General features: G+C 65.9%; 77 protein-coding genes (1 of these 77 running past the window's edge). 50 read left to right on the top strand and 27 right to left on the bottom strand.

Annotation, left to right across the window (positions count from 1 at the left end; all coding sequences use genetic code 11):
- A protein-coding gene (locus QTI24_RS24775; RefSeq protein WP_286604024.1) for a CARDB domain-containing protein crosses the window boundary here: on the bottom strand, positions 1–1,246 show its start. Its footprint begins 1,832 nt before the window's first position; only the first 1,246 of its 3,078 coding nucleotides appear in the window; it begins with the start codon at positions 1,244–1,246; its stop codon lies beyond the left edge, outside the window.
- Between the two features lie 1,102 nt (positions 1,247–2,348).
- On the opposite strand from QTI24_RS24775, the gene QTI24_RS24770 reads away from it, so the two are divergent.
- Positions 2,349–3,317 (top strand): ABC transporter substrate-binding protein, encoded by a 969-nt coding sequence (locus tag QTI24_RS24770; RefSeq protein WP_286604023.1) that lies wholly within the window; start codon positions 2,349–2,351, stop codon positions 3,315–3,317.
- 220 nt (positions 3,318–3,537) lie between these two features.
- Here the strand turns inward: QTI24_RS24770 and QTI24_RS24765 are convergent, their stop codons facing one another.
- A complete protein-coding gene (locus tag QTI24_RS24765) occupies positions 3,538–4,440 on the bottom strand; it encodes a LysR family transcriptional regulator (protein WP_286604022.1) in 903 nt (300 codons plus the stop codon).
- Positions 4,441–4,558: 118 nt separating this feature from the next.
- On the opposite strand from QTI24_RS24765, the gene QTI24_RS24760 reads away from it, so the two are divergent.
- From QTI24_RS24760 to QTI24_RS24685, 16 genes are all read left to right on the top strand, one after another.
- Entirely contained in the window at positions 4,559–5,431 is an 873-nt protein-coding gene (locus QTI24_RS24760) for a cysteine hydrolase family protein (RefSeq protein ID WP_286604020.1), read from the top strand.
- A gap of 2 nt (positions 5,432–5,433) precedes the next feature.
- Positions 5,434–6,471, top strand: a complete 1,038-nt coding sequence (locus QTI24_RS24755; RefSeq protein ID WP_286604019.1) for an ABC transporter substrate-binding protein — start codon at positions 5,434–5,436, stop codon at positions 6,469–6,471.
- 21 nt (positions 6,472–6,492) lie between these two features.
- Positions 6,493–7,284, top strand: coding sequence for an SDR family NAD(P)-dependent oxidoreductase (locus QTI24_RS24750; RefSeq protein ID WP_286604018.1), 792 nt, complete (start codon positions 6,493–6,495; stop codon positions 7,282–7,284).
- Positions 7,285–7,301: 17 nt separating this feature from the next.
- Positions 7,302–8,762, top strand: a complete 1,461-nt coding sequence (gene allB / locus QTI24_RS24745) for an allantoinase AllB (RefSeq protein ID WP_286604017.1) — start codon at positions 7,302–7,304, stop codon at positions 8,760–8,762.
- Complete coding sequence (atzD, locus tag QTI24_RS24740; RefSeq protein WP_286604016.1) at positions 8,759–9,877, top strand: cyanuric acid amidohydrolase; 1,119 nt, start codon at positions 8,759–8,761, stop codon at positions 9,875–9,877. Before allB ends, atzD begins: the two co-directional genes overlap by 4 nt.
- Before the next feature lie 8 nt (positions 9,878–9,885).
- The gene (locus tag QTI24_RS24735) at positions 9,886–10,782 is read left to right on the top strand and encodes an ABC transporter ATP-binding protein (protein WP_286604015.1); all 897 of its coding nucleotides are present in this window, start codon (positions 9,886–9,888) and stop codon (positions 10,780–10,782) included.
- Positions 10,779–11,558: an ABC transporter permease gene (locus QTI24_RS24730; protein ID WP_286604014.1), complete on the top strand. Its 780-nt coding sequence runs from the start codon at positions 10,779–10,781 to the stop codon at positions 11,556–11,558. Before QTI24_RS24735 ends, QTI24_RS24730 begins: the two co-directional genes overlap by 4 nt.
- Before the next feature lie 44 nt (positions 11,559–11,602).
- Positions 11,603–12,652: an ABC transporter substrate-binding protein gene (locus QTI24_RS24725; protein WP_286604012.1), complete on the top strand. Its 1,050-nt coding sequence runs from the start codon at positions 11,603–11,605 to the stop codon at positions 12,650–12,652.
- Positions 12,649–14,157 (top strand): amidohydrolase family protein, encoded by a 1,509-nt coding sequence (locus QTI24_RS24720; protein ID WP_286604011.1) that lies wholly within the window; start codon positions 12,649–12,651, stop codon positions 14,155–14,157. The genes QTI24_RS24725 and QTI24_RS24720 overlap by 4 nt, the downstream gene beginning before the upstream one ends.
- Before the next feature lie 20 nt (positions 14,158–14,177).
- Positions 14,178–14,588 (top strand): DUF3830 family protein, encoded by a 411-nt coding sequence (locus tag QTI24_RS24715; protein WP_286604010.1) that lies wholly within the window; start codon positions 14,178–14,180, stop codon positions 14,586–14,588.
- A gap of 538 nt (positions 14,589–15,126) precedes the next feature.
- Positions 15,127–16,797, top strand: a complete 1,671-nt coding sequence (locus QTI24_RS24710; RefSeq protein WP_286604008.1) for a SpoIIE family protein phosphatase — start codon at positions 15,127–15,129, stop codon at positions 16,795–16,797.
- Entirely contained in the window at positions 16,794–19,271 is a 2,478-nt protein-coding gene (locus tag QTI24_RS24705) for a response regulator (RefSeq protein ID WP_286604007.1), read from the top strand. Before QTI24_RS24710 ends, QTI24_RS24705 begins: the two co-directional genes overlap by 4 nt.
- Before the next feature lie 35 nt (positions 19,272–19,306).
- Entirely contained in the window at positions 19,307–19,447 is a 141-nt protein-coding gene (locus tag QTI24_RS24700; protein ID WP_286604006.1) for a hypothetical protein, read from the top strand.
- A 545-nt stretch (positions 19,448–19,992) separates the two neighbouring features.
- Positions 19,993–23,445, top strand: coding sequence for a Tc toxin subunit A-related protein (locus QTI24_RS24695; RefSeq protein WP_286604005.1), 3,453 nt, complete (start codon positions 19,993–19,995; stop codon positions 23,443–23,445).
- A 141-nt stretch (positions 23,446–23,586) separates the two neighbouring features.
- Positions 23,587–29,445 carry a toxin TcdB middle/N-terminal domain-containing protein gene (locus QTI24_RS24690; RefSeq protein WP_286604004.1) on the top strand — a complete coding sequence of 1,953 codons (5,859 nt, stop codon included), beginning with the start codon at positions 23,587–23,589 and terminating at the stop codon, positions 29,443–29,445.
- A gap of 110 nt (positions 29,446–29,555) precedes the next feature.
- Positions 29,556–32,243, top strand: coding sequence for a TIR domain-containing protein (locus QTI24_RS24685; protein ID WP_286604032.1), 2,688 nt, complete (start codon positions 29,556–29,558; stop codon positions 32,241–32,243).
- Between the two features lie 245 nt (positions 32,244–32,488).
- Here the strand turns inward: QTI24_RS24685 and QTI24_RS24680 are convergent, their stop codons facing one another.
- The 3 genes from QTI24_RS24680 to QTI24_RS24670 all read right to left on the bottom strand — a co-directional run bounded on the left by QTI24_RS24680 (position 32,489) and on the right by QTI24_RS24670 (position 37,447).
- Entirely contained in the window at positions 32,489–33,748 is a 1,260-nt protein-coding gene (locus QTI24_RS24680; protein ID WP_286604002.1) for a macro domain-containing protein, read from the bottom strand.
- Between the two features lie 217 nt (positions 33,749–33,965).
- Entirely contained in the window at positions 33,966–35,960 is a 1,995-nt protein-coding gene (locus QTI24_RS24675; protein WP_286604001.1) for a CHAT domain-containing protein, read from the bottom strand.
- Complete coding sequence (locus tag QTI24_RS24670) at positions 35,960–37,447, bottom strand: metallophosphoesterase (RefSeq protein WP_286604000.1); 1,488 nt, start codon at positions 37,445–37,447, stop codon at positions 35,960–35,962. The genes QTI24_RS24675 and QTI24_RS24670 overlap by 1 nt, the downstream gene beginning before the upstream one ends.
- A 234-nt stretch (positions 37,448–37,681) precedes the next feature.
- On the opposite strand from QTI24_RS24670, the gene QTI24_RS24665 reads away from it, so the two are divergent.
- The 27 genes from QTI24_RS24665 to QTI24_RS24535 all read left to right on the top strand — a co-directional run bounded on the left by QTI24_RS24665 (position 37,682) and on the right by QTI24_RS24535 (position 82,583).
- A complete protein-coding gene (locus QTI24_RS24665) occupies positions 37,682–38,770 on the top strand; it encodes a hypothetical protein (RefSeq protein WP_286603999.1) in 1,089 nt (362 codons plus the stop codon).
- Positions 38,771–38,793: 23 nt separating this feature from the next.
- On the top strand, positions 38,794–39,735 hold the full coding sequence (locus tag QTI24_RS24660) for a glycoside hydrolase family 108 protein (protein WP_286603998.1): 942 nt from the start codon (positions 38,794–38,796) through the stop codon (positions 39,733–39,735).
- Positions 39,736–39,812: 77 nt separating this feature from the next.
- The gene (locus QTI24_RS24655) at positions 39,813–40,973 is read left to right on the top strand and encodes a toll/interleukin-1 receptor domain-containing protein (protein WP_286603997.1); all 1,161 of its coding nucleotides are present in this window, start codon (positions 39,813–39,815) and stop codon (positions 40,971–40,973) included.
- A gap of 221 nt (positions 40,974–41,194) precedes the next feature.
- Positions 41,195–46,669, top strand: a complete 5,475-nt coding sequence (locus QTI24_RS24650; RefSeq protein WP_286603996.1) for a CHAT domain-containing protein — start codon at positions 41,195–41,197, stop codon at positions 46,667–46,669.
- Positions 46,670–46,736: 67 nt separating this feature from the next.
- Positions 46,737–47,639, top strand: coding sequence for a toll/interleukin-1 receptor domain-containing protein (locus QTI24_RS24645; RefSeq protein WP_286603995.1), 903 nt, complete (start codon positions 46,737–46,739; stop codon positions 47,637–47,639).
- A 51-nt stretch (positions 47,640–47,690) separates the two neighbouring features.
- Positions 47,691–48,875: a sigma 54-interacting transcriptional regulator gene (locus tag QTI24_RS24640; RefSeq protein ID WP_286603994.1), complete on the top strand. Its 1,185-nt coding sequence runs from the start codon at positions 47,691–47,693 to the stop codon at positions 48,873–48,875.
- Between the two features lie 208 nt (positions 48,876–49,083).
- The gene (locus QTI24_RS24635; protein WP_286603993.1) at positions 49,084–49,344 is read left to right on the top strand and encodes a hypothetical protein; all 261 of its coding nucleotides are present in this window, start codon (positions 49,084–49,086) and stop codon (positions 49,342–49,344) included.
- A 4-nt stretch (positions 49,345–49,348) separates the two neighbouring features.
- Positions 49,349–49,948 (top strand): Pvc16 family protein, encoded by a 600-nt coding sequence (locus QTI24_RS24630; RefSeq protein ID WP_286603992.1) that lies wholly within the window; start codon positions 49,349–49,351, stop codon positions 49,946–49,948.
- Positions 49,945–50,784, top strand: coding sequence for a hypothetical protein (locus QTI24_RS24625; protein WP_286603991.1), 840 nt, complete (start codon positions 49,945–49,947; stop codon positions 50,782–50,784). Before QTI24_RS24630 ends, QTI24_RS24625 begins: the two co-directional genes overlap by 4 nt.
- A 32-nt stretch (positions 50,785–50,816) precedes the next feature.
- Positions 50,817–52,841, top strand: a complete 2,025-nt coding sequence (locus QTI24_RS24620; RefSeq protein ID WP_286603990.1) for a phage tail sheath subtilisin-like domain-containing protein — start codon at positions 50,817–50,819, stop codon at positions 52,839–52,841.
- Between the two features lie 18 nt (positions 52,842–52,859).
- On the top strand, positions 52,860–53,312 hold the full coding sequence (locus QTI24_RS24615) for a phage tail protein (protein ID WP_286603989.1): 453 nt from the start codon (positions 52,860–52,862) through the stop codon (positions 53,310–53,312).
- 7 nt (positions 53,313–53,319) lie between these two features.
- On the top strand, positions 53,320–56,166 hold the full coding sequence (locus QTI24_RS24610) for a hypothetical protein (RefSeq protein ID WP_286603987.1): 2,847 nt from the start codon (positions 53,320–53,322) through the stop codon (positions 56,164–56,166).
- A 1-nt stretch (position 56,167) separates the two neighbouring features.
- Complete coding sequence (locus tag QTI24_RS24605; RefSeq protein WP_286603986.1) at positions 56,168–56,623, top strand: phage tail protein; 456 nt, start codon at positions 56,168–56,170, stop codon at positions 56,621–56,623.
- 11 nt (positions 56,624–56,634) lie between these two features.
- A complete protein-coding gene (locus QTI24_RS24600) occupies positions 56,635–57,402 on the top strand; it encodes a CIS tube protein (RefSeq protein ID WP_286603985.1) in 768 nt (255 codons plus the stop codon).
- Positions 57,403–57,412: 10 nt separating this feature from the next.
- Complete coding sequence (locus QTI24_RS24595) at positions 57,413–57,586, top strand: hypothetical protein (RefSeq protein ID WP_286603984.1); 174 nt, start codon at positions 57,413–57,415, stop codon at positions 57,584–57,586.
- A 7-nt stretch (positions 57,587–57,593) separates the two neighbouring features.
- Positions 57,594–58,658, top strand: coding sequence for a phage late control D family protein (locus QTI24_RS24590; RefSeq protein ID WP_286603983.1), 1,065 nt, complete (start codon positions 57,594–57,596; stop codon positions 58,656–58,658).
- 103 nt (positions 58,659–58,761) lie between these two features.
- Positions 58,762–59,484, top strand: coding sequence for a phage baseplate assembly protein V (locus QTI24_RS24585; protein ID WP_286603982.1), 723 nt, complete (start codon positions 58,762–58,764; stop codon positions 59,482–59,484).
- Between the two features lie 7 nt (positions 59,485–59,491).
- Positions 59,492–61,585 (top strand): hypothetical protein, encoded by a 2,094-nt coding sequence (locus QTI24_RS24580; RefSeq protein WP_286603980.1) that lies wholly within the window; start codon positions 59,492–59,494, stop codon positions 61,583–61,585.
- Positions 61,586–61,594: 9 nt separating this feature from the next.
- Positions 61,595–62,002, top strand: coding sequence for a GPW/gp25 family protein (locus QTI24_RS24575; protein ID WP_286603979.1), 408 nt, complete (start codon positions 61,595–61,597; stop codon positions 62,000–62,002).
- 29 nt (positions 62,003–62,031) lie between these two features.
- Positions 62,032–64,290, top strand: coding sequence for a baseplate J/gp47 family protein (locus QTI24_RS24570; protein WP_286603977.1), 2,259 nt, complete (start codon positions 62,032–62,034; stop codon positions 64,288–64,290).
- Positions 64,290–67,274: a phage tail protein gene (locus QTI24_RS24565; RefSeq protein ID WP_286603976.1), complete on the top strand. Its 2,985-nt coding sequence runs from the start codon at positions 64,290–64,292 to the stop codon at positions 67,272–67,274. Before QTI24_RS24570 ends, QTI24_RS24565 begins: the two co-directional genes overlap by 1 nt.
- A 15-nt stretch (positions 67,275–67,289) precedes the next feature.
- Positions 67,290–69,299, top strand: a complete 2,010-nt coding sequence (locus tag QTI24_RS24560) for a hypothetical protein (protein WP_286603975.1) — start codon at positions 67,290–67,292, stop codon at positions 69,297–69,299.
- A gap of 7 nt (positions 69,300–69,306) precedes the next feature.
- Positions 69,307–71,640 (top strand): hypothetical protein, encoded by a 2,334-nt coding sequence (locus QTI24_RS24555; protein WP_286603974.1) that lies wholly within the window; start codon positions 69,307–69,309, stop codon positions 71,638–71,640.
- Positions 71,641–71,773: 133 nt separating this feature from the next.
- On the top strand, positions 71,774–73,630 hold the full coding sequence (locus tag QTI24_RS24550; protein ID WP_286603973.1) for an NADH-quinone oxidoreductase subunit E: 1,857 nt from the start codon (positions 71,774–71,776) through the stop codon (positions 73,628–73,630).
- A 5-nt stretch (positions 73,631–73,635) separates the two neighbouring features.
- A complete protein-coding gene (locus QTI24_RS24545; protein WP_286603972.1) occupies positions 73,636–75,657 on the top strand; it encodes an ATP-binding protein in 2,022 nt (673 codons plus the stop codon).
- Between the two features lie 3 nt (positions 75,658–75,660).
- The gene (locus QTI24_RS24540; protein WP_286603971.1) at positions 75,661–79,554 is read left to right on the top strand and encodes an eCIS core domain-containing protein; all 3,894 of its coding nucleotides are present in this window, start codon (positions 75,661–75,663) and stop codon (positions 79,552–79,554) included.
- A gap of 17 nt (positions 79,555–79,571) precedes the next feature.
- Positions 79,572–82,583 (top strand): CgeB family protein, encoded by a 3,012-nt coding sequence (locus QTI24_RS24535; protein ID WP_286603970.1) that lies wholly within the window; start codon positions 79,572–79,574, stop codon positions 82,581–82,583.
- On the opposite strand, the gene QTI24_RS24530 is transcribed toward QTI24_RS24535, so the two are convergent.
- From QTI24_RS24530 to QTI24_RS24465, 14 genes are all read right to left on the bottom strand, one after another.
- Entirely contained in the window at positions 82,562–83,392 is an 831-nt protein-coding gene (locus tag QTI24_RS24530) for a class I SAM-dependent methyltransferase (RefSeq protein WP_286603969.1), read from the bottom strand. The two genes, QTI24_RS24535 and QTI24_RS24530, sit on opposite strands and share 22 nt — an antisense overlap.
- Positions 83,393–83,497: 105 nt before the next feature.
- Positions 83,498–85,531 carry a tetratricopeptide repeat-containing protein gene (locus tag QTI24_RS24525; protein WP_286603968.1) on the bottom strand — a complete coding sequence of 678 codons (2,034 nt, stop codon included), beginning with the start codon at positions 85,529–85,531 and terminating at the stop codon, positions 83,498–83,500.
- A gap of 198 nt (positions 85,532–85,729) precedes the next feature.
- The gene (locus QTI24_RS24520) at positions 85,730–86,770 is read right to left on the bottom strand and encodes a hypothetical protein (protein WP_286603966.1); all 1,041 of its coding nucleotides are present in this window, start codon (positions 86,768–86,770) and stop codon (positions 85,730–85,732) included.
- A gap of 56 nt (positions 86,771–86,826) precedes the next feature.
- Positions 86,827–87,216 carry a hypothetical protein gene (locus tag QTI24_RS24515; RefSeq protein ID WP_286603965.1) on the bottom strand — a complete coding sequence of 130 codons (390 nt, stop codon included), beginning with the start codon at positions 87,214–87,216 and terminating at the stop codon, positions 86,827–86,829.
- 202 nt (positions 87,217–87,418) lie between these two features.
- The gene (locus QTI24_RS24510; protein ID WP_286603964.1) at positions 87,419–91,297 is read right to left on the bottom strand and encodes an nSTAND1 domain-containing NTPase; all 3,879 of its coding nucleotides are present in this window, start codon (positions 91,295–91,297) and stop codon (positions 87,419–87,421) included.
- 31 nt (positions 91,298–91,328) lie between these two features.
- The gene (locus tag QTI24_RS24505; protein WP_286603963.1) at positions 91,329–92,969 is read right to left on the bottom strand and encodes a S1 family peptidase; all 1,641 of its coding nucleotides are present in this window, start codon (positions 92,967–92,969) and stop codon (positions 91,329–91,331) included.
- Positions 92,966–93,583, bottom strand: coding sequence for a glycoside hydrolase family 108 protein (locus tag QTI24_RS24500; protein ID WP_286603961.1), 618 nt, complete (start codon positions 93,581–93,583; stop codon positions 92,966–92,968). Before QTI24_RS24500 ends, QTI24_RS24505 begins: the two co-directional genes overlap by 4 nt.
- A 142-nt stretch (positions 93,584–93,725) precedes the next feature.
- Entirely contained in the window at positions 93,726–94,808 is a 1,083-nt protein-coding gene (locus QTI24_RS24495; RefSeq protein ID WP_286603960.1) for a hypothetical protein, read from the bottom strand.
- 127 nt (positions 94,809–94,935) lie between these two features.
- Entirely contained in the window at positions 94,936–95,499 is a 564-nt protein-coding gene (locus QTI24_RS24490) for a hypothetical protein (RefSeq protein WP_286603959.1), read from the bottom strand.
- 15 nt (positions 95,500–95,514) lie between these two features.
- Entirely contained in the window at positions 95,515–95,916 is a 402-nt protein-coding gene (locus tag QTI24_RS24485) for a hypothetical protein (protein ID WP_286603958.1), read from the bottom strand.
- Complete coding sequence (locus tag QTI24_RS24480) at positions 95,904–96,059, bottom strand: hypothetical protein (protein ID WP_286603957.1); 156 nt, start codon at positions 96,057–96,059, stop codon at positions 95,904–95,906. The genes QTI24_RS24485 and QTI24_RS24480 overlap by 13 nt, the downstream gene beginning before the upstream one ends.
- 113 nt (positions 96,060–96,172) lie before the next feature.
- Positions 96,173–97,081, bottom strand: a complete 909-nt coding sequence (locus tag QTI24_RS24475) for a toll/interleukin-1 receptor domain-containing protein (protein WP_286603956.1) — start codon at positions 97,079–97,081, stop codon at positions 96,173–96,175.
- A 55-nt stretch (positions 97,082–97,136) separates the two neighbouring features.
- Positions 97,137–98,435, bottom strand: a complete 1,299-nt coding sequence (locus tag QTI24_RS24470; RefSeq protein WP_286603955.1) for a toll/interleukin-1 receptor domain-containing protein — start codon at positions 98,433–98,435, stop codon at positions 97,137–97,139.
- A 224-nt stretch (positions 98,436–98,659) separates the two neighbouring features.
- Positions 98,660–99,433 (bottom strand): M15 family metallopeptidase, encoded by a 774-nt coding sequence (locus tag QTI24_RS24465; protein ID WP_286603954.1) that lies wholly within the window; start codon positions 99,431–99,433, stop codon positions 98,660–98,662.
- Positions 99,434–99,731: 298 nt separating this feature from the next.
- Here QTI24_RS24465 and QTI24_RS24460 point away from each other — a divergent pair, with 298 nt between their 5' ends.
- The gene (locus tag QTI24_RS24460) at positions 99,732–100,370 is read left to right on the top strand and encodes a glycoside hydrolase family 75 protein (RefSeq protein ID WP_286603953.1); all 639 of its coding nucleotides are present in this window, start codon (positions 99,732–99,734) and stop codon (positions 100,368–100,370) included.
- A 111-nt stretch (positions 100,371–100,481) separates the two neighbouring features.
- On the opposite strand, the gene QTI24_RS24455 is transcribed toward QTI24_RS24460, so the two are convergent.
- A complete protein-coding gene (locus QTI24_RS24455; RefSeq protein ID WP_286603952.1) occupies positions 100,482–100,694 on the bottom strand; it encodes a hypothetical protein in 213 nt (70 codons plus the stop codon).
- A 390-nt stretch (positions 100,695–101,084) separates the two neighbouring features.
- Between QTI24_RS24455 and QTI24_RS24450 the strand changes: the two genes are divergently transcribed.
- Positions 101,085–101,225 carry a hypothetical protein gene (locus tag QTI24_RS24450; RefSeq protein WP_286603951.1) on the top strand — a complete coding sequence of 47 codons (141 nt, stop codon included), beginning with the start codon at positions 101,085–101,087 and terminating at the stop codon, positions 101,223–101,225.
- 1,224 nt (positions 101,226–102,449) lie between these two features.
- On the opposite strand, the gene QTI24_RS24445 is transcribed toward QTI24_RS24450, so the two are convergent.
- The 4 genes from QTI24_RS24445 to QTI24_RS24430 are packed head-to-tail and all read right to left on the bottom strand — an operon-like array spanning position 102,450 to position 106,536.
- On the bottom strand, positions 102,450–103,802 hold the full coding sequence (locus QTI24_RS24445) for an LLM class flavin-dependent oxidoreductase (protein WP_286603950.1): 1,353 nt from the start codon (positions 103,800–103,802) through the stop codon (positions 102,450–102,452).
- Between the two features lie 19 nt (positions 103,803–103,821).
- Positions 103,822–104,673, bottom strand: a complete 852-nt coding sequence (locus QTI24_RS24440; RefSeq protein ID WP_286603949.1) for an ABC transporter permease — start codon at positions 104,671–104,673, stop codon at positions 103,822–103,824.
- Positions 104,666–105,520, bottom strand: coding sequence for an ABC transporter ATP-binding protein (locus QTI24_RS24435; protein WP_286603948.1), 855 nt, complete (start codon positions 105,518–105,520; stop codon positions 104,666–104,668). Before QTI24_RS24435 ends, QTI24_RS24440 begins: the two co-directional genes overlap by 8 nt.
- Complete coding sequence (locus QTI24_RS24430) at positions 105,517–106,536, bottom strand: ABC transporter substrate-binding protein (protein ID WP_286603947.1); 1,020 nt, start codon at positions 106,534–106,536, stop codon at positions 105,517–105,519. Before QTI24_RS24430 ends, QTI24_RS24435 begins: the two co-directional genes overlap by 4 nt.
- Positions 106,537–106,873: 337 nt before the next feature.
- Here QTI24_RS24430 and QTI24_RS24425 point away from each other — a divergent pair, with 337 nt between their 5' ends.
- Positions 106,874–107,977 (top strand): enolase C-terminal domain-like protein, encoded by a 1,104-nt coding sequence (locus tag QTI24_RS24425; protein WP_286603945.1) that lies wholly within the window; start codon positions 106,874–106,876, stop codon positions 107,975–107,977.
- 18 nt (positions 107,978–107,995) lie between these two features.
- Here the strand turns inward: QTI24_RS24425 and QTI24_RS24420 are convergent, their stop codons facing one another.
- Complete coding sequence (locus QTI24_RS24420) at positions 107,996–108,370, bottom strand: YbaN family protein (RefSeq protein ID WP_286603944.1); 375 nt, start codon at positions 108,368–108,370, stop codon at positions 107,996–107,998.
- A gap of 104 nt (positions 108,371–108,474) precedes the next feature.
- Positions 108,475–109,689: an NO-inducible flavohemoprotein gene (gene hmpA, locus QTI24_RS24415; RefSeq protein WP_286603943.1), complete on the bottom strand. Its 1,215-nt coding sequence runs from the start codon at positions 109,687–109,689 to the stop codon at positions 108,475–108,477.
- A 244-nt stretch (positions 109,690–109,933) separates the two neighbouring features.
- On the opposite strand from hmpA, the gene QTI24_RS24410 reads away from it, so the two are divergent.
- Positions 109,934–110,365, top strand: a complete 432-nt coding sequence (locus QTI24_RS24410) for an iron chaperone (protein WP_286603942.1) — start codon at positions 109,934–109,936, stop codon at positions 110,363–110,365.
- A gap of 432 nt (positions 110,366–110,797) precedes the next feature.
- On the opposite strand, the gene QTI24_RS24405 is transcribed toward QTI24_RS24410, so the two are convergent.
- Positions 110,798–111,061 carry a hypothetical protein gene (locus QTI24_RS24405; protein ID WP_286603941.1) on the bottom strand — a complete coding sequence of 88 codons (264 nt, stop codon included), beginning with the start codon at positions 111,059–111,061 and terminating at the stop codon, positions 110,798–110,800.
- 797 nt (positions 111,062–111,858) lie between these two features.
- On the opposite strand from QTI24_RS24405, the gene QTI24_RS24400 reads away from it, so the two are divergent.
- Together QTI24_RS24400 and QTI24_RS24395 are read left to right on the top strand one after the other, a co-directional pair.
- On the top strand, positions 111,859–113,553 hold the full coding sequence (locus QTI24_RS24400) for a hypothetical protein (RefSeq protein ID WP_286603940.1): 1,695 nt from the start codon (positions 111,859–111,861) through the stop codon (positions 113,551–113,553).
- Between the two features lie 535 nt (positions 113,554–114,088).
- Positions 114,089–114,511, top strand: coding sequence for a hypothetical protein (locus QTI24_RS24395; RefSeq protein WP_286603939.1), 423 nt, complete (start codon positions 114,089–114,091; stop codon positions 114,509–114,511).
- Positions 114,512–115,343 lie beyond the last annotated feature (832 nt).

Here is a 115,343-nt window from a genome sequence, read left to right as displayed (position 1 = left end):
CGCAAGCGATACCGACTGGACAACCGTTTTGCGCCAGGCCGAAAGTGAACTTGGTGGTTCCATTGCCCGTACCGTAGTGGTGGGCGTTGACGGCGCCGCCCTCGCCCTGGTGGTCGGTGGGAACCGGAAACACGGTGCCGGGAAAATAGTTGACGAAGCCCATGTCCGCCACCATCCGGTACAGGGCGTCCATGTGGTGATAGGCGTTCACGGCGGCGAAATCGTCCGTCGGTGCAGAAAAGTCGAACTGGCAGGCCGGGAGGACCGCCGTCGGCGGAGCGATGGCCGGGGCGTCGGTGTCGACGATTTCGATGAACTCGCCCCGAAGCGCTTGCGGATCGCCCAGCATCGCAGGCGGCTGAAGCCCGGCGAGCGCCACCTCCTCGCCCAGCGGGTCTAGCGTGGCGGCGGCTGCACACGGTGTCTGAGCGAGATCGCCCGAGATCGTGACCGGGTCGTCGCGGAAGACGCTCCCGGTGCAGCTCTCGACGAACGCGCGCAGATAAAGAACGGCGTCGGTGTCCCACTCGAGCAGCGCGCGCCAGTGCAGATGGCCCCAGTCCGGCAGCTCGAGCGAGAACTCGACGTTGCGCACGACGTAGTGCCGCCCGGCCACGATGCCTTCGGGAAGCCGCGGCAATTCCAGCGTCGGCGAGGATTCGGGCTGGCCCTCCTCGTGGGCACTTGGTTCGAAGCGCAGCTTTGGCAGGTAGCGGTAGATTGCCAAGCCGACAGTCCCGACCAATTCAGGCTGGGCATCCTCCTTTGCAAGCCCGAGCGCCTGAGCCAAGCGCTCACTGCTGAACTTGCCGGCTTCTGCCGTCGATGCTGCGAGCGGCTTCTGGTCGAGCTGAATGTCGAGATGCAAGGTGCTGTGCACGCCGATCACGGCCGAGAGGTCGCTGTGCATCTTGACTGACAGGCCCGCTTCGAACACCGGCAGCCCGGCGTAGGTCTGGGCGTACGAGACGACCGTGGTGTGGGTGTCTGCCCTCACTACGGACAATTCCAGACCGGTCTGGGCGGCAGCGTTGCCGGCCCGGACGGCCGATGCCAGCGTGGCGAGCGAATTCGCGCTCAGCCCGAACTGATCGCCGAAGCGCTCCAGATACCATGCCGCCAGCGTGACGGGACTTGCCGGTACGAACCCGCTGGGCCGATAGGGAGCGCGGGCATGGGAAACACGACGCACGATCTTCTGCTTGTCTCTGAAGATCTCGGTCTCTGCAGGCAAGATATTGGCCATCTCGAAACCCATTCCACCGCGGTGCGTATTGGCTGGTGCCCGAATCGAGTTGGCCAGCCCTGTTGACGGAGCCATCTGGAGATTGCTCCCGGATCTCACACACCGTCAAGGCGTCCAGCCAGGCAATGTCCTCAATAGGGGGGGCTGGCGGGTTCAGCCGACTGCGAGCCGCACCGGCTTGCCAATTCGGTCCAGCATCTCCTCCAGCGGTCGACGGTGGACTCGCTTGTTCTTTTGTTGACCGCATCGGATACGCGCGAACCCGAGACAACCAAAATCTCGGCGGCTTCGGCCTCGGCGAAGAAGGCGTTGACCTGGGGTGGCCAAATTCGGGGGCGCTTGAAATTGTGTATGTCTTGGCCGTTGACGACTGCGGGAGTACGTCCAGCACAAGCTCGCCGGGGCCCAAGCGCACGCGTCGCGCTGCCAGCGACTTCACGCAGACCTGCACACGCTCGGAGCAGCGCCGACGAGCATTTCAGGACTGCCGCCGCAGCCGCCGCACTCCGCGCAGATGACGGCGCCAACGCAAGGGCCCAGCAAGCCATTCCGAGAAGAAGGCTCCGGCGAAGGAACAGTCGCCAAGAAGAAAAAGAAGAACGACCCACCCGCGGTGAAGCAGGCGAAAAAGACTGTCAGGGTGTCGAATCGTTGATTAACCGTCGCTGCACGCCGTCGCGAACAAACCAGAACAAGCCTCCAAGGATCCAAAAAGGGGCGCCGGGACAATCCATCCCAGGCAGTTCGACGTCAAGGAATTCGAGCGCGCCTTGCTCAAGGCGTGCAGATCAAGGACGCCTGTCTCGTCAGTTTCGATCAGAGAGCGCATCAAGGTCTTTCGAACTTGCCCGCCCAGTCGCTTTTTTCGGAGGTGAGCGGCCTTCGGCCGCGGTTTGGGATGCCGTGTTTTCGGCATGACCTGCCCAGCACACTCTGGCGGTGTCACTTAAGCCACGTCGAAAGTTTGCACCAGAGCCGCATTGAGTCCACCTCAAATACCGCGTGAGCGCTAGCGTGAAGGCTGGCTGCGGACGATACTGGCTTCACTCCGGGTGACGGAGAACAAGGATCCCGCGGAGTGACCAGACTCAGAAGAAACCTCGTGGCGCTCGCGATCGGTGCAGCCTGTGTCTCGCACGCCGCGCTCGCGCAACGACCATCATCGAAGGTGTTGCGCATTGGATACCTGGACACCACCTCGGCGAGCATCGCAAGCGTCCGGCTGGAGCGACTGCGGGCGGGCCTGCGTGACCTTGGATACGTCGAAGGCCGGAACATCGTCATCGAGCCCCGATGGGCAGAGAGCGAGTACGCGCGACTTCCCGATCTCGCGGCAGAGTTGTTGAAGGAGAAACCGGATGTGATCGTGGCCGCGGGACCCGCAGCCATCCGGGTCATGCGGCAAGCTACGACGACCCTGCCCATCGTCTTCGCAGCGAGCGGCGATCCCCTCATGTTCGGCTTTGTTCAGAGTCTGTCGCGGCCGGGAGGCAACGTGACCGGGGTGTCGAGCGTCGGCGGCGACCTCAGCTACAAGTACCTGGAGTTTCTGCGCGATGCGATTCCGCGCCTCTCAACCGTGGCCGTCCTGATGAATCCGGGTCATCCGGGCCATCCTGTGTACTTGAGAAACATCCAGGTGGCTGCCCGGAAGGCGATACGGGTCCTTCCGCTCCAAGCGGCGAGCGCCCAGCAGATCGAGGCTGTCTTCAACTTGATCAAGCAAGAACAAGATCGGGTGCAAGCCCTGATCGTGCTTGGGGACGGGTTGTTCTTCTCAGAGGCGCGAAGGATCGCCGAACTTGCCGTCCAGCAGAAATTGCCCACGCTGTTCTCGACCCGGGAACCCGTTCAGGTCGGCGCGTTGATGAGCTACGGCCCGAACCTGGGGGAGCAGTTTTACAGGGCAGCAAGCTACGTCGACAAGATTCTCAAAGGCGCGCACCCCGGGGATTTGCCTGTGGAGCAACCCACGACGTTCGAATTGGTCATCAACCCCAGGACTGCCAAGGCGATCGGGTTGGTCCTCCAGAAAGGCCTGCTGTTGCGCGCCGATGCTCTGGTTGAGTGAGTCTCCTGGCTGCCGCGCCGAAAATGGAAAGCATCCGGAAGTCGTAGAAGAAAGCCAATCTGATACCGGCCACGCGCGCCGTTTGCCTTTGAGGGTTGCTTTCGTAGTCGCAGATTTGCCGTCGCAAAAAATGGAAAGTAAATCTGGTACTTCGCATCCGCGCAAACCAGTGCATGTCGTTCTTAGCGACGGGTGCCCACGCTGTCTCCGACGTGGCTTCCTAACCCCCCAGATTCCCCAATCTCTTCCGCAAAAACTCCGCAAACGCATAAGCGATCACCGGAAGTTGTCTTCCCCGCAAGCTTGCGAGCACCATCTCCCCTCTGGGAAACCCGCGATCCTCGATGTCGCGCGCCACAATGTCGCGGTCGTCCCAAGCGGCGCCGATGGCCATCTGGAACGAGATCGACCGCCGGTCATCCAGGCAGCCGCGCAGAAACTCGAAGCTGTTGCTTTCCACCATGGCGTTGAGCTTCGTCGAACTGCGCGCCAGGAAACGTTCCAGCAACTGACGACCTCCGGTGTCGCGGTTCGGCAGCACCACCGGGTACTCGGCGCAGTCGCGCAGGCGCAGTGATGACGCGCTGCCGGCGGCGAGCGGATGCCTTGCATGCAGGATCGCCATGAGCTTCTGCTCGATCACGATCGCGCGCTGGATGTCGGCCTCTGGCGCCAGGTTGAACACCAGCGCCAAGTCGGTCTCGAAGCTGCGCAGCGCGCGTGCGGCCTGCACGTGGTCGCCGATGTGGATGTCGAAGGCGACCAGCGGATGCGTCTTCCGGAAGTCGCTGATCACCCCCGGCAGGAACCTCGGCGCCAGCGCCTGGCTCGCCACCAGGCGCACGCTTCCGCGCCGCAGGCCCTGCAGCTCCTCGATCTCCGAGCGGACGCGCTCCAGGTCGGCGGCGCGGCCGCGGATGTAGCGCACGAACAGCTCGCCGGCCGCCGTCAGCCGCATGCCGCGCGGCAGCCGCTCGAAAACCGGCGTGCCGAGCTCGTCCTCGATGTCCTGGATGCGGCGGTTCACCGCGGAGGGCGCGACGTGCAGCCGCTCGGCCGCCTGGCGTATCGAGCCCACGCGCGCCACTTCGTCCACGTAGCGCAGAAGACGCAAATGGTTCATGCGGCGCATCTTGCAACGATCGTGCCTCGAATAAGCGTTGCCGTTTCGGCAACGCAGCAAGCGCGATAAAGCGTCGGAGCGGTGCACTGTCGGGCACGTCGCGTGCATGACATCGGGCATGAAAGCCCCATCGCGTCCCTCACGCCCCAGATTGGCGCCCAACCTGCCTCCATCGAGTGCATCGTTCGGCCCGGCCGCGCACAACGCCTGGCACTTGCAGGACGGAAACCGCGTGAGCTTCGTGCGCAAGGCACGCAAGCCGCGGCCGTTGCTGATCGCCGATGCCGCGCCACAGGCCGTCGAGATCGACCTGGCGCGCACCGCGCTGCTCGTCGTTGACATGCAGAACGACTTCTGCCACGCCGAAGGCTGGTTCGCGCAGAAGGGCCTGGGCACCAAGGCCGCGCGCAAGCCGATCCCGATGCTGCAAGCGCTGTTGCCCGCCTGGCGCGATGCGGGCGGCGCGGTGGTGTGGCTCAACTGGGGCATTCGCGCCGACAAGCGCAACCTCGGCCCCACAGTCCAATTCAAGGGCAAGCGCACGGCCGATGGCGTGGGCTATGCCGAGCACTCGCCGCTCGACCATGGCCCCTCGCTGGTGCAGGGCTCGTGGGGCGCACAGGTCATCGGCGAGCTGTCCGTGGCGCCATCCGACATCGGCGTGCACAAGCACCGCCTCAGCGGCTTCTGGGACAACGAGCTCGACACCCTGCTGCGCCAGCAGGGCATCACCACGCTGCTGTTCGCCGGCATCAACACCGACCGCTGCGTGTTCTCGACGCTGCAGGACGCCAACTTCCTCGGCTACGACTGCGTGCTGCTGCAGGACGCCTGTAGCACGCCGTCGCCGGCCTACGTGACCAAGGGCGTCCTCTACATCGTGCAGTTGCTGCACGGCTTCGTCGCAAGTGCCGCTTCGTTGCTGCGCGCCCTTCCAGCCGCTTCTTCCGCCCCGTCTTCCACCTCTTCTTTCAGACCCAAGGAGTCCTGACCATGAAATTCGCTTTCCCACGCGCCCTGCTGTCCGCCTGCGGCCTCGCGCTGGCGCTGGCCGCACTGCCCTCCGCGGCGCAGGTGCCGATCAAGGTGGTGCTCAACTGGAAATACGAAGGCCCGCAGTCGTGGTTCTTCCTGGCGCAGGACAAGGGCTACTTCAAGGAAGAAGGGCTCGACGTCACGATCGACCAGGGAGAAGGCTCGGCCGCGTCGATCCCGAAGGTGGCTGCGGGCGCCTACCAGGCCGGCTTCGGCGACATCAATGCGCTGGTCGACCTCGCGTCCAGGCGCCCGGCCGACGCCCCGGTGGGCGTCTACATGCTCTACAACACGCCACCGTTCACGCTCGTGGTGAAAAGCGACAGCCCGATCAGGACGCCGAAGGATCTCGAAGGCAAGACCGTGGGCGGGCCGGCCAACGATGGCGCGCTCAAGCTGTTCCCGGCCTTCGCCAAGATCGCCAGGATCGACGCCGCCAAGGTGAACATCACCAACATGGCGCCCAACCTGCGCGAGCAGATGCTCTCGCGCGGCCAGATCGACGCCGGCTTCGGCTACGTCACCACCGTCAGCTTCAGCGCCAAGGGCATGGGACTCGACCCGGCGAAGGACCTGCGCTTCATCCGCTACGGCGACTACGGCATGGACCTGTACTCCAACACGGTGTTCTTCTCGAAGAGCTTCGTGAAGCAGAACCCGAAGGCCGTGGCCGGCTTCGTGAAGGCGCTCAACCGCGCGGTGAAGGAAGTCATCGCGAACCCGGATGCCGGCGTCGACTACGCGATCAAGCGCGAGCCCCTGCTCAAGCGTGAGGTCGAGAAGGAAAAGCTGCTCGCCACGCTGAAGAACGACATGAGCCACCCCGAGATCGCGCGCATCGGCCTCGGTGACGTCGACGACGCGCGCCTGGGCAAGGACATCGCGATCGTCGTCGAAGCCAACGCGCTGCCGCGCACGCCCGAGCCGGGCGAGATCTTCGACCGCAGCTTCCTGCCGGCACGCGCCGATCGCCCCTCCAACACCACCACCAACTGACCCCGCACAGGAGACCTGCACATGGACTTGCAACTGAAAGACAAGGTGACCCTCATCACCGGCCCCGCCAAGGGCATGGGCGCCGCCGTGACGCTCGCCTTCGCGCGCGAAGGCGCCAGGCTGGTGCTGGCCGGCCGCGACACCGCCGCCATCGAACCCGTGGCCGCCGAGGCGCGTGCGCTCGGCGTGCAGGCCATCGTGGTGCCCTGCGACCTGACCGTGGCCGCGCAGACCGAGGCGCTGGCCGCGCATGCGCTCGAAGCCTTCGGCCATGTGGACGTGCTGGTCAACGTGGCCGGCGGCTCGGGCCCGATCGGCAAGACCGGCTGGGAAACCACCACCGAGGAATTCAACGAGATCGTGCAGCTCAACATGACCGGCTGCTTCAACACCATCCACGCCATCCTGCCGTCGATGATCGCGCGCCGCAGGGGCAAGATCGTCAACGTCGGCGGCACCTTCGGCCTGCGCGGGCGCGCCGGCCGGCTCGCGTACTCGGCTTCCAAGTGGGGCCTGCGCGGCATCACCAAGAGCTTTGCGCTCGAAGCCGGCCCCTACAACATCAACGTCAACAACGTCGCGCCCGGCATGGTGGACGGCCCTCGCTTTCGCGAGAAGGTGTGCGCCAACATGGCCGAGAAGATGGGCATCACGCTCGAAGAAGCGATGACGCGCCATGCCGCCGACTACGCGCTCAAGCGCGTCTCCACCGATGCCGACATCGCCAACGCCTGCCTGTTCATGGCGAGCGAGGTGTCGCGCCAGATCACCGGCGTCGACCTGCCCGTCGACGGCGGCTGGGCCGCACTCTGAACGCGCGAGGACATCCCATGACCAGAGAAGTCGACCTCGTGATCCGTGGCGCCCGCGTGGTGTCGCCGGACCAGATCATCGAAGCCTCGGTGGCCATCGCCGGCGAGCACATCGTCGCCGTCGGCCACGACGACACCATGCCGCCCGCGCAAGCCGAGATGCGCACCGACGGCCTCTACCTGCTGCCCGGCGCCATCGACAGCCACGTCCACTTTCGCGACCCCGGCTATCCGAACAAGGAGACCTGGAAGACCGGGTCCGCCGCTGCCGCGATGGGCGGCGTGACCACGGTCTTCGAGATGCCCAACACCAACCCGCCGACCGGCACGGTGGAGGCCCTCCGGATCAAGCTGAAGGCGGCCGAATCGTCGTACTGCGACTTCGGCATCCACGGCCTGCTGGGCGACGAGAGCATCGACCAGCTCGAAGCGCTGCTCGATGCCGGCGTGACGAGCTTCAAGGCTTTCGTCGGCAACACCTTCGGCAACCTGCCGGCGCCGACCGACGGCGCGCTGCTCGAAGGCTTCGAGATCCTCGCGCCGCTGGGCATCCGCACGGTGGTGCATGCGGAGAACTCGTCGATCCTCTTCCGCCGCCAAAAGCACCTGCAGAACGCCGGGCGCATCGACTCGATGGCGCACCTGGCGGCGCGGCCGGCGGTGGCCGAGATCGAGGCGATCAACCGCGTGCTGACGCTCGCCGAGTGGACCGGCGCGCGCGTGCACATCGCGCACCACAGCGCAGCGGATTCGCTCTACCTGCTGCGCGAGTTCAAGAGCCGCGGCGTCGACGTCACGGCAGAGACCTGCCCGCAATACCTGCTGCTCAACACCGACCACATGCTCAAGCTCGGCGGCGTGATGCGCGTGAACCCGCCGATCCGCGAAGCCCGCCACAACCAGCCGTTGTGGGACGCGCTGATGGACGGCACCCTGGACATGATCGCGACCGACCACGCGCCGCACACGCCCGAGGAGAAGACGCGCGAGAGCATCTGGGAATGCGACTGCGGCTTTCCGGGCGTGGAAACGCAGATGCCGCTGATGCTGACCGAGGTGAATCGCGGCCGCGCCTCGCTGATGGACTACGTCCGGTGGAGTTCGGTGGCGCCGGCCCGGGCCTGGGGGCTGTACGGCACCAAGGGCGTGATCGCGCCCGGTGCGCATGCCGACATTGCCTTCGTCGACATGGCGCGCGCGGGCACGCTGTCGCAGAACAAGCTGCAGAGCATCAGCAAGATCTCGCCGTGGAACGGGCGGGCGGTGCAAGGCTACCCGCTGCACACGCTGCTGCGCGGGCGCTTCGTGATGCGCGACGGCAAGCTCGTCGCCGACGCGGCGGGCTGGGGCCGTTCCGTCAAGGGCATCCAGAAGATGCCGACCCCGAAGCCGCGCAACATGGAGCACTACAGCAGCGCCATCATCGACGCGCCCGAGGGCATTCCGGCGAACGCCGCGCCGCTGGTGGACGCCCTGTGAGCGCCGCACAGAAAGTCGACGTGTTCCGCGTGCCCTGTGAAGGGCCGGCCGACCTGTCGGGCGTGCAGGCACTGGTCGATGCGAAGCGCCTCGACCCCCGCCAGATCGTCGCCGTGATGGGAAAGACCGAAGGCAACGGCTGCGTCAACGACCACACGCGCGATTTCGCGGCCACGGCCTGGTGTCACTTCCTGGCGCCTCACCTCGACTGCACGGCCGCGCAGGTGCATGAGCGCGTGGCGCTCGTGATGTCGGGCGGCACCGAAGGCGTGCTGTCGCCGCACTTCACGGTGTTCGCGCGCGGCCGCGCCCATGCGGCGGACCTGACGGACGAGAAGCGCCTCGTGGTCGGCATCGCGCACACGCGCGACTTCGCCGCGGAGGAGCTCGGGCGCATGGCGCAGGTCGAGGCCACTGCGGAGGCAGTGAAGGCCGCGATGCGCGACGCCGGCATCGACGACGCGGCGGACGTGCACTTCGTGCAGGTCAAGTGCCCGTTGCTCACGTCGGCCAAGATCCGCGCGGCGCAGGAGCGCGGCGCGGCCACCGTCACGCGCGACACCTACGAGTCGATGGGCTGGTCGCGTGGCGCCTCGGCGCTGGGCGTCGGCCTCGCGCTGGGCGAGTTCGCGGCCGTCGACGACGCGGCGATCCTGCATGACGGCGCGCTGTTCTCGGCGCGGGCCTCGGCCTCGGCCGGCATCGAGCTGGACGGCAACGTGGTCATCGTGCTCGGCGAGGCGGCCGGCAGCGCCTCCCGCTTCCGCATCGCGCACACGGTGATGCAGGACGCGATCGACGGCAACAGCGTGCGCCGCATGCTGCGCGAGCGCTTCGGGCTCGACCCGGAGGACGATGCGGACGTCATCGCGTCGCGGCTGGTGAACCTGCTGGCCAAGGCCGAGGCGAGCCCCGGCGGACTCGTGCGCGAGGCACGCCACACCATGCTCAACGACTCCGACATCAACTCCACGCGCCACGCGCGTGCGGCGGTCGGCGGCGTGCTGGCTTCGGTGGTCGGGTCCACGGCGCTCTACGTGTCGGGCGGTGCCGAGCACCAGGGGCCGCCCGGCGGCGGGCCGGTCGCAGCCATCTTCGCCATTCCATCCCTCTGAAAGCTGCCATGAGCAACGCCTACATCCAACTCTCCGACGTGATGCTGCGCTACGGCGGCGGCACCATCGCACTGGACCACACGACGCTCGGCATCGACGAGGGCGACTTCGTGGCGCTCGTCGGCCCGAGCGGCTGCGGCAAGTCGACCATCCTGAAACTCGTGGCCGGCCTCCTGCGGCCCAGCGCGGGCGCCGTGATCGCGGGCGGCCGCGAGGTCGGCGCTGCAGGGACGCTGCCCGGTGGCGGCACGCATGCGTCACAGGCGCCGCGCCTGCGGATCGGCCTCGCGTTCCAGAACCCGACCATGCTGCCGTGGCTCACCATCCGCGACAACGTGATGATTCCGCTCAAGATCGTCGAGCCGTTCCGCCAGCACTTCGGCAAGAAGAAGCATGGCGAGTACAAGGACCGCGTCGAGGCCTTGCTCGCGCAGGTCGGCCTCAAGGGCTTCGGCGACAAGCGGCCCTGGCAACTCTCGGGCGGCATGCTACAGCGCGCGTCGCTGTGCCGCGCGCTGGTGCACGACCCCGAACTCCTGCTGCTCGACGAGCCCTTCGGCGCGCTCGACCAGTTCACGCGCGAGGAGCTGTGGGACATCATGCAGAAGCTGTGGATGGACCGGCGCCCCACGGTGCTGCTGGTGACGCACGACCTGCGCGAGTCCGCCTATCTCGCCAACCGCATCTGCGTGATGAGCTCGCGGCCCGGCCGCATCCTGGAGACGCGCGAGGTCGGCTTTGCCCGGCCGCGAACGCTGGAGAGCAGCTACGCGCCCGAGTTCGCCACGCTGGTGCAGCAACTGCGCATGCGCATCGCCGATGCACGGCGCGATGGCGATGCGACCCCACCCGCTGCCGCCGCGACCACGACGGCGACCGCCACGCTGGAAGAGGTGACGGCATGAACCTCTCTCCTCGAACCCGCCAGCGCCTGCTGTCCGCCGGCGCGCTCATCGGCTTCTTCGTGCTGTGGGAGCTGGTCTGCCTGGCCTTCGGCGTGTCCGACCTGATCCTGCCGCGGCCGAGCCAGATCGCGAGCGTGCTCATCGAGAAGATGTCACTGCTGTGGCCGCACGCGGTGCAGACGCTCTACACCACCTTCGCCGGCTTCGTGCTCGGCGTGCTGGCGGGCATCGTCATCGGCGTCGTCATCGGCTCCTCCAAGCTTGCCTACGACGTGACCTATCCGCTGCTGGTCGGCTTCTCCAGCATCCCCAAGGTGGCGGTGGTGCCGCTCTTCGTGGTGTGGTTCGGCGCCGGCACGGTTCCGGCGATCCTGACCTCGATGGTGATCAGCATCTTCCCGGTGGTGGTCAACGTCGCGACCGGGCTCGCCAGCACCGAGCCCGAGCTGGAGGACGTGCTGCGCGTGCTCGGCGCCCGCAAGCGCGACATCCTCTGGAACGTCGGCCTGCCGCGCACGCTGCCCTACCTGTTCGCGTCGCTCAAGATCGCGATCACGCTGTCCTTCGTCGGCACGGTGCTGGCCGAGACCGTGGCGTCGAACAAGGGCATCGGCACCGTGATGATGATCGCGAGCGGCAACTTCGACGTGCCGATGGTGTTCGCCGGACTCTTCCTGCTGGCCGCGATGGGCGTGGCGCTCTACGCCGTGTCCTCGCTGGTCGAACAGCGCATGACCGGCTGGACGCAGCGCAAGACCGACATGGCGATGGCATGAGCACTCCGCGGCCCCTTCCCTCTTCATCCCACCCTGGAGCCTCCATGCACCATCGACTCTCGCGCCGGTCCGCGGCCATCGCCTTCGCCGCACTGGCTTCGCTCGCCGCATGGCTGCCGGTTCCGGCCGTCGCGCAGCCCGTCACCCCCATCAAGTTCGTGCTCGACTGGAAGCTGCAGGGCATCCACGCCTGGTACTACCTGGCCGAGGACAAGGGCTACTTCGCTCAGGAGAAGCTGGCCGTCACCATCGACCAGGGCGACGGCTCGGCCGCTGCCGTGACCAAGGTGATGGCCGGTGCCTACCAGGCCGGTTTCGGCGACGTCAACGCGATCATCCAGAACGCCGTCGCCAAGCCGGGCACGGCACCGGTGATGGTCTACATGATCTACAACCGCGCGCCCTTCGCGCTGATCGCGAAGTCGACCAGCCCGATCAGGACGCTGAAGGACCTCGAAGGCAAGACGCTCGGCACCGTGGCCGGCGGCGCGGCCTCGCGGATGTTCCCGGTGATCGCGGGCAAGGGCGGCGTCGATGCGGGCAAGGTCAAGTGGACCAACGTGGCGCCGAACCTGCAGGAGCAGATGATGCTGAAGGACCACGTCGACGGCTCCGCGGTGTTCTCGGTCACCAGCTACATGAACCTGGTGGCGCAGGGCATCGACCCCGACAAGGACATCCGCTGGTTCCACTACGGCGACCTCGGCGTCGAGCTGTACGGCAATGGCGTGCTGGTGTCGCAGAAGCTCATCAAGGACAACCCGCAGGCCGTCGCGGGGCTGGTGCGTGCCATCCACAAGGGCCTGCGCGATACGATCGCCAACCCCGACGCCGCCATCGCCGCCCTCATGAAGCGCGAGCCGCTGCTGAACAAGGACCTGGAGAAGCGCCGACTCATGTACACGCTGAAGACCGTGATGCTCACACCCGAAGCCGCCGCCATCGGCCTGGGCGACGTGAGCGATGCGCGCTTCGCGCGCTCACTCATCCAGGTGCAGGAGGCATTCGAGCTGCCCCGCGTGCCGACCGCAGCCGAGGTCTTCGACCGCCGCTTCCTGCCGCCGCTGGCCGAACGCAAGGTGGCGGCCCCATGACGACGCCTGCAGCGGACGCCAGCTTTCTCGACTGCGCCTGGCTGCTGGCCGACCCGGGCGAGGAGGCTGCGCGCCGCGATGTGCGTATCGGCCTGTCGGAGGGGCGCGTGGCTTCCATCGAGGCACAGCCGGGCGCGGGCAGCGGCCGTCGAAGGCTGGCACTGCCGGCGCTCGCCAACGCCCACGACCATGCGCGCACATTTCGCAGCGCCACGCTGGGTGCGTTCAACCAGCCGCTGGAAAGCTGGCTGCCCTTTCTCGGCGTGGTGCCGAGCATGGACCCCTACCTCTGCGCCGCGACCTCGTTCGCACGCTCGGTGCGCAACGGCGTCGGGCACCTGATGGTTCACTACACCCGCGTGCAGGGCGGCATGCCCTACCTGGACGAGGCGCGCGCCGTGGCACGCGCCGCGCGCGATGTCGGCGTGCGCATCGGCTTCGCGGTGGCGATCCGCGACCGCAACGGCATCGCCTACTGCGACGATGCCACGGTGCTGACTGCGCTGCGCCCCGGCATCCGCGACGCGGTCGCGAAACGGCTCGGCGTGCAACCGGTCGCGCCCGCGCAGCAGCTCGCGCTGGTCGACGAGGTCGCCGCGATCGTGCAGGAAGACGGCTGGAGCGACCACGTCACCGTGCAGTACGGCCCCACGGCCGTGCAGTGGTGCAGCACGCCGCTGCTCGAAGCCATCGCGCGGGCTTCGGCCGACACCGGCCGGCCGGTGCACATGCACTTGCTGGAGACCCAGTACCAGCGCCAATGGGCCGACCGGGTGCATCCGGACGGCATCGTGAAATTCCTCGACGGCATCGGACTGCTCAGCCCGCGCCTCACACTGGCGCATTGCGCCTGGGCGCGGCCGGATGAGCTGGCGCTGATTGCCGAACGCGGCGCGACCATCGCGGTCAACACCAGTTCGAACCTGGGCCTGAAGTCGGGCATCGCTCCCTTGCCCGACATGCTCCAGCAGGGCTGCCGCGTGGCCATGGGGCTGGACGGCATGGCCTTCGACGAGGACGACGACGCGCTACGCGAGGCGCGCCTCGCCTACGCGCTGCACCGCGGCTGGGGCTTCGACACCATGATGACGCCCGGGCAGCTCTGGGGCTTCGCGTCGCGAAACGGCCCCCGCAGCGTGTCGGGCTCCGACGCACCGTCGAGCGGCCGCATCGCCCCCGGCGCATCGGCCGACATCGTGCTGCTGGACTGGGACGCGCTCGATGACGATGCCCTGTTCGCCGACACGGACCCGCTCGACCTGCTGCTGGCGCGCGGCAACGGCACGCACATCGCGGACGTGATCGTCGGCGGCCGCACCGTGGTCGAGGCAGGCCGGGTGACCGGCATCGACGAGGCTGCGCTGCGCGCCGAGTTGCTCGCGCGCACGCGCGCCGCCCTGGCCGCCGACGCCGCGCACCGCGGCTGGCGCGCCACCGTGAACGCGCTTGCCCAGGACCTTGCCCCCTTCTATCGCGACGGCCGCATGGGCGGCTGTTGCGGCTGACTCCCAGGAAACACCGAGACATGACCCGCATCAAGATCACCGCCGGCGGCTTCGACTTCGTCGCCGTCACTCATCCCGACGCACCGCTCACCGTGGCGGCGTTCTCCAAGCTGCTGCCTTACCGGCAACGGCTCATCCACGTGCGCTGGAGCGGCGAAGGCTGCTGGGTGCCGCTGGGCGAGTTCCAGCTCGGCGTCGGCTTCGAGAACCACACGAGCCACCCGTCGGTGGGCGACATCCTGTTCTACCCGGGCGGCTACAGCGAGACCGAGATCATCCTGGCCTACGGCGCCTGCAGCTTCGCGAGCAAGATGGGCCAGCTCGCTGGCAACCACTTCCTGACCATCGTCGAAGGCAAGGAGAACCTGCGTGCGCTCGGCACCAAGGTGCTGTGGGAAGGCGCGCAGGACGTGCTGTTCGAACTGGATTGAGCCGCCATCTTCGCGACCACGGAAAAAGGGAGCAATGAGCTCTTGCGATTTCACTACCCTGACGAGCGGCCAATCGAGGTCCATCCAAAGGCAACCGGTTGCAGCTCGCAGCGGAACGCGCCCGCGAAGCAATCAAGCCGGGACGTGGACGTTGAGGCCCCTAAAAAGTTCTCTCCCGCCACTTAGAGGCAGGAGACAGGCCTGCGTTCAGTTTTCGGCTCTCGGGAGGCGCGGGTTAGACAGACCCCCCAGTCAATGGGTTTTGGCGACGGCGGGCTAGCCACGAGCTGATATGGCTTGATCCTGTCAAGAGCGCGAGCCGGTCTCTCCGGGGTGCCGGATTGCAAAATCGTTCGCGAATGCCGGATGGGGAACGCGACGGTGAGCGACGGTTGATCATGCTGATATGCGTGGATTGGCTACCGCGAGGCGGTCCTCGAGCTTGCCAACCGTCCCGGCGGCTCGGAGAATCCTTCCCGCACAGCACTTGCTGCTGGCAGACGCGATGAACCCCGACCCTGCCTCTCCCGTCGCGCTGGTGGTCGACGACGAGCCGGTGACCCGCCTGATGGTGAAGCGGTCGCTGGAGAACCTCGGCTGCGCTCCGGTCCTGGATGCCTCCGACGGGCTCGCCGCTCAGAAAGTCCTGCTCGAGCATCCGGAAATCGCCCTGGTGCTGACGGACATCATGATGCCTCGCATGGACGGGCTGGAACTCCTGCGCTGGGGGCGTCAGGCGGTCCCGGACGTGATGTGGATCGTGCTTTCAGGGCTGGAAACCTTCGATTCGGCCGTGACCGCGATCCGCCTCGGGGCCTTCGACTTCCTGCCCAAGTCGCCGCACTTGGAAGAGATGGGCGTCGCCGTGCGCAACGCGCTCGAACGACGGCAATTGCTGGCAGAACGCGAGCGGCTGCACCAGGAACTGCAGCGCAAGGTCCGCCAACTCGAAGAGACTTCCGAAGTGCTTCGTCGCGACCTCGAGCGGGCGGAGGTGATCCAGCGCGCGCTGCTGCCGCGCAGCCCGCCGCCGATGGAGGGCTACTGCATCCAGGCGGTCTACCGGCCGGGGCAGCACGTAGGCGGCGACCTCTACGACGTGGTGCGGCTGGGCGAGCGGCACCTCGCCTTCTATCTGGCCGACGCCACCGGTCACGGGGTGACCTCGGCGATGCTGTCGGTGCTGTTCAAGCAGCGGCTGGTGCTGGTGGACCGGGCGACGGGCCTCGCGCTGCCGCCGGCGGAGGTGTTGGCCGCGGTGAACCGCTCGATCTGCGAGGCGCACGCCGCGCCGGGCCTCTTCCTGACAGCCGTCTTTGGTCTGCTGGATTCGTCGGATGCGAGCCTCACTCTGGCGTCGGCGGGCCATCCGCCCGTGCTGCACGCGCGCGATGGTCGGGAGACGCGTCTGATTCGCAGAACAGGGCCCGCGCTCGGGCTGGCGCCGGACGCGCAGTTCCAGCAGGAGCGCCTCCAGCTCCTGGCGGGTGACCGCATCCTGCTCTACACCGACGGGCTCCTGCCCTCGGGGTCGGAGCGCGAACTGGACCTTCTGCAACAGGTGCTCGCCAAGCCGCTCGCCAGCGCGCAGGAAATGATGGCCCATCTTCACCGCGAAGCGCCGGCAGTCGCGGATCGGGATGACGTGACCATCCTGCTCATCGATGCGCATGCGGGCGCCTCGTGGTTCGACAACGGCGCCGAGGTCCCCGCGGCCAATGCCCATGGCGCCTTGCAGCCCGAGGACGACGTCGTCTTCCATGGCGAGGCGGACGGCGCCGCCTATCTTGCGTTGCGTGGCCGCGCCTCCTGGATGCAATGCGATGCCTTCCATGAGGCGGCGCTGAACGTTCTGGACGCCGCCCGCCCCCTGGTGCTGGACCTGTCCGGTTGCGAGTACATGGACAGCACTTGTCTCGGCACGGTGCACGAACTGGTCGCGCGGGGTGGTGTGTCGCTCACCGGCGTGGGGCCGGCGGTGCGCGCCCTGTTCGAAGAGCTGAGCATGCAACAGGTACTCGCCGCGATGCGCGATGACCTGCCTGATGCGCCCGAGCTCCACCCCCTGGGAACGGGTGGGGACGAAGCCACCATGCAGAGGCGGATCCTGCGTGCGCACGAGGCCCTCTCCGCGCTGAGCGAACGCAATCGCGAGGAGTTCAAGGAAGTCGTCGAGTCGCTGCGCGACGAGCAGGATGGGCCGAGATGACCGACGCCGTTCGCGTGCTGCATCTCGAGGACGACCCGGCCGACGCGGAGCTGATCCGGGGCAGGCTGCAGGGCGAGGATCTCACCTGCGACATCGTGTGGGTGCAAACCAGAGAGGACTTCATCGCCAACCTGCACCGGCAGGCCTTCGACCTCGTTCTGTCCGACTACGAGGTCGGCGGCCTGGAGATGCTGCAGTACGTGCGGCAGCAGCAGCCGGAGCTTGTGCTGATCGTGATCTCCGACAGGTTGATGACCGAGGAAGAGGCGGTGGAATGCATGAAGGCCGGCGCCACGGACTATGTCCTCAAGCAGCGGGTGCGACGGCTGGGTTTCTCGGTGCGGCGAGCGCTCGAGGAACAACGGCAGAGGGCGGCGCTGCGCCAGGCGGAAGAGAAGCTGCGTGCCCTGAACGCCGAGCTCGAAGCGCGCGTGCGCCTGCGCACCGCCGAACTGGAGACAGCCAATGCGTTCCTGAACTCGGTGATTCACCAGATCCCCTATCAGTTCATGGTCAAGGACGCCGTCGATCTGAAGCTCGTGCGCGTCAACCGCGCCCTCGAGGAACTGACGGGGCGCAGCGAAAAGGAACTGCTCGGCAAGACGGTTCACGACTTCGTCAGTTCCAAGGAGGAGGCCGATTTCTTCACGGCCAAGGACAAGGAGGCCCTGGCGCTGGGCCGCGAGGTCGACATCCCCGAGGAGACCTTGCATGCACACGACGGCAGCGTGCGGATCCTCCACGCGAAAAAGATTCCGATCCTCGATGAAGCCGGCCGGCCGCGCTACCTGCTGACCATGTCGGAAGACGTGACCGAGAGAAAGAAGAAGGAGCATGAGATCGAACGGCTGAACGCGGCCCTGGCGCACCGGAGCGCCGAGGTGGAAGCCGCCAACCGCGCCAAGGGCACCTTCCTGGCCACCATGAGCCACGAGATCAGGACGCCCATGAACGGCATGCTGGGCATGCTGGAGCTCCTGAGCCTGTCCGAGCTCGACACCGAACAGCGCGAGACGCTGGGGCTCGTGCGCGAATCGAGCCGGTCGCTGCTGCGCGTCATCGACGACATCCTCGACTTCTCGAAGATCGAGGCCGGCAAGCTGGAGGTCCGCCCGGAAGTCGTCTCGATCAAGCGCCTGATCGAGGAAGTTCACAGCATCTATCTGGGCAACGCCAGCAGCAAGGGCCTGATCGTGCGGCGCATGGTCGACACGCGGATCAGTCCGGCGCTGCGGGTCGATCCGGTGCGCCTGCGCCAGATCCTCAACAACTTCGTCAGCAACGCGATCAAGTTCACGTCCGAGGGCTGGATCGACATCAACGTGCAATGCCTGGGGCGCGCCGACGGACAGGAACGCCTGCGCTTCGAAGTGAAGGACACCGGCATCGGCATCTCGCCCGAAGACCAGGAGCGCCTGTTCCAGCCGTTCACCCAGGCGGAAGGCGACGCAGCGCGGCGAAGGCCGAGCGGCACCGGGCTGGGGCTGGTCATCTCCCGGCAACTGGCGCAGTTGATGGGTGGCTCGATCCGGCTCGACAGCGAGCACGGGAGGGGCACGACGATCACCTTGGAACTGTCGCTGCCCATCGCCGAGGCGCCGCCGGGTGGAGACAACGAGACGGCGGGTGCGCACTCGGTCGCTACGGCCGCGCGCCGCATGGCACCCAGCGCCGCGCAGGCCGAGACCGAAGGAACCCTGGTGCTGCTGGTCGATGACCACCCCGTCAACCGCATGCTGCTGATGCGCCAGGTGCGCGCCCTCGGCTACGCGGCCCAAACCGCGGACGACGGCGTGAAGGCCCTGGAGATGTGGAAGTCGGGCCGTTTCGGGCTGGTCATCACCGACTGCCACATGCCGCACATGGACGGCTACGACCTGGCGCGCAGCATCCGTGAGCTGGAGTCCGACGCGGGGCGCGAGCGTGTGCCAATCGTCGCCTGCACGGCGAATGCGATGCAGGGAGAGGCCGAATCGTGCCTGGCCGCCGGCATGGATGATTTCCTCGTCAAGCCGGTCGAATTGGCACAGCTCAGCGAAAAGCTCGATCGATGGCTGCCTCTTGCTGGTGCAACGCAGGCGCCCGCGGCACCTGCCGGCGCGAGCCGGAACGACGCCCCCTCCCCCAGTCCGATCGATGAGGCGCTCCTCACTGCGAAATGCACGGGCGACGCGTCGATGGTGGCCGAGGTTCTCGCGGCCTTCCGACAGACCTGCCAGGACGACTCGACCGCGCTCCGGCAGGCGGTGGCGGCCGAGGACGCTGCACAGAGCACCCAGTTCGCTCACCGCATGGCGGGTGCCGGCAAGATGGTCGGCGCACTTGCATTCGCGTCCGCCTGCGAAAACGTCGAGCGTGCCAGCCGGGGTGGCAATTGGAAGAACGTTGTCGCAGGAATGCCGGCGTTCGAGAATGAACTGATGAGCCTGGTCGCCTACTTTGAGCGCCACGGGAAACAGCAGATGCATTCCTGATCAATGTGGCGACAAGTGGCCGCCCGGCGATCCTCATGGCCCGCCCGGAAGCTCTGTGCATTGCGCCGCCGACCTTCGCCATGAAATGGTTGATGCCGCGCCTGCCGGGCTTTCAGGTCCTGCATGCGCAGTTGGAACTGCACATCAATACCAACGTGCAGCCGGTGGACGTTTGAGGCGGAGGATGTCGACATGCAACGGCCATCGGAACCGGATTCCGGGCCGCATGGCATTCCCGTCATGGACGAATGCGAGATTCTGGTCTGTTCGCCGCGCCTGGTGAGGTAGGCGTCGAAGAAAGTAAATCTGATACCGGCCACGCGCTGGTGCTGATCCGACAAGGCCCCCTTGCCCAGCAAGCTTGCAGGTGGCGCGCCGGTTCGTCGTGATGGCGAGACGCTGCGCAGACAGCCTCGGAGCCTGCCGAGTCAGCAACGCCACAAATGCACGAGAACCGAGATCACCCCCACTAGGAGGCGCTGCATTGCGTCTTCTCTTTGACAGGTCACTCCGTCTCGACGGCCCACACGACGATCATGCGCTTGGTACAGCGGTTCATGCCCGAGTTCGAGAATTGAATCGAATCGCCTTTATTTCAAAGGCCACAGCCTATCGGGGGCGCAACTTGCACCAGCTTCATTTCTTAGATGCTCCCTAGTTGTAGGGTTGTAGGGCCGAGGCTAGGCGTCTACAACTGGGCCGATCCGCGAAGGAGCAACCCATGGCACCGACATACCTGCACGAGAACCGCTATGCGTTCATAGTCGATGCCACGCGTGAGATGGCAAGAGCAAGCTATGAGGTGGACACGCCCGAATCCGCGTTTGAGCGCGACGTGCAACATCGCCTTGCCGCCGCACATCGACTCATGGCGTCGGGGCGGATAGCCGCAGCGCTGGAGGACTACCGAAGCTTGCGCGGCGTCATCGGCGCGGTGCTCTATCCGAAGATCCCTCCGTTCGTCGGCGTCAAGGCAGATTGGCGCAAGCTCGCCGACGCGGGAGTGGCCGAAGCCATACTGGTGAAGAGCGCGGAGATGCTCGACCGAACCCCGGCGCTTACGAGGTCGATTCCCGATACGTTCTCGTCGTCCATTCCTCTGGATGCGGAGGTCGCAAAGCTCTTCGCTCAGGTTGAGGCCGCAGGATTGGCTGATGCCGATGCCGGCGTGCGGGTGCCGTTGGCCGAGATGCAGAATGCCTTCGAAAGGGGCGACTACGCCGCCGCCGCGAAGGCAGCGGCCGGCGGCGCGGACCAGGCTAAGGATGCCGAGTTGCGCGCAGCGCTGCTGCACGATCAAGCCGTGCTACAGGCGCGCAGCGGAGAGGCATCGCAAGCCGTGCAAGTGATGGCCCAGAGCGCCGAAGCCTTCGGCGCAGCCGGCAAGCACGAAGCGCAGATCGAAGCCATGGAGGTGCTGGCGGAGATGCGCACCCGCGCCGGCGATGCCGACGGAGCCAAGCGCACTCTGGCACAGGCCGAAGAGTTGCGCATAAAGTTCTCCGTGTTTCCAGTAGTCACGAGAGGGCGGCTCGCGCTCGACACGAACGTGACGACGCCGAGCCGGCCCGTGAGGCCTGGCGTGGGAATCCTGCTGCCGAACACCCGCATCACGGGGGGTGCACTCACCCGCCCCACGGCCTCCACTGCCGTGGGCGCAGTGTCGCGCGCGGTCTCTTCCGCCGCCCTCGATGGCGCAGTTCAGTTGGTCTCTGCACAAACCTTTGCTGTGCGCGCATCGACGAAGGTCGTGACGGTGTACAACGAACAGCTCAAGCCGGTATCCGCCGCAGTGGGCGGTGGCGCATCTGCGGGTTTGGTGAAGTTCTACGAAAACCTGCGCGACACCAAGGACATCACGCTGTTGACAGGCTACCTCACGCACCACACGGTGACCGTGGCCTACTTGGCGCATATCGTTGGCTGGGTGCTGCCGATGGCTATCGGTGATTGCCATGAAGCGCTCGGTGCCTACGAGGATGCCGAGGCCGAATACCTGAGCACGCTGAAGTACAAATTTCTCAATCTGGCGGTGGAATCCGTTGTGCTCTGGCTGCGTCTGGCGGAGTTGTATCTGGATTGGGGCGACCGGCGGTACCGCGACGCCGCGAATGTGGTGGCCGATTTCGGCGAGGCCAAGAATATCTACGAACGCGTGCTACGGCTGGACGACACACTTGACGACGCCTCGCCGCTTTACGCGCATCCGACCTTTACGCCGATGAAGGCGCGCGCCGCGATCGTCGTACAGTCCACGCTGGTCGGGGGGCAACCTAACGTCGACAACCCGCGCGTCACGATGGCGCTCGGACGCGCCCGCATGCAACTGCGCAAGATTGCGGCTGAACTCAACTTCCTCGGCATGGGAGTGCACGTCCCACCGTTCAGCTGGGAGCATTTGCAGAACCTGGCGCGCTATTTTGCTCAGCACGCGGCGCAAGTCGAGCAGAGCTACATCCAGTTCAAGAGCTCTGGCGAGAACGAGTCGCTCCGCGAACAGCAGATGGCGCAGCAGGCCAGCGTCGCTGCCGCGTCGGTGGAGCTTGAGCGACGTGGGTTGGCTGAGACGCGCGAAGGCGTGGACGTGGCCAACGCGGGGCTGAACTACGCCACCGTGCAGCGTGACAACGCCACCGAGATGCGTGACCGCTTCAACGCTGTTCGCTGGGAACTGCAGGAACTCGAACGCCTGCAGGCTTGGGCCGGATCGACCGGCAACGACGAGGTCAGGCTCAACGTCGTTCACGCCACCTACTACAGCGCTGACAACAAACCGCGCAGCCATGTGCTGTTCGATCTGGCCAACCGGCGATCGCAGATCAGCCACGACCTCGAGGCCGCGCGGATGCAGAATGAGATAGACGCCGCCAACGCTTACCGCGGCATGGCGCAGCAGCAGGTCGAGCAGGCGCAGGCACGCGTTGCCGTGTCACAGCAGCGAGTGCAAATCGCCAGCTTACAGGCGCAGTATGCTCAGGAGAACCTTACCTTTCTCAAGGGCCGCGAATTCAGCGCCACCATGTGGTACGACCTGGCCCGCGAGTCGCGACGTATAGCGCAGCGCTACCAGGACATGGCCATCGAGGTAGCCGTGCTGATGGAGAAAGCCTACGAGGCCGAGACCGGCCGTGACCTGCGCAAGATCAAGCTCGACTACGGCCTCGACCAGCTCAATGGTCTGCTGGCGGCCGACGCGCTGCTGCTGGACATCGACTATTTCAGCCTCGACTTCGTGCGCACCAAGTCGAAGAAGGCGCCAATGAAGCAGACGCTTTCGCTGGCAGATCACTTTCCCATGGCCTTCGACCAACTTCTTCGCATGGGCCGCACGCTGTTCGAGACCACACTGGAGCACTTCGACCGCCGATACCCCGGCTTCTACCTGCAGAAGGTAAAGCAGGCAGAGTTGCTGTTCGTCGGCCTGGCCGGTACCGAAGGCGTGCATGGCACGCTTCGCAATATCGGGTTGTCGAGGTTCCGCCGCCGCGACGGCACGGTGGTCAACCAGCTCTACCCGGCCGACGTGATGCCGCTGACCGACTACGACGTGCGGCAGGACGCGGTGGTCTTCCAGCTCAGCACGAACGAGCTGCGCCTGTTCGAGAACAACGGCATTGCCACCGTCTGGCAACTCGAGGTGCCGAAGCACTCGAACACCTTCGACCTCAGGCAGATCCTCGATGTGCAGCTCGTGCTGTATTACGACGGCTTCTTCGACCCGGGCCTGGAACACAGCATCGTCGCTGCCTTGCCCGCGCAAGGCAGCGGGACACGCTCGTTTGCGCTGCGCCTGACCGCTCCAGACGAGTTGTTCTTCCTACGCAGCCAGGGCCAGGCTCAGCTGACCCTCGACGTCGGTTTGCTGCCCTTCAACCAAGCGGATCCGCAACTGCGCAGCTATTTTCTGCAGTCCCGCGGCAGCGCCGCGGCCGGCCTGAAGGTGCGTGCCGACTGGTTGGGGCTCGGCGCCGGACACCTTTTCGAGCTCGACGCGGATGGCAACGCCGACGGCGCGGTTTTCGCCGCCCCGAGCGGCCGTACGCTTTTCGACACCGTGAGCTTCAGTGTGAGCGCGGCCGACAACCCTCAGCTTGTGAAAGACGGTGTGCTCGATCTCGGCGGGCTGGAGGATTTGGCACTCTTCGTCGACTACACATACACGTTCCGCACTTGAACGCGAGCGAGGAGCGAACATGACTCATCTCAGGTCCAAGCCCGTCCCCGCGTGCCGCGAAACATGGTCGGTGCAGTGCTCTTCAATACGCACGCATGCGGGCATCGCGACTCGGCTGATTCATCTTGCGGAGAATCGATCTTGACAAAGTCAGCCACAGCGCAGACCGCAGTCTCGCCGCCCTCGGGGTCGGGCAACGTCGCCGGCATGGGTGAGGCCTTTTCGCTGGATTTGAACAGTGGGCAAGGCAACTTCAGCGTGCCGTTCGAAGTGCCCGACGGGGTGGCCGGGCTCAAGCCTCGCGTCAAGCTCGAATATGCCCATGGTCAGGCGAACGGACCGTTTGGTCTGGGTTGGCGCCTGCCACTGCGCCAGATCGACCGCCGGCTTGACCTGGGCGTTCCGAATGGCGGCAGCGTCGAAACCTATCTCGACAGCGGCGCCGAACTGCGCCGCGGCGCTGATGGCGTGTACCGCGCGTTGCGCGAGACTGCGTTTTCATTCTACGAATTCGACAGCGGGCATTGGGTGGTGCATGAACGCGACGGGTCGCGTTTTGTTCTCGGCGCCAGCGCGAACGCCCGCGTGGCCGACCCCGATCACCCCGAGCGCGTGCAGAGCTGGTTTCTCGAGCGGCAGGAAGACGCGCATGGCAATGCGGTCGACTATGTCTACGAACGACACGCCGGCTATCCCTACCTGGCCGAGATCCGCTACGCCCGATTCGTCGTGCGCCTGGCCTACGAGGAGCGCCCTGACGTTCTGCGTAACGGCCGCGCAGGGTTCGAGCGCTTGATCGCCCGGCGTTGCCGCAGCGTTGCGCTGCATCTGGCCGGCGACGACCGAGAGGTCCGGCGCCTCACCCTCACCTACACGGCCTCACCCGGTACCGGCGTCTCGCTGCTCAGCGCGTTGCAGCTGGCCGGTTTTTCCAACGGCCTGCCGGCGGTTGTGAAAAACCCGCTCGTGCTCTCCTACGAAACTTTTGATGCCGGCGCGGTGCAGATCCGCTTCATCGACTCCGCCGCCGGTCACGCGCCACCGCGCGCTCTCAACGACCCCGATACTGCACTGCTTGCGCTCGGTAGTCTGCCGCTTCCTGGCGTGGTGGAGAATCACAACGGCCGGCTCTACTACTGGCCGAACGACGGCCGCGGAAGCTGGGCCTCGGCTCGGCCGCTGACGCAAACGGTGCCTCAGGCATCGTCGTTTGCCAGCGACGGCATACAGTTCATCGATATCGACGGCAACGGCACAGCCGACATGTTGGTTGGCGTCGGGCAGGCGCCGCTGCAGGGCTACTATCCGAACGACGGCGGCGCGGGTTTCGGCGCCTTCATCGCCTATCCGCGCGCCGCGCCCCAGCGGCCGCCGTTCGAGAGTGGGCGCGCACGCTTGGCAGACCTCGACGGCGATGGCGTGATCGACGCCATGCTGTCAACGAGGCGCGGTCTCGTCAGCTACCGCAACCGCGGGCGCGAAGGCTGGGAGCTGCCGGTGGCCAGCGACCACGTCGCCGATGTAGACCTCGCCGACCCGCTGACCTTTCTGGCCGACATGACAGGCGACGGCCTGCCTGATCTGGTGCAGGTTCGCTCGGGCCAAGTGAGCTACCGCCTCAATCTAGGCCTCGGCCGTTTCGGCGAACCGGTCTTGATGGCGGGCAGCCCCCGGCTGGCCAGCCGCACCGGCCGGGCCGAACAGATCCTGCTCGCCGACATCGACGGCGATGGCTGCAGCGACATCGTGCGCCTCTTGCCTGACCGGCTCGAGCTCTATCTCAACAGATCCGGCCAAGGCTTTGCCGCGCCGGTGGTCGTCAATGTTCTGCCGCCGGCCCTGGCCGGGACCGTGCGCACCGTCGACTTCTTCGGGAACGGTAGTGCCGGGCTGCTCTACAACAGTCTTCGTCAGGGCCGCACGACCTATGTGCATGTCGGCTGGTCCCGCGGCGCGCCTGCCTACGGCCTGCGCGAGGTGGACAACGGCAACGGGCTAGTCAGCGAGATTCACTACAGCAGCGCCGTCGAGATGGCACTTCGCGACCTTGACGCGGGACATCCCTGGCCAAACGCCCTGCCCTTTCCATTGTGGGTGGTGGAGCGCACGCTGGAAGTCGACCGCGTGCGGGGCCGTACGACTGAATTGCATTACCGGTACCACGAAGGCCGCTACGACACGCGGCAGCGCCGCTTCCAGGGATTCCGCGTTGTCGAGAAGAAGGAACTCGGCGACGAGAGCCGGGCATCTGTACTCACGCGCCACACCTTCCTTGCCGACCAGGCCCAAGCGCCAGGACATACGCGCGCCCACGCCCATCTCGACCGCCTGCTCGCACGCGTCGAGGTCTTCAGCGAGGACGGCACGCCCGACGCCGAGCGGCCCTGGCGCGTGGAAGAAAGCGAGTACGGACTGAGCGAACTCGAGGTGCTGCCCGACGGCGAGCCGCGTGTCTTCGTCTATGCAGAGCGCACCCGCAAGCGTCACATCGAACGCGGCAACGACGAACGAGTAGAGGAGCGTCGCTTCGCCTACGACTCGGCGGGCAACCTCGTCCGCGAGGTTGCCCGCGGTTATGGCATTCGTGGTGGCGCAGCGGTGCCGGAGAAGCAGGTCGATACGCGCGTCGAATACGCGCACGACCCTGCCCGGCGCGTATTCAAGATGGCGCGCACCGTCAAGCGCGACGCCGCCGGCTCCCTGCTGCTCGAACTGCGCCGCCACTACGATGGGATCGCCGACGCGGGCCTACCGCTGGGCGAGTTGACGCTTGGGCGCATGGTGCGCGAAGAGCACCTTGTGCTGGACCTCCCCTCCTACTCAGCGCACTACGGCGCAATGGACGCAGCGTCGCTGGGCCATGCACTGCAGCCGGACGCAGACGGTGCGCCGGCCGTCTTCGCGATCGACAAGCGGCTGACCTACACGGCGCAGGGGAACGTGGCGAGCGAGACCACGGGCACCGGCCGCCGCACCGAGAAGCGCTACGACGCCGATGGTCTGCACGTGGTGGAGGAAATCGCCAACAGCCTGTCGAGCCCGCGCGTACCCGACCCCGTAACAGGCAAGCCTCTCGAACTCCGGTCTCCAGGCGGCGCGCAGGTACGGATGGTCTATGACGCCTTCGGCCGCCTCACTCACTTCATGCAGGCCGACGATACCGAAGTGAACGCGACGCGCACCCTCGCCTACGACGATACCAGCGTCCCGAATGCTGTGCGCACCAGTTACCGCATAGATGCGGCGCGCCGTGCCGTATCGGTGGCGTACTACGACGGAACGGCGCAAGAGGTGCAACGCCGGGTGCAACGCGCTCCCGGCGACGTGCAGGTCAGCGCCTGGCTTGTGCACAACCCCTGGCGCCAGACCCAGGCTGAGTTCGAGCCGACCATGACCGCTTCTCTGGATTTCGCGGTTCCCGATCTTTCTGGCCCAGTTCGCCGCACGTTCTTCGACGGCGAGGGCCGGCCAGTGGCCAGTATCAATTACAACGGCGCTCGCTGCCAAGGGCGCTACACACCGTTCGAGATCCACTTGGCCGATGCGCACGATCTAGACCCGACACATCCGCAGGCGGACACTCCGCGCGTGGAGGAGGTTGATGTCTGGAACCATCGCACGATGGTCACCGAGAACACCCCTGCCGGGCCGGAGACACTGCGCTACGAGGTTGGGCTGTTCGGCGAACTGCTGGCGATACGCGACGCCTTCGGCGGCGAGATCGCACGCTACACCTACGACTGCCGCGGGCAACGGCTGAGCGTCGATCATCGCGATACCGGACGGCGCGAGCAGTGGTTCAACAGCCAAGGCGAAATCGTGCGCACCCGCGATGCCGCTGGCCACGAAGTCGAGGTGGACCGGGACGGAGAGGGTCGAATCACCGAAGTGCGGCACAACGCCGCCGTCGTCGAGTCTTTCGTCTACGACGACATCACGCCCGGTGCGGACGGACGGCTCATTGAGGCGCGCTACGCCAACGGCCGTCAGCGTTTCGCCTACAGCTTGCGCGGATTCCTCGTCGAGCACCTGATCGAGGTTGCCGGTCAGCCGTTCACGCTGCGCTATGAGCGCGACGACCTGGGGCACCAGCTAGCCTTGACCTACGCTGACGGGACGCGCATCACGCGCCATCATGACGACAGTGGCCAGGTGCGGCGCATTGATGGGATCGTCGATGCCGTGACTTACAGCGCACGGAACCTGCCCACCCGGATCGATTTCGCCAACGGCGTCCATACCGAGATCGTCTATGCCCCGGGTGTTGGCCACGTGGAGCGCCAGCGCACGGTCGGCCCGGGCGGCATGGTGCTGGAGGACGCGACCTACGGCTACGACGCGATGATGCAACTGCTCTCGCTCGACGACGCCGCACCCAGCCAGACGCGGCAGCTGCACTACGAATACGACGCGCTGCAGCAACTCACCCGCGTCAGCGGTACCGATCCAGGCGGTACGTTCGATCATCTGTACAGCTATCTCGGTCGGGGACGGCTCTCGAGCCACGGCGAATCGGGTTGGCTGCTCCGCTACAACGATCCGATTCGGCCAGACCGCCTGAGCACGATCAACCTTGCCAACGGAGCTGCCGCCGCCATCAACTACGACGCCAACGGCAACATCGTTCAGATGCCGGGTCGGCATTGCGAGTTCGATTTCAAGAACCACCTGACGCGCGTGACGCTCGATGACGGCACGGTGATCGACTACGACTACGACTATCGCGGAAACCGCGTGCGACGCAGGGTCACGCGGCAGGGCTCCACCACCGAGAGTATTCACTTAGGTCGGATGACCGAGATCCGCGGCGGATTGCATACCAATTTCGCAATCTTCGACCGCCGCCGCGTGGCGCTGCGTCAGGGGGCGGCTACACGCTGGATCCACGTCGATCCGCTGGGTAGCGCCAACCTCTTCAGTGACGAGGCGGGGACGCGTATCGTTCAGACCGCCTATCTGCCCTTCGGCACCGAGCGGCGCCACGTAGCAGCAGCGCCGCTTTTGCGCATCTTTGCGCTCCACGACGTGGATGACGAGACTGGCCTCATCTACATGGGCCACCGCTGGTATTCGCCGCAGGCCGGGCGCTTCCTCACGCCTGACGCGTTGTACCTGCTGCAGCCTGAGAAAAGCGACGGAGACCCGGCCCCACTGCACCTGTATGCCTATGCGGGTAACAACCCGATCAACCATGTCGACCCGGAAGGCTTGTCATTCTGGAGCGTGGTCGGCGCTATCGTCGGTGTGATCGTCGGCGTCGTGATTGCAGTCGCGGTGGTGGCAGCCTTCGCGACCGGAATCGGGTTTGGCATCCTCGCCGTGATCGGCGTGATCGGCTTGGTCACGGTGAGCTACGTGGTCGCGCACAGCAACCAGGGCAGCGCGCTCGGCGAATTCTTCCGCGGCTTCATGATCGGGCTGAACGCCGGGATGAACGCTGCCTTCTTGACAATGATGGGCTTCGGCGTCGTCGGTCTCTTCGTCGGCGTGGTCGTCTTCATGGCGTCGATCGACAGCGTGGCGAACAACGAGGTCTACCAAGGCATCTTAGGGTGGTCGAACTGGCTGATGCCGATGTCATGGCTGGTTCTTGGACTGGGAGCGGCCATGTGGGTGCTCAACGGGCTTGGTCACCTGATCTTCTGGACGATTCCCAACTTGTGGGGTGGTGGGATTCAGTTCTTCCGTATCACGGGCTTCCGTATGGACTGGTCCACAGGCATGCTCGCCACACGGGGCGGATGGGTGTCCAATCTCAATACTATTGACACCGCCTACAACATGGGCGCCTTCGCCTACGTGGACAGCAGTTCGACGGGCTGGCACCTTGACCACGAAGCCGGACACAACTTGAGCCTGGGTGCATTCGGCAGCATCTTCCACTTCGTTGGCTTCATCCATGAGATGGCCACACCTGCCGGTTCCAGCGCGCTGTCTGAGCAGATTGCCGAAGGCAATGATCCTTCGGGAACAGGCCCATCCGTGCCAATGTGGTCGTAGTCGGGGCAATCGAACCTCGCAGTTGGAGCGCAGCCGCAGGCCATTCGGAATCGACAATTCTGGAGGTCATTTCTCTTGTCGAAGATCTACGTCGAGGGGCAGTTTTCGTGATGGAACCGAATGGGCGTCGATACGACCTTTTCATCAGCTATTCGACCGATCCGGACGCGGAACTGACGCGCGATCTCGAGCGCTTCCTCGAAGGGTTCCACCGCCTGCCAACGCCCGAGCGACTGCCGTTGCGCGCGCTGCGGGTGTGCCGCGACGGCAGCGACTTCAGCCTGGCACAACTGCGCCGCCAAGCGGCCGGCGACGACGACGCGGTAACAAGTCTGATCCGCGGCTACCTCGCGCAGTCCGAGCAGTTGCTAGTAGTCTGCTCGCGCCGCGCCCGCGAGTCGCGCTGGGTCGATCTCGAAACTCGTTGGTTTCTCGAGCAACGCGGCCCTGGGCAGGTTCTATTGGCCGTTTCCGAGGGCGTCGATCCCGGCGCCGAGCCGGCCGACATCTTTCCTGCCGCTGCGATGGAGGCAGGGCTGCACCGCAAGCCTTGGTACGACCTGCGGGGGTTCGATGCGAAGGCCGCGCGCTCCTTCCGCAAGGTCAAACATTTTGAGGACGAGAAGGTTCGGCTCGCGGCGGACCTCAACGGGCATTCGGCCGGCGAAGTGCAGCCGGTGTGGTTCCGCGAGCAACGACGTCGGCGGCAGAACCGCCGCCTTGTTGGCGTCGGCGTGCTGTCTGCGGCAGCGGTCCTCGTATTGTTTGCGATATACCAACTGACTGTGGCGCGCCGCGAGGAAGGGCTGAAGCAGATCGCGCTGGCCTACGAGCTGCTCTACCGTAAACCATCGGCGGCGCTCCTGCATGCTCACCGTGCCAGCGAACTGCTGCGCGACGAGCAGACGGCGCGCGCTGCACTCAAGGCGGCCTACAAGGTCGCTCTGCTGCATCAGCACAATCGGCGCGAGACGGCCCAAATGACGGGCAGCGGTTCGGCCTACCTGGCCGGCCGCTGGAAGCAGGGCGACGTCTACGCGACGGCGAGCCTGGACGGCCGCCACCAGCTCGTCGTGACTGAACGCGGCGACAGCGGCGCCAATCCCCCAGGAGACGTCTATCTCGTGAATAACGAGTCGCTGCGGAGCGTGAAACTCGAGTCCTGTGCGTCGGACACGCGGCGGGTCGAGGACGCCGCCTTCGACGTTGCGAGCGAGCGCATCTTCGTCAGCCGACATTACGACGTGAACGTCTATGACCTCGCCGGCCGCTGCGTGCAACGGATCGCTATGAGCTGCTGCACTAAGTCGCCGGTGCATCTGGTGCGAGGCTTGCTGGGTGAGCGCTACGCGATCGTCGCCGAAACGAAGGGCGGGCTGTGGCTGGTCGATGTCACGGTGCCATCGCCGAGGGTGGAAAAGATCCAGCTGCAGCGCGAGTTCCACGCCGATGCCGCGGTGAGGGCTGTATTGTCTGCGGACCGTCAGCGCGCGGCGGTGGTGTTCGAGTCCGGACGTGCGGCTTTGGTGCGCGCGCCGGTCGGTGACAAGGCACAGCTTCAGGACTTGACGAAGCAAGACGCACTCTTCGCCGCTTTCGACCCGGTCGATCAAGAGCAGCTGGTCGTCACCGGCCGGGACGGCATACTGCACCGATACGATGTCGGCGGCGCGGCGCCGGTGAAGCGCGCCGACACCAAGATCGCCGAAACGGCAATCGACGACATTAGCTTCTCGGACGACGGCACCCGGCTTCTCGCAGCAGGCGAGAACGGCTCAATGTACGTCGTCGAACGCTCGAGCGGCAACGTCCTGTCGACTATCCGCGAAACCGAAGGCATCGACTGGGCGTTGGCTCGGGCAGTGCCAGGTGAGCCAGAGTCACTACACCCGCAGCGCGTCGACGCGCTGCCGACCCTGCCGATCGACGACCCGGTGCTCGCGACCGCGCGAAGGCTCAGGGGTGCTGGACATGAGTGGGCGGTTGTCAAGACGTCGGGGGACGTTCTCGCTGGGCACGCCACCTACCTGCTCGATCAGGCTCGCGGACTAGCGTACGCCGTATCTTCGACCGACACGCAAACGGTGGAATCACAAGGCGAGTTGATCTGGCTAAAGAGCGCAACTTCATTCATGTCGAATGCGCTTGCGGGGCCGGTACTGCGCGTCGACGGCGGCGCGGCCACCTACTATCCGGCGCGGGACGTTTGGGTGAGCGCATTGGCGCCGCACGAAGGCATTGTCTACCTCGGGACGAGCCGCGGCCTGTATGCGCTCAAGGGCAGCGCGCTCATGCGCATTTCGCGGCCGACTTGGGACGTGCGGGGACTCTATCCGATTGATAGCCGGCTCTGGGTAACCACGGGGCGGCAGGGCGGCTACGTGATCGATCACGGGCGGTTGTATCGTGTGACCGAGCCGTTTGCGCGCATCCGCTCGGTCAAGGTGGTCGACGGCCGGATCTGGATGCTTAGCCAAAGCTCGTCCGGGGATTCCCTGCAATTGGGCGGTCCGGCGTACCGGGTGGACGGCTATCTAGCGCAGCCATTGCCGCACTCGGGGGTTGCGGTGGCGGATGTCGTTTTGGCCGCCGGCCGAGTCTGGCTCGCGGGGCAGCCCGGCTTGTATGTAGTCGACGGCTTGGACGTGCGGCCGGTGCCAGGTATCTCGGAAGAGGTGACCGGCATCGAGGCAGGCGTGGGTGGGCTCGAGGTCAGCACCAAGGTTCAGCGTTGGCCATATGCGGATGGGCCACGGTATCTGGTGGATCCGCAATCGCTGGCGGTGCGCAAGCGCTAAGGCTCCATCGCAGTAGCGGTCGAGGGCCGACTTACGCGACGGTGGCGCTTGCGTCTCAGAACGCCAGCTAGTAGTCCCTGGACGCCGCAGACGCGCCCGGCCTGATCGTCAATACCACGCTGTACAACAACGGACGCCGGCCCGCGTGGCTATTCGAGAGGACGCTGCCCTGATCTCACGCACTCGGTAGGCGCGACGCTTGTCGGCGCCCTCCGTCTCGGGCCGCCCTGGAACAGGACATACGATCACTGGGGTGGGGTCTTCTTGGAGGCTGGCCTGCGTGACACCGGGCTTTCGGCCGCAAGTTCCAAGACCTGAGATTGAAGCCCTTGGTAAGCCGTCACGCGTTCATCGGCTTCCAGGAACTCCTGGCAAACCCCGAGTTCCTTGTCGGTGTAGGTAAGGAAGTAGGCCCTGCGAAACGTGCCGCCCGGGTTTCTCGCCAAATACTCGATGGCTGCGTTCAGCAAAGGCTTGACCCGGTCTTCCAGCACGGCGCCTCTCCGAGAGCGCGTTGCCATCAATGGGAACAGGATCGATGCCCCCTTGCCTGGCTCGCCATCCTCCTCCATCGAGGTCTTGAGCGCATTCACGATGCATCGAGAGACCTGATCGATCGGAATGTAGCCTTGGCCGACCTGTCCGTAGTTCGCCGCCATGTGAAAGATGCGCTTGACCTTGTGAGTGCCCTGCATGGCGCCCGAGGTGGTGGCGAGAACCGTGGCAGGGTCCACAGTGGTCCGGCCATTCATCTTGTCTTCCAGGGCCTTGGCAATCGTGTCGGTCTTGATCTGCCCGTTGTCCGGATCCTTCTCGGCTCCGAGGTAGCGGATGATGCCGGAGATCGAGTTTTCGAACGGCCGGGCCATTTGCATGCTGGTGTTCTCGGGATTTACCCAGACATCAATGTCCGTGACGTTTTGGATATCCCCGGTGATCAGTCCCACGCGGACGTCCTCGTTTTCCTTGAGGGACCATTCGAATCTCTCCGTCCTGTCTATGGGGCTTCCCTCAGGTTCGATGTTGAGATCGAGAACCGAGTGAACGGGACTGTCGTTGCGTCGCTGCCTCAGTCCGTTGCGTATGATGTCGCGAATGCGGCCCTTGGCTTGCTCGACGCTCGCGAACTTGCCCTGGTCGTATTCGATGACTTGCATTCCCTGAATGTTGAAAGGAATCACCGTTCCCTTGCGACGGATCAGCACCGTCACTCCCTTGGCCAGCGCGTGCCGAATGCCAAGCTCGTAGTAGACGTTGGCGTTGGACGTGGTGATGTCAACCACGACGATGTCGTCCTGATAGATGTGCTCGAACATCTTCTCGTGGATCGAACCCGCCTCTTCGATTTCATCGCACCGGATGCACTCGACGCCCAAGTCTTCGATGGCCTTCTTGAAGAAGTGGCGGTAGATGTCATCGAAGTCGATCTCATTGCCATCGGGATCCTTCTTTTCTCCGAACGGCATCACCACGAAGCATTTGCGCTTGCGTTCCGAGAACCTCATTTGACGCCTCCTGTGCTTGCCTCGCGGAGTTTGCGCTTCGCTTTCACGACAGCGCATCCCCAGTTGTGCTGACGTCCTTGTCGCAAGACGTTTCGTTGACGGCCTCAATGCTGGGGACAAAGGCGCACAAGGGCCGCGCCAAGGGGCGTGGCATGCAGCTCCGTAGATCAGGGTGACTGAACGAACCGCGCGAGCCGAGGTGGCAAGCGCGGTTTTCTCAATCATCGTTGTCGAATGCCCGCAGCGCGGCCTCTGCCTGTTTGCGCCAACGCTCGTGCTTCCAATCCTTCAGATATCGTTCGAACTGCCGCCGAGTCGAACTGACCGCGAACGAGTTCCCTCCGGTCAATTGCACGATCTCGCGGCACGCGTCAGTGATCCGCGCGCTGGCCGAATTGGGGTCGTGGGCAGTAGCTTCGTAGACGCTTCCCAGCAACTCCAGCTCCGCCAGCGTCCCCAATGCCCATGCCCGGGGCAGCCCGGTCGCCGCGCGAAGCTGCCAACGCGCGATTTGCCGCGACGCATTCCACCAAGGAGCGTACTTGGCCGCCACTTGCGTCGTAACCGTGTCGTCGCCCATCAGCCGCGGCGTTGCAGCGATCGAGACGAACTGCGTGATCGCCCAATGGTTGGTCGGATCGAGTTCCACGGCTTGTCGGTAGCCCTGGCGCGATGCGAGATAGGCTGCGTCACATTCTTTGAGAGCGTCCTTGGCACCCTTTGGATCGCCGGCCTCATCTGCTGCCTGCGCCTTCATTGCGTAGGCGATCGCGATGCGCTTCTCGCTCGCGGCACTCATGCCAAGCGCCTCAGCGCGCGAGGTCGGCGTGCGATTGACGCTGGGTCTCGCGAGCCATGCGGCGTGTTCCTTGCGGATGGCGTCCTTCAATGCGGAGAACTCGGCTTCCTCCGGCAGCAGACCGGTAGTGTTTGCAGCTGCGGATGCCCTGCGCAGCTTCGCCAGCTCGTCGATGCGGGCGAACTTCACGTTGAGCCTTCGACGCACCTGCCGATCGAAGAACTGTTCGATTTGCCTGTCGAAATCCCAAGGGGAGATCGCGTAGGCGACGATGCTGGCCCAGTCGTGCGTCTCCGGCACCTCGACGCGCAGGCGCTGGCGCAACTGGTAAAGCACGACGCGAGGATCGTCTGCGGAGAGGATTCCGCTATAGAGCGATTCGACCATGATCGTCGAGGCACTCATCCACAACGGGAACTGCGAAGCGACGACCCAGGGGATGCCCACTCGGTGCAACTCGTGAGCGATGCTGCCGCCTGGGACAACTACCGAATCCACCGCGCCCGAATCGCATGTGGCTAGCGAGAGGAAGGTGGGCAGGGCCTTGCTGCCGGCAGACGAGGATTCGGCGCCGCGTAGCGCCACGCCGAGCGTTTCTCCGTCGACCACCTTGTAGCCGCTCGCACGGCTCTCGTCGCGCAGGGCCACGCCATAGCGGCGGCTCGCGCCCTCCCCGAGCGGTGCGCCGTGCGCCAGGATGTGGACATGGGTGTAGTCCCCTGCCCGACACGCGTCGCCGATCGCCTTGAGGCTGGCCTCCGGCAGCACGGTGAGCTGCTTCTGCACCTCTTGCACTCGCCTGGCTGGATCGTTCCTGATGATGGGCACAAATGGCTCGATCGCGCGCCTCAACGCATCGAGGTGCTGCTGCGCTGGCACCTGCGCCATGCCAGGCGGTGTGGCGAACGCGAAGAGGATACGGTGGTCGCGATTCCAGTTCACGCCGATCGGCTGACTGCGGCGGATCTCCCGCGTGATCACCGTCGGCGTTCGCAGCAGCAGGGGGGCACCCGATCCTGGCAGGTTGTCTGGCGCGATCGCCGCTTCGAACGGCACCATGCCGAGTTCAAGCGCCGAAAGTGCCAGGCGCAGATGCACGAGGTGCGCACCGTCGCGGCCAATGTCGGTCAACGCCGCCTGCAGCCCCGGCACCTCGCCGAGCACGCGGCCCACGGCGGTGCCGAGCGAGACCAGTTCGCTCTCGCTTTGCTCAGCCGAGACTTCGTTGCCGCCGGTGCTGTACCGCAGCCGCGCGAGGCGAGTGATCAGCTCGCGGTGCTCGAAAGGCATCGTCACCGTCTGCGGCGCCCAGGCGCCGCAGAGGGCGATGTAAGGGGTCAGTGGTGAGAGCAGTTGGTTGTGCTCCGGGCCGTTGCGAAGCAGCTCGAGCTTGGTTTCGCGGATGTCGGGCATCAGCGGCGCCCCTGCAGTTGGATTTCGGTGGCCGGCGCACCCTTGCCGTCGCCGAGTATCCAGTTGAGCCGCCCGCTCACGCCCTCATCGGCATCCAGGGCCACCTCGATCTCGCTGGTACGGTCGAGCAGGAGCGGCCGGCCGGCAAAGGTGGCTGCGTCGATCGTTGCCATCTTGCCGTCGTTCAGCATCGCGTAGATCGGCCTGAAGGTCGTGCTGTCCTTCAGCATCGCTTCAGTGAATTGCATCAGGCGGATCCAGGTGCCACTGTTGAAATAAAGACGGCCGCCGCCGAGGTCGATGGCGCGTGCGAGATGGGTGTGGCCGGTGATCACGATGTCCACCGCCGGACCAACGCTCTTCATGACTTCGGTACAGGTCTCGTCGCGATTGTCGAAGGCGAAGGTGGTGTCTCCGCGCAGCCAATCGAGCAATGCACGGCGCAGCGCCTCGTCCGGCTCGATGTTGCGGAGCCAGCCGGTGAGACGGTCGACGATCAACTGGCCCGTTCCAAGCGTGCCTTCGGGCGAGGCCGCGTGGGCGGATCCGTCGAGGCTGGCCTCGGACGCGAGCAGCATGTCGGTGGCGGCCGGCTGTGCCGCGCTGGCATTGCGAAGGTTGGCCCCCAGCAGCTTCTCGAGCGCTTCAGCGGGCGGTACACCGGCCGGCTCGGCAAAGCCCTCGGCCGAGAGGCGCCCTGCAAATTCCGCAGTGCCGGTGCGCTTCTCGCCAATGATTCCCACCAGTTCGCCAAGCTTCTTCACCTGGCTCGGATCGATCGCCATCAGCGTGCCGAGCGCAGCGCTGGTCTCAGGCTTGAGGAGATCGATCCAGGCATAGCGGCGCTTCACGTTGTTCATCACCTCCTTCACCATCTTCGTGCCGGCGTTCGGCCGCCACTCGGTGGGGTCGAACGTCTGGCCGGCATTCAGCCGGCGGGCGACACGCGCGAGATCTTCGTAGCGGTTGTAGTTCCACGGGTCGACCTCGTTGCCATGCACGCAGTAGACCCGGGAGCTGCCGACCATGCAGGTGTAGCCGGCGCCCATGATGGAGAACTCGATGCGGCCGCGCGCGGCGGGGTCGTCGCCTGCGAGGCGCTCGATGACGAGTCGCTGGACCGGCGGGAACGCGATCTCGATGTCGTGGTTGCCGATCACCACAATCAGATGGCGGCGGCTCGTCTGGACGAACGCCGCGAGCGCATCCCAGATTTCCTTGAACGACGGGTCGTCCATGATGCGGCCCACCGTCGTGGCGGCCTGCTCGATCGCAACATAGCCGCCTGTGTCCTCGGCCAGCGTGTCGAACACATCGCCGTTCAGCACCAGCGCCACATTGGCATCCGGCGAGTGGCTTGCCAGACGGCGGACATAGTTGCCGAGACGTGTGGTCTCGCGCAGGATCTGGAAGCCCTGCTTGCCACCCATGTGCAAGTCAGAGATGACGTGAACCACGTCGTAACGCGCCATGTCGCCGAGACTCATGGGGTGCTCCTGGTTTCCAGCCGCGCCCGGACGAGGCGCTTCGGGATGATCGTGAATCTGCAGTGCGCTTGTCAATCGTCCAAGGAGCGCAGTCTCCGCTCACGTGACGCGCGGGCAATACATAGCTCAGGTGTGGATCATCCGCCGATGGCGGCTGCGCGAATCAACATTCGTGGGGATGTGCGGGCGGCGCGGCGGCGCGATATTCGCCGGGAAATTCTGAGGAACGCCACGATGATTCGCTGCCTACTCACCGCCGTGCTGCTGGGTCTTCTCTGTGGCTGTGGCGTGACGCCACAGCAGCGGCAGTCGCTCGATACCTACGTTCAAGCAATGGACCAGGTGCGCACGAGTGCAGACGAGCTACTGACCGACTATGCGAACACGAGCAAGCCGGACGCGAACGCCGCGCCCGATACGCCAACGCAGGACTTCCCCGACGAGCTAAAGCTTCCTGGAGACGACGAGACGCCAACGACCGAGCCCGCCAAGTCCATCGCCAGTTCGCGCCGTGCGCTAGGGGTGCTGCGTGCCTATAACGCGGCTCTGGTTGCGCTGGCCGAGGGCCGTTCCGAAGCCGAGGTGCGCACGCAGATCACGGGCTTCGGAGGCGCATTGCAAAGCCTGGGTTCGCTGTTCGGAGCGTCTGTTCCGGCTTTTGCGCCATTCGCAGGCATCGGCGCCAGTGTCATCAAGATGGCTCAGGACGCCACCAATCGCAAGCAACTGGAACTGGCGGTCGAACAGGGGCGCGAGCCGGTCGCCGTCCTGCTAAAGGAGTTGGAGAACCAGGCCACTGCCATGTACAGGGCCAGCGTGGTGCGAGCAAGTCAGGCGCAGCGCAAGCAGCGCGATGCGATCCGTTCGGTGGCGGAGCGATTCGGGGCCTTCCTGGCGCGCCACGGACCGCCCAAGGACGCCGCGATCGTCGGCGATGCGGCGCGACTGCAGGCCGAACTCGACGAAATCGGGCGCAAGACCCAGACACGGGAGAAGATGCCGGTCCCCTTCAAGTTCGGCGCGGGCAAGCCTCCGCTCGACGCCGCGACATGGGGCGAAGCCGACCTCTTCGCGCAGTCGATCCGTGAGAGTGCACAGAAGTATGCCGACGTCGCTCTGCGTCAGAACGCGTACCACGCACTGCTCGTGCGCTATGTGGCGGCGCTGCGGCATACCAATGCCAGTCTGAAGGCGTTGTCAGCCAGCCTGAGCGCACCGGTGCCCCTGCAAGTGGAGACCGCACAGTTCTTCGGCGCCGCGTTCAGTTTGCGCGATGCCATCGCCGTGTATCGCAACCAGGCGCCGGTGGTACCGGCCCGCTAGTCGCCCTCCCAGGAGATTCTGCTGTGTCCAAATACACCGATGCCATCCAGCAACTCGACCATTCGCTGAACTTCGTTGCGGTCAATAGTCCCGAATGGATCAAGACTAAGGCCTCGATGGCGGCTCTTGACCAAGCCGAGATGGCCGAGGCGACGCGCGATTTTGTGCTTGCGTCACGCCGCCTCGACGATGCAGTCGCCAAATTGCAGGCCGTGGTCGCCGGCATACGGCCCGACCCGGCATCGCATTTCCTTGAGCGCGTCAACAACGCGCTGGGGTCGCTGCTGCCCGTGGCGCGCGGCCTCGACGCGCTGCTCGGCGGAGAGCCCGCCACCGCGTTGCCTGGAATGCAGGCCACGAACCAGGCCACCTTTCCGACGGCCGCCGAGCCGATTGTCCCGCCACTTCGCGAGATCGCGCGAGGCGGCGAGCAGGCGGCGCTCGATGTCGCGCAGATGATCGATGCGATCCTGCGCCGCGAAGGCGGCTTCGTGAATCACGTCAACGACCGAGGTGGTGCGACCAACTTCGGCGTGACGCAGCGCACGCTGGCGGCATGGCGCGGGGCCGCAGTATCGGTGGACGACGTGCGCTCGCTGTCGATCGAAGAAGCGCGGGAGATCTACGCGGCGACCTACTTCAGGCGGCCCAAGATCGACCTGTTGCCGGCCCAGATCCAGCCGCTGATGTTCGATATGTGTATCAACCACGGCCCGGGGACGGCGGTGAAGCTGCTGCAGCAACTGCTGACCGACAATGGCCACCCTTGTTCGATCGACGGCGGCATCGACGCCGAGACGATCGACTGCGCTCAGAAGATGGTGACGGAATTTGATTCGCGCATGGTCAATCTGCTGGTGGACCGACGCGTGGCGCTGTTCGAGCAGATCGTCGCCCGCGACGCCAGCCAGGGCGTCTTCCTGCGCGGATGGTTGAATCGGGCGAATGAATTCCGCCTTGCCTGAACCCGGGGAATGCCGCGTCGTTGAAGCAATCGAGCGGTGCAGCGTACCGTTCGCATTCCTGCACTGAGGATTGAACAATGAACGCACCGAATGGAGGCATCGCCAGACTGAACGTATTCCTCAGTTATCGGAGCGTCGAAGCACGATTCGCTGACATCTTGAAGGAGTGCTTGCGCCGAGATTTCATTGGATTGGTCGAGGTGTTTCTTGCATCGGACACCACAAGTGTTCCGGCCGGAACCCGCTGGCTTTCGGAGGTCATCGAAGCGCTCAAAGCCTCGGACCTCCACCTCATCATATGCAGCCACTATTCCGTTCGTCGTCCATGGATCAATTACGAAGCGGGCGCAGCGGGAGTCCGAGAGGTCCCGATCATTCCGCTATGTCACAGCGGCCTGGTTCCGAATCAGCTTCCGGTCCCGTTGAGCGAAAGTGAGGGTGGCGTTATCACTGACCCGGACACGATACGCAAGCTGTACATCCTCATTGCGAGTCTCCTCAAGTCGTCGGTTCCAGTGGTGGACTACGAGGGATACGCGGAGGAATTCAGGAAGAAAGAAGATCAGTTCTCCGAATTGATGAGAAAGGAGCAACCTGGCGACGTGTCTGAGGACAAGGAGTCGAGCAGTCTGGAGCCAGAATTGATCAAGGACCCGCACGTGCTGTGCGTGACCAGTTCGCAGTTCAGAGAGCTCGGCTACGCAAACCAGTTGCAGATAGTCCTTGATGCGTTTCCGAAGGACATTCGCCACAATGTCGTCTCCAACTCCGCCGACTTCAAGAGAATCCTGCTGGATGATCAGGTCGACATCATTCATATTGCCGCCTTTGTTTGCCCAAGAGGCGGGGATCTGTACTTCAGTCCCGTGGAGCTCCCGCTCGGCAGAAGCAGCTCCGAAGACGTCGATCTCGTAGCGGTGGATGTCTTGGTCGCGTTGCTGAAGAGGTCAAGGACGCGTCTTGTGGTTCTTGGCGGTTCCGCTTCGCTGGTGCTCGCTACGGAACTTCTGCCAGTGACCAATGTCATTGCGGCGCGCGACATGGTAAGCGCAAAGGCGATGGCGAGTTGGGTCGAGACGTTCTATGACAGACTCACGAGGGAGTCCCTCGTGGCGGCAAGCGAGTTGGCCTCGCATGTCAGCCAAGCTCCGATGAAACTCTATGCGCAGCAGCGCGATGCCCCATCGATGACGTTTCGCCTCACGGATGGGATGCAGCCCAAGAATCCAGGCAACTGAGGGTCGGCACGCCTCGGTCGGTTTCGAACCTGGTACCCACTGTCATCCCTGCGCGCCAGGTCGGACTTTCGGCGTAGTCCAATTTAGGGATGCATCGCGCGACGTGATGTGGGATAACACCTTCTGCAGCGCCAGCCTTGGAATCGAGAAGAGAGTCGGCCAAGCGCATCACCTCCGAGGATGGAGGTTGCACACTCGAAATAACAACACGAGGAGCAATCATGGCAAGTCGCCGCCCGGACATCACTTTCGTCATTCCCGGGCAGGCCGATACGGTCGCGCCTTCAACTCAGGAAAAGGTCAGAGCATCAGTCCGAGTCGGCGCCACTCGCGACGGTGCGAAGACGCATCGAACGACCGTGCGGCCTGGCGAGGATGTCGTCGAGTTAGCGATCGCGAACGGTCCCACCCTCGTGCTGAGTCCCGAGGCCGCGCGAGACCTGCTGCGCGCCCAGACCCCCGGCGCCACCCGCAGCGCGATCGACGCGGCCACAAGCGACGAGGTGACGGTGTCCAGTCAGCTCGGATGGCCAGGCTTGGAAGCGGCGAGCACGCGAAGCGCGACCCGAGGCTGGCTGGGCGAGGCGATGCTGAACGGTTTCAGGGTGCTCAGTCCGGCGAAAGATCCTGCCGTCTCGCTCGCGAGCGCCGCGATCACGAAGAAGCTGGACGGCGCGGTCGACGCCGGCCTCTACCAACTGACGGCCGACGCGCTGCCGAAGCGCCTGAAGGATAGCGGTCTGAAGAGGCGAGCCGTCGCCGCGGCAGACGACGGAGGCCCGCTGCTGATCCTGGTGCACGGCACTTTCGTGGACACGATCAGCAGTTTCGGCAAGCTCTGGGACCTGCACCCGCAAGTGGTGCGCGATCTGTTCGGCTTCTATCGTGACCGGGTGTATGCGCTGGATCATCCGACCATGGGCGCGAGCCCGATCGCCAATGCGTTGACGCTCGCCGACGCCCTGCCGCCTGGTGCCCGGCTTCATCTCCTCACGCACTCCCGTGGCGGGCTGGTCGCCGAAGTGCTGGCGCGAGCGTGTGGCGGAAAGCTCGGCGAGGACGAGCGTGCGCTGTTCGCCGACCCGCGCCACGCACAGCACCTGAAGGACGTCGACCTGCTGGTCAAGACCGTTCAAGGCAAGGGGCTGAAGGTCGAACGGGTGGTCCGCGCAGCCTGCCCGGCACGGGGAACGCTGCTGGCGTCTAACCGCCTCGACGCGTATCTCTCCGTGCTCAAATGGGCGCTGGAACTCAGCGGCGTGCCGGTTGCTCCGGAACTGCTCGGCTTCCTGACCGAAGTCGCGCGCCGCCGGGCCGACCCGACCGAACTGCCCGGCCTCGAGGCGATGACGCCCGACAGCCCGGTCGTCGCGTGGCTCAATGCCGGCAGCGAGCCTCTTCCCGGCGAGTTGCGCGTGATTGCAGGAGACCTCGAGGGCGACTCGATCGTCTCTTGGGCCAAGACCCTGCTGTCCGACGCCTTTTATTGGACCGACAACGACCTTGTCGTCCAGACGCGATCGATGTATGGCGGCGGGCAGCGTCGCGTCACCGCGAACGGCGCAGGCGCGACGTTCCTGCTTGATCGGGGTGCCAGGGTCTCGCACTTCAACTATTTCGCCAACGACCGCACGGTAGCGGCCATCTCCAGTGCGCTGATGCGCGACCAGCCGACCGAGTTCGAGGCCATCGGCCCGCTGTCGTGGGCGGGCCAGGACGCCAGCGGCGTTCGTGCTGCCAAGGCAGTGGCCCGGTCGCGCGGAGCCGAGGGCGGCGTCCCGGCAGTCGATCGGCCGGCCGTCTTTGTGCTGCCGGGCATCCTCGGATCCAACCTGAAGCTGGACGGCAAGCGCATCTGGTTGGGCTTTCGCTTCCTGAACGGACTCAAGCGCCTGGCTTGGGACCCGGCCACCGCGTCCAGGGTGGAACCCGACGGGCCCATCGAGGGCACTTACGAGGACCTGATCGATCGCCTGGCCGACACGCACGAAGTGATTCCGTTTGCTTTCGACTGGCGCCGGCCCATCGAAGACGAGGCCCGCCGCCTGGCGGACGCGGTGGATCACGCCCTGATCGCGCGCGCCTCGAGCCGCCAGCCGGTACGGCTGATCGCGCATTCGATGGGTGGGCTGGTCGCGCGCACGATGCAGCTCGAACGTCCCGATACCTGGCAGCGCATGATGGCGCGTGACGGCGCACGCCTGCTGATGCTGGGCACGCCCAACGGCGGTTCTTGGTCGCCCATGCAGACGCTGTCGGGTGACGACACTTTTGGCAACTCGCTGGTCGCCTTCGGCTCGCTGTTCGACAACGGCGGCGCGCGCAAGATGATGGCCGGCATGCCGGGCTTCATCCAGCTGCAGGCTGCGCTGCTCGATCCTGCGCTCGGGCTCGACAAGGCCGCCAGCTGGCAGAAGCTGGCCGACGACGACATGGCGCGCCTGAAGGACCAGGCCGTCTGGCACAACATGGGGCCGCAGCAGACTGTCTACGAGTGGGGCGCACCGCCTCAGGCCGTGCTCGACCAGGCAGTGGACTTGCGCAGGCGGCTGGATGCACAGGCCGCCGCGCTCGGAGCCGACACGCAGAAGATGCTGCTCGTCGTCGGTCACGCCGACTTCACCCCCGCTGGCGTCAGCTTGGGCTCCGAGGGCCTCACCTACGTGAACAGCGTCGACGGCGGTGACGGGCGTGTGGTCTTGTCAAGCGCGCTGCTGCCTGGCGTACGGACCTGGAAGCTGGATGCCGTGCACGGCAAACTGCCGGACGTATCGAGCGCATTCCCCGCCTACGTCGAACTGTTGACGACGGGCGAAACACGCTTGCTCGAAATGCTCGACCCGGCCACCCGGGGTTCGGCGCAGGCGGCCACCGCGTCCACCGCCGCATCGCTTGTGCGCAGCCGGCCGTCGCGCGGACTGCAATCCTCGCGGCCACCTTCCAGCGCGTCGGACTTGTTCGGCCTTGCGGGGAAGGACGGGGAGCATGAGCCGCGTGGGCCCCGCCCCGGCAGTTCGCTGCAGGTGTCGGTCTACAACGGTGACCTGAAGTTCGTGCGCGAACCGCTCATGCTCGGCCACTATCGGTCCATCAAGCTCACCGGCACCGAGGCCGTGGTCGATGGACTGGTGAACAAATCCATGAGCCGGTCGCTGGATGCCGGGCTCTATCCGGACCCGCCTGGATCGCATCAGATCTTCGGCAACTCCCGCGACGACCCGGATGAGTTCGACATGGCGAGGCCCAAGGCGGCCGTCGTCGCCGGGCTGGGCGAGGAAGGAAAGTTGCGTGCCGTCGACCTGGTCCGCACCGTGCGCCAGGCCGTTCTGGCCTATGCGCAACGCGTTGCGGAGCAGGACCCGGAAACCACGCAGTTCGAGATGGCCGTGACGTTGATGGGCAGCGGCGGCACCGGCATCTCGGCGGGCATGGCGGCGCAACAGATCGCCCAAGGGGCTCTCGAGGCCAACCTGCGCCTGCAGGACAGCCGCTGGCCATCCTTGGGCCACTTGAGATTCGTGGAGTTGTACCTCGAACGCGCGGGAGACGCCTGGCGAGCGCTCCAACTCCAGGAGGCCGCCGCACCGAATCGCCTCAAGCTGGTGGGCATGGTGCAGATCGGACCCGGTGCGCTGAGGCGCTCGCTCGACTCGAGCTATCGCGGCGCAGCCTACGACTTCATCAGTGCGCTGGCCAGCCAGGCCAAGGGCGAGCCGCCCTGCATCGCCTACACGCTGGACACCAAGCGCGCGCGCACCGAAGTGCGCGCGCAACACGCGCAAAGTTCGCTGCTGCGTGAGCTGGTACAGAAAGCATCGAACGACGCCAACCAGGATCCCCAGATTGGCCGCACGCTCTTCAACCTGCTGATCCCGGTCGAGATGGAGCCCTTTCTTGCCGGCACCGGCGAGATGGTGATCGAAGTCAATCCGGGCACGGCGGTAATCCCGTGGGAACTGCTCGACACCAATCCCGACGCGCAGTCCGGCGACAAGCGGCCCTGGTCGATCCGTTGCAAGTTGCTGCGCAAACTGCGCCTCGAGGACTTCCGCGGCGCTGTGACCGATGCGAGCGTCGAGGACAGCGTCCTGGTCATCGGCGAGCCGAAGTGCGATCCGCAGTTCTACCCGCCCCTGCCCGGGGCCCGGGCCGAAGCCAAGGCCGTGGCGGCCCGGCTCGCCGACCCGGTCACCGGTCTCGGTTCCGAGCGGGTGCGTGCGCTGCTCAGTGGACAGGACAACGCGAAGGCGATCATCAACGCCCTCTTCGAGCGCCCTTACCGAATTGTCCATGTGGCGGGCCACGGCTCCCAGAAGGGCGGCGTCGTGTTGTCCGGCACGGACACCTACCTCGGTGCCGACGAAGTGCGTTCGATGCGCACCGTGCCTGAACTGGTGTTCCTCAACTGCTGCCATCTGGCGGGGCGCGATGCGGCCACCGTGCTCGAGCCCTACGACCGGGCCAAGTTCGCGGCGAACATCGCCGAGGAACTGATCCGCGTCGGCGTGCGCTGCGTCATCGCCGCGGGCTGGGCCGTCGAGGACGGGCCCGCGGAGAAATTCGCCACCACCTTCTATGCGGCCCTCCTGGGGGGCGCCCGCTTCATCGAGGCGGTATCAGAGGCGCGCACCGCCGCGTGGCGCGAGAACCCGCGCGGCAATACCTGGGCGGCGTACCAATGCTATGGCGACCCTGAATGGGCCTGGCGCCGTCAGGCCGCGGACGGGCAGAAGCCCACCTCGTCAATCGGCGATCCCTTCGCTTCCGTGGCTTCGCCGATATCGCTTCAGCTGGCGCTGGAGAACCTGGCGATCGGCAGCGAATACGACACCACAAGGCGCCAGTCGCAACTCGACAAGGTGCGGTATCTCGAATCGCGCTTTGCGGCCATGTGGGGCGGCATGGGGGCGATCGCGGAGGTCTTCGGCCTGGCCTATGCCAGCGTGAGCGAGGTCGACAAGGCCATCGAGTGGTATCGCGTTGCGGTGGATGCCGCTGACGGCAGCGCGTCGTTCAAGGTCGCCGAGCAACTTGGAAACCTGCTGGCCCGGCGCGCCGAAGGCGCCAGCGACCCAGATCTTGCCGCGGTCGATTTCTCAGAGGGCATCGAGCGGCTCGAACGAGTCGTCGCGCTGAAGTCGACCGCTGAGCGCCAGAGTCTGCTCGGCTCCGCGCAGAAGCGGCTCTCGATGGCCGCATCGCGGGCAAAGCGCACTGCTGAAGCCAGAGAGGCCCTGGCCGCGGCGATCGTTCACTACCGGGAAGCCGAGGAGATCATCCTGAAGAGCGGCGGCGACAACCTGTTCTATCCGGCGATGAACCGCATCGCTTGCGAGCTGCGCCATGCCTTCCTGGAAAAAGCGCCACTGACGCTCGACCGGGAGCGCGTCAACGAGGTACGCAAGTCCCTGCAGAAGGCCGCGATGCAGGCGCCCGACTTCTGGAGCGTCGTCGGCCTGACCGAGCTGGGCCTGATCGAGACGGTGGCGGCCGGCAAGCTGGCCGCGAATGCGACAAGCCTGATTGGCAAGTTCAGCGAGCACAAGGCCAGGGTGCCTTCGACGAGCAAATGGGACTCGGTCTACAAGGAAACTCTGTTCATACTCGAGCCTTACCTGGCCGAAGCTGCCCCCATCGAAAGGCGGGCCGCGGAGGAGGTGTTGAAGACTTTGAAGACGATGACAACGCCAAGATGACGCGTGGCCGGAAGCGAACGCGCGACCACGCCAGGCCGTCCATGACTTCTCAGAAGGAGAGCGCCCCGTGCCTACCTTTGTCAGCCACAGCTTCAAGGACGAAGCAGTCTACTCCGCGCTTCGTCTCGCCCTGGACGCCGCTGGGATTGCGCGATGGGATCCTGAGTCCATGGCGTTGGGTGACTCCCTCTCCGGCCAGCTGCAGTCGGCAATCCGTTCTTGCGAGGTCTGCGTATTCATCGCTACCCGCAGGTCGATCGAGTCACCGTGGTGCCTAGCTGAACTTGGCGCGTTCTGGGGCTCTGGCAAGAAGGTCCTCATGTTCATGGCGGATCCCGACCTCTCGGAAGCGTCTTTGCCGCCTCAGTTCAACGGCACGCTGCGTGCAGACACTGCCCCAAAGCTGATCGATTCCGTTCGAAGAGCGACGACTGAGTATGCAAGCAAGGCGCGCAGAACCGAGAACGTGTTCTACCCTACTTCGGGAGAGTATGGAAACGAGAAGGAATGGGCGCTGTTGCTAGACGACACGGAGCAAAGGTTTGATGTATGCGGCGTCGCCCTCGGGGTATGGCGAAAGACAAACTCTTTCCGTTCTAGAGTCATTGCAAAGGCGTCCGAGGGATGCCAAGTGAGATTTCTCTTGATGCACCCAGAAAACTCACTACTTCGCGGCTTGCTCTACAACGAGAGGACTCTCGATTCAGTGGTGCACGATATCAACGAAAGCCTCGAGTACTACGCCGAGCTGGCATCGATCAATCCGAACATTCAATTGCGACAAATTCGAGTGGGCATGCCTCACTTCTTCCTTACGCGTTCGGACCGCTTTGCGGTCATTACACAGTATCTCAACTCATCCACCTGGGGTAGCGGGCCGACATGGAAGTGCGAAATCGGATCGCCACTGTGCGAGGTTGCAGCAACGGAGTTTGAGCATCTTTGGAATGCGGGTGGAGACAAGGCCTGACCTCCAGACTGCCTCTACGTTCCTTGACAAGCCCCCAGGGGTTCAGAAAAAGTGGGCGCGCCGAGGCCGGGCGGTCAGGCTCGACGGCTCCATAGTCCATGTTGCGTATTCCCATCCCCGGGTGATTTCCATACCATGTCGCACGCACAACCTGCCGCAGGCGCCGTGGACTACTTTCACCCCTCGAAGCCCCATCGTTGTGCGGACGGTGCGGTGCCCAATTGGACGGCGCTCAATCTGATCGGCGAATCGCCCGCGTTTCGCGAGGTACTCAAACAGTTGCAGCGATGGGCGGCAGTCGACGCAACCGTGCTCTTGTGCGGCGAGACGGGCACCGGCAAGGAACTGGCGGCGCGGGCGGTGCACTACTGCAGCAAGCGCGGCGCGGGGCCGTTCGTGCCGGTCAATTGCGGTGCCATTCCAGACAATCTGGTCGAATCGGAATTGTTCGGACACGCCAAGGGAGCGTTCACCGATGCCAAGGCCGAGAGCCGCGGCCTGGCGGGCCAAGCCGAAGGCGGCACGCTGTTCCTCGATGAGATCGATTCGCTGAGTCCCAGGGCCCAGGCGGCGATCTTGCGCTTCGTGCAGGACCATACCTATCGACCAGTCGGCGGTTCGCGCTTCCAACACGGTGACGTGCGACTGATCGCCGCGACGAATGCCGACCTCGCGACGATGACCAGCACGGGGCGGTTCCGTCGTGATCTGCTGTTTCGTCTCGACTTGCTGACGCTGAGGCTGCCGCCGCTGCGCGAACGTTCGGGTGACGCGTTGCTGCTGGCCGAGACGTTTGTGAGGCGCCTTGGCGCGCAGTACCGTATGCCCGGGCGCGAACTCAGTGCGGCGAGCCGATCATCGCTGCAGAGCCCGCACCCGTGGGCGGGCAACGTGCGCGAACTGGAGCATCACGTGCATCGGTGTTTCCTGATGTGCGAGGGACCCTTCATCGATCTGGACCTTAGCGGGGCGTCCGGAGGGCACCCTGCAGCGCAGGGCAACGATGCAAGCGCTGGCGTTTCCTTCGCGGCAGCCAAGGCCCGGGCCATCGCCGAATTCGAGCGCAGCTATGTGCGGGACATGCTCACGCAGACTCATGGCAATGTCAGCGAAGCCGCGCGACTTGCCGGCAAGGAACGCAGCCGCTTTGGTCGGCTGATCAAGAAGCACAACCTGCAACGCGCAGCTTTTGGCGAAGCTGGCGAAATCCCCTTCTCCGAACTGACACCCCACTGAGGCGGATCGGGCGCAGGTGCGGCCGCGGCGCCACAGTCGCCAGCCCACTCGACGGGCTGTCCCGCGGTCCTGGCCTGGGGCGAAACCGCCCTGCCGCATGGCGTGGGTCTTCTCGCAAGTCGTTGATCTGCATGGCTTTCCTTGAACACGCCAATCTGGAACGGTCTATGCAAACAGCTGCTTCGCACAACAAACGCACGAGGCAGCGATGGGCACGTTACAGCGGTCTCCGTCGGTCGATCAGGCGGCGCATTGGATTCGCCGGTACTTGTGTGACCACCCCAAGGCCGCGGACACGGCAGAGGGAATTCAGCGCTGGTGGCTCGCACCGAACTTCGGCGAGGTGGCCCTGGTCATTGTGGAGGGGGCTCTGACAGAACTTGAAAGGGAGGGCGTGGTGCAGATCTTGGATCCGCTGGCATTGAATCCGACCTACGGCCACGGCTCGGTGTCGGCCTGCGGCACTTAGGCAGATGGCCAACTACCTCGCAATCGCCGCCATTGCCAGGACGCTGCTGCGCCTGATCGAGGAACAGTGCCCGCGCGACGAGTTCACGTCGACTCCGACGTTCCAGCTCTATCAAAGCCATGACTTCGGCACGACGCTGGTCGGCGAAGGCTTCTCACTCATGCTCTATCGCGTCACCGTCAATGCGGCGCGCAACCAGACGCCACGCCGCGGGCCGGATGGCGTCTTGCGCCGCCCCGCGCTGCCGCTCGACCTGCACTTCCTGCTGACGCCTTGGGCGAGCGAAGCCGAGCGACAGTTGCGTCTGCTCGGATGGGGCATGCGCTTCGTCGAGGACAACGCCAGCATTCCCGCCAACGTCCTGAACCATTCGCTGACGCGGCGCGAACGCCCCGCCTTCGATCCCGATGAATCTGTGGAACTGTTCTGCGATCCGCCGAACCTGGCCGATTACCTCGGTCTGTGGGACAAGTACAAGACGCGCTGGCAGACCTCTGTGCCCTATGTCGCCCGCATGGTGCCGATTGAATCCGATCTGACGATGCGAGACGAGGAACTCGTGCGCACGCGCGACATGCGCTACGGCACCGAAGCGAGCACATGATGATGCGCACCCTTCGCCCTGGCTTCGATCGCAACGTGCTCGCCGCGCCCTTCGGCGTGATGTTTCGCGATCGACTCGATCACCGTGTCGTTTCGGCCGGGCTGGAAGTGCGCCTGAGCGATCCGCAGCGACCCGGCGGCAGTGCGCAACATCTCACGGCGAACGCCCACGGTGTGTTTGTCGCGCACAAGGTGCGCGGCATGCGGTCCCTCGATGAAGCCGCCGTGCCGGTGTCGCCCGCGACCACCCGGCGCTTCGACCTCCATGTGACGGACCCGCTCGGACGCTATCTTCCGCTGCGCCTGCCGGCCGACTTGCCCAGCGACGGCTTGTTCGAACCCGCCTGCCTGACACAGTCGCCTGGTGCCGCCTCGCCGCACGTTCCGCTCTACAGCGCCGCCGCGCGTAATGTCTCCGCCGGCTACGGCGTGGTGCGCGCGGACTTGCGGCTGGCATCGGATCCCGATGTCGGCGCGGCCTGGGCGCGACTCGAACTCTGGCTCGACAGCATGCTCATTGGCGAAGGTGTGGCCGACCAGCGTGGATGTGCGCTGCTGCTGTGCCCCTTGCCCACGCTGCTCGACCCACCCTTGCGCACCTCGCCGCCTGGGCTGCCGATTGCGCGCAGCAGTTGGGAGGTCAGCTTGCGGGCCTTTTGGGATGAGGCAGTGGCCCGGGACGTGGTACCTGACCTTTGCGAACTGAAGCAAATGCCCGACGTCCCGCTGCTGCGTGGCGTGTCACCCGCCACGCCGCTTGGTTTGTCACTGCTCGTGGCCGGTTCGCCGCTGGTCGTGCGCAGTGACGGATCGTCTTTTGTTTTCGTGGGTGCCTGACGGGCGCCGAACCAACCACAAGGAGAGCGTCCATGCCCGAGTACCTCGCACCCGGTGTGTTCGTGGAAGAGACATCCTTCCGGTCGAAATCGATTGAAGGGGTGTCGACCACGACCACCGGTCTCATCGGCCCAGCACGCCGCGGACCGATTCATCTCGAGCCCGACATCATCACTAGCCTCGGCGAGTTCGAGGAGATCTACGGGGATGGCAATGACCTGGAGTTCGCCGGTCCCAGCACCATGCACAACTACCTGTGGCATGGCGTGCGCGCGTTCTTCTCCAACGGCGGCAAGCGCCTCTACATCTCACGGGTGTTCAAGCCTTTGACGGCCCGCGGCTCTGGTGTCAAGCGCTATGAGCCGATCGACCCTCAATCCGAGAAGCGCGCTGCCGTCGATGTAGGCAGCGCCGCCACACCGCTGTTCCAGGACGGGCACGCGCGCGCCATCGCCCTGCTTCAACTCGGTCTGGTGGTGCGTGCTCGACATCCCGGCGCCGTGGGGAACTGGCGCGTGCGCTTCACTTTGAAGGCGGCCGGGAACATCCTGGGCGTCAGCACCGACCCGATCACGCGCTCGCAGCGCACCACGGTCGGTTCGCTGCGCGATCTCGACGTGGTCTGGGTGAGCGACCGGGTCAGTCCACTCGACGACGACCTCGGTCGCTTTTATCTCGCCCATTGGGACGAGGATGAAGCCGTCTGGCATTTCGAGGCGATTCCCGTCGAGTCGCCCGCGCCTCGCATGGAGCTCGACGACCTGTTCCCGGCGCCTGATCTGTCCCAAGGTGATGCGATACGCGTCGTCACCCTGAGTGTGACGCTGCAGTCGCGCGACGGAACCCGCGACCTGGGCACCTGGGCCGACCTTCCGCTCGACCCCGGACACCGCTCGGGCCTGAGTGGCGATTCGGTGTTCGATCGCTTCGCCACAACGCCGCGGTCGGCCGCCGACGCGATCCGGCTGCCGCTGGTCATTGCGCACGATGCCTCCAGCGTTGCGGGCGCGGCCGATGTGATGGACCTGCTGTTCGATGGCAAGGCGCTCGAACTGCTGCAACCGAGCGGCGACGAGCACCTTCGCGGCATCTCCGTTGGCGACAAGCTGACGATGGGGGTCTACAACGAGGTGCTGCTCGAAGGCGGCAACGATGGCGGGCGGCCCGATGCCGGCGACTACGAGGGCGAGGCCTTTTTCACCAAGAACTATGCATTGGGCCTGCGCCAGTTCGAGGACATCGAAGACATCTCCATCGTCGCTGCGCCCGGGTCGACCTGGGATTACGCCAACTACGGCGTCGACGCCGATGCGATCCATGGCCTGCTGATCCGCCACTGCGAGTACATGCGCTATCGCATCGCCGTGCTCGACAGTGCACAGCAACAGTCGATCGCCGAAGTGCGCACCATGCGCGCGCGTCTCGACTCCAAGTACGCCGCGTTGTACTACCCGTGGGTCACGGTGCTCGACCCGATCACCCGCAAGGAGATCGACCTGCCGCCCAGCGGCTTCGTCGCCGGGATCTATGCGCGCAACGACATCGAACGCGCTGTCTACAAGGCGCCGGCCAACGAGGTTGTGACACTGGCGCTCGGCTTTGAGACGCTCCTCAACAAGGCACAGCAGGAAGTTCTCAACCCCGAGGGGATCAACTGCTTTCGCTTCTTCGAGGGTCGCGGCATGCGCCTGTGGGGCGCGCGCCTGATCAGCTCCGACCCGGAGTGGAAGTACGTCAATCTGCGCCGCTACTTCGCCTACCTCGAACGCTCGATCGACAAGAGCACGCAGTGGGCCGTGTTCGAGCCCAATGGCGAGCAGCTGTGGGCCAACCTGCGCCGCACGGTCGAGGACTTCCTTCTGAACGAATGGCAAGGCGGCGCCTTGCTCGGCGAGAAGCCGGAGAAGGCCTTCTTCGTGCGCTGCGACCGCTCGACCATGACGCAGAACGACCTCGACAACGGCCGCCTGATCTGCCTGATCGGCGTCGCACCGCTCAAGCCGGCCGAATTCGTGATCTTCCGCATCGGCCAGTGGACGGCCGACCGCAAGGTCTGATCCCAAGGAGACAACGCGATGGCCACATTCAGAGACCGCCCGTATGTGCAGTTCAACTTTCTCGTTGACCTGGGGTCCGGCACGACCGAAGGCGCGGAGGCCGGCTTCCAGGAAGTAAGCGGCGTCGGCATGGAGGTGACTGTTTCCGAATACCGCAACGGCAACAGCCGGGAAAACAGCGTCATGAAGATCACCGGGCTCAACAAGTCCACCGACGTCACGCTCAAGCGCGGCGTGATCGGTTCGCTCACGCTCTACAACTGGCTCAATCAGATCCGAAACGGCGACCAGAACGCGCTGCGCACCGTCACCGTGCAACTGCAGAACGAGGACCACACGCAGATCGTGCAGACTTGGAAACTGCTTCGCGCCCGCATCATCAAGCACACCAGCGGCCCGTTCAACGCCAAGGGCACCGACGTCGCGATGGAAGAGCTCGTCCTGGCCTACGAGCGCCTCGAGATGGAGTGATTGCGCGATGAGCCTGAATCCCCCTTCGCCGCGACGCCTGCCCGGCGTGCGTTTCGAGGTGCCCCCCCGGGCACCCGACGATGTGTTGCCGCGCATGGACATCGCCTTCTTCGTCGGTTTCGCGGCCAGCGGGCCGCTGACGGCGGCGGTGGCGGTCGAGAGTCTGGTGGAATTCGAAACCGTGTTCGGCCCCGGTCTGGTCCTGGCACGCGATGCGGCCAGCGGCTTGCCTGTGCAAGGGCTGCTGCATCCTGCGGTGCGCGGCTTCTTCAGCCAGGGCGGTCGCCGCTGCTGGGTGCTGCGGGTCGCAGGTGCGGGCGCGCGCACCAGCCGGTTTGCCTTGCCCTCTCTGCTCTGCGCACGACGCAATGCGCAGGGCGACCGCTGGCATCTTGCGCCAGCCACGCTGGTTGCACGCAGCCCGGGCAGCGGTGCAGATGGCGTGCAGGTCGCCGCGCGCGTGAGCGGGATGCTTCTGCGCGCCCGCATCCTGGAGCGTGACAGCGAACACATCACGCTGCAAAGCGGTGCCATGCCTGCCCTGACTCCGCGTACCGGGGACGTGGTCCGCCTGGCGCTCGATGACGTGCGCGTGCATGCCCTTGTTGTCGAGGTGACTGCGTTGGATGCCGACGACGCAGGCCTGGCGGCGCTGCGCATCGTCCTCGCCGGGCTGGTCGCGTTGCAACCAATGCAGGCAACGTCGCCGGCGCGCCTGCCGAGCGGCATCTGCCTGGCCGAGTTCGACGATTTCAGCCGCGCGCCAACTATGACCACCGTGGTGCATGGCGAATGGCTGGACGACGGCCGCCTTGCCGTGCGGGCCAGGGTTGCGGCGCAGCGCTTGCCGCAACGTGGCGAAGTAGTGGGGCTGGCCTTCGGCAGTGGCGCCGTCGATGCATGGATGGCGCTCGACGAAGTCGAGCTCACCGAGGCCGTCGGCCTCGACGGCCAGATCGAAGCGGCACTCGCGGGCTCGCCTTGGCAGGAGGCGGACGCGGCATGGCGCCTTGACGTCGAAGCCTGGCGCACCAGCGGCCGCGAGCACGCGGTGCAACTGCTGCGGTTGGATTTGCAGGCGCGCACGGCGCCCAATGTCCACATCGCGCTCGACGGCCTGTCGATGGGCAGCCATGCAGAAGTCCGCAACGCAGGGCAAAGTGTGTTCGATCTGCCCGACGACGAGGGTGTCTTTGCGCGCGACACATCGCTGTCCGACCCAGGGCCCGCGGCGCAGCAACTCGCGCAACGCGATGCGCTGGGGCGCTTGCGCAGTCGCTTTCCGCTCGCCTCCGATCGGCCGAGCGGCGAATGCATGCTGCTCCCCTTGGACGAGCTGGACGATTTCGATGCGCAACTCGGTGCCTTGCGCGATCCGCTTGGCGCGCTTGAGCGAGACGGCCTCACACGGTTCGGCTGGACGCTGTTCGCCGAGGCCACGCTCGCAAACTACAGCTGCGACCTGCTGGCGGAACGGGCCGAGGCCTTGCGCATTGCGGGGCGCGTGCCGCTTCCCTTGCGCGGCATGCATGCGGCCTTCGGCGGCAATCCGCCGGTGTTCGTCGACGAGCCCACGCTGCTCGCTGTGCCCGACGCGGTGCATGCGGGCTGGCGCCCCATCGACCAACCGGCGTCGGCATGGACGCAACTGGATGCGCTGCCTGAGTTGCCGGACCCCTGCGCCGACGAGGCCTTCAGGGATTGCGCTGCGTCGCCTTTGCCCCGTCCCCGTTTTGTCCGGGGTGCCGATCCCCTTGCCGATGGCAGTTTCACCCTGTATTGGACGCAGGCGATCGACGGGGCGCAGTACGAGCTGCAGGAGTCTCTGGAGGCCGGCTTCGGTGCAGCCGTGCCCGTCTACGACGGGCACGCCACGCGCCACGACGTGACCGGCCGCAGGTCGGGTGAGGCTTACTACCGGGTGCGGGCCCGACTCGGCCGGCGCATTAGCCCGTGGTCGGCGCCGGTGAAGATTGAGATCGGCACTTATGGTTATGAGACCGTGCCCTGGCAGCAGGGCGAACTGCTGGCCATCCACCGGCTGATGCTGCGCACTGCGGCTGGCCGAGGCGACATGCTGGCGCTCCTGGCTGCACCCGCGCACTTCGATGTGTTCCAGGCTGCGCAATACGCAGCGACACTGCGCTCGACCCGCAGCGAAGCGAGCGACGCCGCAGGCCCGGGCGCCATCGGCGACGGAGAGACGCGCGCACTGTCGCACGGCGCGCTCCATCACCCCTGGCTCATGCTCCGCCGCGACGAGAACGTCATCTGGTTTCCGCCTGACGGCTCGATGTGCGGCCAGTTGGCTGCCGGCGCGCTGGAGCGCGGCGCGTGGATCGCGGTGGCGAACCAGCCGCTGCGCGATGTCGTGGCGCTTGACGCGGTTGGCATGCGGCCCACGCTGCAGCAGCGCCAGCAGATGCTGGATGCCCAGGTCAACCTGCTGCGCAGCGCACCGATCGGCTTCGTGAGCTCGACTGCCGACACGCTGACGCCCGATGCCGAATGGCGACCGATCAATGTCCGGCGCCTGATGTGCCTGTTGCGACGTCTCGCCCTGCGCCACGGCCTCACCTACGTGTTCGAGCCGAATGGCGACATCCTGCGCCGAACCGTGGAGCGCGGCTTCAAAGCCGTGCTGGACGACCTGTTCCGACGCGGCGCCTTTGCCGGCGCACGCGCGGAGACGGCCTACCGTGTGAACGTGAGCGACGAGGTCAACTCGCCGCATCGGCGCGACGCCGGCCAGTTCTGGATCGAACTGAAGGTGGCTCCCGCGCTGCCGATGAGCTTCCTGACAGTGCGCCTGTCACGCAGCGGCGAGCGCGTGTTGTCGAGAGAAAGTCACTGAAATGGCTGCCGTTCCCTTCAGCGCCTTCAACTTCTCGGTCGAGATCGTGCCCGACGGCGCATCGGCCCCGCTTGTCAGCGCGGCCTTTGCGGAGTGCGACGGCCTCGAGATGACGATGGAGTTCAAGACCATCCGCGTGGGCGGCAGCAACGATCGCCAGGTCCGCCTGGCCGGCCCAGCGGCCTTTGGCCAGCTCACCCTGAAGCGCGGCATGACCGAGCGGAGCTTCGAACTGTGGAAGTGGATGAACGACTGCATTGCCGACCCGGGCCTGCGCGCCCAGGCCGAGGTGGTGCTCTTCGCCGCCGACGGCGTGTCCGAGCGCGCGCGCGTGGTGCTGCAGCGTTGCATGCCCGTCAAGCTCAAGGCACCCGCACTCAACGCCAAGGACGGCGCGATCGCGGTCGAGGAACTGCAGATTGCCTACGAACGCTTCACCGTCGAGCCTGGACGATAAGGATGCACGCCATGCCAGAACAAGACCCCGGAAGAGCGCATCTGGTCGAACTCGACGAGGATCTCAACAGAGACCTCGACGGGGGCAAGGTGGTGGCGGTTCAGTTCAACCCCGAGTCGCTCAAACTCAGTTTCGCCAACCAGATCCAGAACAACGCCACCAGCAATACGGGTGGCACTGCGGCCGGCAAGGGTGGCGCGCCCGACCAGTCTTCCGGCACTCAGGGGCGCCAGTTCATCGGCGCCGGCACCACCAAGCTCTCGGTGCAACTCTGGTTCGATGCCACGCAGGGTGGCGCAGGCAGCGGCCGTGTCGACGATGTGCGGCGCCTCACGCAGCAGGTCATCTACTTCATCAAGGGCAAGCCGTCCAGGAACGACAAGTCGAAATTCCTGCCGCCCGGCGTGCGCTTCACCTGGGGCTCGTTCAACTTCAAGGGGCTGATCGACGGCATCGAGGAGACCATCGAGTTCTTTTCGCCGGAGGGCAAGCCACTGCGCGCCACGATCTCGATGTCGCTCTCGCAGCAGACCATCCTGATCTCCGATTTCGGCAGCGCCTCACCCATTGCCGGGCGGCCGCGTGCACCCGGTACCACGCCCATGACCCCGGCCGCCGCCGGCAGCACGCTGCAAGGCCTGGCTGCCGGGGCGGTGGGTGTCGGCGTCGATTGGCAAGGCATCGCCACGGCCAACGGCATCGACAACCCGCGCCAACTCGTGCCGGGTCAGTTGCTGAACCTCTCGGTCTCGGCATCGGCTCCGCGAATCCGGTTCTGATGAGGTCATCGTGGCTGTTGTCATCAACGAATTCGAAGTGGTCGACGCGGCGCCCGCTGCGGCCCGCGGCCAGGACGACGGCGCGGCCGCATCGCCGTCGACGCCGATGCTTCCGCCGCGCGAAGACCTGCTCCGCCTGATGGCCGAATGCGCCGAGCAGCAATTGCGGCGCTTTGCCCACTGAGCACGGCATGGACGACGCACGCAGCGCCATCGCCTCCGCCCGCCCCGGCTTCGACGTGGCCGGCACGGCCGAGCCGCGGCTCGACGCGGCTTTGATACGGCTGGTGTGCACCGAGAACGAAGCCGGCCTTTCGCATTGCGAGGCCGAGTTCAGCAACTGGGGCGACCATCAGGGCGCGACCGGCTTCACCTGGTTCGATCGCGCCACGCTGGAGTTCGGGCGCGACTTCGCCGTGCGCATCGGCAGCGCGACGGTGTTCGAAGGTCGCGTGATGGCGATCGAAGGCCGATTCCCGGCGATGGCACCGCCGACCGTGGTGATCCGTGCCGAAGACCGTCTGCAGGACCTGCGCATGACGCGCCGCACGCGCGCCTTCGAGCGCGTTTCCGATGCCGATATCGTGCGCAGGATCGCGAGCGATCACGGGCTGACCGCCGAGACCGACCTCGCCGGTCCGGCCAGCACGATCGTGACGCAGATCAACCAGAGCGACCTCGCGTTCCTGCGTACCCGGGCGTTGCTTGCCGATGCCGATGTATGGCTGGAGGCCAAGACCTTGCATGTGCCGCAACGCGCGTCGCGTACGGACGCCGGCCTGGAACTCGTGCATGGTGCGCGGCTTCGGCACTTCGAGGTCGCCGCCGATCTGGCCCACCAGCGGACGGCGGTGGTTTGCGGCGGATGGGACGTGGGCGCCAAGACGGCGATTGCCGCGCAGGCCACTGACAGCGCCATCGCCGGTGAGACGAGCACCGGCATCAGCGGTCCTGCCGTGCTGAAGCAGGTGCTGGGCGAGCGCAAGGACACAGTGGCGCACTGCGTACCTCTCGACGAAGTGGCTGCACGCGGCATTGCCGAGGCGCATCTGCGCAGCATGGCGCGGCGCTTCGTGCGCGGGCGCGGCGTGGCCGATGCCGATGCCCGCCTGCATGTCGGACGGCACGTCAAGCTCAGCGGCCTCGGCGCGCTGTTTTCCGGCAACTATGGCGTGGTCGAGACCTGTCACCGCTTCGATGCGGCGGTCGGGCTGCGGACCGAATTCGTGGTTGAGCGTCCCTGGATAGGGTCATGACGTCCATCGCCAGGCTTGCCCACTTCGCGTGGCCGTCCACCCCCTTGCCGGGCGGAGCGATGGGGCGCGAGGGTCGTCGGTCGATGCCCGCTGGGGGACTGAAATGATTGTCAGCGAGCCTGCGATGCTGGAAGCGCTGCTGGACGCGCGCACGGTGGAGGGCTGGGGCGGCCTGTGGCACGGCGTATTCCCTGCGCTGGTGGTCGATATCAAGGACCCCGACGCACAGGGCCGGGTGAAGGTGCGGCTGCCGTGGTCGCCGGACGGCAGCGGCGCGACCTGCGAACTGTGGGCCCGGCTCGCCACCATGATGGGGGGCAACAACCGCGGCAGCTGGTTCATCCCCGACGTGGACGACGAGGTGCTCGTGGCCTGCGAGGCCGGGCATGCGTTCCGGCTCTATGTCATCGGTGCGCTGTGGAACGGCAAGGACAAGCCGCCCGAATCGATGGACGGCAGCGGGAGGAACAACAGGAAGATCATCCGCTCGCGCAACGGCGTGAAGGTCACCCTCGACGATCAGGATGGCAAGGAGCAGCTCATCCTCGAGACGCCCGGCGGCCAGAAGGTCACGCTCAAGGACGGCCCCGGCGCCGTGCAGATCGAGGACAGCAACGGCAACTCGGTCAAGCTCGAATCCGCCGGCATCACGATCGTGGCCTCGGCCAAGGTCACGGTGCAGGCAAGCCAGGTGAATGTGTCGGCCAGCCTGGTCCAGGTGGACGCCGGCATGTCGACTTTCTCGGGCGTGGTGAAGGCAGACACGGTGATCTGCAACAGCATCATCAGCGCGTCATACACGCCCGGGGCGGGCAACATCTGGTGAGGGCGCGATGACCGACATGAACCACGATCTCGCCTGGACTGCGCCGCAGCCCTTCTGGACCGATGCGTCAGGCGCCGTCCAGCCTGGCAACGCACTGCTCCGGCCGCAGATTCTGCGCTTCACCAACGACGAGTTCATCAACGAGATGCTCGCGACGCTGGCGCACGACCCGGCATCGCTGACCCGCTTTGCAGCGATGGAAGAGACCTGGCGCGGACCCGGCGCCGCACCGGCCGTCGATCCGCAACGCTGGCTGCAGCGCACGCCGGCGCGCTTTCTCGGAGCGCAGCGCAAGAACCTCCTGCGCCGCCGAGGTCTCCTGCAGCCCGATGCGACAGCCCAGGTCGCGCCCACTGCGGCGGCAACCACGACGCTCAAGCTCTACCAGCCCGCGCACATGCGCCACTACCTGGTCGGCGGCTCGCTCGTGTGCCGCACGCCCGGCTTGCCGGACCGCCAGATCGACCCTGCGCGGCACAAGGTGTCGTTCGTCCTGCGCCGACTGATGCCGCGCACGCCCGGCGCCAAGGACCAGCCGCTGCCCGACCCGCTGCAGAGCGCGCTTTGGGACGAATACGCCTTCGTTCTCAAGGGCAAGGCCGGCGTATGGCGGCGCGTGGCGGCGGCCAACCACGAGAGCGATGCCGCGGTGCTGTCGCCGGCCGAGGAACGGCTCTCACTCTTTCCTGCCATCTACGCGCAGGACGATGGCCATGGCCGGCGCCTCTACATTGGCAGCGTGCCGGTCGGACGGCGCGAGGCCTACCAGGGCGCCGCAGCAGACAACGGCGCTGCTTCCAGCGACGGCTCGAACGATGCGAATGCGATGGACCCGCGGCTCGTGCTGTTCCACACCCAGGTACTCGGACCGTGGAAGGCGCTTGTGAATGGCGTGATGCTCAACGGGCTGCCCGGGGATCCGATCGATGGCAAGGATGCACTCGAGCGGGCCCGCATCCCGGCAGTGTTCGTCAAGAAAAACGACACCGAGTACGACACCGGCAATCCCGACCCCCATACCTTGCGCACCATGCGCAGCGCGCTGCAAACCTCGTCGTGGTATTTGCTGCTCGACCTCCATCACTTCCTGAAAGAGCAGCTTGGCATGGACCTGCAGACGATCAGCGCAGCGCCGGCGGGTCCTGTCGGGGCGCTCTACGCGGCGCTGAATTCGGCCGCGATGCCCTCCGCGCTGGCGGACGGAAAGGGCAACCTGCTGGAGCCCGGCGGCGACTACAGCGCTTCGCAAATCGAGTCCAACCTCATTGCGGCGTTGCGTCGCATCGTGCCCTTCGAAGCCGCGCTCGAAAAGGCCACCGGCACCTTCACGATCCGCAGGCCAGACCAGACGATTCCCGATGCCGCCGTGACCGCCGGCTGGCCTACCTTCCTGTTTCTTTTCGCCGATCCGTGGCTCGGCGTGCTCCAGCCCAGGCCCGCGGGCTTTACCCCGCCTGCACGTGACTACCTGGCCGAGAAGATCCAGGCGCGCATCGATTCGCTGGCAGACCTCGTCAAGGCCGCGCTGCCACCGTTGGCTCCGGGCCAGCGCCTGCCCGAACCGACGCTCGCCTCGATGCAGCCGGCGGACATGCGGGAAGCCTGGTACGTGATGCGCCTGGTGTACGAACGGCCCGACTGCGCCCCCTTCCACGCCAACGTCGTGAGCGCGGCCACCCAGCCGTTTCGCATGGCCGGCTTCTTTGACCCCGACGCGCCGGCGCGCCCGATCCGCATCGGACTGCCCATGGACATCAGTCCGGCGGGGCTGCGCAAGTTCGACAAGAACGCGGTGTTCATGATGTCCGACATGCTGTGCGGCCAGGTCGACCGCATGAAGGGACTGACTCTCGGCGACCTGGTGCTCAGTGTGTTGCCCTGGCCGTTCCACAAGGACCTGAACATCCCCGAGAAGGGCGACTGCAAGACCGGCGACGGCATCTCGCTGGGCGTCATGTGTTCGCTGTCGATACCGATCATCACGATCTGCGCGATGTTGCTCCTGATGATCATCGTGGCGCTGCTGGATTTCGTGTTCCGCTGGATCCCGTACTTCATCGTTTGCTTCCCCTTGCCCGGCTTCAAGGGCAGGAAGGACTGAGGCCACAGCATGGACGCCGCACGCCTCTACGGCCAGGGCATGGCCTTCCCGCCCCGGGTGCAGCCCGACGGCAGCATCGCGTGGTCGCGCGGCGAGGACAACATCCGCGAGTCGATGCGCATCGTGCTCATGACGGAGCCGGGCGAGCGGCTGCGGCTGCCGCAGTTCGGAGCCGGCCTCGGTCGCTTCCTGTTCGAGCCCAACACCGTGACCACGCACACGCTGATTGCCGAGCGCATCAGCGACGCGCTCGCGAGCTGGGAAGCCCGCATCCATGTCGAGGCGGTTGACGTCGCGGCCGACCGCGACGATCCGCAGGCGGCCATCGCCGTCATCACCTACCGGCTGGTTGCCACGCAATCGCAGGAGCGCGTGTCGCTCTCGGTGTCGGTGGCCGGTGGCGGCCAGGCCGGCTAGCCGCGCAAGCACGCACCACGGACCCCATCATGCCGATCACCGTACCCTCGGTCGACGACCGCCGCTTCCAGGACCTCGTGCGCGATGCGCTGGCCCGCGTGCCCGTGCACACGCCCGAGTACACGCAGCTGTCGCACAGCGACCCCGGCGTCACGCTGGTCGAGTTATTTGCCTTCCTCACCGAAAGCCTGCTGTACCGGACCAACCGCGTGCCGGAAATGAGCCGGCTCAAGTTTCTGAGCCTGCTGGGCCTGCCGCTCGCACCCGCCACGCCGGCGCATGGCGTGGCCGTGTTGCGCAGCCAGCGTGTCGAGCCGCGCGCCGACACCCTGCCCGCCGGCACCGAGCTGCGCGCCGGCGACATCGCCTTCCGCACCGCGAGCGCGATCGACGTGCTGCCGGTCGAGGCACGCGCCTACGTCAAGGTCAAGGCAGACGCCGGTGCTGCCGACACCGCGTACTACCAACTGCTGTACGCCGCCGCGCAGGCACAGGAGCCCGATGCGGAACTCACCATGTACATGACCCGGGCGCTCGACGGTCGCCAGAGCGTCGACCTCGCGGGCGACACGGTCGACGGTGTTCTGTGGCTGGCCTTGCTTGCCCCGAAGGGAGCGGCGCTCGACGAAGTGCGCGGCGCACTGGCCGGGCGTACGCTCAGCCTGGGACTGATGCCCTATGTGGACGACGCGCCGAAGACGCTGGGAACACAGGGCCAGGGCCGTGTCGCCATCGATGGAGCGGCATCGTCGCTGGTGCGCTACGAGATGCCGTCGCTCGGCGCGACCGCCGGCGCGGCCGCTTACCAGCAGCGGCCGGCGCGCAGCAGCGACGACGTGCTGGCCGGCCCCGGCGTGGTCGAGATCTCGCTTCCGGCCAAGGAGCAGATCGTCACGTGGGATGACCTCGATCCGCTGGAGGCCGGCGTGGACAACCGGCCGCCGGCGATCGAGGACTCGGCCGATGCCGAACGCGTCCTGACCTGGTTGCGCGTGGTGCCCTCCTCGGCCGCGCGCGCTCGCTTCCTGTGGGCCGGCATCAACGCGGTGGCGATCGACCAGCGCATTGCGGTCGTCAACGAACTGCTGGGCACAGGCGACGGCCGCACCGACCAGGTTTTCAAGCTCGCGCGCGCCGGTGTCGTGCCCGGTTCAGTACGCCTGGACGTCGTGCAGGCCGGCCAGACGCAGAGATGGACTGCGATCGATGATCTGATGGCAGCCGGGCCCGAAGTGCGGTCACTCGGCACGCAGCGCGCGCCGGGACAGGGGTGGCATGATCCGCGCCCGGCCGACGTTTTCGTCGTCGATCCGGAGGCCGGCCTGATCCGCTTCGGCGACGGCCTGCGCGGGCGCCGACCGCCGCCCGGCTCCCGGCTGGTCGTTCACTACGACACCTGCGATGGCGCGCGCGGAAACGTCGCGGTGGGCACGATCACCAGCGGTCCGGCGTTGCCGCCGGGCATCAAGCCTGACAACCCGCTGCCGACCTGGGGCGGCGCCGACGCCGAGGCGGTCGACAGCGGCGAGAAGCGCATCACCAACTTCATTCGCCACCGTGACCGGCTGGTGACGGCCGATGACTTCGCGGAGATCTCGCGCCGGGCACCGGGCGTCGACATCGCGCGCGTCGAGGTGCTTGCCGCCTACCACCCGGACCTCGGTGACAGCGAGCCCGGCGACGCGCCCGGCGTCGTGACACTCATGCTGGTGCCACGCAACGATCCGCGCCAGCCCGATGCGCCCTCCCCCGACCGCGCCTTCCTCGATGCGCTGTGCCGCCACCTCGACCCGCGTCGGCTGGTAACGACGGAACTGGTGTTGCGCGGCCCGGACTACGTGCCGATCTGGTTGTCGCTGGGCATCACGGTGGCCGGCGGATACGCGACACCCGATGTGCGCGACCGGGTCAAGCGTCGTCTCGCCGAATATCTGGCGCCGGCACGCAATGCGCAGCAGGCGGCGGCCGAGGCCGACACCGCGTTGAGCAACCCCGGCATGGAAAACGGCTGGCCGTTGCGCAAGGCGATCAACAGGCTCGAACTGATGGCTGAAGTGAGTCGGGAGCCCGGGGTGCTCAAGGTCGACGAACTGATCCTGGCGCGCGGCTCCGAAAGCGCCGTCGACGTCGAAATCCCTCTGCGCGGACTGCAACTGCCGCGCGTTGTAGGCCTTTCGGTGGAAGCCGGGAGTGCCGCGCCGCTCGATGCGCTGCGCGGTACTGCCGCGCCCGTCTCCACGCCTGGGCGCCGCATCGTGCCGGTGCCCATCATTCCGCGGGAGTGCTGATGAAAGACGCCAATGGCAGCCGTTTCGAGCTCTTGCTCGGCCAGGCCGACTGGGGTTCCTGCACGCACGAGGACGACGACGGCGTCGAACGTCGGTTGACCGAGGGCTGGGCCACTGCCGCGGGGCGTGACCGCCTGCCGCTGGCCTTCGATGCCGACACCGGCAGTCTGTCGTTGTCGCGGCGAATTTTGCCCTTTCGTGCTGCAGCCAAGGACACCCCGCCTGACCCTTCGCGGCCGCTCGGCGCGGCGGCAGATGCGTTCGGCAGCGTCTACTGGGTGGCCGAGGCGGGGGCGCGAATCGATGTGCTGTCCAGCGGATCGCGCACCGTCTCGCTCTTCGCCCCCGCGGACCCGCCCGCCGCCACGTCGCCGCACGCCAAGGGCGACTTCGCACCCGCTGCCGCCGCCGCCGCGGTCCCTGCCCGCCTGCTGCGCGGATTGGCCGTGACCACCGAGCACTACCTTGTCGCCGGCGTCTCACCCCGCCTGCCGGCAGATGGTTCGCAGCAGCCGGGCGGCCTGCGCGTCTTCGACCTGGTGGCAGGCGGGCCGGGGCTCGAACTGGCCTGGCCAGCCGCGTGGCCGTTCGCGCCGCACGACCTGGCAGCGCGTCCCTGTGGCGGCCTGGCGGTACTGGACCGGACGCACGCCCGGGTCTGGATGCTGGACCGCCGGCTCGGCACGCAGGCGAGCTTCCCCGTGGAAGCGAACGATGCTTTGCGCGCGGAAGATTTCGAGCCCACCCAGCCCGCCGGGGCGAGCGCAGCGCCTGCTGTCGCTGCGGCCCGTCCATGGTTCGAGTTGGTCGTCGACGCCGCGGGCGGTCGTGATCCGGCGGCCGTCGAGGTGTTGGCCGACGATGCCGTGCTCGTGATGGACGCCACAGGCACCGATGGCTTCGCGCTCCTGAGCTTGTATGTCGACGGGGTGCTCGCCGCGCGTGCTTCCACGCGCGGGGTGCTCGATCTCATCGATGCGCGCGACCGACGGGACTTTGTGCTGCGCGGCTACGACTGCGCGCTCGCGCCCCGCGCCGTCGACCAGCCGCAGCGGCTAGTGATCGCCTCGCACGAAGGCAACCAGTGCTACGCCTTCGACCTGTTGCGCGGGAGCCCCGCCCTGACGGCGGACCCGATCGACAGCTGCCTTCCGATGCGCCGTTTCGGCGGCAAGGGGCTGGTACGCCGCGCCCAGGACGTCGCGGACATTGAGGTGGCGCAGGACACAGGCCTCATGTATGACGGGGCCGGCACCTGGCTGCCCTTGGTGTCCCAGGCGCGACCACGCTTCGCGGCGAGGGCGATGCTGACCACGCCGGTCCTCGACAGCGAGGTCGCCGACTGCACCTGGCATCGCCTGGTCATCGATGGATGCATTCCCGCGGGCTGCACGTTGGCCATCGAAAGCCGCGCGGCCGACGCGTCGGCCGCGCTGGAGAACCAGCGCTTCCTGGCCGAGCCCCATCCCATGCTGCGAGCAAACGGCGCGGAATTGCCGTGGCTGCTCGACGGCCCCGGTGCGCATACCGATGCCGCGTCGGGCAGGGGTTCGTGGGAACTGCTGTTCCAGCGCGCGCGCGGGCGCTATCTCCAGTTGCGGTTGGTCCTTGCCGGCGACGAACTCGCCTCGCCGCGCCTGGTCGCGCTGCGCGCCTGGAGTCCGCGCTTTTCCTACGCCCGCGAGTATCTGCCGGCGGTCTATCGCGAGGACGAAAGCTCGGCCGACTTCCTGGAGCGCTTCCTGGCGAACTTCGAGGGCAGCTTTACCGCGCTCGAAGATCGCATCGCCGCCGCTGCTGCGCTGTTCGACGTGCGCACGGCTCCAGACGAGACGCTGGACTGGCTGGCCAGTTGGCTGGGACTGGTGTTCGACCGGGCGGTGGACGCGAAGCGCAAGCGTCTGCTGATCCGCTTCGCGTTGCCGCTCTACGCCTACCGTGGCACGACGCAGGGCCTGCGCCTTGCGACGCAGCTGGTGCTGTCACCGTGCGTCAGGCCAGAGGATCTCGGTCTTCCCGCCGGCTCCCAAGACCAGCCCAGAGGCATCCGCATCGTCGAGCGCTACCTCACGCGCCGGTTGCCGCGCGCGCTACTGGGCGAAACCGTCATCGATGCACCGCGGTGGGTGGCACCGGGCGCGCGCTGGTCGCCGGCCGAAGGCGCACAGGGCCTGCAGCTGCGCTATGCCGAGGCCCTGAAGCGCGCCGGCGTCGTGGACGCCGGCTCGCCGCTGTTTGCGCCCGTTCCGCCGACCGAGCCGCCTGGCTTGCTCCAGGCGTGGAGCGCGTTCTGCCTCGCGGAGATCGGTTCGGTGCCACAGCTGGCGAGTGCCTTGGTGACCAGTTGGAAGGCCTTCCTCTCGTCGCTCTCCAACAAGCACGGCATGGGGCCGACGCTCCCGATCGTCTGGCCCATCGCAGATGCGCAGCAGAGAGTCTGGCAGGACTTCCTCACGGGCGGGCTCGGCCCGGATCTGCGGCGCTGGCTTGGGCGCTGGCAGGTCTTCCTCGCGCGTCGCTATCTTCGCGCGGACGACGCGGGCTTCATCGGCGCCTGGGGCCGCTGGCCGTCCTTCGACCTCGTGCCGGCACCCGACGCGCTGCCGACCAACGCCCGTGCACTGTCCGACTGGGCATTGTTCGAAACGCGGCTCGAGGCGATGGCTCAGACGGCACATCGCTTCAGCGTGCTGCTACCCACTGCCGGCCCGTCCTCCGATGCTGCGGCGCTCGACCGGCAGGTCGAGTTCGCACAGCGCGTGGTGCGTCTCGAAAAGCCGGCGCACACGGCGTTCGACGTGCGGTCCTACTGGGCCATGTTCCGCGTTGGCCAGGTGCGCGTCGGGCTGGACAGCCTGCTCGGCATCGGAAGCCGCGCACCCGAGCTGGCACCCCAGCTCGTCATCGGAAACGGCCGCGTCGGCGCCAGCCGCGTGGCATTCGAACGGCATGTGCCAGGCGATCGCCTGCTGCTTGCCTGCTAAAGAACGGAGGACACCATGGCGTGCTGCGCCCCCAACAATCCCGGGCCCGGTCTGGTTGCGGCGGACTCGTGCAAGCGCGTCAACTACGTGCTGGGCATGCTTTTGGGTGTGGACGACTTCGTCCAGGAGTCGGCCTACAACGGTTCCCGACGACGTGAACTGGCGCGCGAGTTGCTCGGCTACGGCACAGCGCACGGCCTGCAGGTGGTCGTCGAGCCCGGTGGCGACAACGGGGCGAGGCTGCGGGTCGCGCCCGGCATGGCATGGCTGCCGTCGGGCACGCCGGTGTGTGTCGACAGCGAGCAGTGCGCCAGCCTCAACGACTGGATCGCGGCACATTCGATCGAGGTCCAGGCGGCGCTGGCGGACAGCGCCTCCTCGCCGCCACGCCTGACGCTCTATCTGGTGCTGTCTTACGTGCAGTGCCTGACCGACAACGTTCCGATTCCGGGTGACCCTTGCCGCAGCGAGGAGGAGTTGATGAAGCCGTCGCGCATTGCCGACAGCTTCCGGCTTGAGTTGCGGCTCGTGCCGCCGAACCAGCGCGAGGAAGACGCCTTGCGCGACTTCGTCGACTGGCTGGTGCGCCTGCCCTTGGCCCCGACGTCTCCGCCGCTCGACGAGGCCGCCTTCATCGAGCAGGTGCGTGAAGCGGCGCGCGACTGGCTCGAGCCGGGTTCGCCGCCCGTGTCGCCGCCAGACTACATGACCGGCGCCGCCCCCGCCGGCACCAACGAAGCGCTGTTCAGGGCCGGGCTGAGGCTCTGGACGACCGAGCTGCGGCCCCTCTGGATGGCGCGTGCCGACTGCGGCTGCAGCGCCACGCCGATCGCCCCGGCGGACGATGCGGTGCTGCTGGCGCAACTCGATATCGACGTGATGCCGACACTCGCGGGCGGCAGCTGGGTCGTGAGCGACCAGGGATCGCCCGTCGAGATCGACGAAAGCCGCCGCCCGGTGCTGCTGAGCTTGCGCATGGTGCAGGAGCTGATCCTGCGGCAATGGGGTGCGGACCCCGGCGATTTCGTCGTGCCGGAAACAGCGTTCGGCCAGTTGCCTGCCAGCGGCACGGCGCTCGAGTACGCGCGCGCAGACCACACGCACGGAACTCCCGAGTTGCCCGAGTTGCCGGCGCTGGGCGGTGATCTGTCCGGCACGATCGAGGACGGGCGCATCGAGAGCCTGCAAGGCGTGCCGCTGGTCTTGGGCAGTCCGATGGTCGACGGGCAGGTGCTGACATTCGATAGCGGCCAATGGACGCCGCGCGACGTCGACACCACCCTGCCCGACCTGGGTGGCGATGTCGGCGGCGCACCCGCCGCCAACGAAATCACGCGCCTCCAGGGCCATCTGCTGAACGCACGCGCTCCCGCAGCCAACCAGATGCTGCGCTTCGTTGGCAATCAGTGGGTGCCGGTGGACGTGCCGGTTGCGGCGCCGGTACCGGACCTCGCCGGCGACGTGTCTGGCACCATGGGCACCAACCGGCTCGACAGCCTGCAGGGGCGCACGCTCAATGCACCCAATCCGGCAGCTGATCAGGTCCTGGGCTTCGTCAGCGGCGAGTGGCGAGCGATCGACCTGCCGGCCCCGCCCCCAGCGCCGCCGACGATCACGGGCCGGTTCGTGGGTCGCGGCACCGCCGAGGCCTACGAAATCGTGGCCGCGGGGGAGGTGCACCTGGCGCTGCGCAACGGCCAGGTCGCGACCACCATGCAGCCCTCGCCGGCAGGCTACGGAAGGCTGATGGCGCGCGGCACGCCGGTCGATCAGCAGGAGTTCCTCCAGGAGGTGATCGACTTCCGTGCGACGGTGCAGGACGCCAGAGGACTTCCCAACTACATCGTCAAGCTCACGCCGATCTGGACCAGCGGCATGACTTTCGGATTCCGGCTGTTCCTGCTCGACGAGCTCAGGATCGAAGGGGAGAACTTGATCGACTTCCGGGTGCTTCTGCTGGCCGACCAGCAGATCCTGCGCGGCGAGTTCGCATTCCGGTTCCAGGTCGAAGTGAGCCGATTCTGAGGGCGCCATGACCACAATCTCCAGCCCCCTGAGCCTCGGCATGCCGCTGGTGTCCGAGCAGGCGATTCGCAACGTCAACTTCTTCAATGGCCGGTTGGTGACCAGTGCCGACATGGCGCGCACCCAGGTCGCGCAGCACGAGGCCGACGAGCGCCTTGGCCAAGGCATCGGTGCCGGCATCGTCCAGGGTCTGGAAGTCGAGGTCGACAACGCGCTGCAGCGCCGGCTGACGATCAAGCGGGGACTGGCGATCAGCCACGCCGGCCAGACGCTGTGCCTGAATGCGCAGCAGGTCCTGGCGCTCGTGCCTCCGGCCGATCCGGTGGTACCGCCGACGACCGGCGGCTTCGCTCGGTGCCAGCCGCTCAGCGGCGGCTATGTTGCTGGCGATGGGCTGTACCTGCTCACTCTGGCGCCGGTCACGGTCGCTCTCGGCAAGGCACCGGTGCTGGCGCTCGAGCCCGGCAACGTGCGCTGCAACACCGATGCGATGGTCGAAGCCGTGCAGTTCCGACTGCTGCGCGTCGACCCGGCGTCCAGCAGCAATTCGCTCGCCGCGGCGGCAGTATCGAAGTGGCGCAGCGCAGTGGCCTACAACTGCCTTGGCTTCCCGGGACTGGCCAAGGCGCATGGCCGGATGGGCATCCCCGCCGAGCCGGGCCTGCTCGACGCAGTTGGCCTGAGCGACTGCGAGGTCCCACTCGCGCTGGTCTACCTGGCCGCCACCCCTGGCGTCGTGTTCGTCGATTGCTGGTCGGTGCGACGCCGCGTAGCAAGCCAGCCGGCCTCACCGCCTTGGAGCGCATGGCTCGGCGAGCAGCTCGACGCGCTGGGCGAGGCCCAGTTGGCGCAGTTCCAGGAACAGTTGCTGGAAATTCCGACCGCCTCGCTGCCGGGCCTGCGTGCTGCCGACTGGTTCAGTTGGCTGCCGCCGGCCGGTTTCCTGGATGCCACCGGCGCGCGACAGATCGACTGGGCGACCTTCCTGGACACCCGCAAGCCGGCGCGCACCGTTGCGCTGGCAGCGGGCGATGTGCGGGCACTGCTGTCGCAGGCGCTGCGGCGCGACCCGGTCGACCTCGCTGCGACAGCGCCGACGCCGCGCTTCCGGGTCTACCGTGTCGGCGGTGACGGGCCGTGGCTGTTCGTGCGCGAGGCGCCCAACGCTCCGCATGCCGAAGAGGTCTGGCTCGACGGCGCGCGCGCCCGCCTGCCTGGCATTGAAGACGTGCAGTCGGCCATCGACGCGTTGCGCGGTCGCACCTGCGGCGAACTGGTCCTGTGGCCCGGCATCGATGCGCAGGCCCGCATCAATGCCCTGCCGGCCAACAGCGACCTGCGTTTGTGCTTCGAGTCTGGTGACTACCCGCTGGTCCAGCCGTTGCGCGTGCACGGATTCCGGCACGTGGTTATCCATGGCGGTGGCGGCGGCTCGCAGCTGCATTGCGATACCGCAGAAGCCGCGCTCCTGATCGAGCAGTGCACGTCAGTCAAGGTGAGCGACCTTACGTTGCACACCGGCCGCGTGGGGCCTGGCAAGCAAGAGTTGGGCTCGGGCCTGTTGGGTGCGCTGACGGTCATCGGCGTGCCACAAGTGCACATCGAGCGCGTCGCGGCGCGATGCGGCGGGGGCTCCGCGCTGGGTGCCGGCGGCATCGTCGTGCGGCAGATCGACACCCCGGGCACAGTAGAGGTGCCGAGCCGTGTCGGCATTGCGGACTGCGAGGTGCTTGTCGGGGAAGCGCAACTCGGCATCCTGTGTGTGGACTGCGCGTTGACGGACCTCCGGCACAACCGGATCGTGGCTGTCAAGGCCGACCGTCCGCCCGAGCGCGGCATCGTTGTCGCCGGGCGCCTGGCGACCGACGTGCACGTCGAGCACAACTTCGTCGATTCCGCCGCGCAGGGCATCTCGCTCGGACTGTCCGGCAAGGAGGACCGTCAGCCCCTGCAGATCCAGCGGGCCGTGATCTCGCACAACACGGTGCGTGTTTCGCTTGGCCCGCGTGACCGCAATCGCAATCGGTTCGGCATCTTCGTAGGCAATGCCGTGTCGCTGCTGCTTGAAGGCAACCGAGTGGCGGCCGAAGGCGCCCTGGCGAGCACCACGGCGATGGAAGCGATCCGGCTCACCGGCGTCTACGGCCTGCACCTTGCGCTTCGCGTCAATCACATGCGCGGCACGTCGATCGGCATCAGCTTCCAGCCGCTGCCGCCGCTGCCAGCAAGGGACACCTGTGTCTGGGTGTTCGACGCCAACCTGGACGAGGCGGGCGAAGTGATCCATTGCCAACCCAATGTGCGCGAGCTCTTGCGCGGGAACGACAACGTGGGTGTCTAATGAACAGGTTTAGCGTGCGGGCCATGGTAGGTAGGGTGGGATTGACGTCTTGCCAGGCAGGTTCGAATCCTGCGCACGTGGGGGCGGGTGTTCAAAGCCCGCCCCCGAATCCTTCGCGGCGGAGGGCCGGCCAGTGAGAGCCGGTGCCATCCGCCTGGCGCGGGTGCCGCACCGCATGGCCGGTGCGCCTCGTTTGCGGCTGGGCCTGGAGCAATGGCTGGCCGATTGCGATCCGGCGCAGCATGGCCTTCCGTCACAGGCCATCGTGCTGGTGCGGCATCTGGACATGCGCTGGCGCGATGTCGTGGACAACGACCGCGCCACCCGCTACGGCCGCTTCGCCGTGCTGCTCGCCGGCGCCCACCGTCCCGCCCGCGACAATGCCGATGCGGATGTAGTCTGGTTTGCGGACGAAGCCGAACTTCTTGCGTGCATCGCGCGCGATGCACTCTCGGGCGCCTTGAGCACGCGCTGGTGGTGGCGCACCTTGGGGACGATCCCGTCGCAATCCTTGGCCGGCGTGGCGGCTTGGCTGCAGACGCCGCGCGCCGTGCCGCGCGCCATTCAGCGGCTGGGAGCGAGGCGCGCCCAGCAATGGCTCGCGCGCTGGCCGGCACCCGATCAGGCAGCGCTGCTGACGGCGCTGGCGCAGGTCTTCACCATCGCCTCCGAAGTCGCAACGTGGGTGCTGCAGGGCGCGGTACAGGCGCGCTCGGCGGCCCCGGCCAGGTTCGCGGCTGCGCCGTCAAAGAGGGTCGGCGTGGCGCCGCCCTGCGGCGCGAACGAGGACATCGCTAGGTCACGCTCCGAGCGGCTGCGCTTGCTTTGCTCGGAGTTGGCCGTCGATGCGGGCGCTGCGCGCACGCCGGACCGGGCCGCGTGCTTGGCTGCATTCCTCGCAGCGCTCGCCGGGCCGCGGCCGCAGCCGTGGAAGGCTGCCGAAGCTGCGCGGGTCGAGCAGCGCGCCGTGGCATCAGGTCGATCCGAGGATCCAGCCATGGCGCCGCGGGTCCGGCCCACGTCCGCCACGCCGCAGACCGCGCCGCGCTCCGAGGCGGCGGCTGTCGCGCGTCAGGTGTCAGGCGCGCAGGCGTCGAAAGCACCGCGCGCCGCAACGATGCCGCTGGGCGATCTGGCGATGCCCTCCTGGTGCCCTACGCCGCTGGCCTCCCCTCGGCGACAGGCCTGTTGGAGCGATACCGGCGAATCACTAGCGGCTTCACCGTTGCCCACGTCCATCGACACGCGCTGGGGCGGCCTGTTGTTTGTGCTCAACGCAGCGCTGCAGTTGTCGCTGTATGGCGATTTCACGATGCCCGCTCACAAGGGGCTCGCTTGCACGCCGTGGCGCTTCCTGTGGCTGGCGGGACGGATGTGGTGCGATCCGTCATTCCGCGAGGATGCCCTTTTCCGGTGGCTGGCGAGGCGCGATGCCGCTGCCGACCGAGCGCGCGCCGTACTTCGGGAAACCGATTGGCGGATCGAGCCGGCGTGGCTCGATCCCTTCCCGGCGACGCAGGCGCCATGGCGCGCCTCCTGGCGTGACGGTCGATTCAGCCTGATGCACCCGGCGGGTTTCTGCGTGTGCAACCTGGCCGCAGCGGCCGGCGCTTGCGAAGCGCTGATTGACAACGAGGCAATCCGACTCGGCCTCGGGTCCCGGCCGCGCATCCGGCACACGGTGGTCGCTGGGCCTGCGGCCGCCCGATTGCGCAGCCCTCGTCTCCAACGCCATGGCTGCCCCGAGTCGCTGTGGCCCTACCTGCATGCACGCCTGGCGCTGGCGCTGGATGACGGCGATCCGATCCCGCCGCGGCGGCGCCTCGCATCCATGCTGGAGTTGCCGGCGCGGCTGCAGGACAGCGGCGAACGGCTCGACCTGTACCTTCCGCTCGACGCCCTGCCGTTGACAGTGCGGCTCGCGGGGCTCGACCGCGACCCGGGTTGGGTCCCGGCGGCGGGCTGCGACTTTCGCTTCCACTTTGGTTGAGCCCGATGGACGCCACCATCACGCCTCTGCAGGCGCTCACGGCCGGCGAACACCTGCGCCTGTGGCTGCTGCGCAGCGCGCTGTCGCTGATGCTGCACGCGAGCGCGCGGCTGGGCCCACTCGCCGAGTTGGTGGAGCACTATCCCGTGCTGCGCGTGCATATCAGCGCGGCAGCCGGCGCGGGCTTCGAAGGCTTGTCGCTGCCCGATGCGCTGGCCCAGTTGGACCAGCGCCTGCGCGAGACGGAGGGCACGCCCGGAGCCCCGTCGGCGTTGCCGCTGGACCGGTTGCGGGCGGCGCTGGCGCTCAGCGCCGAGAGTCTCAGCGGATTCCTGCTCTGCGCGTGGACCGACGAAGAGCCCGACCTGGCCCCGCTGTTCGACGCGCTGGGCGCCCACGAGGGGCGCCCGACCCGCGCCATGCTATCCGCATGCGATGGTCTGGACTCCGGCGTCAACGCACTTCTCGAAGCCGGCTATCTGGTGGAAGAGCCACTGGGCCGACGGCGCGTGCTCGTCGTGCCAGCGGCCGTGTGGCAAGCGCTCCATGGTGACGCGATCGGTCCCTGGCGCTTGACGCCGAGGGAGGCACTGTCGCGTTGGGACGAGCTGATCCTGCCTGTCGCCCTCGCTGCGGCCGCGCGCGCCGGCAGCGGCTCCGCCGAGCCGTTGTGCTGGGCGCTGCGCGGTGGCCCGGGCAGCGGCCGCCGCGCGCTCGCGGGCGCCATCGCGCGCGATGCGGGGCTGGGCCTGATCGAACCACCCCCAGCACAATCGGAAGCAGGCGGCAGCACGAGCGACGACGCGGCGTCCACTGCGACATTGCTCCCGGCGCTGGCCACGCTGCTGGGCGCTATGCCGCTGCTGGCGCTGACGCCGGCACCGGGCCAGCGCATCATGCTGCCCGAGTGGCCGGGCTTTCGCGGGACGATGGCAGTTTGCCTGCCGCGCCATGGTGGCCTGGGTGCAGTGGGCCGCCAATTGCGCTGGCTCGATCTCGCACTGCCCGATCCCGAAGAGCGCGCGCGTCACTGGTGCCGGGCCCTGGCACGTTCCCAGGTCGGCCCGGACCTGGTGGACCTGCGCCTGCCGCGCGGCAGCATCCATCGGCTGGCGGCCAGCGTGCCGCGTGGCGACATCGACACGCCTTCGGTCGTCATGGCCGAACTGGAAGCGCAAGGCCGCTTCCTGCTCGATGGCGCAGCGCGGCGCGTGCCATCGGTCGGCCCGGAGGAAATGCTGGCGATGAGCGAGGAACTGCAGGAGGAATTCAACGCCTTGCTGGCGCGCTGCCGGCATCGCGAAACTCTGCGCGGCCTGTTGCCCGCGGCCTTCGGCCAGGGCGGCGCGGCAGGCGTGCGCGCGCTGTTCAAGGGTCCGAGCGGCACCGGCAAGACGCTCGCAGCGCGGCACCTGGCAGCCGCGCTGGCGCGGCCGCTCTACCGCGTCGACCTCGCGACCACGGTGAGCAAATACATCGGCGAGACCGAGCGCAACCTGGAGCGCGTGTTCGAGGCCGCGGAGTCGCTCGACATCGTGCTGCTGCTGGACGAGGGCGACGCCCTCATGGCCGGACGCACCGGGGTGTCGAACGCCAACGATCGCTACGCCAACCTCGAGACCAACTACCTGTTGCAGCGGCTCGAAAGCTACGAGGGTGTGCTGGTCGTCACCACCAATGCGGCCGAGCGGATCGACGCCGCGTTCGCCCGCCGCATGGATCTGACGCTGGACTTCGCCCTGCCCGATGCGCTGATGCGCCAGGCCCTGTGGCAGGCGCACCTGCCCGTGGGCCATCGCGTGGACGACGCGTTGCTCGACGAGGTCGCCGTGCGCTGCAGCCTCACGGGTGGACAAATACGAAATGCCGCGCTGCACGCCGCGCTGCTCGGCCTGCAGGCGGGCACGGGCGAGCATGCCTTCGGTGGCGGTGTCGGGCGCACCGAGCTGCTGGCCGCTGTGCGCCGTGAATACCGCCGCGCGGGCCAGCATTGCCCCTCGCTCAGCGCGCAACCAAGGCAAGGCTAGACCATGGGCGCAGCCTTCAGCAGCCTTGCACCGCACCATGCGGCGCCGACATCGGCACCGGCAGCCTTCCGGAGCAGCACGCGTGACGCGGCACCTCGCGAAGCCGCCAGCGCGGCCACGGCATCGCGCATCTCGCGCTCCGCGGATCAACTCGCCTCGGCCGGTGCGAGCCGCATCCGTCGGCAGGCGCCGGAAGCCGCCCGCGAGCGTCTGCGGGTGGTGCCGAGCGGTCCCACACCATCGCTGCGGCTCGGTGACGGGCGTCGATCGATCACGGTGGATGGCCCCGGCGCACCCTTGGCGGCCGACCTGCGCGAGCGCCTCGAAGCCGGATTCGGCGCCGACCTGTCTGCCGTGCGCGTGCACGAGGGCGCGGCGGCGGCACGGCTGGCCATCGGCCACAGCGCCCGCGCCTTCGCATTCGGTCACCACGTGGTGCTGGGTGCCGGCGAGAGCTCGCGCGACCTCGCGCTGATGGCGCACGAGATCGCCCACGTCTTGCAGCAACGCGGCGCCGCCGGGGTCCAGCGCTGCGCCGAAGGCGGATGCTGCGGCTGCGGCAGCGGGGCCGGCGCATCGCACGAGGCCGAGGCCGCGCGAGCGTCGGCCGCGGTGTCGGGCGGTGGCAGCTACGCGGTGACGGGGCAGGCGACTGCCGGCATTCCCCAGTTCGAGGGCGAGGACGAAGGCCTCTTGACCGGGCTGATCTGGCGGACTGCGGAATCCTTCGCCCCGCAGCTCGTGCCGATCATCCGGCGCGGCGCTGATGGCGTGCTGGACTGGATCAAGGGCAAGGTCACCGGCGCGATCAAGGCGGTCGTCGACACCGCGATGGCGCCGGTTCGCAGCGTGGCCGACACCGGCAAGTGGCTGCAGGGCCACATCGGCCCGCTGTTGCAATCGATGCAGGAAGCAGCCGCAAAGATCGCGCAGAACGACTGCAAGCCGATCACCGACGCGGCGGCCAAGATCGAGGATCTCGCGACCAAACTCATCACGCCGGTAATCGAGAAGCTGCAGGGGGTCGTCGGCAAGGTCGGCGACTTCCTGAAGGGGCTCTGGGAGCGCTTCGGCACTCCCGCCTGGGAGTTCATCAAGAAGTACGCCGGCGCGCAGTGGACCGCGTTGCAGGACCTCTTGAGTTGGGTGTGGGGCCTCGTCAAGCCGGTGCGCGACCTGAGCCAGAAAGCTTGGAACTGGCTCAAGAAGAAGATCGGCATCGGCGACGGTCCCGACGGCCAGGACGGCATCCTCCAATGGGTACAGGCCAAGGCCACCGCGGCCTGGGATTGGCTGCAGGCCAAGATCGAGCCCTACAAGAAGCAAATACAGACCGTGCTTGCGGTCGTCGCGGGCATCGCGGTCCTGATTTCCCCGGCGGGACCGATCCTCCTTGCTGGCGCCGCGATCTACGGCGCGGTGCAGGGCGTGAAATGGATCCGCGCCAACCTCGCGGGCGGCAACGCCATCGTGCGCGCGCGGGCACACGCGCAAACCGTGCTGATCCCGCAACTCATCGGCGCGGTCAGCAAAATGACCGCCGCGGTCGTGAAGATGGCGGGCATCGTCACGGGCAAGTTGGGCGATTTCGCCGCCGCCTTCGGTCGCGTGGTGGGCGCGGCGGCGAGCACGGCACTGCAGTTCCTGGTCGACGCGGCCCAATGGGTGGCCGGCAAGGCCGGCGAACTCGCGACATGGGCCAGCGAGAAGCTCACCGGCCTCGCGGACTGGATCCAGCGGGCGTTGGGGCGACTGCTCGATTTCCTGAAGCCGATGCTTGATTTCCTGGGCAAGGTCGGCGGCCTGATCGTCGATATCTACGGCCTGCCCTTCCTGCTCGCGGGCGCGCTGTGGAAGAAGATTCCGGCCTGCATCCGCGACCCGTTCGTGGACTGGATCGTGCCCCTGATCCTGCGCCAGATCGACCTCTTCAAGGAACTCGGAAAAGACGATGAGGCCTGGGCCAAGACAAAGGCCGACGTGATGAACATCGTGCGCAAGGTGTTCGTGACGAAAGACCTCAAGGGTGCCATCCGGGCAACCTTCGACCTCCTGCTGCGCGTGTTCAACGTGCCGCCCGACCTGCTTCAACAGATCAAGCAGAAGGCGATCTCGTCGTGGGACACGATCTCGAAGGCTCCCATCCAGTTCATCAAGAACGCTGTCCGTGCGGTGGGAGGCGGGCTCAAGTTGTACTGGGGCAACCTCAAGGCCAACCTGCTCGATGGTCTAGAGGGATGGCTCTTCGGCGAGCTCGCCGAGAAAGGCATCGCGAAACCGAAGAGCTGGACCGACCCGTGGGACTTGGTGCAGTTCGCGCTCGACGTGCTGGGCCTTTCGATGCCGCACATTTTCGACCTGCTGGAAAGGCGCTTCGAGAAGGAAACGGTGAACAAGCTGCGCACCGCCTGGCGCGTGATCGGACGCGCCTGGGACTGGATCATGGACATGAAGGACAAGAAGCCGGCCGATGTCACCAAGGAAATCATCGCGGCCGGGAAGGAGTTCGGCAAATCGATTCTCGAGGGCATCGTGACCTGGATCGTCGAAAAGGTCAGTGTGGAGCTCGGAAAGATGGCAGCCTCCGCTGCCGCAACCGCGGGACTGTCGGCAGTGCTTACCGCGGTGAAACAGATCTACCGCGCGCTCGTGTTCGCCACACAGTGGGCCGCCTCGATCCTCGGCATGGTCAATCGCACGCTCGATGCCGTCGGCGACATCGCCGCCGGCAGCCTGGAAGGCCCGGCCGAAATCCTGAACGGCGCGATGAAGAAAGCCACGCCGGCGGTGATTGGCTTCCTTGCGGCGCAGTTCGGCCTCAATGGCATTGCGGAAACCATCAAGGAGCAAGTCGACAAGTTGCGTGAGAAGGTGGACACCGCGATCCTGAAGGTGATCGATTCACTGAAGGCTCTGTTCGTGATGCTGGTGGCAGGCGCAAAGAGCATTGCGTCTTCAGTTCTTGCTTGGTGGAAGAACAAGATCAACATCGACGCGGATGGCCAGAAGCTCACGCTGATAACGGACGGAACCGAAGAATCGCCGCAGGTCCTGGTCGCCAGTTCACCGGCCAAGCGATGGAGCAGCTACGTGGCGACTCTGCCGGCCGATTCCAAGAAGAAGAAGGAATTCAAGATGGCCATGGCACTGGCGGAAAAAATCGAGGCGAGAAGAACGCCCGTCACCACGACCGACGAAAAGAAGCGCGCCGATGCCACTGCCAAGGCTGCCAAGGAAATGCTGGACAACGCCAATGCCCTGGCTGCGCTGATCAAGGTGCTTCATGGCGGTGAGCGGCCGACGTCCGTCGTGACCTTCGGCGGTGTGGATGACCAGGGCGGCGCAAAAAAGGTGGAGGCATCCATCTTCACCAAGAAGCATCCCGAGGGAACGAGGCCCGGCGATTTCGCGCCCATTTGGGAGAGTCTGGCAGATCTCGGGAGGGGCGAGGGCAAGGCGGTACGCGCGGATTGGTATGTGCAAGGCCACTTGCTGAACCAGAGAGTTGGCGGGCCGGGCGCTCGGTTCAACCTGACGCCCATCACCAAGAAGGCCAACGCGCAGCACGAGGAGTTCGTGGAATCGAAGATCAAGGACGAGATCGAAGCGGGCAAGGTGCTGTTCTACAGCGTGACGCCGCAGAGCCCATGGGGCGACCTGAAGATCACAAGACTGACCGAGCTGAAGAAGAAGCAGGCAAACCATCGAAGCCAGGCCGAAGAGAGCGAGATCCGATCGTTGAAGGCGCTTGGCAAGCTAACTCAAGGGTTCGTCTGCGTGGCATATGAATTGAAGAAGTCCGGCAAAGGCTGGGTCAAGGATGAAGATGGCTTCAAGTTGCCGAGGAAGGTCATCGAGAACAACGTCGTCCAAAGCGGCAAGGTGTATGGCTACTGAGCTGGACGAGGTGCGTCATGAACCGTGATTTACCTTCAAAGCCCGCGACCCTTGCAGCGTTCAGGGGTGCGCATGCCGGCGGCGATGTGATCGTGTGCGGCTGCGGCCCGTCGCTGCTGCAGCTTGCCGACCCCGGACGCGCCGTCACCATCGGCGTGAACGACGTGGGCCGCCTCTTCAATCCGGACTACCTTGTCGTAGTCAATCCGCCGAGGCAGTTCACTGCCGACCGCTTTAGCCATGTGAGGACGTCCAAGGCACGCGCCCTCTTCACCCAGCTCGATCTGGGTCCGGTGAGCGCCCCGGTAGTGCGGGTGCAACTTGGTCGCCATGCCGGCGTCGACACCACGGGCAATGTGCTGCATTTCACCCAGAACTCACCTTATGTTGCGGTTTGCCTGGCGGCGTACATGGGCGCGTCGCACGTCGGACTCATCGGCGTCGATTTCACCGACCATCATTTCTTTGCGACCACTGGCCGCCATCCGCTGAGCGGGCGTGTGGCGCAGATCGACAGGGAATACGGTGCGTTGGCCGAGGCGCTGCGGGGTCGGGGCGTGCAACTGGTCAACCTGAGTGCGATCAGCCGGCTCGAAAGCCTGCCGCGCATGCGGCTCGACGACTTCATGGGCCGCGAAGCCCGCCTGCCCTCCCTGCGAACGGCGTCCTCGACGAGCGCCGGACCCGCCCCCGCGGCGCGCCGGGTGTTCGTCGTCAACTACCGCTTCCTTTCATGCGGCGATGTGTTCGCTGACGGCCTGCGCCATGCGGCCGCCGAGTTGAACCTTTCGCACGCCGATGCCTACTGGGACGACCCGCGACTCCCGGAAAAGATCGCGGCCTTTCGCCCGGACCTGCTGCTGGTCGTGCACGGCCGGCGCTTTGCGCAGAAATGGGGTGAGCGCTTTAGGGCTTGCCCGAGCGCCGTGTGGCTGACCGATGAGCCCTATGAAGTCGATGACACGGCTTCGTGGTCGTCGCGCTTCGACTACGTTTTCGCGAATGACCCAGTCACGCTCAACCGACATCGCAATGCCCATTACCTGCCGGTGTGCTTCGATCCCCAGGTCCATCGACCAGACAGCGCGGCGCGCCCCTACCGCGTCGGATTCATCGGTGGTTACAACGCGACGCGCGAACGCTTCCTGCTGCGCCTCGCGGAGGCGAAGCTGCTGAGCTACGTGGTCGGCGGCCCTTGGCGCTCGCCCACCTTGCGCAACCTCTGCCTGGCTGGCAACGTGCCCGCTTCGCGCTGCGCAGAACTCTACCGGCAGACGGACATCGTGGTGAACGTGTTTCGCGAGACGCATCATTTCAACGCGCAAGGCGTGCCCGCGCATTCGATGAACCCGCGCATCTACGAAGCGCTCGCCTGCGGCGCGGCCGTGGTCTCCGAACGGCGCGCCGAAGTCGGCGAGGTGTTTCCCGAGTTGCCGCAGTTCGACGGCGCAGATCAACTGATCGCCATTGTCGAACCGCTGCTCAACGACGCCACGCGACTGGCAGATCTCCGTCAGCGCTGCATCCAGCGGCTTGCGGGCCACGCCTACCGCGACCGTCTTGCGCAGGTGCTGGCCACTTCATTCGCGACAGCCGAACATCCTCCTGGAGCTCACATGAACACCGCGCACACGCCGGTCGCCACCCGGAGGCCGCCGCCCCGCCTCCTCGCGAGGCCAGCGGCGCCGCGGCCGGCCATCGCGAGCACGGCCCCCGTCCTTCCCCTGCCGGCGTCGTTGCGTCGGAACCTACTCTTCCATGTGTGGCCGGTGCGAGGCGATACATGGCGATGGAACATTCACGAACTCAAGCGCCGCATCGACCTGTTCAACGGCCGCCGGGTCATTGGCATCGTGTGCGACGCGCGCTCCGAGCCGGCGCAGGCCGTGCAGGACTGCCTGGCAGGCCACGGCTGCGAATTCGTGATCGCGCCGAACGACGCACGCGGCGAAGTCGTGACCTTTGCGCAGATGCTTGCGCGCGTGGCTTCGACAGACGCCGACGCGCTGTCCTACTACGCGCATGCCAAGGGTGTGAAGTATGAGCCAGCGTTTCCGCCGGCGGTGCGGCGCTGGGCCGAGGTCCAATACAAAGTCACGCTGGACGATTGGCCGGGCGTCAGGGAGCAGATGCAGCGCCACGCTTTGACCGGCATCTTTCGAAAGTACGGGCGCTTTCGCAACCACCAGAACGTGGGGGATTGGCACTACAGCGGCACCTTCTTCTGGATGCGCCATGCACAGGTGTTCACGCGGGCCTGGCAGGACGTTCCACAGTTCTATGGTGGGGTCGAGGCCTGGCCCGGCATGCAGTTCCGGCGCGAGGAAGCGGGCTGCATGCTGCTCGACAACCTGCAGGAGCTGCCCTACCAGGACCGCTTCTGGGCCTTGCGCGGCGATCCCGCATTCCGCCAATGGCAGGCCACGGTGCGGCGAGTGCCCGTTCCTGTCGGGCTGGCCACACCGCGCCCCTTCGACGGCCATGTCCTGCCGCGGCTGGAGCAGAAGCCGGAGGAGTTCGACTGGTGGATTGGCCACCTGCTGCGGCGAGAGGTGCACAGCCTGCTGTTCATCGGAGGCGGCTGGGGTGGCGAGGAGTGGCACGTTGCGCGTCGCTTCGATCAGGCGGGGCGACGCATCAACATCACCACGCTGTGTGCCGCCGAGCGCCAGGATCATCAGCTTGCCGTGGACGAGGCAAGGCAGCGCTTCGGCCAAGCGCTCTCGGTTGTGCAGGGGGATGTGAGCCAGCCAGGCATTGGTGCCCGCCTGGCCGAGCGCTACGATGCCGTTTTCATCGACGGGCAACATGGCTACCGGGAATGCCGCCTGGACTTCGAGTTCGCGCTCAGACTGTCGCCCCAACTCGTGGGGCTGCACGACATCGTCGATTCGGACTGGCACGCGCAGAACCTGTGTTGCGTGTCGCGCCTGTGGTCCGAGCTGCGCGAGAAGTACCAGTGCGAACAGATGGCATCCGAAGAATGGGCTGGGATTGGCATCGTGGATCAGCCTGGCGCCTTGCGATAGACCAGGGTGAAGCCGTTGCCGACCTTGGTATCGACCGCCTCCATGTCGACGCGCTCCCACGCAAGCAGCGCCCGCGCGTTCAAGGCATGCACGAGTTGGTCGAGGCTTTCCGCAGAAGCTACATGGTAGTGACCCCCGACACCACCGTTGACGCCTTCGAGCGGATGGGTGCTTCGGTCATGCGCCTTGTCGAAGTCTTCGAGGTAATGTTCGGTTGTCGTCAACGGACGCGATTCGTCGCCGGGGAACGCACTGGGCAACGGATGGATGATGAAGCAGATGCCTCCCGGCCTGAGGAGCCTGTTCCATTCGAGGAATGCGCGAACCGGATTCGGTAGGTGCTCGACCACATGCGAGGAGATGATGAAATCCTGGGATCCGCCATCGAGCGGAATCTCGTCCGCACTGGCCTCGATGTCGATCGGCGCGACCTCTCCGCACATGTCGATCTGCGCCTGCTCGTAGAACGCCTCGCGCAATGCGACGTTGCGCGAACGCAAGCCGAACGGGTTGTGCGCGGCCGCTCCGATCTCGAGGCCTTCACCCAAGCACCAACGGTGGGCCAATGCGTGTTCAATGAACTTCATGGTGAATTGATCGACGCCTTCCGACGGGCAAGAACCATTGGCGATTGTGCTGCTGTTCCTCTTGATCGCAACTTCGGAGCTGCATCCCGGATGGCTCTTGCGCGAGACATTTGGCAATACCCTATTTTTTGCACTGGTTGCTGGTGTTGGGTCTTGGCGTCTTAGTTGCTTCCTGCGGGATCGCGGAGACAGCCTTGAAAATGAAGACGTCGAGACCGGCATGGCACAAACGGGCGATGTCAGATCGTGACAAAGGATGCCGAAGACCGATGCGCAGATGATTCCCGCAGCGTCCCTATCCGCTGAAAAATGCGGAACTCGGGTGGGTCATTTCAATAGCTCGCGTGCGTCCAGCTCGACGACCTTGTAGCGGTGGCGGCCCGCCGCTTTCAACAGGTCCCGCGTGCCTCCCGGCCCGTCGGGATCAAGCTCCGGGTTGTACAGCGCTATGAGCGTGAGGTTCTTGGCCTGATAGGTCAACCCTGAGAACATCATCCAAAGGTTGTTTCGCTGCCAGACGTCATAGTCTTTCTGCCCGGCGAGCCATCGAGGCATGGTCTCTGAGTCCTGCAGAACGCTGGGAGCCACTTGGGCGCCGACTTTCGTGTATCTCTCTACCCAATGAGGCCCACCGTGCTGCACTGAGGTCACCTGGAAATCCTCAGTTGGGAGGGCCAGCATCAGCTTGCGTTCGATTCCTGCAGCCGCGCACTCCTCGTGGAAGAGAATGTCGGCGCCGCACGCGCCGCCGGCAATTCCCAACGAAATGGGACTCTCTTTCGCTTCCTTCGCAAGCGCCTCGGCGATCAAGCGCCGTGCGGAGGCTTCGGCTTCGACCGTCGGCGGGAAGCGCGGCGGCTTCCGGCCTGCTCGGTCGATCATGTGGCCCGTGAAGAGCACGACTCGTTCCGGAGGCGGCGGTTCACCAGACGGGTGCAGCTTGCCGATCTCTTCCAATGCTGCGTTGGTGTTGGGTTCAAACAATCCCAGATGACGAAACACTTCAAGGTTGCGCCGTGTGGCCTCCACGGTGAACTGATCTGCGGTGCTCAACGCTTCTCGATAGGCCACGCGCACTGCTTCTGTCAAATCCGGCCTCGTCAGCAAGAGCAGTTCCGCGGTGCTGCTGATCGCCCACTTGTCGAACTCGAGAGGCCGACCGAGTATCGGATCGCGGGCCAGTGCGAGTTCCAAGAGAGCTGCGACACGATCGGCGGCGCGCCTTCGCTGCTGCAGGGCGCGCTCAGCGTCGGATGAGTCATCGTAGCGGGCCTGCCAGATCGCAGGGGCGCCTGCGGCCAGGGCAATCTGGCATTTGAGCAAGGCAAGTGCGTTGATGCCGGGATAGTGGCGATCAAGTTGCTGCCGCATCGCGTTCAGGTAAGCATCCAGCGCCTGTCCCAGGTAGGGCGATCGCAGGGCTTCCTCCTGCAGTCCGGCGGCCGGCGCTGCGCTGCATTGGTCGATCCAGCGCGTCTTGGCGTTGCTGCCGAGCAGGCTGAACGCTTCGGCGCGATCTGCTGCCGTCTTCGCCACCGCCAGCGCTCGCTCGATGGCCTGATCAGACAATGTGAGCAACCGCGCCTGCTCGACAGCGGGCGCACCCTTCGACAACCGCTGATAGATGGTTCCGAGCCGCTGATTGGCAAGCAGATCATCGGGATCTGTTTCGCGCAGGGCCTCGAAAGTGGCCCTGGCACCATGGTTAGCCTTCAGATTGAACTGTGCATTGCCTACCAGGCGCAGGCCCTCGGATCGCCATTCCGTTCCTTCGAGCTCCTGCGTAAACAACCTGAGCTTGCCATAGTCCTTGGTCGCCACGGCCAGCTTGATTTCATCCTGGAAATCGGTAGGAGCCGGGATCAACTCAGCGCGCGAGTGCGGCCTGAGCTTGGGCAGTTGCTGAAACACCGGGCTGTCCTTCCCCGTGTCATCCAAGCTCGTTCGGAGCGTTTCGACGAGCTTCTCAACGCTCGCAGCCAGGTCTTTTCGGTCGTACAGGAAGTACCGGTCACTTTGCAGATCAAACGGGTAGTGATTCTTGTCGTCCACTTCCGATCGCATGAGAATCGTGTGGCGCTCCTGCAGACCATGTCGGATACCCAATTCGTAGAACACATTCGCGTTGTGTATCGACACGTCGGCGATCACGACATCACTGGTGACCAGCAGGCGGAACATGTCCGTTCGAATGTTCCCTTGCTTGACGATTTCGCCGGTGGTGCCTCCGACGACGTGGATCCCATGGCGATCCTTCAGTTTTGCCAGCGCCGGCCTGATGAGATCGAATTCGACGCGGTCGAAGTCAAAGCCATCCTTGACGCCGAATGGACGCACGATAAAGCCACTTTGAACCCGCATCGACTGTTCTCCGAAAAGAATGTGATTAATGGGAAGGTGGATTGAAACGCGAACGCGCAGCCTTGTCATCCACAGGCCGGACGAGTTCCCGAGGAGCTTTGGTGCATCCGACGTAGCTGTCCAACTGGTCTACGTGCCACGCCGGTGCCCCCCGCGACGGTCGCCTCGCACTCGCAAATCTCCCCTCAGCACGACCCATCATGGACACCCGGGACGCGCTGCCTTCGTCTTGGCAGCCAGGACTCGAAGCGAACGGGGCACCGGCCGCTCCAAGACCTGAAGGTACCGAATCAACTGCCGTGCGGAGTGTCCGACCAGATCTTCATCCGAGACCGACGCCACATAGTGCTCCCACATCCATCCGATGAACTTTGCGAGCGTGGGCACTGCGGCGGCCTGCCAGCCGGCTGCTTGGTCCGAGTACTCGAGGATCGGCAGATCCGCGAGATTCGAGGGTGGGGGTCGCCGCTGCGCACGCATGATCAGGAACGTCGGTCGGTTGGTTCCGTGCGCCAGACCCACCTCGTTCATCACGTTCGGGTTGAGCGAGCCCAATTCGGCCAGGACGGACGCACAGCGATTGATCAGCGGCGCAAGGAAGGAGTAGTACTCCTCCTCGCTGAGGCCGCCCCAGGCGCGGATGGCGCGGAATCCCGCACTGGCGAGGGCCGGTCGGTAGTAGCTGGCGAAGTAGCCCGCGAACGGGGCGCCGAACGGCATCGCCACGAAGCAGGTGTCCGACTCTCCTTCGAGCGGCTCCAGCAGGTCGCTGACGAGCCGGAAAGCGTGAGACAGCAGCACCGAAGCATCGCGCGTGTGCGCAGCGCGTTCAACGTCGTTCAGGAACCTGTCGTACACGCTGGGCGGGACGGCATGGCGGGACAGCACTGGAATCCAGCGCTCGCGCAACGCCTGCCGCTGACTTGGACCGACCAGCTTCGCGCTGGAGGCATACAGGACCGCCATCGCGCCGATGCCCATGAACTCATACAGCAGTTGCGATCGAGCGCGCGCCTTCCGCAGGATCGACTCGAAGTTGGCGTCATGCGCGGCGCGGTACGCCAGGTGCTGCGACGGAAGGACGGCATCGATCTCGATCTCCCGCATGAACTCGCGCAGCCGCCGCCGCATTGCGCCGAAGCGCGGCCCCGCAAACTCCAGATTCGCTGCGACAAGGAACGCGCCAAAGGCAAAGCCGTTGAACCGGCAGTACAGAGGGCTGAAGAGAGTTGCACCCACGGTGGGTGGCAGTCTAGCGGCTCCTGGCCACTGGATTGACTGAGGTTGTGGCCTGGTCAGTCGTCGCGTTCGTACAGCGCGTGGAACTTCTTCGCTTCGATGGCATAAGAGTCCGTGCCCTCTTCGTTGTTGGACACCAGGAAATCTCCAGCAGCGAAATGGGTGCGTCCTTCTTGGGTCGATACGCTGCCCGCCTTCTCGCTGGCTTCTGCCCATACGGGCGTCGATTTCACATAGGTGCCCTTGCCGACAGACCGGTAGGTCCGCTCGAACGTCGCGGCATCGACGGTGTAGATGTCGCCGTCGCTGTCCACTAGCCAGTCGCCGGGCTTGCAGTGCTGCTGATCGCCCCACTTGCGATAGTCGAAACCTTCGGTGTCGAGCAACAGACGTACGGCCACGACCGGACGATCGGGCCTTCGGCGATAGCGTTGGCGTTGACTCATGTGGATGCTCTCGTTGGGTGCGCTCGTGATTTTCTACCACGGACGACGGAGGCAACGTGTACGAGAAAGCCGCAACCGGCGGTGGCTTCCAGGCCATGGGGCGGCCCTGCGCGATTGCGGTTCCACCGGCCTGCCGCGCCAGCGTGCCCGTGCCATCGATGCCAAGGCTTCTTGGCCTCGGGACGAAGCGCCGGCGTCGCCGTCAACGCCCTGCCGCCGCGGTGCACTCGGCTGCATCCGCCGGCTCGGCCAACTGCGCGCAGGCCTTCGTATAGGGGGCCGCGCCCCGTGCCTCGCGCCATTCGGCGCAACTGAGATTGCGCTGCAAGCGCTGGCAAGCCTGGGTCTGCAGTTCTTCGAAGCGCAAGGGCCAAAGACGGGCCTCCTTGCCAGCGGTGGAGGCCAGCAGCCGGCCATCGGCGCTGATCGCGAAGCGGTTGTCGTCTCCGAGATCGCCGTCTGCGCGCTTCGCGCGTTCGAGTGCGGCGTCGATCAGCGCGAGACCGGCTGTCGTCTTGCTGGACAGCCAGGTCAGGTCGGGTTGGATCAACCTGGGATAGAAATTCAGGTCGTCGGTCCCGTAGGCCTCGACCCAGGTGGACGATGCCGCCGCAAGGGCCCCGTCGCCGCCATCGGCAGCCTTCACGGCGTCCAGCGACTTCTTGGCCGCGACGGTCTGGGTGCGCTTGCGATCGCCCTCGATGTCGAAGCGCCAGCCCAGCTCGCGTCCTGTCGCGATGTCCCACACACGCTGTTTGGTTGGCCGGCGCACCGCATAGCGTATGTCGCCATCCCACAGCGTCGAGGTGGCGACGCGCTGACCGTCACTTTCGAAGCGCACCGAAGTCACCCGCGCCTCATGCTCGAAAGGCCCGATCACGCGGCCGCTGGCCGTGTCCACCAGCCACAGCTTTTCTTCCTGTACAGCGCTGAGCCAGCGGCCGTCGGCGCTGAAGGCCAGGCTCCCCGGGTCGCACGCCAGGGGAAGGCTGCGGATCTCGCCACCGGCAGCCGCATCTATCAACCGGACCGTGTTGCCTTCGCTCGCGGTCGCCAGCGTGCGGCCGTCGGCGCTGAGGGCGACCGCATGCACCTTGCCGGCATGGGTGAGGCGCCACAGCGCCTTGTCGTCCGGATCCCAGGCCGTGATCTGGCCATCGCGTCCGCCGACCAACAAGCGTCCGTCGGCGGTGAACACCAGAGCCCCGGCGGGGCCGGGCGCGAGGCTGGGCACAGCGTCGCGAGCAAGACGCGCGATGCGCGCCCCCGAGGCCGAGTCGCTGGCCGCAATGTGGAAGCGATCGGCATGGATGGCCACCGCTGCGAAGGGATCGCGACCGGGTGCCTGGCCCGCGTTGAACGCAACGTAGGTCTGGATTTGGAAGAGCCCTTGGTCCGTGGCCTCCAGTGAGAAGGGAATGGGAAGGCCGCCGTGGGCCGCGGCCAGCAAGGGGGAGGTATCGCTGAACAGGAGCGCCCCTGGGCGGGCACTGGCGATCTGGCCGAGCAGCTTTCCCGACGCCGGTTCGCGGATTTCGAGCCCGCTGCGTTTGGAGACGGCGAGCCAGCGCCCGTCGCGGCTCAGACTGATCCCCTCGGGGGCTTCCTCGCCCGTATCGATGGGTTCCGCTTCCTCGGCGGCCGGCATCGCGAACGTCCGCACGACCTTCTCGCCCCGGCTGATCGTGGCCAGCAGGGTGTCGTTGCTGCCGAAGGTGATCGCTGTCACGACGCCTCGCGCGTCGGGCAGCCGCCGCGGCTTCCATTGCGTCGTGTCGTAGATGCAGACGGCCTGTTCGTCACAGCTCGCCGCCAGCCACTTTCCGTCACCGCTGAAGGCCAGCGCATGGAGATAGTCGTGGCCATTGCGCGATTCGAGGTCGCGCACCTCGCCGCCAGCGGCCTGCACCTGCAGGTGCCGCTGGCCCGCCGTGGCCAGCCAGCGTCCGTCGGGGCTGAGCGCCATGGCGCGGATCGGGCCGGGATGCGGCTTCCAGCCGGGAGAAGGCTGCGGCCGGGCCAGCGAATCCAGCCGTTGCACCAGGGCGGCATGCGCATCGGCTGTCCATGCCGATTGCAGCGAATGCAAGGTCAGCAGCAGGCCGCGCTGCCACTCGCCCCGGTCATAGGCGACATCGCCTTGAGCGCCCAACTGCCGGGCCACCGCCATGCGCCGTTCCTGGTTGGCCTCGCGCCATTGCCAGGCGGCCGCCGCGGCGAGGAGGCCGAACACCACCACGGCGCCTGCCATGGAGGCGACGAGCCTGCGCCGGCGCCGATCGCGGGCGACCTGCGCGGCTTCGTGCGCCGCGACGCTGGCATCAATGAATTCCCGGGCCAGCTCGCCCAGATCGTCGGCGCGCTCGGCGCGCCAGCGGCGCGCCTCGTCCAGCACCGGTCCTCGCAGGTCCAGGCTCGGATCACGCTGGTTGTCCCGCCACAGCATGCTGGCGGCATGCATCCGTTCGCGCCACAGCAGGAACTCGCGATCGGCCGCGAGCCAGGCTGCCAGCCGGTCCCAACTGCGGAAAAGCGCCTCGTGGGCGACTTCGAGCACGCGCTCTCCGCCGTCTCCGCTGCGCGACACCAAGAGCCGTGCCTGCACAAATCGCTCGAGCAGCGTGTGCGCTTCGCGTGGCAGCTCGTTCCACGGACACGGGCTGCGCACGAATCGCGCCTCGCCGTCGATGCGCACGAGCTTGAGCAGGGCGCGACGCAGCGCCTCCAGGTCACCCGACCGGGCAGCAGGGAGGCCTCCGGACGGTGCTTCCCTGCACAGCGCCTCGGCCGCGCGCGCCAGCGCCCCTTGCAGACCGCCCAGTTGATCGCGGTACTGGGCGACCGCCAGCTCGGCGCCCTGCCCGCCCGCCTTGCCGAAGCGATCGAACAGCTCGCGCAGCGTGAAGGCCAGCAGCGGCAGCGCGTCGTCGGTCGCGGTGTCGGCGACCATCGCCTGGGACAGGCCGCTTTCCAGCCGCAGCCCCGCCACTTGTGCCGGGCCTTCGATGACCTGCGCGACCTCGCCGCGCGAGATCTGCGGCAGGTGGATGGGCTCGTACGCCACGCCGCGCAGGAGCGGGTGGGTCTGGAAGGCCCCGAGAAAGTCCGAGCGCAGCGTCGCCAGCACGAACAGCGGGCCGTCGGTCTCGTCGGCGATCGAGCGCAGCAGGCGCAGGAACGCAGACTTCTCGTCGTCGGGTGCCGCGTTGGTGTCGAGCGCCTCTTCGAACTGGTCGACCGTGACGACGATCGAAGCCTCGGGGCCCGCGCTCACCCGCAGACGATTCACCACGGCGCGCCAGCCGGCGGCTGTCGATGGGTCGGCGGCAAGCATCGCTCGCAGCGAGGCTCCGTCCTCCGCACCGGGCAGCCCGGCCAGCGCCACCGCCATCGAATCGAGCGGCCGCGAGAGCGGACGAAAAGGCGGCACCACGACCCACGCCGCGGTGTCACGCTCGAGGCGTGGCAGCACGCCGGCGCGCACCAGAGATGACTTTCCGCTGCCGGAGGCTCCGAGCACGAGCAGCAGGCGCGGCCCGCCCAGGCGGCGCAGCCGGTTCAGTGTCTCCAGCGTCGACTGCACCGCGGCGCCGCGCCCGAAGTAGACCGCCGCATCGGCCTTCTGGAAGGCGAGCAGGCCCGGATAGGGCGGCCGCGACGGGTCCCAGTCGAACAGGCTGCGCGCGTCCAGGCCCGCCGCCTGCAGACCCTGCAGAAGCCGCTGCCAGCCGCGGGCGCGGTCCTGCGTCAGGTCGGTGAGTTGCAGTTCCTGCAGCAGCGACCAGGGCGCGCTGGTGTCCGTCTTGACCGGGAAGATCGGCTTTCCCAGCGCTCGCGCGTGTGTGATCTCGGCGAAGCACCAGGGCGATGCCATCGAGTGCTCGCTGCACAACGCCACGACCGCCTGGCAGGCACGCAGTTGCGCGTAGAGCTCCTGTTCCCAGTCCCGCCCGGCGGGGATGCCGGCCTGCGGGTCGAAGTCGAGGAAGACCGAACGGTGTCCCTGCGCGGCCAGGACCGCGACGAGCTCGGCAGCCAACGCGTTGTCGGCGCTGCTGTGGCTGATGAACAAGGCGCCCATGCTGGCAATCGAACGCCGACCCTCTGTGCTCTCAGGCGATGCCTTGCCGACTCTTTCGAATCGCCTCGGCGATGCACCGCATCGAGATCCCCTCGTTGGCCGCGTAGCTTCCCGCTTCGCCATTGAGATGCGGCATGCCGAGCTCGCCGCCCATGTGATGCAGGGCGATGACCGCCCAGGCGTTGTCGTTGAAGACCGGGCTGCCGGAGCTGCCCCCTTCCGTGGGTGCACGGTAGTGCACGCGGCAGACGCCCTCCACCGGCGGCTTCCCGGACGGTGGACCTTCGTGACCCAGGAGCTCGTTGTCCTGAAAAGAAAACGAGAGATCACGCCCCCCCGGGTGGCCGATCACATAGACGCGTGGCGCGCGCGCGGCACCTGCGGGCGGCGGCGGCCAGTCGGGCAGAGCGGCCGAGATCGGCATGGGCTCGATTCCCGTCACCTGCGATTGCAGACGAAGCAGGCTGGCGTCCTGCCGGTCCGGCGGTGCGGACCAGACGATCTCCTTGACATCGAACACCGGACTGCCCTCGGCGGCCTCGAACACGACCTGCGCTTCGCCGGGCGGGATGCCCGGACTCTGGCCGGCCGGGTTCACGACGTGGAAGTTGGTCAGCACCATCAGTTCCTCCGGCGGGTCCATTCCGAGGTCGCCGGCCCGAATCAGAAAGCCGGTGCCGACGCGACGGCCGAGCCGGCGCTTCACGGCGGCCACCGAACGCGCGCGCTTCAGGCCCGTGAGCCACCACTCATAGGTCTGCGGCCCGTCTTTCCCGAGCACTGCCTCGAGCTGCGCGGCACCGGGCGGTTCGACGGCCTGAAGTTCCCGGACCTCGCCCGAACTCAGCTCGATCTGGGCCGCGGGCAGTGCGAGCAAGCGACTGCGAAGGAGCGCAACGAGACTGCGGCCGCGGGGATCGTCACCGCGCTCGAGATCCCAGACCTCCGAAAACTGTCGCAAGGTGCTGGCCACCAGAAAGGCTTTGGCGTCCGGTGACGCGACGTACGCGTGCACGCGACTCTCGACGGTGTCCCAGTCGCCCAGGCCCAACGACGCTTCGGCCAATGTCGGCAGGTGCCACGCATCACGCAGCGCCTCGGGCGTGGCTTCCAGGGTGGCGACCAATTTTCGGGCCAAGGGTTTCAGTTGCAGGTCGGGCGCCATCGCAAGTCCCATGCGGCGCGCTCGATAGACCAGCGCCAGCAGATTGACGCCGTGCCAGGTCTTTTGTTCGTCCCGTTGATAAGGTTCGCGGTACGCATCGATCGCCGCTGCCAGAGCCGTCTGCGCCGCCGGTGTCGACTTGTCGGCGGCATCGAAGAAGAGTTGCTTCCAGGCCCGGCCGAGCAGTCCCTGCACCTCCGCCCGCTCGGGGTGCGCCTCGGGCAGGCTGCCGCTCAAGCCTTGCAGCACGTCCACCGCCACGGTGGCCAGGCCGCTTTCGATCAAGGCCTGCGCCAGCAGACGTCGATTCTTCGAATCGCCAGGATCGAGTCGACGCACCGCCTCGGCAAGCTGCAGCATGTGGGGGTAGTCCCGCGCATTGCGCAGGTCCTCGACCAAGGGCTTGGCGGCTGCCACGTCCACGTCGTCACACATGCCTTGCAGCAGCCGCAAGGCGAGATCGGCCCGCTGGTGCAAGGTCGCCGTTTCCACGGTGAAGGGCGTCAAAAGTCGTAGCTCGGGTCTTCGCCGATGTCCGGGATGCGCTCGATGTGGTCGGCGTCCCCGAAATCCGTGGGCACGTCGGCTTCGAATCCAGGCAGGCCGACTTCCTTGCGCAGTGCGTTCAGGCGATTGTTCCAGCCCTTCTGGAAGACGGCCAACTTCGGGTTGGACGCGACCAGGCGGCCGTAGAACGCCTCGCGTTCGTTGCAGTAGCTCACGAGTGCCTTGGCGAGGTCGTTGCATTGCTGCACCGCGCGCAGCGTGCCGTCTCCAAAGCCGCCATCGACTTCACACCCCATCGCCGCCTGCAGAAATCGGACGGCGCGTCCGACGCCCATGTTGACGGCGGTGTCGAAGTGAGCGACATCGAGCTTGCGCTCCAAGGTGTCGCAGCGCGCGGGCCGCCAGTAGTTGGCTTCGTAGATGCTGCGCATCTCGTCGTCGGACAACTGGCGCACGTCCTGCGCCGACTGCCCTTGCTTGCGGCGCCAGGCGTCGTACACCTTCTGGGTCACTCCGCGGTTGGTCGCGCCGCCGGGATCGGCCGGATGGTTGACGTAGCCGCCCTCCCATCGAAGGATGAACGGCAGCGAGTCGGCGAAAGAGGCAGATGGCATGGTGAAGTTCCAATGCTGGCAGGCTGAACGCTTTGCGACGCCGGCCGATTGTGCGTCACAGCCCTCCCTCTTGCATCCACCGAACAGAGTACATCGAAAGGGATTCGGAGGAACGCAAACCGAACAACCTGCGCGCCGCCCTTCAAGGCTTGTCGCGGTCGCTGGGCGCTGCCAATCCTCCCGTTGTCAACACGTCAATGCCCAGCAGCTTGCGAAAGATCGCTTCCGCGGTGAGGCCTCCGATGGTGGCGACTGCGAGGACCAGGGAGACGAGCCGAAGGCCGGCAGTGCCGGCTGAAATCTCGAAGTCGCCTGGTTGCGCCACGATGTACAGCATGCCGGCGAGGGCGCCGGCCATCAGGCCCAGCGCAACCGTGATCGCCATCGAGGGCGGCACGAGCGGACCGCTGCCATAGCGTCGTTCGAACACCATGCGCACGGCGGCTCCCGCCACGCCGGCGAGAAGTGTCGATCCGAACAGGAGCGCCTTACTCGCAGGCGACGCCAGCAGATCGGCGCCAAGATGGCTCCCGAAGGCCGCTGCGAGTGCCAGCATGAACAGCACCGAGGCCACGACCGCATGCCAGACAATTGGACCTGTTTCGACGGCATGGCGGCGGCGCCGCTGACCCTCCAGCACGTCGACCCAGCGATTCGCCACCTCTTCGCTGGGCTCATCGGCCATGCGCGCGTGCTCATTGCCCGTTGGCAGGTCGACCCCTGGTGCGATGGTGCGCCACACCGTCTCGGCGGCACCGCCACTGCGCAGCAATGCCAGCACCGGGATGTGCGCGCCGATCGCCACCTGGCCGGCGATCAGGGTCGACATGGCACCGCCGATCAGGATCAGTCCGTCGGCATCGGCGAGCGAGCGGAAGAACGACACTTCCCACTGGCCCGACGAGTCGGCCACCCGATCGAACAGTGCAGGATGCGTGCGCTCTTCGGCAAAGTGTGTGGTTGCGGATGACGGCTGGCGTACGACGATCGGTGCACCGCGCTCCGTCAATGGCGCACTCGCGGCCACGTACGCGCTGACGACCACGGCCTCGATGAAGTTGGCGTCGTAGACGATCAGTCCATGACGCTTCCTCGCAAGCGCCGCGCCCAATGCCGCTGCCGCCAGATTGGCCTTGTCGACATCCACCGGCGGGGAAAACGGATGGGGATGTTCCGGCTTGTTGCGCTCCGACTCTGCCGAGCCGACGATTGCGAATCTGAGCATCTTTCTTCTCCTTCTGACGGCCGTTCACTGACAGCGATGGCCGGCGCGAGGCACCGGCAGCGACGATTCAAGGTGGGTTCGAAGTGGGCCTGCGAGCGTAGCCAGCTGTTGCGGGAAACTCATCCTTTCAAGTGATGAGGGGCGCTGACCCGTGCGCGTCCCATGCCGGCGATACGAAGCGACGCCCTCTTGCGCAGCAGTTCAGTCCTTGGCCGGAGGGGGCCGAACAGGGCGTGCACTTCCTCGACTGAAACGGGTATGCGCGCCAGCGAGTGCCGCTTGGCGCCCTTGAGCTTTTGGAGTCGCGAGCCCGCGCGCAGCAGGCGTTCGACAGCAACGCTGAATTGGTCAAGAAGCCGCTTCTCCATGCGCGTATGCTCTTCCTCGCTTCGGCATTCTCGGCGAGTGACGTGTGCCGCTGCGAGTGACACAGCTCATACGCGGTGGATGGAATGTCGAAGCAGACCCGTCCTATGTGGCGGATCGAGATGTTGTTGCGGATGTCGGAAAGACCTGGCGGGCACTCGAGCGTGACGTTCTTCGCGAGCAGGGTCTCGTGGCCATCGTAGGCGACGGACACCAACTGCTTGAATTCGCCCAAGTCGGTTTCGAAGTCGGACTGCAGCGAATTGGGTACGAGCGTCACGATGCGATCAAGCGTCGCCAGGCCGGTGGTGGCCGAAATGTCCACGACCGCGGCTTTGTATTAGTGATCAGAGATGGGGTTGGCCGCGTAGTCGTACTTGTTGGTCGGTTCCAGCAGGGCCAGCAAGTCTTCGCGGAGGTGCTCGGCGAGTCGTTCCTCGTCGGGATAGTTCTCCGATGGCAGGAGAATGGTGCGAAAGCCGCGAAGGTAGAAGCGCAGTTCCGAGCCTTCATTGCTGATCATCACGTAGGGCAGTCCGAGCGCATGCACGAGTCCGAGCTCGCATATCACGTTCGGCGACGACGTGGGTTCCTCGGGACGGGCCGACATGTCGAAGACGAAGAAGTCGGCGCCGTCGATGGACACGAACACGTTGGCGCGTATGTTCTGGCCACGCCAGTTCTCGGGGCAGGTGACTTTGGGCGCGCTGCGAAAGCCGGCGCTTCGCATCAGCGCCTGCATGTCGGGCTCGCCAGCAGCCTCTCGATGACGGCCTTGATCTTCAGGCAGCTGCCAAGGTCGCTCTTGTCCTTGTCCTTGCCCTTGCTTTTCATGGGGCAGAGCACGACCACGTCGAATCGACCGTCGCTGGTTGCGAGCTTCATCCCAATGCCCCAAAGTCGCTGTAGTCAGAAAGTCTACACGCGCAAGAAGCTTTGGCGACCGCAATCTGCAGGAGATTCCGTGGCAGCGGGGCTGGCCAGGTCGGCGCGCCCCGTCAGGGCCGGTCTCGGCGCAGGAACCGGCTGACAGCCATGACGACCTGGTCGATCAGGTCGTCCCACCCTCCGCTTTTCGGGACAACGGCGTGCCAATCGTCCACTGCCAGGCCACGCCAGTGGTCAAGGGAGCCGTCGACGACGACCGGGATCACACGAACGCCGTTTTCGAGTGCATGCCGGACTTCCGGGGTGACCCATTTGGATCGATGCGTGGTTTTGCCGACGATCAGGATCAGACATCGCGAGCGCGCGATGGCGTGTCGAATGGCCGGCCACCATTTCTCACCGTGTCGCAACGCCTCCTGGTCACGGAATACGCTGATGCCTCTGGCCTGCAGCGCAGCGCTCAAGCGCAGCGCGACCTTGGTGTCCGGCTCGGTACGTTGATAACTGACAAAGACGCTCCATCGGTCCGACTCCGTTGCGAAATCTTCCAGGAGCTTGATGTCGGCGTGGCTGAGCGCGCGAGGCGTCTGGATGCTTTGACCGATGACCTTCAACCGGTCGCTACGGTGGTCGATCGGCATGAAGGGATCGAAGCGAAGCCCGAGCAACAAGAGTCTCGCGTCATTGGATGCAAAGAGCGTCGAGCGGTGCGGATCGCCGATCACCGCAAACTGTCCGAACCCGCGGGCGTCGTTCGCCCGGCGTGGTTCGCAGCCCTCGACCCGGAACGTCAGCGAATACATGCGGGGACCGTTTCGTTGGCCTCGTGACACGACGATCCAGAGCGTGCCCCCGTTCCCAATCATGTCTTGAAGGTCCCGCTTTTTCGACGCCAATCCGAAATACTCACCCTCCAGCCAGTTCTCGCGGTTCGCCTCCCATCGAGCGATGGCCAGGGCATGGCCAGTCTCGGGGCGTTTGCGACCGCGATGAATCTGCTCTCCTGCGTCGTCCGTCATACTTCGAGCCTTTCCTTTCGGAGTGCCATCGTGCCGACACCGGCGCCCCCTCGGGCTAATTGCCGGCGACGACACTGTTGGCGTTGAAGTTCCCATTCTTCAGAACGGCCCCCAGCGGGAACGAAACCGGGAACACGCAGTCGTTGAAATGGCTGTTGCGAAACCATGCGGGCTTGAAGTGGCCGTCGAACCGCACCCGTGAAAAGACCACCCCGTCGAACAGGATCTCCTGTTCGGGCTTGCTCAGGTCGATGACGCCAGGTTCGATCTCGACGCTCTGGCCTTGAGAGATCCAGCTGTCTTCGATGATCGAGACGTCCGACGACAGGAAGTCCTGGCTGGCAGGCTTCGAGACGAATCGCACGCCGGCGGCGCCACTGAGATCGAGTTGCGCACCCCGGAACTTGGAGTTAGCGAACTCGACGTCCACGAGTTGGGTCCCGTCGATCCGAAGGAACCAAAGGTCGCTGTCGTCGAAGCGGATGCCGCTGAGCGCCAGCCCTGACTTCGACGAAGACGGCGCGGCGCCGAAGACGACGCCTGCGACGCGCATTCGCCGGGCCACGAGATCCCTGATGGAGCCGTCCGTATAGGTCGTGTGGGCCCACAGGGTGTCGGCCAGCCGGGCCCCTTTCCAATCGACCCCTCGCAGGAAGGTTCTCCGTTCCCGCTCTCGGCCTTCGCGCAGTGCATCCAGTGCCTGCCAGGCGTTGCTACGCGCGACCGCAGTCTGGGTGATATCGGCAAAGAGGGCCTGCAGGCCGCTGGACAGATCGGGTTCGTGACTCAGGGACCGCATGCGCGCTCGCGTCTCGTCGCCGGACCAGACCGAGGTCGAAGCCGCGGCCTCGGCCAGGGTGCGCTGAACCTGCTTCCTCGTGTTCAGGTCATTGATCGAGGAGGTTGTCAGCAGCGTGAGGCCGCTGAGCCCGGCCACGGCAACACAGAGGACGGCGGCCCTGGTGGCCAGCCGCAGTCGCTTCCTGCGTCGAGCCCGCTGCAGCTGCACTGCGAGGTCCGGTGCCCCGCCCGTCCAGGTGACGCGCTGCACATCGCGAAGGAGTCGCTCGATCGCGTCGGGCAGCCGCGCCTTGGTGCCGTCCTCCACCAGAATGATCGCGATTCGGCGCGCCAATGCCCGTTGGATCTCCGCATGGCACCAACTGCTGGCCGCCGAGCTGGCGGTCAGCAGCACCACGAGTGCGTCGCTGCGTTGCAGCTCGTTGGAGAGGGCGTGAACGAAGTCGTCGCCGGCGAGGATTTCCTTCCGGTCGATCCAGACAGAAAAGCCGGACCGTGCGAGATGTGCCGCGAGCGCGTCCGCCTGCGAGCTGTCGAGGCGAGAGTAGCTCAAGAAGATCCGGGGCTCGAACATTGAATTTTGTGGCAGCGAGACCCGCGGCAGCCGCAGGAACTTCGGCTTCCCTGAGCGGCGCGAGCGCGTGTCTTGGAGTAAAAGCTGCCCTTGTGCCAGGTCCGGGCACGTGGCGCATCCGTCCAATTGGTGAGGATCAGGGGCGCGATTCGCCTTTCAGTATCTGGCGAACTCTTTTGCGCGGCTTGGAAAGCCTGGCCCTGTCACTCAGTCACAGTCGGAATCTTGTACGTCTGACGTTCAGCCGCCTGCTGAGCGCGCGGCGGATCGTATTCCCAGTGCCACGGCTCGCCACTGACAGTGCGCACGAACCCGAGCTGGGGGGCATGCTGTTTCAGCCAGTCATACACCTCGTTGCCGTCGGCTCCCGCGACGGCGATATCGAACGCGATCCCGTTCTGGTGGTTCGAGGCACCAGGTTTCGCGGCCTTGTTGAAGCCCGGAAGACGCCTGTCGAACCCATCCCACAGGATCTTCTGCTCGGGATAGGACCGGAACCCACTGTTGATGGCGACGGTCACACCCGACAACTTCGCCTGACCAACCATCTCGAGGTATGGCGCGACGGTATCGGAGGCGATGCGTTCAATCTCCGTCTTCGCATCGACGATCTCGACTAGGTCAATCTGGCCGATGTAGGCCCCGCGCGACCATGCGGCGTTGGGACCGAATTTGCCACTCCCCGTCGATGGCTTGAGCAGGTCGAGCGTCTCGTTGATGAACCTGCCCTGGAGATTGTTGGTCGAGGTCCAGCCGATGGGTGTCCCACTCTCTTGCAGGGCATGCGCAAACAGCGCGACCTTGTTGGATCCGGCCTGCAAGCGCTGGACAGCATCGACGCGTATCACCGTGGCGGTCGGTATTTTTTTTATCGTGCCATCGGATGTCTCGAAGGCCATGAGGTCGTTCGCCTGCCGCAGGCGCGCGTCCGGGTCAGAAACGGTGAAGCTCTTGGTCAGATAGCTACGCTCAAACATGGGTCCCTCCAATGAACGCTCGCCTGCAATCAGCCAGCATCGCGTGCGACTGCGGCACGCCCTTCCGCCCCTCAGAGGCCCGCACCCGCACTGCCGGCTCAGGGACGAATTTGCCACTGGCATGGGTACGGCGGCCGCCTCCCAATCTCCGCGCCGTTGGAAAAATCGCGCGGACCGTACCGGGGAAATGTATGCAGGCTCATCAGCCTGCCGCATCCCCACGATGACGGATGACCCATCGTGCAATTCCGGCAACCATGTCGCGCGCTGCTTCTTGCGCAGTGCACAGGAGTTCGCGATGAGCCAGCCGCTTGGAACCATCTCAGCCGAAGGATTCAGCTGCACCATCACGCAAGACGATGACGGCAGGGTTCACTTCATTGCGGACGCCGACATCGATGCGGATGGTGCCAATGGGCAAAACGGCCAACTCGCGGCCTACAAGGTCGACAACCAAGGCTCCGAGGCACTGGCCAACGGCGGGATGAAGATCAATGCGAGCGGCAAGGTGATCTGTGCCCATGCATGGGCACGTGATGTCGTCATCATTGACACCGACAACGAACCCAAAGTGTTTCCAGGCGGTGTCATCGCATCCAAGACCTGGTACCGCCACCGCGGCAAAGCCGCGGCCGACCCTGCGGCTTATGTTGACGCGGAAACTGTCCCCTACATCGTCGTGCCACCACTGATCGTTCAGAACACAGTTGGCGCCGTACGCGGTTGCAGGGCGCAAGCCACATGGCGCGGTCGATCAGTGGCATGTGTCGTTGCCGACCTTGGCCCGGGCAATCGGATCGGCGAACTGAGTATCGCCGCGGCACGCGCTCTCAACATGCCCGCAAGCCCGCGCAGCGGCGGGACAGAGCAAGCGGAAGTGCTCTATGAGCTGTGGCCAGGAATCCCGGCACCGGGATTTGAGTTGCAGCCAGCGTGATGGCTGACGTCAAGTCTGAACAGGCCATCGAGATTCGATTCCGGGACGGCGTCAATCGGCGCGCCGTCAGCGCATCGTGGAGAGGCGTCCGCCGACCTTGGCGTTGCCGGATCACTCGCTCAGCAGTTCCGCCGACTGCGTGACTTGCGCGGCCATTCGGCCGTTCGGCGACTTCCATCCGCGATGCTGCATCGGCCCAATCATGAAAATCCACACGACACCGACGCACGCGACGACGGTCGACACAAGCAGCCATCGCGGGTGCAGAGGGGGGGCCGTGCGCCGGGTGATGCGCCCGATCACGCCGGTGATGTTGCGACCCATCTCGATAGTCGAGCGTCACGCGGACTCCGCGTGGAACTCACGCGTTGGGTTGTCGCCTTGACGGGGGCAGGCGGCGGCTCATAGGGAGCTTGCTCGTCGCGGCGTTCTGCACCGTGACAGCCCTGCGCAACTGACCCTCGTGGAAGTCGACGACGTGACTGGTCAAGATGAGGATTCGCACGAGCGGCAATGCCAAGCGGTGGATCGGCCAGCATGCCGCGACAGCCTCAACTGGCCCGGGTTTCGGCACGCCGGCGCAGGGCCGCGACCGCGAAGTGACAGAAGTCACATCGGCCCTGCGCACTGCGTACTTCGCCAAACAAAGGCGGACGCGTAAATTTGTAGCCACTGAAATCGCACACCCGACGCGATCCACACCGGAGCACGGCCATGAAACTCTCTTCGCGCTGCCTGTTTTGGTTGACGAGTGCACTTTCGCTGGCGGCGATGGCCGTCGCGCTGCTGAATCCGAACCCCGCGGTCGCGGCTGACAGCGTCTACCTGAGCAAGCCTGATATCCAGATCGCCTGATCGGCAAGGGATGCTGTCGGAGGACCTTCTGAGCGGCGCGCGGCCGCATTGAGATGCTCGAGGGAGGGAGGCAGCTGGACGTCGACATTGTGTGGTGCACTGGCTTTCAGCCGTGCCTGGACTGGATCAAACTGCCGGGCAAGAAATTGCGCAGATTTCCAACACCCATCCAACTCCATCGACGGCCTCTGCGGCTGCGGCGAAGTCGATGCGTCACTCGAAGCTCCTGAATCGTGCTGGGCCCATGGGCTGTTGTGCGACCACTGCGAGATCCTGGCTCAGACGCCACCACCTTCTTCCACATGTTTACCGGCTGCAGCACCGCCTGCCCGTCGACCCGATGGCGTATGACCCCGCTGCCCTCAGTGCCTGGTTGCGACGCTTCGGCGCGCAGGTCCTGCTTGGAGCGCGGCCGCACCCACCCACCGAGGCGCTCAAGGCCATGTTCTCGCTGTTCAAGGGCCAAGGGCGCAGCGGCGGCTGGCGACCGCCATACCGGCCAAGTTCACGTTTTCGACCGGGAGGCCAGACTGGTCTGCCGCACCAGCGAGCTGCCGCCGACGGCGGAAGTCATGGCCGCGCTTCGGCGCGCCGCATGGCCGGCGCAAAGCCGCGGTTGAGGCGCCAGGAGCCGCCATCAGTGGATCGGACGGCAACATCGCCCAGGTCGAGAAAGGCGTAGCCCGTGTCTGGCGTCCAAGGCAGACGCCTTGAAGTTCTGTACGCGATAGGTTTGTTGGGAGGCAGCGCGTAGGTTACCCTCCGGCGCGATTCATGCGCTCGACTTGGCAGTCGAAGCTTCCGGGATGCGTGGAACACACGGAGAACTGACGTGGGGGTGTTGTCCCCGCGCAGCCGCAGCAGACGAAAAGGGCGCACAGGAGTGCGGCATTCACAATCATCTTTGACATTGCGCTCTCCGCACTCGGCAACCGTCCATGCCCGCTCAAGAATCGCGTGTTCAGCATGCGAGTCTAGTCCTGGTGCTGCTGTATGCCAACGCGCCGACAGCGAGGGACTTCAGCAACGGGTAGGACGCGCCACCGCTCGCAGCAGCCGCTCCTGACTTCCAGCGTCAAGCCAATCACGGAGCACTAAACCCCAGGCCTCACGGGCCGGTTCTGAGACAACACCTTTTGAAGCTGGCGAAGAGCGTCTTCCTGTAGTCGCGAATCCTCCGATGGGCCGCTGGTCATGACCACGGCATCACGACTGAAAAACGGGTCACGCAACCTTCTGCGCGGCAACGGAAAACTGGTTGACCGGACGGTCCAGCCCCAGGTTCTCCCGCAAGGTACGACCTTCGTAGGCCGTGCGAAACAGCCCGCGTCGCTGGAGCTCGGGAATCACCAGGTCGACGAACTCGTTCAGCGATGCCGGCAGCACCGGCGGCATGACATTGAAGCCGTCGGCCGCGCCGTCCTCGAACCATTCCTGCATCCGGTCCGCGATGGTCTGCGGTGTGCCGACCACCACCCAATGGCCCCGAGCGCCAGCCAGGTATTCGTAGAGCTGGCGCACGGTGAGCTTGTCGCGCCGGGCCAGCTCGAGCACCACGTGGGCGCGGCTGTTCTGTCCCGGCGGTGGCTCCGGAATGTACGGAGGCGGTTCGTCCAGTTCCCATTTCGACAGATCTTCGCCGGGCCAGAAGGTGTGCAGCGTGTTCAGGCCGACGGACGGGTGGATCAGTTTTTGCAGTTCCGCCCATTTGGCCTCGGCCTCTTCTTGCGTGCGGCCGATCACCGGCGAGATGCCGGGCAGCACCAGCAGCTGCTCGGGCCGCCGGCCGTACTTAGCAAGCCGCCCCTTCACGTCGCGATAGAAGGCCTGCGCTTCGGCCAGGCTGGTCCACGCCGTGAAGATGGCTTCGGCCGACGCCGCCGCGAGCTCACGCCCCGGTTCGGACGATCCGGCCTGCACGATGACCGGGTAGCCCTGCGGCGGGCGCTCCAGGTTGAGCGGACCGGAGACCTTGAAGTACTTGCCCGAATGGTTCAGCGCATGCAGCTTGGCGGGGTCGAAGTATTTTCCCGAGGCCGGATCGCGAATGAAGGCGTCGTCCTCGAAGCTGTCCCACAGACCCTTGACGACATCGATGAACTCGTGGGCTTGCTCGTAGCGGATGGCCGGGTCGGGATGCTTGTCGAGGCCGAAGTTGCCATGGACGTTGTCCGCGCCGGTGGTCACCACGTTCCAGGCCGCCCGGCCCTTGCTCAGGTGATCGAGCGACGCGAATTTGCGCGCCAGCTGGAAGGGGTCGCCGTAGGTCGTGGAGGCCGTCGCCACGAAGCCGATGTGCCGGGTCACCGCCGACAAGGCGGCCCACAAGGTCACGGGTTCGAAGTACGACACCCGGCCCTGGCGGCTGAAGGCTTCGTCGTCGCCGTGGAAGGCCAGGCCCGGGCTGTCCGCCACGAAGACCTGGTCAAACAGTCCGCGCTCGGCGGTCTTGGCGACTTCGATGTAGTGGTCGATGTTGACGCCCGAGTCGGTCTGCGAACCCGGATGGCGCCATGCCGCCACGTGATGGCCGGTGGCCATGATGAAGGCGCCGAGGCGCAGCTTGCGTTGGCTCATGAGATGGGTTCCTGTCGATTCATCCGCCGTCAGCGGCCGGCTTCCACGCGGTGAAGTGGCTCTCCAGCCTTTCGAGCGCGAAGTTCAGGGTGATTCCGATGGTCGTGATGGCAATGATCCCGAAGTACATGTCGGCGATCAGGAAGCTGTACTGCGCATAAATGATCAGGTAGCCCAGGCCCGCCTTGGCGCCCACCATCTCGGCTGCGATCAGCACGAGCATGGCGGAGGCGGCGGCCAGCCGGATGCCCACGAAGATGGTTGGCACCGCTGCGGGCACGATCACTTTCAGGAACAGCTGCGTGGCGCTCACGCCCATGGTGCGCGCCGACTTCACCAAGAGCGGGTCGACCTGGCGGACACCATTGATGGTGTTCAGCAGCAACGGCCATGCGCACGCGTACACGACGATGGCGACCTTGGAGACTTCCCCGATGCCCAGAAGCAGCAGGAACACCGGCAGCAGTGCCAAAGGCGCGGTATTGCGCAACAACTCGATGATCTGGCTCAGCGCGCTGCTCACGCGCTGGTACCAGCCGATCGCGAGTCCAAGGGGAATGGCAAACAGGATCGCGAGCAGCAGGCCGCCGAGCGAGCGCGCGAGGCTCACCGAGGTGTGCTGCCAGAGCTGGCCATTGAGGGCCATCGCCCAGCCTGCCGCCAGCACCTCGCTGAGCGGCGGCAGGAAAGTCGCATCCGTCAGGCCAAGCCGCGGAGCGAGCTCCCACAGCAGCGCGAGTGCGACCGTCAGGCCGGAGCGCCAGGAGACGTTGGCAACCCTGCCGTACAGGCGCGCCAGGAGTGACGGTCCGTACGTTCGCAGCGCGTGCGGCGCCGGATGCGTTCCGGCGTTCAGTGCGATATCAGGCATGGGAGAGTTCTTTCCTCGCGGGTTGTGCGGCGATGCGCGCGCGGCGCTCCTGGCGCGCCGAGTCGACCTCGTCATGCAGCAGGGACCAGATCTCGTGGCGCAGTTCACCGAACAGCGGCAGCGAGCGCACGTCATCCGTACCGGCTCGCAAGGATTCGGGGATCTCCACGATTTCCTTGATGCGCCCGGGGCGCGTGGTCATCACGGCCACCCGCTGGCCGAGCACCACCGCCTCATCGATGCCATGCGTGATGAACACGATCGTCTTGCCCGTGCGTTGCCAGATCGCGACCAGTTCTTCCTGCAGCGTTTCGCGCGTTTGCGCATCCAGCGCGGCAAACGGTTCATCCATCAGCAGCACCTGCGGTTCATAGGCCAGGCTGCGCGCGATCGCCACGCGCTGTTTCATGCCGCCCGAGAGTTCGTGCGGAAAGCGATTCGCGAAGTCGCCCAACCCCACCAGGTTCAAGTAGTGGGCCGCCTTGTCGCGGCGCGCTCGCGCCCCGAGTCCGGCCACCTCGAGGCCGAAGGCCACGTTGTCCAGCGCGGTACGCCACGGGAACAGCGCGTACTGCTGGAACACGACACCACGGTCACGCGCCGGGCCGGCCACGGGCTTGCCATCGATCAGGACGCGGCCGCGTGTGGGCATCGCCAGCCCGGCCAGCAGGTCGAGCATCGTGGACTTGCCGCAGCCGCTGGGGCCCACGAGCACGAGAAACTCACCCGGGTTGACGTCGAGGTCGACATCGTTCAGCGCGACAAAGCTCCGAGCTGCGCCGCGATCGTCGGCGCGCACGACGAATTCCTTGCTGACGCTCTCGAATCGGATCTTGGCGGCGCTCATTTGCTTGCAGCCACCTTCTCGGCGTTCTTGAAATAGGGGTTGAAAGCGTTGGTGTACAAGTCCGCAGGCTTGACCTGGCCCGGCTTGAGCAGTCCGTCCTTCACGAGCCAGTCGATCCAGATCTGGAGTTCGCCGTCCTTGATCACGCCGCCCGTCCCGGCCACGCCGGTGCTTTTCCAGTACTGGATGGTGTCGGCGCTCTCGGCCCGCTTGCGGCTCTCGATGACCTTGACGAAACGCGCCCGGACTTCGGCCGGCGGCGTGTTGCGAGCCCACTCGATCGAGCGCGCCAGTGCCGACACGAGATGGCGGGTGGTGTTGGGGTTCTGTTCGATGAACTTCGTATGCAGCACCAGCGTGCCCGCGGTGAAGTCGCCGTACAAGCCGCGGTCCGTGAACAGGGCACGGATGCCGCCGCGCTCCAGTGCCTTGTCGCGCAGCACGCCGCCCAGCGTGGTGACATCGACATGGCCCTGGCGCAAGGCCTGCTCGCCCGTCACCGGCGGCGTCGCCACCAGGGTCACCTGCCTGGCTTCCACGTCGCTGACCTTGCTTCGTTCCAGGTACTCACGGACCATGAATTCATGGTGCGCGCCCAAGGTGTTGACGGCAATCTTCTTGCCGACCAGGTCGCGTGCCGACTTGATCGGGCTGTCGTCCTTGACGTAGTAACCGGAATAGGTGTTCTCATCTGCACCGTAGTAGCCCAGCACCGCCTTGATCGGCGCCTTCTTGGCCAAGAGCTTGACCACGGCGCCGTTGAAGGCCCCGCCGATGTCCACGTCGCCGGTGACCACCGTCTGGATGTCCTGCGGGCCGCTGGTGGTATTGCCCACCCACTTCGCCTTGAGCGGCGCCAGGTAGCCCAGCTCTTCGGCCAGTTCGAGCCACGTCACCTGGCCGGCCCAGCCCTGGTAGCGGATGTCGGTCTTTTCCAGCGCCTGCTGGGCGCTCGCGGTGGCCGCCAGGCCCAGCGACAGCAGCGCCGCAGCAAGCAGGTTCGGTAGTTTCAGCATTCGATTTCCAGTGGTGGCAGTGAAATAGGGGCAATGGACGCACTCTCGAGTGCTCGAGGAGGCCTCACGGTAGAGGGCTGCCACGACAATGCCAAAGAAGAAATTCGCGTTTTGATATTTGCGGCGTCCGTCGCGTCACCGAAGCCCGGGTGGCGCTCCGGCCGCCCTCGTGTGATGGCATTCCCTAAGCGGCGGATTGCGCGCCGCCTTTGCGCTACGTTCGCGGCGTTGCGCTATGGTCTGCAGGCCACCTGTATCGCACTCGGCCCGCCCCGCCAGCGAGTTGCTGCGCGACGAGCGCACCACGCCACGTCCCTCGACCTCTGAAGGAGACAGCATGAAAAATGAAGTCAACCCGGAGATCCTGATCAGCGAGGTGCAGGCACGATCGGTCAACGTGCCACTCGAACACCCGGTGCGCACCAGCGTCGGCGTGATCGCGACCTCGCCCCTGGTCCTGATCGACCTGCAAGCGAACGATGGCAGCGTCGGCCGCGCCATCCTCTTCACCTACACGCCGGCGGCGCTGGAGGCCACCCGGCAGATGGTGATGTCGCTCGGCGAGGGCTTGAAGGGTCAGCCGCTGGCGCCCTTCGAGCTCGACCGGCTGCTGGCCCAGCGCCTGCGGCTGCTCGGGCGCACCGGCATCGCGCAGATGGCCTGCGCCGGCATCGACATGGCGGCCTGGGATGCGCTCGCAGTGGCGCGCAAGCTGCCCCTGGTGGAACTGCTGGGCGGCAGCCGGCGGCCGATCCCCGCTTACGACAGCCACGGCATGGACGGCGTCGAGCTCGGCGTCGAGCGTGCCAAGCGCGCAGTGGCGCAAGGCTTCGGCGCCATCAAGACCAAGGTCGGCTACGCGACGCTGGCCGAGGACCTGCGCGTGGTGCGGGCACTGCGCCAGTCGATCGGCGCTGACACGCACCTGCTGGTCGACTACAACCAGGGCCTGAGCGTGCCGGAAGCGGTGCGCCGCATTCATGCGCTCGAAGGCGAAGGAATCTCCTGGGTCGAGGAGCCCACGCTGCAGGAAGACTACGCGGGCCACGCGCGCATCCGCGAGAAGGTGCGCCTGCCGATCCAAATGGGCGAGAACTGGTGCGGGCCGGGCGAGATGGCCAAGGCGCTCGAGGCCGGAGCCTGCGACCTGGTCATGCCCGATGCGATGAAGATCGGCGGTGTGACCGGATGGCTGCGTGCCGCGGCGCTCGCCCAGGCGCGGGGCCTGCCGATGTCGAGCCACATCTTCCAGGAGGTCAGCGTCCACCTGCTGGCCGTCACGCCGACCAGCCACCTGCTCGAGCGCATGGACCTCGCGAGCCCCGTGCTGGCGCAGCCCTTGACCTTCGAGAACGGCACGGCGATCGCACCAGAGCGACCGGGCACGGGCATCGCGTGGAACGAGGACGCAGTGCGCCGCTTCGAAGTCAAGGCTCGCTGAATCGGAGCCTTGGAGCGTTCAGGGCTCGGGCCGCATCCACAGCCAGAGCGCGATCGCGCCCATGACAAGCGGTGCTGTGATCTTGAACACGATCGGCACATCGGCAAGGAGCACAACGGCCGCGCTGAAGACCATCATCCCGCTCGCGGCCCACTTGGCACGGCGTGGTACTGCGCCCCCTCGCCGCCATTGCCGGATGTGCTTGCCATAGCGGGGGTGTGCAAGAAGCCAGTGTTCCAGTGCAGGCCAGCCGCGCCCGCCCGCCCAGGCTGCGGCGATCAAAAAGGGAACGGTCGGCAGGAGAGGAAGGAAAACCCCGACCACGCCGAGCGCGACAAACACCAGCGCCAGCCCACGCCAGACCAACTTCGCAACGCGAGCATCGAGACGCATCAGCGCGCTGGCCGTTCGGGCCGCGCGGCCGGGACCTTGGAAGCAGACATGAGGCGAATGGTAGGTCAACTGCCTGCCGAAACCGACAAGGCGTGCGACACCCCCTACTCCTCGAACACGTCGGTGCCGAACACCTCGTAATGCACGCGAGCGTCCGGAACACCCAGCGCCTTGAGCGCTTCCACCTGAGCGCGCATGAAAGGCATCGGGCCGCAGATGTAGTAGTCCGCATCGGCCTTGACCGCGGACGCCGCGATGCGCCGCAGGTCGACCAGTCCCTCCTGGTCGTAGTCGTAGCCGAGGACGTCGCTGGGCAGCGGCGCGTCGTAGAACACGATGCTGGTCAGCCGCCGGTTCGTGTCGGCGGACGCTTTCAGGCGGTCCTTCATCGCGTGGACTGCGCCGTTGCGCGCGCCGTGCACGAACACAACCTCCCGGTCAGTGTTCTTCAGGACTGCCTTGAGCATGCTGACCAACGGGGTCAGGCCGACCCCTCCACTGATCAGCACCACCGGCGTGGTGGCCTCCATGTCGACATGGAACGGACCGAACGGCGGGGTGATGCGTACCACGTCGCCCCGGTTGACATGCTCGTGCAGGAGGTTGGATACATATCCGGCGGTTTCGGGCTCGCCCTCGCTCTCGCGCTTGACCGAGATCCGGTAGTTCCTGCCGTTCGGCGCATCCGACAGGCTGTACTGGCGCACCTGCTGCAGGCCCAGGCGCGGAACGTTGACAACGATGCTGATGTACTGACCGGGCTTGAAGTCGGCGATTGGCAGCCCGTCTTCGGGTTCGAGAAAGAAGGAGGTGATGACCTCGCTCTCCACCCGCTTGTGCCGCACCGCGAAGTTGCGCCAGCCGCGCCAGCCACCGGGGCGGCGCTGCGCTTCGTCGTAGAGGGCCGCCTCGGCGGCGATCATGATGTCGGCCAGGGCTTGGTACGCCTCGGCCCAGGCGGCGACGATGTCGCCGGTGGCCGCGTCGCCGAGAACCTCCTTGATCGCGGCCAGCAGGTGCTCGCCCACCACCGCGTACTGCGCCGGCTGCACGTTCAGACTCGCGTGCTTGTGGGTGATCCGCTCGACCGCTGGGCCCAGCAGCGACAGGTTGTCGATATGGGTGGCATAGGCCAGCACCGCCGCGGCGAGCGCCCGCTGCTGCTCGCCTCGTTCCTGGTGCCGCATGTTGAAGATGTTCTTGAGTTGCGGATGGGCTTGGAACAAGCGCTGGTAGAAGCGCTCGATGATGGCGTAGCCGTGCTCGGCAAGAACCGGCGCGGTGGCCTTGACGGTGGCGATGGTGGATGGCTGGAGCATCTTTGATCCTCGACTGACACCGCTGAGAGATGGATGTTATTGCTTTGAGTCCGAACGTCAATCCTGAACCGCTGAAACCGCGCTGCTTGCCCACCCACCCTTCGCGCGCCGAACCCGCCTGCCGCGGCCGTGCAGGCGGCGAGGGAAAAGCCTGGGTCCTGCCGACGCCCCTTGGGTATCCGTCTGATCTCGGTCTGTCGCCCCGCCAGAGCGTTGAGAATGGGATTTTGATGGCAGATCAACCATGGCGAATGACCGTGCGAATCAGGGCGACATGTCGATCCGGAAGGCAGTGCCCGCCACCATCGACGAGTACATCTCGGGTTTTCCGCCGGAGGTGCAAGCGACTCTGCAGAAGGTCCGGCAGACAGTGCGAGGCGTTGCGCCCGATGCGCAGGAAGTCATCAGCTACCGGATACCGGCGTTCAAGCTCAACGGCGTCCTTGTGTATTTCGCTGCCTTCAAGAGGCACATCGGCTTCTACCCTCCGGTGAAGGGGGACACGCGCCTGGAGAAGGCTGTCCTGCCCTACGCCGGTGAGAAGGGCAACCTCAGGTTTCCGCTTGACGAACCGGTCCCCTTCGACCTGATTGAACGAATCACGCGACTGCGCCTGAAGCAGAACCTGATGATGGCCCACGAAGGCCGTGCGGCAAACCGCCAGCGGAAGAGATGACTGTGACACCCTTGGTTGCGGCGCTTCCGCTGATCCGCGCAGGGAGGTTGCGCGCGCTCCTCGTCACGGCGCCGGAGGTCGCTCGCATCGCCTGAGGTCAGGGCACAGCTTGCGAGCCAGCAGCTGGAACCGATGCCCTTGCCGTCGGCCGCCTTCGGCGCACTGATTCTTTCGAAGCTGCCCTTCCGGTCTGACTTCGTTCGCCACAGCGGTGTCCGGCTTGAGTTCTGCAAGGCTCTTGCTGAGCGGTGGAGTCTGCGTGGCTTGACGGATCGCTGAGACGCGGCCGGCCCGCTGCAGAACAAGTAGGCCGCCGAGGCCGAGTCCCATCGGCCGCGTCCGTCGGAACAACTCGCCATCGCGCGACGGCCGACGCCAGTGCGCCACGCCGGGGCTGGCTCGAAGCCCGCCGCCCGATTATCAGCCGCACCCTCACTTCTTCGGGCGGGGATTGATCGTCTTTTGACGATCGCCGCCCTTATCCTGCGCTTCCAACGGCAGGCCTGCGCGCGCGATGCGCATCGGCTCAGCCTCCCCGGTGATCGTGACCACCACCCGGGTCCAGCCGTCGGCGGTTCGCGCGAACACCGCCGTTCCTTCAACGCCGCTCGTGCGCACGGCGCGCAAGATTCGCGCGTCGTTGACTTCGAAGTCCGCTGGCGCGTAGACGAATGGGATTGTTTCGGTGGAACTCACCTGTGGATGCTACGACTGTTGATGAGCATGGGGGAGTCCTCACCCAGCCCTTTCCCTGTCGCCGACGATCATCGTGATGTTCTGCTCGGAACTCGCCTGGAAGTGTTGTCGGGCGTCATCGACACAGGACCGCGGATCTCTCCCCTCCTCGCCGACGTTGCCGAACTGCCAAGCGACGACGCCTGCACGAACGACCTCCAGTTCCAACTGTCAACCTCATGCATCCGGCTTCACCGGAAAGTGGTCGCGAGGCACCGAGCCTGCACGAGGCTGGGGCCCTGTGCGCGACGTGGTGGATCCTGATCGGGCCCTTCCGCAGCTTCACATTCCTGTAAGCCGCAGGCGAAGTAACACAAAAGACCTCATCACGCAACGACCATTCCACTGACGCGAACCAATCCGGCCTTCCGTACGGTGGTCGCGGGTTCCAGTCAGTAACGATTACAACGGAGTGTTCGATGAAAACTGTTGCGCTTTCTTCGATTTCGATTGCGTGCGCGATCCTCGTGGCCGCATGCGGCGGTGGCTCTGGAGGGGGTGGCTTTTTCGGGGGGGGCACGACGCCACCGCCCGCGGCGACCAGTTCCAAGGTGGATGTGAAGGTGGTGGACGGCGCGATCTCCAACGCGTCCGTCTTCCTCGACCTGAACGAAAACGGCGCGCTGGATTCCGGCGAGCCGACCGCCAAGACCAACGCATCAGGAGTCGCTACGCTCGAGGTTCCGAACGACAGCGTCGGCAAGGCCCCGGTCGTGGCATTGGTCGGCACCGATGCGGTCGACGCCGACACCGGCCCCGTGCCGGTCGCCTTCAAACTGACGGCACCGAAGGACAGCACTGGCGTGGTCAGCCCGCTGACGACCATCGTCCAGCACATGGTCAAGGAAAACGGCATGACCACGGCCGACGCTGCTGCCGCTGCGCAGGCGCAGGCCGGCTTGAACGTTTCGATGCTGAGCGACTTCACCGCCAACTCGAGCGCCGATGGCAAAGTGGCGGCCAGCGCGGCGAGACTCTTTGTCGTCTCGGTGCAGCAGTACACGAGCACGCTGAGCCCTGCCGCCGGCAGCACAGACCTTTCTGGGGCAGCGATCACCCAAGCCGACATCGACAGGATGATTCTCGCGAAGGCGGTGGAGACCTTCCCTGTCATGGTGGAGGTCGCAAAAAGCCCCGAGGTGCAGGCGGCGTGCGCAACGCTGGGCGCTGATGCGTGCAAGACCGAGGTCACGGCTCGCGCTTCCGAGGTCAATGCGGCGAGCGGCCTGACCGCCGCATCACTGCCGCTGGTCGTCGCCGCGGCGCGCACGCCCGTCGACAATGCCACAGGCGTCGGCGGCGCCACCTTGGCGTTCCTGAATTTCGGGGACGCGAGTAACTGGTACTACCGTGTGTTCATGGCTTCTGCGGCGGAGAACACTGCAGACGCCAACGGAAACACCCGTTACCGCGGCTATTCGAGAGCGATGACGAACGGCAGTTTCGTCGAGTGGGCTACGGGCGGCTCGTACGCGCGTCGCGGCGACCGCCACTGGAATGGCAGCGCATGGGTCACCTGCGAGCTTGGGCAGCAGAACGTCCAGTCGAAGCGTCAATCCAACGGGAACGTTGCTGCCAACAACTACTGCGACGGCCTGGAGCTCAGCTCGTCAACGCGCTCGGAAGTCGACGTCTCCAGCAAGAAGATCGCCGACATCGTCGCCGTGATTCAGGCGAGCTTGCCAAACTATTCGAGCTGGGGAACACCTCCTGCAGGGTACACCGGTGGCGGGACGGCCAACTATGGCGCGGCGATCTTCCCCGCAGGATCGAAGCTTCTTTCTCAAAGCACGACAGTTTCGCAAACCGCGTTTGCGTTCGATGTGACGTCGCCACTCCGCAGCTACAACGACGCGATCGCCGCTGGCGCCGATACGCGCGGAAATCCGGGAACGGCCTGCAGCAGCCCAGAGGCGAACGCTTCGCCAACGCTTCCTGTCACGACCCTGGAGGGCATGATTGCCAAGTACAAGGGGACGCCGTGCATCTTTGGCACGCACTTCATCGGAAACGGCATTGCCAGCCCCAACCCCAGCGAATGGTGGGGCAACAGCACCTTGAGCGTTGGCCTCCTGGGAACGGCGCCGGTCCTGGCCGATCCGACGACCTTCATGACGGGGAACACCTACGTCCGGTTTGCTTTCTCGGGAGGCAACGCGATCAACTACTACTCGTGCCAGCAGCAGCACGTCAACAGGTCAGAGCGCAACTGCGTCCAGATCGGCACAGGTACGTACTCGATCCAGACACTGGGCGATTCCAGGGTACTCACCATCGCGAATCCTCCCGCCGTTGCCTCGCAGCTTGACTACGAACGCATCTTTGTGGAAAACGGCGGCCAGGTCTTCCATGGCTACAAGTCCAAGATGCGGACGACCTACTCGACGCGCTTGAACCTTCCGGCCACCAACGCAGTGTTCACTCAGCTCGGGATCCCGACAATCACCCCCTGAGAATCGGGCAAGCGCAAAGAAAAAGGGGCCACGAGCCCCTTTTTCCTTTCGGCCGCGGGAAAAAGGCAAACCAGCTTTGGTCTGCCGAGCGAGTCAATGGTGGCTGGCTGGTGCAAACGTGGGCCACGCCAACGCCCACGACCACTTTCCAACAAAGCTCCCCTCGCGCGCACCTTGCCGTTTGCGACTTGCGGCGGCTGGCGAACTTCTCCACGCGGACCGTGGACAGACCTGTGGACAACTGCATGCGGAACACGGGGGATCGGCTCCAGCAGTGCGTCTGAGCGCGATGCCTACCAAACAGGCACCTTCGCAGCGCCGGCAATCTTCGAGGCGGCGGCAAGTTCATGGCCCCGACGGTTGCGCCGCGGCACAACGACTAGAGCCAAAGCATTCATCTTGGCTGCGACGCCTTAGAAACTTGCACTGTTACGCAAAAACATGATGCGCCGGTGCGACGAATTCGTTGGAGGCTTCTGCAACGCACCAGACAATTCACGCAGGAATTTCAACTGGCTCCAAGGAGACCGACAAGATGGACGACCGGATGCCCGTTCACATCCACGATCTTTTGCTGCTTGCAGCTTCGGCATGGGAGGGAAACCACCGTGCGCCCGAGGCACTGCGCGAAGCCGGTCGACAGATCCTGGTCGAAGGCGGCCCGAAGGCGCTGGCCGAGACCGCATTGCTCGCGCTGCACTGCCAGTCGAAGATGGATGGGTCGCTGAAGCGCTCGATGGGGGTGCTGCGCGGTCGCAACCTCGTCGCGTTCATCGCAAGCTGCTGGAATGACTTGCCGTCCTGGAAGATGAATCACGACCCCGCGCTCGCGCCACTGAAAGCCGCAGCGCCCGAAGCAGCGCAACTCGTGCGGCTGATGCGCCAACTGCAGGCCTTCGCCCGGCCCGAGCATTTCGGCGGCGATCAGGTTCACAGCTTCTCGTCAGCGCGGCTTTAGCGTACCCCCTCGGTGCGGGGCCAGCGGGGCCCAGCCGACATCGCAGCGGAAGCCAGCCTTCGGGGGCCGGCGACGTCGAGGTGCGCTTGAATAGTTCTAGAGCGCACAGCAGCAATTCGACCTTGGACGCGCCTGCGCCCGTCGATGCCCCTGAGGCATTCGCGTGATTTGCGGACGGGCTTCCGCGTTTGCAGCAAGGCCCCTAGGATGAGGATCTTGGTCCAAGCCTTCGCCCTGCATCGCGGCGTCGCGAAAGCGTGCGATCGAGACTCCCGTCGGAGCGGTTGACGCAACCGTGACGGACCAGCGCAAGTACCTACCACGTCGAGGTCTCCATGCGTGAAAAGACGGTCTCGTACGAGGTTGCCAAACGGCACCTCCTTGATGCGTTGAGTGGTGCCCCCAGGAAACCCGCCAAGCGCGCCACACGGACTTCGACGGGCATGGCCAAGCCGGCAGCCGCGGCGAAATCAGTCGTCAAGCGCGCCGCCACAGCGCCCGTCCGCAGGATTGCGCGGTAGTCGCGGGCCGAGCGGGTTGCGACGCAGGGTGTTCCGCATCCCCAGTAGCTGGACCACAAGGTCCAGGCTCGGGCGTCAAGTCGCCCGATGCGAAGAGATCCAGATCCCGGCGCCATGTGAGGAAACTGCAAGGGCATCTGCGACGTAGACGCGGAACCCCGCCCCGTTGCCCTGCCGCGTGACCAACCAGTCCACGAGGCCGCAACCGTCGATTGACGGGATCCCTCCAAGATGCACGCGCGTTCCTGACAGTTGCATCGCCAATAACCTGGTTGACGTCTTGGCATCCTTAAGTTTATAAACTATACAAT

The organism is Variovorax sp. J22P240 (assembly GCF_030316855.1).
Taxonomy (GTDB): domain Bacteria; phylum Pseudomonadota; class Gammaproteobacteria; order Burkholderiales; family Burkholderiaceae_C; genus Variovorax.
Note: the sequence above shows the minus strand (reverse complement) of the source record. Positions and strands in the feature narration are given on the sequence as shown.

Bases quoted from the DNA above. Each gene is read 5' to 3' on its own strand.
- QTI24_RS24725 (WP_286604012.1), top strand. From the start codon at position 11,603: ATGCACCATCGACTCTCGCGCCGGTCCGCGGCCATCGCCTTCGCCGCA.
- QTI24_RS24735 (WP_286604015.1), top strand. From the start codon at position 9,886: ATGAGCAACGCCTACATCCAACTCTCCGACGTGATGCTGCGCTACGGC.
- QTI24_RS24545 (WP_286603972.1), top strand. From the start codon at position 73,636: ATGGACGCCACCATCACGCCTCTGCAGGCGCTCACGGCCGGCGAACAC.
- QTI24_RS24655 (WP_286603997.1), top strand. From the start codon at position 39,813: ATGAACGCACCGAATGGAGGCATCGCCAGACTGAACGTATTCCTCAGT.
- QTI24_RS24705 (WP_286604007.1), top strand. From the start codon at position 16,794: ATGACCGACGCCGTTCGCGTGCTGCATCTCGAGGACGACCCGGCCGAC.
- hmpA (WP_286603943.1), bottom strand. From the start codon at position 109,689: ATGCTCCAGCCATCCACCATCGCCACCGTCAAGGCCACCGCGCCGGTT.
- QTI24_RS24680 (WP_286604002.1), bottom strand. From the start codon at position 33,748: ATGAGGTTCTCGGAACGCAAGCGCAAATGCTTCGTGGTGATGCCGTTC.
- QTI24_RS24700 (WP_286604006.1), top strand. From the start codon at position 19,307: ATGGCCCGCCCGGAAGCTCTGTGCATTGCGCCGCCGACCTTCGCCATG.
- QTI24_RS24650 (WP_286603996.1), top strand. From the start codon at position 41,195: ATGGCAAGTCGCCGCCCGGACATCACTTTCGTCATTCCCGGGCAGGCC.
- QTI24_RS24750 (WP_286604018.1), top strand. From the start codon at position 6,493: ATGGACTTGCAACTGAAAGACAAGGTGACCCTCATCACCGGCCCCGCC.
- allB (WP_286604017.1), top strand. From the start codon at position 7,302: ATGACCAGAGAAGTCGACCTCGTGATCCGTGGCGCCCGCGTGGTGTCG.
- QTI24_RS24590 (WP_286603983.1), top strand. From the start codon at position 57,594: ATGGACGACGCACGCAGCGCCATCGCCTCCGCCCGCCCCGGCTTCGAC.
- QTI24_RS24500 (WP_286603961.1), bottom strand. From the start codon at position 93,583: ATGCCATCTGCCTCTTTCGCCGACTCGCTGCCGTTCATCCTTCGATGG.
- QTI24_RS24450 (WP_286603951.1), top strand. From the start codon at position 101,085: ATGAAACTCTCTTCGCGCTGCCTGTTTTGGTTGACGAGTGCACTTTCG.
- QTI24_RS24515 (WP_286603965.1), bottom strand. From the start codon at position 87,216: ATGAGTCAACGCCAACGCTATCGCCGAAGGCCCGATCGTCCGGTCGTG.
- QTI24_RS24625 (WP_286603991.1), top strand. From the start codon at position 49,945: ATGATGATGCGCACCCTTCGCCCTGGCTTCGATCGCAACGTGCTCGCC.
- QTI24_RS24665 (WP_286603999.1), top strand. From the start codon at position 37,682: ATGATTCGCTGCCTACTCACCGCCGTGCTGCTGGGTCTTCTCTGTGGC.
- QTI24_RS24600 (WP_286603985.1), top strand. From the start codon at position 56,635: ATGCCAGAACAAGACCCCGGAAGAGCGCATCTGGTCGAACTCGACGAG.
- QTI24_RS24475 (WP_286603956.1), bottom strand. From the start codon at position 97,081: ATGACGGACGACGCAGGAGAGCAGATTCATCGCGGTCGCAAACGCCCC.
- QTI24_RS24480 (WP_286603957.1), bottom strand. From the start codon at position 96,059: ATGAAGCTCGCAACCAGCGACGGTCGATTCGACGTGGTCGTGCTCTGC.
- QTI24_RS24760 (WP_286604020.1), top strand. From the start codon at position 4,559: ATGAAAGCCCCATCGCGTCCCTCACGCCCCAGATTGGCGCCCAACCTG.
- QTI24_RS24535 (WP_286603970.1), top strand. From the start codon at position 79,572: ATGAACCGTGATTTACCTTCAAAGCCCGCGACCCTTGCAGCGTTCAGG.
- QTI24_RS24525 (WP_286603968.1), bottom strand. From the start codon at position 85,531: ATGCGGGTTCAAAGTGGCTTTATCGTGCGTCCATTCGGCGTCAAGGAT.
- QTI24_RS24455 (WP_286603952.1), bottom strand. From the start codon at position 100,694: ATGGGTCGCAACATCACCGGCGTGATCGGGCGCATCACCCGGCGCACG.
- QTI24_RS24605 (WP_286603986.1), top strand. From the start codon at position 56,168: ATGGCTGCCGTTCCCTTCAGCGCCTTCAACTTCTCGGTCGAGATCGTG.
- QTI24_RS24730 (WP_286604014.1), top strand. From the start codon at position 10,779: ATGAACCTCTCTCCTCGAACCCGCCAGCGCCTGCTGTCCGCCGGCGCG.
- QTI24_RS24765 (WP_286604022.1), bottom strand. From the start codon at position 4,440: ATGAACCATTTGCGTCTTCTGCGCTACGTGGACGAAGTGGCGCGCGTG.
- QTI24_RS24615 (WP_286603989.1), top strand. From the start codon at position 52,860: ATGGCCACATTCAGAGACCGCCCGTATGTGCAGTTCAACTTTCTCGTT.
- QTI24_RS24620 (WP_286603990.1), top strand. From the start codon at position 50,817: ATGCCCGAGTACCTCGCACCCGGTGTGTTCGTGGAAGAGACATCCTTC.
- QTI24_RS24715 (WP_286604010.1), top strand. From the start codon at position 14,178: ATGACCCGCATCAAGATCACCGCCGGCGGCTTCGACTTCGTCGCCGTC.
- QTI24_RS24565 (WP_286603976.1), top strand. From the start codon at position 64,290: ATGAAAGACGCCAATGGCAGCCGTTTCGAGCTCTTGCTCGGCCAGGCC.
- QTI24_RS24635 (WP_286603993.1), top strand. From the start codon at position 49,084: ATGGGCACGTTACAGCGGTCTCCGTCGGTCGATCAGGCGGCGCATTGG.
- QTI24_RS24410 (WP_286603942.1), top strand. From the start codon at position 109,934: ATGGCGAATGACCGTGCGAATCAGGGCGACATGTCGATCCGGAAGGCA.
- QTI24_RS24435 (WP_286603948.1), bottom strand. From the start codon at position 105,520: ATGAGCGCCGCCAAGATCCGATTCGAGAGCGTCAGCAAGGAATTCGTC.
- QTI24_RS24575 (WP_286603979.1), top strand. From the start codon at position 61,595: ATGGACGCCGCACGCCTCTACGGCCAGGGCATGGCCTTCCCGCCCCGG.
- QTI24_RS24465 (WP_286603954.1), bottom strand. From the start codon at position 99,433: ATGTTTGAGCGTAGCTATCTGACCAAGAGCTTCACCGTTTCTGACCCG.
- QTI24_RS24540 (WP_286603971.1), top strand. From the start codon at position 75,661: ATGGGCGCAGCCTTCAGCAGCCTTGCACCGCACCATGCGGCGCCGACA.
- QTI24_RS24570 (WP_286603977.1), top strand. From the start codon at position 62,032: ATGCCGATCACCGTACCCTCGGTCGACGACCGCCGCTTCCAGGACCTC.
- QTI24_RS24695 (WP_286604005.1), top strand. From the start codon at position 19,993: ATGGCACCGACATACCTGCACGAGAACCGCTATGCGTTCATAGTCGAT.
- QTI24_RS24460 (WP_286603953.1), top strand. From the start codon at position 99,732: ATGAGCCAGCCGCTTGGAACCATCTCAGCCGAAGGATTCAGCTGCACC.
- QTI24_RS24560 (WP_286603975.1), top strand. From the start codon at position 67,290: ATGGCGTGCTGCGCCCCCAACAATCCCGGGCCCGGTCTGGTTGCGGCG.
- QTI24_RS24630 (WP_286603992.1), top strand. From the start codon at position 49,349: ATGGCCAACTACCTCGCAATCGCCGCCATTGCCAGGACGCTGCTGCGC.
- QTI24_RS24555 (WP_286603974.1), top strand. From the start codon at position 69,307: ATGACCACAATCTCCAGCCCCCTGAGCCTCGGCATGCCGCTGGTGTCC.
- QTI24_RS24485 (WP_286603958.1), bottom strand. From the start codon at position 95,916: ATGCAGGCGCTGATGCGAAGCGCCGGCTTTCGCAGCGCGCCCAAAGTC.
- QTI24_RS24585 (WP_286603982.1), top strand. From the start codon at position 58,762: ATGATTGTCAGCGAGCCTGCGATGCTGGAAGCGCTGCTGGACGCGCGC.
- QTI24_RS24445 (WP_286603950.1), bottom strand. From the start codon at position 103,802: ATGAGCCAACGCAAGCTGCGCCTCGGCGCCTTCATCATGGCCACCGGC.
- QTI24_RS24425 (WP_286603945.1), top strand. From the start codon at position 106,874: ATGAAAAATGAAGTCAACCCGGAGATCCTGATCAGCGAGGTGCAGGCA.
- QTI24_RS24440 (WP_286603949.1), bottom strand. From the start codon at position 104,673: ATGCCTGATATCGCACTGAACGCCGGAACGCATCCGGCGCCGCACGCG.
- QTI24_RS24395 (WP_286603939.1), top strand. From the start codon at position 114,089: ATGGACGACCGGATGCCCGTTCACATCCACGATCTTTTGCTGCTTGCA.
- QTI24_RS24510 (WP_286603964.1), bottom strand. From the start codon at position 91,297: ATGGGCGCCTTGTTCATCAGCCACAGCAGCGCCGACAACGCGTTGGCT.
- QTI24_RS24610 (WP_286603987.1), top strand. From the start codon at position 53,320: ATGAGCCTGAATCCCCCTTCGCCGCGACGCCTGCCCGGCGTGCGTTTC.
- QTI24_RS24675 (WP_286604001.1), bottom strand. From the start codon at position 35,960: ATGCCCGACATCCGCGAAACCAAGCTCGAGCTGCTTCGCAACGGCCCG.
- QTI24_RS24580 (WP_286603980.1), top strand. From the start codon at position 59,492: ATGACCGACATGAACCACGATCTCGCCTGGACTGCGCCGCAGCCCTTC.
- QTI24_RS24430 (WP_286603947.1), bottom strand. From the start codon at position 106,536: ATGCTGAAACTACCGAACCTGCTTGCTGCGGCGCTGCTGTCGCTGGGC.
- QTI24_RS24720 (WP_286604011.1), top strand. From the start codon at position 12,649: ATGACGACGCCTGCAGCGGACGCCAGCTTTCTCGACTGCGCCTGGCTG.
- QTI24_RS24755 (WP_286604019.1), top strand. From the start codon at position 5,434: ATGAAATTCGCTTTCCCACGCGCCCTGCTGTCCGCCTGCGGCCTCGCG.
- QTI24_RS24495 (WP_286603960.1), bottom strand. From the start codon at position 94,808: ATGCTCAGATTCGCAATCGTCGGCTCGGCAGAGTCGGAGCGCAACAAG.
- QTI24_RS24685 (WP_286604032.1), top strand. From the start codon at position 29,556: ATGGAACCGAATGGGCGTCGATACGACCTTTTCATCAGCTATTCGACC.
- QTI24_RS24420 (WP_286603944.1), bottom strand. From the start codon at position 108,370: ATGCGTCTCGATGCTCGCGTTGCGAAGTTGGTCTGGCGTGGGCTGGCG.
- QTI24_RS24530 (WP_286603969.1), bottom strand. From the start codon at position 83,392: ATGCCGGTCTCGACGTCTTCATTTTCAAGGCTGTCTCCGCGATCCCGC.
- QTI24_RS24670 (WP_286604000.1), bottom strand. From the start codon at position 37,447: ATGAGTCTCGGCGACATGGCGCGTTACGACGTGGTTCACGTCATCTCT.